96 protein-coding genes, 1 tRNA gene and 1 pseudogene (2 of these 98 cut by a window edge) are annotated in these 115,343 nt (G+C 70.8%); 51 read left to right on the top strand and 47 right to left on the bottom strand.

The window, feature by feature from the left end; translation table 11 throughout:
* Both BM290_RS02790 and BM290_RS02785 read left to right on the top strand, forming a co-directional pair.
* On the top strand, nt 1-383 hold the 3' portion of the coding sequence (locus tag BM290_RS02790; protein ID WP_093609534.1) for a PPOX class F420-dependent oxidoreductase. The gene continues 10 nt to the left of window position 1, outside the view; the window shows 383 of its 393 coding nt (coding positions 11-393); its start codon lies beyond the left edge, outside the window; it ends in the stop codon at nt 381-383.
* A gap of 132 nt (nt 384-515) precedes the next feature.
* The gene (locus BM290_RS02785) at nt 516-1,892 is read left to right on the top strand and encodes a M20/M25/M40 family metallo-hydrolase (RefSeq protein WP_239143283.1); all 1,377 of its coding nucleotides are present in this window, start codon (nt 516-518) and stop codon (nt 1,890-1,892) included.
* A 51-nt stretch (nt 1,893-1,943) separates the two neighbouring features.
* Here BM290_RS02785 and BM290_RS02780 read toward each other — a convergent pair whose 3' ends face one another.
* A complete protein-coding gene (locus BM290_RS02780; RefSeq protein ID WP_093609530.1) occupies nt 1,944-3,161 on the bottom strand; it encodes a glycosyl hydrolase family 28-related protein in 1,218 nt (405 codons plus the stop codon).
* Between the two features lie 23 nt (nt 3,162-3,184).
* Nucleotides 3,185-4,150 carry an NAD-dependent epimerase/dehydratase family protein gene (locus BM290_RS02775; protein WP_093609528.1) on the bottom strand — a complete coding sequence of 322 codons (966 nt, stop codon included), beginning with the start codon at nt 4,148-4,150 and terminating at the stop codon, nt 3,185-3,187.
* A 130-nt stretch (nt 4,151-4,280) separates the two neighbouring features.
* Here BM290_RS02775 and BM290_RS02770 point away from each other — a divergent pair, with 130 nt between their 5' ends.
* The gene (locus BM290_RS02770) at nt 4,281-6,068 is read left to right on the top strand and encodes a phosphatidylglycerol lysyltransferase domain-containing protein (RefSeq protein WP_177319550.1); all 1,788 of its coding nucleotides are present in this window, start codon (nt 4,281-4,283) and stop codon (nt 6,066-6,068) included.
* The gene (locus tag BM290_RS02765) at nt 6,065-7,189 is read left to right on the top strand and encodes an alpha/beta hydrolase (RefSeq protein ID WP_177319549.1); all 1,125 of its coding nucleotides are present in this window, start codon (nt 6,065-6,067) and stop codon (nt 7,187-7,189) included. The genes BM290_RS02770 and BM290_RS02765 overlap by 4 nt, the downstream gene beginning before the upstream one ends.
* 27 nt (nt 7,190-7,216) lie before the next feature.
* On the opposite strand, the gene BM290_RS02760 is transcribed toward BM290_RS02765, so the two are convergent.
* From BM290_RS02760 to BM290_RS02730, 7 genes are all read right to left on the bottom strand, one after another.
* On the bottom strand, nt 7,217-7,747 hold the full coding sequence (locus tag BM290_RS02760; RefSeq protein WP_093609522.1) for a hypothetical protein: 531 nt from the start codon (nt 7,745-7,747) through the stop codon (nt 7,217-7,219).
* Entirely contained in the window at nt 7,740-8,063 is a 324-nt protein-coding gene (locus BM290_RS02755) for a hypothetical protein (RefSeq protein ID WP_093609520.1), read from the bottom strand. Before BM290_RS02755 ends, BM290_RS02760 begins: the two co-directional genes overlap by 8 nt.
* Nucleotides 8,035-9,471, bottom strand: a complete 1,437-nt coding sequence (locus BM290_RS02750; RefSeq protein ID WP_093609518.1) for a hypothetical protein — start codon at nt 9,469-9,471, stop codon at nt 8,035-8,037. The genes BM290_RS02755 and BM290_RS02750 overlap by 29 nt, the downstream gene beginning before the upstream one ends.
* Nucleotides 9,472-10,191, bottom strand: coding sequence for an ATP-binding cassette domain-containing protein (locus BM290_RS02745; protein WP_177319548.1), 720 nt, complete (start codon nt 10,189-10,191; stop codon nt 9,472-9,474).
* A 64-nt stretch (nt 10,192-10,255) separates the two neighbouring features.
* The gene (locus BM290_RS02740; protein ID WP_203779092.1) at nt 10,256-10,501 is read right to left on the bottom strand and encodes a hypothetical protein; all 246 of its coding nucleotides are present in this window, start codon (nt 10,499-10,501) and stop codon (nt 10,256-10,258) included.
* A 460-nt stretch (nt 10,502-10,961) separates the two neighbouring features.
* Nucleotides 10,962-11,414 (bottom strand): response regulator transcription factor, encoded by a 453-nt coding sequence (locus BM290_RS02735; protein WP_177319547.1) that lies wholly within the window; start codon nt 11,412-11,414, stop codon nt 10,962-10,964.
* A gap of 307 nt (nt 11,415-11,721) precedes the next feature.
* A complete protein-coding gene (locus BM290_RS02730) occupies nt 11,722-14,136 on the bottom strand; it encodes a DUF4132 domain-containing protein (RefSeq protein WP_093609512.1) in 2,415 nt (804 codons plus the stop codon).
* Between the two features lie 111 nt (nt 14,137-14,247).
* On the opposite strand from BM290_RS02730, the gene BM290_RS02725 reads away from it, so the two are divergent.
* The gene (locus BM290_RS02725; RefSeq protein WP_239143284.1) at nt 14,248-15,207 is read left to right on the top strand and encodes an endonuclease/exonuclease/phosphatase family protein; all 960 of its coding nucleotides are present in this window, start codon (nt 14,248-14,250) and stop codon (nt 15,205-15,207) included.
* 11 nt (nt 15,208-15,218) lie between these two features.
* Here the strand turns inward: BM290_RS02725 and BM290_RS02720 are convergent, their stop codons facing one another.
* Nucleotides 15,219-15,842: a DUF4232 domain-containing protein gene (locus BM290_RS02720; RefSeq protein WP_093609508.1), complete on the bottom strand. Its 624-nt coding sequence runs from the start codon at nt 15,840-15,842 to the stop codon at nt 15,219-15,221.
* 191 nt (nt 15,843-16,033) lie between these two features.
* Between BM290_RS02720 and BM290_RS02715 the strand changes: the two genes are divergently transcribed.
* The 3 genes from BM290_RS02715 to BM290_RS02705 are packed head-to-tail and all read left to right on the top strand — an operon-like array spanning nt 16,034 to nt 22,874.
* Nucleotides 16,034-17,017 (top strand): glycoside hydrolase family 26 protein, encoded by a 984-nt coding sequence (locus BM290_RS02715; RefSeq protein WP_177319546.1) that lies wholly within the window; start codon nt 16,034-16,036, stop codon nt 17,015-17,017.
* 49 nt (nt 17,018-17,066) lie between these two features.
* Complete coding sequence (locus BM290_RS02710) at nt 17,067-19,745, top strand: alpha/beta hydrolase (RefSeq protein WP_093609504.1); 2,679 nt, start codon at nt 17,067-17,069, stop codon at nt 19,743-19,745.
* Nucleotides 19,746-19,799: 54 nt separating this feature from the next.
* On the top strand, nt 19,800-22,874 hold the full coding sequence (locus BM290_RS02705) for an ATP-binding protein (RefSeq protein ID WP_093609502.1): 3,075 nt from the start codon (nt 19,800-19,802) through the stop codon (nt 22,872-22,874).
* Here BM290_RS02705 and BM290_RS02700 read toward each other — a convergent pair.
* The 4 genes from BM290_RS02700 to BM290_RS02685 form a co-directional block, all read right to left on the bottom strand.
* Complete coding sequence (locus BM290_RS02700; RefSeq protein ID WP_093609500.1) at nt 22,858-23,568, bottom strand: ATP-binding cassette domain-containing protein; 711 nt, start codon at nt 23,566-23,568, stop codon at nt 22,858-22,860. The two genes, BM290_RS02705 and BM290_RS02700, sit on opposite strands and share 17 nt — an antisense overlap.
* Before the next feature lie 7 nt (nt 23,569-23,575).
* On the bottom strand, nt 23,576-24,241 hold the full coding sequence (locus tag BM290_RS02695; protein WP_093609918.1) for a DUF4097 family beta strand repeat-containing protein: 666 nt from the start codon (nt 24,239-24,241) through the stop codon (nt 23,576-23,578).
* Between the two features lie 100 nt (nt 24,242-24,341).
* Nucleotides 24,342-27,743, bottom strand: coding sequence for a TIR domain-containing protein (locus BM290_RS50530; protein ID WP_093609498.1), 3,402 nt, complete (start codon nt 27,741-27,743; stop codon nt 24,342-24,344).
* A 39-nt stretch (nt 27,744-27,782) separates the two neighbouring features.
* Nucleotides 27,783-28,394 carry a PilZ domain-containing protein gene (locus BM290_RS02685; protein WP_093609496.1) on the bottom strand — a complete coding sequence of 204 codons (612 nt, stop codon included), beginning with the start codon at nt 28,392-28,394 and terminating at the stop codon, nt 27,783-27,785.
* A gap of 213 nt (nt 28,395-28,607) precedes the next feature.
* Between BM290_RS02685 and BM290_RS48055 the strand changes: the two genes are divergently transcribed.
* From BM290_RS48055 to BM290_RS02675, 3 genes are all read left to right on the top strand, one after another.
* Nucleotides 28,608-28,970 (top strand): hypothetical protein, encoded by a 363-nt coding sequence (locus BM290_RS48055; RefSeq protein ID WP_177319545.1) that lies wholly within the window; start codon nt 28,608-28,610, stop codon nt 28,968-28,970.
* Between the two features lie 112 nt (nt 28,971-29,082).
* Nucleotides 29,083-29,268, top strand: coding sequence for a hypothetical protein (locus BM290_RS47035; RefSeq protein WP_143133583.1), 186 nt, complete (start codon nt 29,083-29,085; stop codon nt 29,266-29,268).
* 23 nt (nt 29,269-29,291) lie between these two features.
* Nucleotides 29,292-31,946 carry a helix-turn-helix transcriptional regulator gene (locus tag BM290_RS02675; RefSeq protein WP_177319544.1) on the top strand — a complete coding sequence of 885 codons (2,655 nt, stop codon included), beginning with the start codon at nt 29,292-29,294 and terminating at the stop codon, nt 31,944-31,946.
* Here the strand turns inward: BM290_RS02675 and BM290_RS02670 are convergent.
* Nucleotides 31,855-33,555: an AfsR/SARP family transcriptional regulator gene (locus tag BM290_RS02670; RefSeq protein WP_093609490.1), complete on the bottom strand. Its 1,701-nt coding sequence runs from the start codon at nt 33,553-33,555 to the stop codon at nt 31,855-31,857. The two genes, BM290_RS02675 and BM290_RS02670, sit on opposite strands and share 92 nt — an antisense overlap.
* Before the next feature lie 513 nt (nt 33,556-34,068).
* Here BM290_RS02670 and BM290_RS02660 point away from each other — a divergent pair.
* The gene (locus BM290_RS02660; RefSeq protein ID WP_203779094.1) at nt 34,069-35,241 is read left to right on the top strand and encodes a S8 family peptidase; all 1,173 of its coding nucleotides are present in this window, start codon (nt 34,069-34,071) and stop codon (nt 35,239-35,241) included.
* A gap of 98 nt (nt 35,242-35,339) precedes the next feature.
* On the opposite strand, the gene BM290_RS02655 is transcribed toward BM290_RS02660, so the two are convergent.
* From BM290_RS02655 to BM290_RS02645, 3 genes are all read right to left on the bottom strand, one after another.
* On the bottom strand, nt 35,340-35,786 hold the full coding sequence (locus BM290_RS02655) for a hypothetical protein (RefSeq protein ID WP_143133582.1): 447 nt from the start codon (nt 35,784-35,786) through the stop codon (nt 35,340-35,342).
* 59 nt (nt 35,787-35,845) lie between these two features.
* Entirely contained in the window at nt 35,846-36,244 is a 399-nt protein-coding gene (locus BM290_RS02650) for a hypothetical protein (RefSeq protein WP_143133581.1), read from the bottom strand.
* A 64-nt stretch (nt 36,245-36,308) separates the two neighbouring features.
* Nucleotides 36,309-36,680 (bottom strand): hypothetical protein, encoded by a 372-nt coding sequence (locus BM290_RS02645; RefSeq protein WP_143133580.1) that lies wholly within the window; start codon nt 36,678-36,680, stop codon nt 36,309-36,311.
* 84 nt (nt 36,681-36,764) lie between these two features.
* Here BM290_RS02645 and BM290_RS02640 point away from each other — a divergent pair, with 84 nt between their 5' ends.
* Nucleotides 36,765-37,556, top strand: a complete 792-nt coding sequence (locus BM290_RS02640; RefSeq protein ID WP_203779095.1) for a leucine-rich repeat domain-containing protein — start codon at nt 36,765-36,767, stop codon at nt 37,554-37,556.
* A gap of 181 nt (nt 37,557-37,737) precedes the next feature.
* Here the strand turns inward: BM290_RS02640 and BM290_RS02635 are convergent, their stop codons facing one another.
* The 6 genes from BM290_RS02635 to BM290_RS02615 all read right to left on the bottom strand — a co-directional run bounded on the left by BM290_RS02635 (nt 37,738) and on the right by BM290_RS02615 (nt 46,953).
* Nucleotides 37,738-39,153, bottom strand: a complete 1,416-nt coding sequence (locus BM290_RS02635) for an ATP-binding protein (RefSeq protein ID WP_093609480.1) — start codon at nt 39,151-39,153, stop codon at nt 37,738-37,740.
* Between the two features lie 825 nt (nt 39,154-39,978).
* A complete protein-coding gene (locus BM290_RS02630; RefSeq protein WP_093609478.1) occupies nt 39,979-43,299 on the bottom strand; it encodes a DEAD/DEAH box helicase in 3,321 nt (1,106 codons plus the stop codon).
* On the bottom strand, nt 43,299-44,177 hold the full coding sequence (locus BM290_RS02625; RefSeq protein ID WP_143133579.1) for a hypothetical protein: 879 nt from the start codon (nt 44,175-44,177) through the stop codon (nt 43,299-43,301). The genes BM290_RS02630 and BM290_RS02625 overlap by 1 nt, the downstream gene beginning before the upstream one ends.
* Before the next feature lie 318 nt (nt 44,178-44,495).
* On the bottom strand, nt 44,496-45,338 hold the full coding sequence (locus tag BM290_RS51005) for an ImmA/IrrE family metallo-endopeptidase (protein ID WP_177319543.1): 843 nt from the start codon (nt 45,336-45,338) through the stop codon (nt 44,496-44,498).
* A 111-nt stretch (nt 45,339-45,449) separates the two neighbouring features.
* A complete protein-coding gene (locus BM290_RS47030; protein WP_143133578.1) occupies nt 45,450-46,211 on the bottom strand; it encodes a hypothetical protein in 762 nt (253 codons plus the stop codon).
* Between the two features lie 136 nt (nt 46,212-46,347).
* Entirely contained in the window at nt 46,348-46,953 is a 606-nt protein-coding gene (locus tag BM290_RS02615) for an RNA polymerase sigma factor (RefSeq protein WP_275413109.1), read from the bottom strand.
* A gap of 235 nt (nt 46,954-47,188) precedes the next feature.
* Between BM290_RS02615 and BM290_RS47025 the strand changes: the two genes are divergently transcribed.
* The gene (locus BM290_RS47025) at nt 47,189-48,706 is read left to right on the top strand and encodes a hypothetical protein (protein ID WP_143133577.1); all 1,518 of its coding nucleotides are present in this window, start codon (nt 47,189-47,191) and stop codon (nt 48,704-48,706) included.
* Here the strand turns inward: BM290_RS47025 and BM290_RS02610 are convergent.
* Entirely contained in the window at nt 48,692-49,984 is a 1,293-nt protein-coding gene (locus tag BM290_RS02610) for a hypothetical protein (protein WP_093609470.1), read from the bottom strand. The genes BM290_RS47025 and BM290_RS02610 overlap by 15 nt on opposite strands.
* 333 nt (nt 49,985-50,317) lie before the next feature.
* Here BM290_RS02610 and BM290_RS02605 point away from each other — a divergent pair, with 333 nt between their 5' ends.
* Complete coding sequence (locus BM290_RS02605) at nt 50,318-50,524, top strand: hypothetical protein (RefSeq protein WP_093609468.1); 207 nt, start codon at nt 50,318-50,320, stop codon at nt 50,522-50,524.
* Nucleotides 50,525-50,588: 64 nt separating this feature from the next.
* On the opposite strand, the gene BM290_RS02600 is transcribed toward BM290_RS02605, so the two are convergent.
* From BM290_RS02600 to BM290_RS48050, 3 genes are all read right to left on the bottom strand, one after another.
* A complete protein-coding gene (locus BM290_RS02600; RefSeq protein WP_143133576.1) occupies nt 50,589-54,188 on the bottom strand; it encodes a P-loop NTPase family protein in 3,600 nt (1,199 codons plus the stop codon).
* A 373-nt stretch (nt 54,189-54,561) separates the two neighbouring features.
* On the bottom strand, nt 54,562-56,289 hold the full coding sequence (locus BM290_RS47020; protein ID WP_143133575.1) for a DISARM anti-phage system protein DrmE domain-containing protein: 1,728 nt from the start codon (nt 56,287-56,289) through the stop codon (nt 54,562-54,564).
* Nucleotides 56,290-57,350: 1,061 nt separating this feature from the next.
* The gene (locus BM290_RS48050; RefSeq protein WP_244903866.1) at nt 57,351-58,640 is read right to left on the bottom strand and encodes an MBL fold metallo-hydrolase; all 1,290 of its coding nucleotides are present in this window, start codon (nt 58,638-58,640) and stop codon (nt 57,351-57,353) included.
* A gap of 366 nt (nt 58,641-59,006) precedes the next feature.
* Here BM290_RS48050 and BM290_RS48045 point away from each other — a divergent pair, with 366 nt between their 5' ends.
* A complete protein-coding gene (locus BM290_RS48045) occupies nt 59,007-59,288 on the top strand; it encodes a hypothetical protein (protein ID WP_177319541.1) in 282 nt (93 codons plus the stop codon).
* A 1,238-nt stretch (nt 59,289-60,526) separates the two neighbouring features.
* Here the strand turns inward: BM290_RS48045 and BM290_RS02585 are convergent.
* The 3 genes from BM290_RS02585 to BM290_RS02575 form a co-directional block, all read right to left on the bottom strand.
* Nucleotides 60,527-61,561: a tyrosine-type recombinase/integrase gene (locus BM290_RS02585; RefSeq protein ID WP_093609464.1), complete on the bottom strand. Its 1,035-nt coding sequence runs from the start codon at nt 61,559-61,561 to the stop codon at nt 60,527-60,529.
* The gene (locus BM290_RS02580; RefSeq protein WP_093609462.1) at nt 61,554-62,051 is read right to left on the bottom strand and encodes a hypothetical protein; all 498 of its coding nucleotides are present in this window, start codon (nt 62,049-62,051) and stop codon (nt 61,554-61,556) included. Before BM290_RS02580 ends, BM290_RS02585 begins: the two co-directional genes overlap by 8 nt.
* 171 nt (nt 62,052-62,222) lie before the next feature.
* Nucleotides 62,223-62,310 (bottom strand) — tRNA-Leu (locus BM290_RS02575).
* Nucleotides 62,311-62,479: 169 nt separating this feature from the next.
* Here BM290_RS02575 and BM290_RS02570 point away from each other — a divergent pair.
* From BM290_RS02570 to BM290_RS02550, 5 genes are all read left to right on the top strand, one after another.
* Nucleotides 62,480-64,207, top strand: coding sequence for a tetratricopeptide repeat protein (locus tag BM290_RS02570; protein WP_143133573.1), 1,728 nt, complete (start codon nt 62,480-62,482; stop codon nt 64,205-64,207).
* Nucleotides 64,208-64,347: 140 nt separating this feature from the next.
* Nucleotides 64,348-66,900 carry a fibronectin type III domain-containing protein gene (locus BM290_RS02565; RefSeq protein WP_239143285.1) on the top strand — a complete coding sequence of 851 codons (2,553 nt, stop codon included), beginning with the start codon at nt 64,348-64,350 and terminating at the stop codon, nt 66,898-66,900.
* Nucleotides 66,894-67,865, top strand: a complete 972-nt coding sequence (locus BM290_RS02560) for an AAA family ATPase (RefSeq protein ID WP_093609458.1) — start codon at nt 66,894-66,896, stop codon at nt 67,863-67,865. Before BM290_RS02565 ends, BM290_RS02560 begins: the two co-directional genes overlap by 7 nt.
* A gap of 4 nt (nt 67,866-67,869) precedes the next feature.
* Entirely contained in the window at nt 67,870-69,006 is a 1,137-nt protein-coding gene (locus BM290_RS02555) for a DUF58 domain-containing protein (protein WP_239143286.1), read from the top strand.
* Nucleotides 69,007-69,028: 22 nt separating this feature from the next.
* The gene (locus BM290_RS02550) at nt 69,029-71,365 is read left to right on the top strand and encodes a transglutaminase TgpA family protein (RefSeq protein WP_239143287.1); all 2,337 of its coding nucleotides are present in this window, start codon (nt 69,029-69,031) and stop codon (nt 71,363-71,365) included.
* Between the two features lie 364 nt (nt 71,366-71,729).
* Here BM290_RS02550 and BM290_RS02545 read toward each other — a convergent pair whose 3' ends face one another.
* The gene (locus BM290_RS02545; protein WP_239143288.1) at nt 71,730-72,455 is read right to left on the bottom strand and encodes a pectate lyase; all 726 of its coding nucleotides are present in this window, start codon (nt 72,453-72,455) and stop codon (nt 71,730-71,732) included.
* A gap of 244 nt (nt 72,456-72,699) precedes the next feature.
* Here BM290_RS02545 and BM290_RS02540 point away from each other — a divergent pair, with 244 nt between their 5' ends.
* From BM290_RS02540 to BM290_RS02525, 4 genes are all read left to right on the top strand, one after another.
* Nucleotides 72,700-73,131: a PPOX class F420-dependent oxidoreductase gene (locus BM290_RS02540; protein WP_093609452.1), complete on the top strand. Its 432-nt coding sequence runs from the start codon at nt 72,700-72,702 to the stop codon at nt 73,129-73,131.
* A gap of 247 nt (nt 73,132-73,378) precedes the next feature.
* On the top strand, nt 73,379-74,179 hold the full coding sequence (locus BM290_RS02535) for a slipin family protein (protein ID WP_093609450.1): 801 nt from the start codon (nt 73,379-73,381) through the stop codon (nt 74,177-74,179).
* Between the two features lie 81 nt (nt 74,180-74,260).
* Nucleotides 74,261-74,806 carry a hypothetical protein gene (locus tag BM290_RS02530; protein ID WP_143133572.1) on the top strand — a complete coding sequence of 182 codons (546 nt, stop codon included), beginning with the start codon at nt 74,261-74,263 and terminating at the stop codon, nt 74,804-74,806.
* Nucleotides 74,807-74,814: 8 nt separating this feature from the next.
* The gene (locus tag BM290_RS02525) at nt 74,815-76,692 is read left to right on the top strand and encodes an ATP-grasp domain-containing protein (RefSeq protein WP_177319539.1); all 1,878 of its coding nucleotides are present in this window, start codon (nt 74,815-74,817) and stop codon (nt 76,690-76,692) included.
* Here the strand turns inward: BM290_RS02525 and BM290_RS02520 are convergent.
* Entirely contained in the window at nt 76,624-77,427 is an 804-nt protein-coding gene (locus BM290_RS02520) for a PaaX family transcriptional regulator (protein ID WP_093609444.1), read from the bottom strand. The genes BM290_RS02525 and BM290_RS02520 overlap by 69 nt on opposite strands.
* 79 nt (nt 77,428-77,506) lie before the next feature.
* On the opposite strand from BM290_RS02520, the gene BM290_RS02515 reads away from it, so the two are divergent.
* The 7 genes from BM290_RS02515 to BM290_RS02485 are packed head-to-tail and all read left to right on the top strand — an operon-like array spanning nt 77,507 to nt 82,492.
* Nucleotides 77,507-78,667, top strand: a complete 1,161-nt coding sequence (locus tag BM290_RS02515) for an ABC transporter substrate-binding protein (RefSeq protein ID WP_093609442.1) — start codon at nt 77,507-77,509, stop codon at nt 78,665-78,667.
* On the top strand, nt 78,664-79,455 hold the full coding sequence (locus BM290_RS02510; RefSeq protein ID WP_239143289.1) for an ABC transporter ATP-binding protein: 792 nt from the start codon (nt 78,664-78,666) through the stop codon (nt 79,453-79,455). The genes BM290_RS02515 and BM290_RS02510 overlap by 4 nt, the downstream gene beginning before the upstream one ends.
* A complete protein-coding gene (locus tag BM290_RS02505; RefSeq protein ID WP_093609440.1) occupies nt 79,452-80,132 on the top strand; it encodes an ABC transporter ATP-binding protein in 681 nt (226 codons plus the stop codon). Before BM290_RS02510 ends, BM290_RS02505 begins: the two co-directional genes overlap by 4 nt.
* On the top strand, nt 80,125-80,985 hold the full coding sequence (locus BM290_RS02500; protein WP_093609438.1) for a branched-chain amino acid ABC transporter permease: 861 nt from the start codon (nt 80,125-80,127) through the stop codon (nt 80,983-80,985). The genes BM290_RS02505 and BM290_RS02500 overlap by 8 nt, the downstream gene beginning before the upstream one ends.
* Nucleotides 80,982-81,935 (top strand): branched-chain amino acid ABC transporter permease, encoded by a 954-nt coding sequence (locus BM290_RS02495; RefSeq protein WP_093609436.1) that lies wholly within the window; start codon nt 80,982-80,984, stop codon nt 81,933-81,935. The genes BM290_RS02500 and BM290_RS02495 overlap by 4 nt, the downstream gene beginning before the upstream one ends.
* Nucleotides 81,936-81,977: 42 nt before the next feature.
* Nucleotides 81,978-82,181 carry a type II toxin-antitoxin system RelE/ParE family toxin gene (locus BM290_RS02490; protein WP_244903859.1) on the top strand — a complete coding sequence of 68 codons (204 nt, stop codon included), beginning with the start codon at nt 81,978-81,980 and terminating at the stop codon, nt 82,179-82,181.
* Nucleotides 82,178-82,492, top strand: coding sequence for a helix-turn-helix domain-containing protein (locus BM290_RS02485; RefSeq protein ID WP_093609432.1), 315 nt, complete (start codon nt 82,178-82,180; stop codon nt 82,490-82,492). The genes BM290_RS02490 and BM290_RS02485 overlap by 4 nt, the downstream gene beginning before the upstream one ends.
* Before the next feature lies 1 nt (nt 82,493).
* On the opposite strand, the gene BM290_RS02480 is transcribed toward BM290_RS02485, so the two are convergent.
* Nucleotides 82,494-83,360, bottom strand: a complete 867-nt coding sequence (locus tag BM290_RS02480) for an alpha/beta fold hydrolase (protein ID WP_093609430.1) — start codon at nt 83,358-83,360, stop codon at nt 82,494-82,496.
* 49 nt (nt 83,361-83,409) lie between these two features.
* The gene (locus BM290_RS02475; protein WP_093609428.1) at nt 83,410-84,237 is read right to left on the bottom strand and encodes a rhamnogalacturonan acetylesterase; all 828 of its coding nucleotides are present in this window, start codon (nt 84,235-84,237) and stop codon (nt 83,410-83,412) included.
* A 163-nt stretch (nt 84,238-84,400) separates the two neighbouring features.
* Between BM290_RS02475 and BM290_RS02470 the strand changes: the two genes are divergently transcribed.
* From BM290_RS02470 to BM290_RS02445, 6 genes are all read left to right on the top strand, one after another.
* Nucleotides 84,401-85,456 carry a hypothetical protein gene (locus BM290_RS02470; RefSeq protein ID WP_093609426.1) on the top strand — a complete coding sequence of 352 codons (1,056 nt, stop codon included), beginning with the start codon at nt 84,401-84,403 and terminating at the stop codon, nt 85,454-85,456.
* Between the two features lie 431 nt (nt 85,457-85,887).
* Complete coding sequence (locus tag BM290_RS02465; RefSeq protein WP_239143291.1) at nt 85,888-86,802, top strand: hypothetical protein; 915 nt, start codon at nt 85,888-85,890, stop codon at nt 86,800-86,802.
* 70 nt (nt 86,803-86,872) lie between these two features.
* The gene (locus BM290_RS02460) at nt 86,873-88,345 is read left to right on the top strand and encodes an RAD23 family protein (RefSeq protein ID WP_143133570.1); all 1,473 of its coding nucleotides are present in this window, start codon (nt 86,873-86,875) and stop codon (nt 88,343-88,345) included.
* Nucleotides 88,346-88,653: 308 nt separating this feature from the next.
* Nucleotides 88,654-89,202, top strand: coding sequence for an ArsR/SmtB family transcription factor (locus BM290_RS02455; RefSeq protein WP_093609422.1), 549 nt, complete (start codon nt 88,654-88,656; stop codon nt 89,200-89,202).
* A complete protein-coding gene (locus BM290_RS02450) occupies nt 89,199-90,416 on the top strand; it encodes an MFS transporter (RefSeq protein WP_093609420.1) in 1,218 nt (405 codons plus the stop codon). Before BM290_RS02455 ends, BM290_RS02450 begins: the two co-directional genes overlap by 4 nt.
* Nucleotides 90,417-90,556: 140 nt before the next feature.
* Nucleotides 90,557-91,117 (top strand): DUF4232 domain-containing protein, encoded by a 561-nt coding sequence (locus BM290_RS02445; RefSeq protein WP_093609418.1) that lies wholly within the window; start codon nt 90,557-90,559, stop codon nt 91,115-91,117.
* Here BM290_RS02445 and BM290_RS02440 read toward each other — a convergent pair.
* The 3 genes from BM290_RS02440 to BM290_RS02430 are packed head-to-tail and all read right to left on the bottom strand — an operon-like array spanning nt 91,095 to nt 92,633.
* Nucleotides 91,095-91,631, bottom strand: coding sequence for a hypothetical protein (locus BM290_RS02440; protein ID WP_093609416.1), 537 nt, complete (start codon nt 91,629-91,631; stop codon nt 91,095-91,097). The genes BM290_RS02445 and BM290_RS02440 overlap by 23 nt on opposite strands.
* Before the next feature lie 5 nt (nt 91,632-91,636).
* The gene (locus tag BM290_RS02435) at nt 91,637-92,095 is read right to left on the bottom strand and encodes a MaoC family dehydratase (protein WP_093609414.1); all 459 of its coding nucleotides are present in this window, start codon (nt 92,093-92,095) and stop codon (nt 91,637-91,639) included.
* A 31-nt stretch (nt 92,096-92,126) separates the two neighbouring features.
* The gene (locus tag BM290_RS02430; RefSeq protein ID WP_093609412.1) at nt 92,127-92,633 is read right to left on the bottom strand and encodes a hypothetical protein; all 507 of its coding nucleotides are present in this window, start codon (nt 92,631-92,633) and stop codon (nt 92,127-92,129) included.
* Between the two features lie 126 nt (nt 92,634-92,759).
* On the opposite strand from BM290_RS02430, the gene lexA reads away from it, so the two are divergent.
* Nucleotides 92,760-93,401, top strand: a complete 642-nt coding sequence (gene lexA, locus BM290_RS02425; RefSeq protein ID WP_093609410.1) for a transcriptional repressor LexA — start codon at nt 92,760-92,762, stop codon at nt 93,399-93,401.
* Between the two features lie 313 nt (nt 93,402-93,714).
* Here lexA and BM290_RS02420 read toward each other — a convergent pair whose 3' ends face one another.
* On the bottom strand, nt 93,715-94,611 hold the full coding sequence (locus BM290_RS02420) for a replication initiation protein (protein WP_093609408.1): 897 nt from the start codon (nt 94,609-94,611) through the stop codon (nt 93,715-93,717).
* 32 nt (nt 94,612-94,643) lie between these two features.
* Nucleotides 94,644-96,167, bottom strand: coding sequence for a GGDEF domain-containing protein (locus BM290_RS02415; protein ID WP_177319566.1), 1,524 nt, complete (start codon nt 96,165-96,167; stop codon nt 94,644-94,646).
* A 211-nt stretch (nt 96,168-96,378) separates the two neighbouring features.
* Here BM290_RS02415 and BM290_RS02410 point away from each other — a divergent pair, with 211 nt between their 5' ends.
* The gene (locus BM290_RS02410) at nt 96,379-96,627 is read left to right on the top strand and encodes a hypothetical protein (protein ID WP_239143292.1); all 249 of its coding nucleotides are present in this window, start codon (nt 96,379-96,381) and stop codon (nt 96,625-96,627) included.
* On the opposite strand, the gene BM290_RS02405 is transcribed toward BM290_RS02410, so the two are convergent.
* A complete protein-coding gene (locus BM290_RS02405; protein ID WP_093609404.1) occupies nt 96,600-98,573 on the bottom strand; it encodes a putative bifunctional diguanylate cyclase/phosphodiesterase in 1,974 nt (657 codons plus the stop codon). The two genes, BM290_RS02410 and BM290_RS02405, sit on opposite strands and share 28 nt — an antisense overlap.
* Nucleotides 98,574-98,686: 113 nt before the next feature.
* Between BM290_RS02405 and BM290_RS02400 the strand changes: the two genes are divergently transcribed.
* Entirely contained in the window at nt 98,687-99,835 is a 1,149-nt protein-coding gene (locus BM290_RS02400) for a branched-chain amino acid ABC transporter substrate-binding protein (RefSeq protein ID WP_093609402.1), read from the top strand.
* A gap of 45 nt (nt 99,836-99,880) precedes the next feature.
* On the opposite strand, the gene BM290_RS02395 is transcribed toward BM290_RS02400, so the two are convergent.
* Nucleotides 99,881-101,416: a serine hydrolase domain-containing protein gene (locus tag BM290_RS02395; RefSeq protein ID WP_093609400.1), complete on the bottom strand. Its 1,536-nt coding sequence runs from the start codon at nt 101,414-101,416 to the stop codon at nt 99,881-99,883.
* 126 nt (nt 101,417-101,542) lie between these two features.
* On the opposite strand from BM290_RS02395, the gene BM290_RS02390 reads away from it, so the two are divergent.
* Complete coding sequence (locus BM290_RS02390; protein WP_093609398.1) at nt 101,543-102,595, top strand: pectinesterase family protein; 1,053 nt, start codon at nt 101,543-101,545, stop codon at nt 102,593-102,595.
* A 69-nt stretch (nt 102,596-102,664) separates the two neighbouring features.
* On the top strand, nt 102,665-103,843 hold the full coding sequence (locus tag BM290_RS02385) for a hypothetical protein (protein WP_093609396.1): 1,179 nt from the start codon (nt 102,665-102,667) through the stop codon (nt 103,841-103,843).
* Here BM290_RS02385 and BM290_RS02380 read toward each other — a convergent pair whose 3' ends face one another.
* Complete coding sequence (locus BM290_RS02380; protein WP_093609394.1) at nt 103,844-104,500, bottom strand: PaaI family thioesterase; 657 nt, start codon at nt 104,498-104,500, stop codon at nt 103,844-103,846.
* A gap of 110 nt (nt 104,501-104,610) precedes the next feature.
* Here BM290_RS02380 and kstD point away from each other — a divergent pair, with 110 nt between their 5' ends.
* Entirely contained in the window at nt 104,611-106,254 is a 1,644-nt protein-coding gene (kstD, locus tag BM290_RS02375) for a 3-oxosteroid 1-dehydrogenase (RefSeq protein WP_093609392.1), read from the top strand.
* 27 nt (nt 106,255-106,281) lie between these two features.
* A complete protein-coding gene (locus BM290_RS02370) occupies nt 106,282-106,713 on the top strand; it encodes a type II toxin-antitoxin system Rv0910 family toxin (RefSeq protein WP_093609390.1) in 432 nt (143 codons plus the stop codon).
* A 73-nt stretch (nt 106,714-106,786) separates the two neighbouring features.
* Here the strand turns inward: BM290_RS02370 and kstR are convergent, their stop codons facing one another.
* Entirely contained in the window at nt 106,787-107,416 is a 630-nt protein-coding gene (kstR, locus tag BM290_RS02365; protein WP_093609388.1) for a cholesterol catabolism transcriptional regulator KstR, read from the bottom strand.
* 101 nt (nt 107,417-107,517) lie between these two features.
* On the opposite strand from kstR, the gene BM290_RS02360 reads away from it, so the two are divergent.
* From BM290_RS02360 to BM290_RS02340, 6 genes and pseudogenes are all read left to right on the top strand, one after another.
* Complete coding sequence (locus BM290_RS02360) at nt 107,518-108,570, top strand: acyl-CoA dehydrogenase family protein (protein WP_093609386.1); 1,053 nt, start codon at nt 107,518-107,520, stop codon at nt 108,568-108,570.
* Entirely contained in the window at nt 108,555-109,697 is a 1,143-nt protein-coding gene (locus tag BM290_RS02355; protein WP_093609384.1) for an acyl-CoA dehydrogenase family protein, read from the top strand. Before BM290_RS02360 ends, BM290_RS02355 begins: the two co-directional genes overlap by 16 nt.
* 5 nt (nt 109,698-109,702) lie before the next feature.
* Nucleotides 109,703-110,575, top strand: a pseudogene (locus BM290_RS02350) (bifunctional MaoC family dehydratase N-terminal/OB-fold nucleic acid binding domain-containing protein); the annotation flags it as partial.
* Between the two features lie 48 nt (nt 110,576-110,623).
* Nucleotides 110,624-110,935: a hotdog family protein gene (locus BM290_RS49465; RefSeq protein ID WP_239143304.1), complete on the top strand. Its 312-nt coding sequence runs from the start codon at nt 110,624-110,626 to the stop codon at nt 110,933-110,935.
* Nucleotides 110,932-112,074 (top strand): lipid-transfer protein, encoded by a 1,143-nt coding sequence (locus tag BM290_RS02345; protein WP_093609382.1) that lies wholly within the window; start codon nt 110,932-110,934, stop codon nt 112,072-112,074. Before BM290_RS49465 ends, BM290_RS02345 begins: the two co-directional genes overlap by 4 nt.
* A 2-nt stretch (nt 112,075-112,076) precedes the next feature.
* Nucleotides 112,077-112,661, top strand: coding sequence for a hypothetical protein (locus BM290_RS02340; protein WP_093609380.1), 585 nt, complete (start codon nt 112,077-112,079; stop codon nt 112,659-112,661).
* Between the two features lie 5 nt (nt 112,662-112,666).
* Here BM290_RS02340 and BM290_RS02335 read toward each other — a convergent pair whose 3' ends face one another.
* The 3 genes in view from BM290_RS02335 to BM290_RS02325 are tightly spaced (at most 46 nt apart) and all read right to left on the bottom strand, a layout consistent with a single transcriptional unit that may run on beyond the window.
* On the bottom strand, nt 112,667-114,175 hold the full coding sequence (locus BM290_RS02335) for a flotillin family protein (protein WP_093609378.1): 1,509 nt from the start codon (nt 114,173-114,175) through the stop codon (nt 112,667-112,669).
* Between the two features lie 11 nt (nt 114,176-114,186).
* A complete protein-coding gene (locus BM290_RS02330; protein ID WP_177319538.1) occupies nt 114,187-114,705 on the bottom strand; it encodes an NfeD family protein in 519 nt (172 codons plus the stop codon).
* Nucleotides 114,706-114,751: 46 nt separating this feature from the next.
* Nucleotides 114,752-115,343 carry the 3' portion of a glutamate ABC transporter substrate-binding protein gene (locus BM290_RS02325; protein WP_093609374.1) on the bottom strand. It continues 392 nt past the right edge of the window, so only the last 592 of its 984 coding nucleotides appear in the window; its start codon lies off the right edge, out of view — the gene reads right to left on this strand; its stop codon occupies nt 114,752-114,754.

Here is a 115,343-nt window from a genome sequence, read left to right as displayed (position 1 = left end):
TCCCGGACAGTTACCTCGATCTGCTGGAGCGGCCGCTCTTCGGGCATCTCGGCACCGTGCGCGACGACGGGGAGCCGCAGGTCAACCCGATGTGGTTCGCCTTCGACGGTGAGTTCCTGCGGTTCACCAACACGACCACGCGGCGTAAGTACCGCAATGTGATGGGGGAGCCGCGGGTCAGCCTGTCGATAAATGATCCGGATCAGCCGTACCGCTATCTCGAGGTGCGCGGCACTGTCGAGCGGATCGAGCCGGACACCGAGGGCGTGTTCTTCGCCGAGCTCGCCGCCCGCTACCGGCTCGACATCCCGCTGCCGCCCGGCGACGTCGCGCATCGGGTCGTCTACGTGGTCCGTCCGACGGCGGTCAGCTTCCAAGGGTGATTGTCCTCGGTAAATATTGACCATAGTCTTTCTCTTGCGATGATCGTCATCCCGACCGGGACGGGCGATCTCCTTCAGCGAGGGGGAGTCTTGGACACACCAGGCCGGAATTCTTCACTGAGCAGACGGCGGATGCTGACGATCGCCCTGGGCGGCGCGGCCGGGGCGGCCCTGCCCGCGCCCGCCTGGGCGGTCGGCGACCAGCGGCCGGGTGCGGTGCGCCCACCGGCGCTGACCGGAGCCGACGAACGGGTCGCGGCCCGGGTCTCGGCCGAGCGGGCGCTGCATCACCTGCGGGTGCTCTCGCAGCGCATCGGCCCGCGGATCGGCGGCACCCGCTCCGAGCACAAGGCCGCCGACCACCTCTCCGGCGTGCTCGACGGTCTGGGGTACGCCGTGACCCGTCAGCCGTTCACCGTCGCCGACAAGTTCCTGGCCCAGCTGGAGGCCCGTCCCGGGCTGCCGCGGGACCTCTGCTGGCAGGCCGGCGCCTCGGCGCACGCCGCCCTGGACACGAGGGTCCGTGGCGACGTGGTGGACGTCCACGCCGGCGCGCCCGCCGACTACCCGGCCGACGTGACCGGCCGCATCGTGCTCATCGACTACCTGGCCGCCGAGCGGGAGGCCCTGGTCGCCACCGCCGTCGCGCGTGGCGCCGCGGCCGTGATCTTCCTGCCCGCCGACCTGGTCGAGCCGCGCCGGGCCACCGCGTTCAGCCCGACCCTGCCCGGCTCGGCGACCACGCCGGTGCCGATCCCGGTGGTCGGCGTGGCCCAGGCGCAGAAGCACCGGCTGCGGGAGCGGCTCGCCGCGGGCCGGCTCCGGCTGACCGTGTCCACCGCCGCGCACCGGGGCCTGACCTCGTACAACGTGCTCGCCGAGCGGCCCCGCGCGGGCACCGGCGGCCCGGTCGTGATGGTGAGCGCCCACTACGACACGGTGATCGGCGCGCCCGGCGCCAACGACGACGGATCCGGTACGGTCCTGTGCCTGGAGCTGGCCCGGGTGCTGCGCAAACTGCCGACCGAGGCGACCGTGCGCTTCGGCCTGTGGGGTTCCGAGGAGCAGGGCCTGCTCGGCTCCCGCCACTACGTGGCGCAGCTGCCGCAGGCCGAGCGTGACCGGATCGTGGCCGTCTACCAGAACGACATGGTCGCCACCAGCTGGGACCCGGCCACCCGGTACTGGCTGCTCTCGTTCACCGGCCTGGCGAACCGGGCCACCGACGAGGTGACGGCGGCCGCGACCCGGCTCGGCTACGAGCCCCGGATCTCCCCGGTCACGCTGCGCGGCTCCAGCGACCACCAGTCGTTCCAGGAGGCCGGGATCGCCGCGGCCAACTTCTCCTGGCGGGGTGAGGCCGGCCCGGCGCTGCTGGAGCCGCCCTACCACAGCCCGGAGGACACCATCGCCGAGAACATCAGCCTGGAGCGCCTGCAGGTCTCGATGGAGCTGATCGGCTCGGCGGCGTACGCCACGGCCGGCCCGGTCCGTCCCGGCGCCGTGTAGCACCGTCACCCCGGGTGCGCGGCGCCGGTGCGGGACCGGCGTCGCGCACGCTCAGGTCCGGGTGATGACGGTCGTGCCGATCTTGAACTGGGTGTTGCCGCCGCCGTCGCGCAGCCCCGCCGAGGCGCCCCGCAGGATGCCGCTCTCCAGCGCGACGCACGCCGCGTTGTCGACGCTCACCCCGTACTGCGGGCTGACCGCCCTGGTCCCGTCGTCGTCGATGCCGGTCTCCACGGCGGCCGCGCTGATCAGCACCGCCGTCTTCGCGCCGGTGACCCGCAGCCCGGCGTAACCGCCACCGCCCGAGCCGCTGTTGCGCCCGTCCCGGTTGAGGCGCAGCCCGTTGAGGACGATGACGCCCTCGGCGCTGCTGTTGGCGTCGATGTTCACCCCGTTGAAGCCGTTGCGGTCGGTGCTGCAGCCGAGCAGCTCGACGATGCCGAAGCCGCCGCGCAGGTCGTACCCGTGATACCTGCTCCACTCGGACCGGCAGTTGGTGAAACACGAGTTGCCGCAGCCGGAGATGAAGAACCCGTGACTGCCGCCCTCGATCGACTCCAGGTCGGTGAAGAGCGAGTCGGTGGTGTTGTTGAAGCTGTAGGTGATGCCGCGGCAGCCCTTGGCGGCGATCCGCTCGAACCGTGACGAGTACAACGCCTGCGGACCGCCGGTCGACGGTGTGTGGTAGGTCGTGGTGATCGCGTGGTTGGGAAAACGGTAGATCGCGACATCGCGTACCACCACGCCGTGGATCTTGCCGTAGAACTGGATGCCGTCGACGGTGCCGGGGACGGGCAGGTCCGACCCGTTGAGCGTCAGGTGGAAGAGCCGCTGCTCGGCCGAGTCGGCCGGATAGCCGCCGGTGTCCTTGTCGACGATCCGGATGCAGGCCTCGCCCTGGAACGAGGCGAGCGGCTTGATCCGCGACCGGGTCTGCACCCACGTGCTGTCGCCCTCGTCGATGTGGTTGCCGTGCGTGCCCTGCAGGGTCACGCCCGGCGGGACGACCAGCGGCGCCGACGTCCGGTACTCACCGACCGGCAGGGAGACGATGCCCCCGGGCGGGCTCGCGTCCAGCGCGGCCTGGACGGCCGCGGTGTCGTCGGTGACGGCGTCGCCCAGCGCGCCGAAGTCCTTGACGCTGAGCCCGAGATGCCCCTCGACGGGAGCGGCCGCGGCCAGGACCGGCGTGGGCGAGGCCACGGTGGCGGCGGCGACGCCCGCGGCGGTGACCCCACTGGCCCTGATGAACGCACGACGATCCGGCATGGACCGGACGCTAACAGGTCGCCTCAGGACAGCAGGCCCTCGGCACGCAGCCACGCCTCGGTGCGCGTCATCCCCTCCGCCAGGCCCACCGCCGGCCGGTAGCCGAGCAGCCGCCGCGCCTTCGCGATCGAATACGTTCCGGTACGCGCGAAGTAGCGCATCGAGACAGCGTTGACCTCGGTCTCCGCCCCGGTGAGCCGGATCAGCCGCCCGGCCACGCGGGCCACCCCGACCGCCACCGCCGTGGGCGCGACGACCGGGCCGCGCCGTCCCAGCATCCGGTAGTAGTGGCCGAAGAACTCCCGGCACGGCACCCCCGCCCCGCCACTGAGCGTGAAGACCTGTCCCGCGCCGGCCGGTGACGAGGCGGCCAGGAGCAGCCCGCCGACCAGGTCGTCGACGTAGACCGGGCTGAAGACGCCGTGCCCCATGGCCGGCAGCAGGAACTGGTAGCGACGGATCAACTGCACCGGCAGGACCGTCCACGGGCGTGACCCGGGCCCGTAGACGTCACCGGGCCGCACCACGGTCACCGCGATCCGGCCCTCGGCGTGCGCCTGCAGCGCCACCTGCTCGCCGGCGATCTTCGTGTCGACGTACGGGTTGCCGTCCGGCCGTACCGGGTGGTCCTCGGTCACCCCGTCCGGGAACCCGAGGTCGGAGAAGGCGCGGATCGACGACAACTGCACGAAACGGGCGGCTCCGTTGCGTACCGCCGCATCCAGGACCTTCCGGGTCCCGAGCACGTTGACCCGCCACTGCCCGTCCAGGCCGACCGCGTTCGACACCACGGCCGCCGTGTGGATCACCACATCGGCGCCGGTGATCGCGTCCTGCCAGGGGCCGTCGGCGGTGATGTCGCCGGCCACCACCCCGGCCGCGCCGTCGGCGCGCAGGTCCACACCGCAGACCTGATGTCCCTGCTCCCGCAGCCGGGCGGCGGTGGCGCGGGCGATGAAGCCGCCGGCCCCGGTCAGAAAGACACGCATCCATGGACGGTACCGGCCTATACCGAAAGGTAGAGGCGCCGTCCGCTCGCGGGGGGATCCGGGCGTTGCGCGGCGATGGCAGTCTCTCAACGGCCCGGCGATGCGGGCACGGCCGGACGGGGGAGGCGACGTGGCGCGCAGGCGTGCCGAGAAGCAGGGGCGGAAGCCGTGGGACTGGCGCAGCCGGGTGCCGATGGCGTTCGGCATGCTCTACGCCGTCGTCGGCGTCCTGGGCATCCTGGCCGCGGTGGGCACCGTGGGGGTACGGCTGGCCGGTGACGCGTCACTGTGGACCGGCCTGCCGGCGATGACGTCGGCCGCGAGCGGCGTGCTCTACCTGATCGTCGCGCGCGGCCTGAGCCGCCGCGAGCACACCGCCTGGTTGTGGCTGGTGTCGCTGCTGACGCTGCAGATCGTGCTGGCGGCGGCCGGGATCGTCACCGACACCGCGCACACCCTGCGGCACGGCGCGACCCTGCGGGTCGGGGTCGGCGCGCTGCTGCTGGCGGTGGCCGTGGCGGCCGGCTCGGAGTTCACCGCCGGGCGGCGGCGGCCCCGCCGGTCGACGACGGTGCTGCTGGTCTCGCTGGCGGCGGTCGGTCCGCTGGCGGGCTGGCTGATGCTGACCGTGTTCAGCCCCGGCACGTCCTCCGGCGGCCTGCGCCGGGCCCTCTGCGGCGCCTGGTTCCTGGTGCGCTGGCTGGTCGGGATCCGGCAGCCGCACTTCGACGCGGCCCCGCCGGCGTGGATCCCGTTCACCGTGGGGCTGGCCGGCGCGACCGTGGTCGTGCTCGCCGCGTGGCTGAGCCTGCGTCCCAGCCGCCGGGTCGCCGACGACGACGGCGAGGGCGCCGCGCGGGTCCGCGAGCTCCTCGCGGCCCACGGCGAGCAGGACTCGCTCGGCTATTTCGCGCTGCGCCCGGACAAGGCCGCGGTCTTCTCGCCCAGCGGCAAGGCGGCCGTCTGCCACCGCCTGGTCAACGGGGTGAGCCTGGCCACCGGCGACCCGATCGGCGCCCAGTCGGAGTGGCCGGATGCCATCGCGGCGTGGCTGGCGGAGGCGACCGCGCACGGCTGCACCCCGGCGGTGCTCGGCGCCGGGCCGGCCGGGGCACGTGCCTACGCGCGGGCCGGGCTGCGGGTGCTGGAGATCGGCGACGAGGCGATCGTGAACACCGGCGAGTTCACCCTGGAGGGCCGGCCGATGCGGACCGTACGCCAGGCCGTGCAGCGTGTCCGGCGGGCCGGCTACCAGGTGCGCATCCACCGGGTCGGCGACGTCGCCCCGAGCACCATGGAAGAGCTGGCCGAACACGCCGAGCGGTGGCGCGACGGGCCTGTCGAGCGGGGCTTCTCGATGGCCCTCGGCCGGTTCGCCCACCCGGACGACCTGGAGTACGTGGTGGTCGAGGCCCGCGACGAGCAGGGCCGGGCGGTGGCCGTCCTCGGGTTCGTGCCGTGGGGCTCCGGCGGTCTCTCGCTCGACCTGATGCGCCGTGCCCCGGACGGCCCGAACGGCCTGATCGAGTTCATGATCGTCGAGCTGCTGGCGGCCGCCGGGCCGATGGGCGTGCAGCGTCTGTCGCTCAACTTCGCGATGTTCCGGTCGTCCTTCGCCCGTGGCGAGCGGCTCGGCGCCGGGCCGCTGTTGCGCCTGTGGTACGGCCTGCTCAAGCTGCTGTCACGCTGGTGGCAGCTGGAGTCGCTGTACCGGGCGAACCAGAAGTACCAGCCGACCTGGCAGCCCCGCTTCCTCTGCTACCCGCGGGGCCGGTCGTTCCCCCGGGTCGCGGTGGCCGCCGCCATGGCCGAGGGCTTCGTGACGACCCCGGGCCGCCGTCGCGCCGCGGCGCCGTCGCCGCGCCGGCCGGTGACCACCCTGGACAGCGAGCGGGCGCCGATCGGGAGCCCCCGGTGAGCGGCGTCGTCATCACCAGCGGCTGGGTGGTCGGCCTGCTGATCGGGCTGACCGTGGCGGCCGCCGTGGCCACCGCCGCGTTCTGGGACCGGGGCCGCTTCCGTGTCGTGCACCGCGCGATCGGGCTGCTCCTGGTCCAGCTGCTGCTCCTGGTGAGCCTGGCCGCGGTGATCAACCAGCAGGCCAACTTCTACGTCACGTTCGGCGAGTTGTTCGGGCAGGGCAGCGACACGTACGCCCAGACGCTCCCGGCCGGCTCGCCGAGACTGTCCGCGGACGGCGGCGGCGCCGAGGACCTGGACCGCTGGCTCGCCGAGCACCCGGCCGTGCCGGGCCGCGGCACGGTGATCCCGGCGACCCTGGCCGGCGCCGCCACCGGTTACGCGCTGCCGTCGCACATCTACCTGCCGGCCGGCTACCGCGGCGACGGGCGGGACCTGCCGGTGGTGATGTTCCTGGCCGGCTACCCCGGCACCGTCTACAGCTGGCTGGACAGCGTGGGCGTCGGCGCCGCGCTGGACGAGGCGATCGGCGCCGGGCGGCTGCCCCCGGTGATCGCCGTGATGGCCGAGCAGGACCCGGTCCGCGGCCGGGACAGCGAGTGTGTCGACTCGGTGCACGGCAGCCGGGCCGACACCTACCTGTCGGCCGACCTGCCGGAGGTCGTCCACCGTCACTTCCGGGCCGCGCGGAGCCGGGAGAGCTGGGCGCTGGTGGGCTACTCGACGGGCGGTTTCTGCGCGGTCAACCTGGCGCTGCGCCACCCGGACCGGTTCGGTGCGGCGGGCTCCCTGGCGGGCTACTTCCGCCCGCTGATCGACAGGTCCACCGGCGACCTCTACGAGGGTGATCTGGAGCTGCGCCGGGCCAACGACCCGCGGATCCTGATCGGGCGGCCCCGGCCGGCCCCGGTGAGCCTCTTCCTCACCGCCGGGCTCGACGACCGGACCGCTCTGCGCGACCTGCGGGCCTTCGCGCCGCTGGTGCACGCGCCGGACACCGCCCGGATCGTCGCCGACCGGCCGGGCGGCCACAACTTCACCACCTGGAACGCGGTCCTGCCCGACCTGTTCGCCTGGCTGACTCAGCGGTTCGGCACGTCCGGCGCCACCGCGGCCTGATCCGGGGCGCGGCTTCTCCTGGCTCGGTCAGCGGTTCGGCACGTCCGGCGCCACCGCGGCCTGATCCCGGGCGCCGCGGACCGCCCGCACGATGCTCCGGCCGTCGCCGAACACCGGCAGCAGGAAGGCCAGGTGCGCGAGATACCACCAGGCCAGAGGCGAGCCACCGGCCAGCAGCGCGAGACCGGCGAGGCCGCAGAGGCCGGGACCGGCCAGGGCGGTCAGGATGCTCTCGGTACGGGTGATCTCGCCCCGCGGCACGACCGAGAACCGCAGCAGCCCACTGTGGATCCCGATGTCCCGTACCCCCGGGCAGGCGCTGAGGACCAGCACGTGACCACCCTCGTGCAGCAGGTACGACCCGGCGGCGCCGCCTGCCACGTGCAGCGCCAGCAGCCACGCCAGGTTCAGCAGCCCGCTCTCGCCGGAGCCCGCCCGGTACGCCGCGCCCGCCGCCAGCATGACCGCGACCGGGACCAGCGCCCACGAGAACCCGGTCAGGACGCAGCGGGCGACCCGGGCCAGTGCCCGGGCCGCCCGGCGGGGGGTCTCAGCCACGTTTCGACGCCTCGATCAGGCGAGCCTTGTAACCCTTGAGCCAGCGGTAGGTGAGGAAGCTGGCGAACAGCCCGAGCGTCAGGATCACCCAGACGACGATCAGCGGAGTCCAGCTCTCCAGGCCGGCCTGGACCGACAGGGAGCCGTCGGCGTTCTTCACCGACTCGAACGACACCGCGCCGAACATGCCGGTCTTGCTGGCCACCTCGGTGTCGCTGGAGAACATCAGGTAGAGCAGGTTGAGAGTGGCCGCGCCGAGTGTCACCAGCGCCGTGATCAGCGAGCAGTTAAGCAGGGCGAACAGCAGCCGACGCATGACGTGCCTTTCGTTGGAGGGAACGGATCCCGAGAACCGAGTAGAAGACGGCGAGCACGTGCACGATGACGACCGCGGCCCACAGCGCGGGCGCCGGCAGCTGCAGGACGGTCACCATGATGCCCAGCGAGACGATCAGCAGGACGCACACCGCGTAGCTGACGAACGCCGAGAACGGGTTGTCCCGGTCGTGCGGGAACAGGATGCCGACCAGGGTGGTGAGGATGATCGCGCTGACGCACGCGGCCAGCACCTTGCCGGCGTCGGCGAGCGTCTCCGGGCGGGCCGCGACGAGCGCGAGGATCGGCAGCGCCGCGACCGCCAGCTGGATCGCCTGGGCGGAGAGCAGCATCGTCACCTCCGAGCCGGCGCGCCGGCCGAATCCGGGCAGCCGCCGCAGCGCCTCGGTCGCCGAATAGGCGTAGATGCCCTGCGTGACCAGCAGGCCCAGCGCGTACAGGAAGGTGCCGCCGTCGCCGCGGACGAAGAGCATGCCGGCGCAGACGTACGCCACCGCGACCGTCACCCAGTTCTCCCAGCGACGGGTCAGCGCCGCCAGGTACGGCCAGACCGGCGACACGAAACCGGGGATCGGGGTCCGGGTGAACTTGTGGACCTCGGGATAGCGGTGCGGTGACGACGCCACCACCAGCGCCAGCAGCAGCCCGCCGACTCCCAGGAAGGCCAGCCACATCACCGGCTGTCCCCAGCGCGCCGACACGTACACGAAGACGTCGACGTAGTGGTTGCTCACCCGGTTGCCGAGGTAGTCCTCGCTGATGTCACGGACCAGCGTGGTGAAGTTCGCGTTGTAGATGAAGATGCTCAGGGCCATCATCACCGCGGTGATCAGGTGCGCCTGCCGGCCGAGCCCGATCCGCAGCAGCGCCGACATGATCACGTTGAAGGACGTGGACGCCAGCAGGTAGGTCAGCACGGCCGGGATGGCCAGGCCGGTGGCGATGTGCGGGATGCTGCCGAGGCCGAGCAGCGCGACCAGGGCGCTGGAGAACGGCAGGAAGAGCACCCCGATGACGCTGAGCACCATCACCGCCTCGTAGATCATCAGGGCGGCGGTGCGTTCCCGGTGGCTGGCCGGCAGTTGCAGGGTGAACTGGAGCAGCCGGTCCGCCTTCATGAACAGGATCTTGATGAAGAGGAAGGCGATCAGCGTCCAGAAGATCGTCGACACGGTGCTGAGCCGGGCCAGCAGCTCCAGCGACTCGGGGCCGATCAGCGAGTCGAGGAACTGGTAGGCCACCAGGAACATGCCGACCCCGGTCGCCGCGGCCAGCGCGATCAGGCCGAACAGGGCGGCGGGGTTGCGCAGCGGGCCGTAGGAGAGCACCCGCCGGAAGAAGTAGACGAGGAACATCCGGGCCAGGGCGAAGACGTGCGACAGTCGCATCTAGTGTCCCCCGTAGACGAGCCGGTCGACGACGTCGCCGAGGCGCTCGCCGCCGTCACGCAGCGCCGGCACGTCCAGACAGTCCAGCATCTCGCCCCGCGCGAGCACCAGCACCCGGTCGGCGACGTCCTCCAGGAAGCTGAAGTCGTGCGTGCACACCAGGTACGCCGGCCCGTCCTCGCGGTGCTCCAGCATCTGCATCTTGCAGGCCTTGACCGCGTCCAGGTCGATGCCGTTGAGCGTCTCGTCGATCACCGTGATCGGCCGGCGCAGCAGGAACGCCAGCATGAGCTGGACCTTCTTGCGCATGCCGTGCGAGTAGTCCTCGATCAGGTCACGGGAGCGGCCGCGCATGCCGAACGTCTCGAACCGCGACTCGATGTCGTCGGGAGACGGGCGCGCGGCGCCGTACAGCTTGGTGACGAGCTCGATGTACTCCCGGCCGGACAGGAACTCGGGCAGGTAGTCGTCGCTGGGCAGGTAGAGGGCGTCCTGCTTCGCCGCGTGCGTGCGGTGATCATTACCGGACACGCCGATCGTCCCCGACTTGAGCTCGAGAAGGTCGAAGATGAGCTTGATGAGCGTCGACTTCCCCGAACCGTTCGGGCCGACGAGACCGACGATCTCACCGGGCTCGACCTGGAGGCCGACGTTGTCGAGCGCTACATTGCCGAGTCCGTAGGAAAAGGTCACGCCGGTGACCGAGAGAACGGGATCCATCATTTCGCTCCTGTGCCGGAGGCCGGGCGGCCGAATAGCCGCCCGGCCTTTTTTCAATGCCGGACTATCGGCACTCGAGGTTGACCTTGAGGCCGAAGTTCTTGAACGAGAAGCTGCCGGTGAAGGAGCCGTGGCCCTTCGTGATGCACCAGACGGCGGCACCGAGCACCACGGTGGCGCCGAGAGCCAGGATGACCGCGGTGAACACCAGGAACCAGGCGTCGTAACGCATCACGGCGGCGTCGAAGCGCGACTTCGCGGCCATCAGGTACGGCGCCACGCCGGTCCGCATCGCCAGGTCGTTCGTCATTGTCAGATCCTCCCCGTAAAGGGTTGCTCGGAATTTTTCCCTTACCTGCGAGGAGCCTGCAGTGCTCCCTCGGACGAATGTCCCGGCGGCCGCGAGTCGCCATTTTCCGTCCTTCTGGGAATCACTCTATGTGGGCTTCGGGAGGATCCATATCGGACTTTGGTCGGTCGGGGTGCGTCCCTTGGTCGGTGCCCTGCGGCGCGGATGTGACGAAAGGACGGTGGGCCGCCGCGCCGGACGGCGGCCTGCCCGGCCGGCACGGTCGTGAGGCCGGCCGGCGTCACGGAAATGCACCGGGCGTGCAATTTCATTTCTGTCCTCCCCGTGTGCGGAATCCCGGGTTTCCACTCTGCCCGGGAAAGAGAACTTCCAGAACGGCACGTCCGGTGTGCGAGTGTGAATAGGACCAAAGTAGTAGTCCGCGAAGGCGAGGAGCATTCATTTCCGTGGGTGGCTGCGCTCAGCCGGTGCTCGCCCGATGCGCTATGGCGACCAGGCCGGCCTGCAGGCGCGACTCCACCTCGAGCTTGGTGAGAATGCGCCCGACGTGCGCCTTGATGGTGCGCTCGGCCAGGTCGAGCTGGCAGGCGATGGCGTGGTTGGACAGGCCGTCGCCGATCAGGCCGAGCACCTCGCGCTCGCGCACGCTGAGCAGATCGATCCGTCCGATCGCCTCGCGCCACAGCCGCAGCCCCACCCGCAGGCCCACCTCGGCGGAGAGCGAAGCGGCCGCCACCGGCTGGCCGTCGGTCCACTTGACCAGCACGGACGCGTCCACGATGACCGCGTCCAGCTCGCCCAGCGCGAATTTGAGGTCGCCGTCGTCGAGGTCGGCGGCCTCCTCGATGATCGTGACCTCGGCTCTGGCCAGGGCGGCGGACAGGCCGGCCCGGACCAGTGCGCGGGGTGCCACGATCCCCAGCCGGATCACGACCGCGTGGCGGCGGTAGCGGGCTGGGGGAGTGCGGTGCGGCCCACGACGGCGAACCCGTCGCGGGCCGATCTCATTCGATTAATGCATGCAGTGTGCGACATTCGTGTCCCCCGTACTCGAAATGATCTTCCGCAGTTCTGGTGGAATGACGCCATCCGCGTCACGTCGACAGTCGTGTATGTCACGTCACGGTAGCAAAGATCAGTCGCCGGTCAGGTGCCGGAAGTTGACAGCAACCTGAACGCCTTTGTCGGCGTCACCAGACCGTTATTTGCGCACGGGAAAATCACCGCACGGCATAGAGTTCGACGAGCGACTCCGACAGAGCCGCCGGATCAGCGGCCCCCAGCGGGATCCGCCGCTCCCGCTGCCAGTGATCCGACCACACGTCGTCCACCCAGATCTCGGTGATCCGCTGCTCCCCGGCCGGAGTGAGATACGTCGACGTCGGCACCCCCGGATCCAGCTCGGCCAGCAGCGCCAGCCCGCCCGGCAGCGCACGTCGCAGCTGGGTGTGTGTGCTGGTCCCGGTCTCGTACCCGTTGCCGTGCCAGCGCCCGCGCATCAGCGCCTCGATCGCGTCCGGCGACACCGGACCGAACCCGGCCAGCGCGGTCGACGCCCGCTGCTCCCCGGTGAGCGCCACCACCGGCCGGTCCAGCTGCGGGAACGGCTGCAGGATCTCGTAGTCGGCGATGATCTGCGCCCATCCGGCCAGCTCGTCGCCGAGATCGGCCGGGTGCACGATCCCCAGTGGCGTGTCCCCGCCGACGATCACCGTCGTGTCGTGGACGTCGGCGAGACTGCCGTCCTCCGCCACCCGCAGCGCGCGGACCAGGCGGTTCGCCGTGTCGTACTCGCCCCACAGCAGCCGCCGCGCGATCGGCCCCAGGATCGGGTGCGGCAGCAGCACCCCGGCCAGGTCCCGGGCCGGGCGCAGCCGGCGCCCGTGCATCTCCCGCTCCAGCCGTGCCGTCTGCGCCGCCGCGGTCGCCCGCAGATCCTTCTTGAACTGCAGGAACCACTGGTACGCGCCGGCGTTCGTGTCCTTCACGCCCGGCTTCGGCGGCCGCGCCAGCACCCGCCCGTCCGGCCCGGTCACGTGCGCGGTCAGATGCTCGTCGACGACGACCGGAAACGACCGCGGCCCGTAGTCGACGGCCGGTCCCGCGTCGAGCCCGTGGGTGATCGCCAGCCGGTCGGCCAGCTGCGTCACCGACAGCCCCCGCCGCGCGGCGGCCTGCGTCAGATAGTCGACGGCCCGCTCGTTCGTCGACCCGCCCGACATGTTCGCCTCGATCGCCAGCAGATGCCGCAGCGCCACATCCGAGCCGACCGTGGCGAACACCGCGAACCCGTCGATCGCCCGCGCATACCGGCTCTTCGCCGGCCACGACCGGACCAGCGGCCCCAGCTGCTCCATCGTGGCGTCGTCACCGAGGTGCGCCTGCGCCACCAGCACCCACGACTCCGCCGCCGGCATCCCGTCGGCCAGCCACGCGTCCAGCAGCGCCCGCCCGAACACCGCCAGACCGGCCCGCTCACCCGCCGCCACCAGCCGCCGCGCCTCCTCGTCGAGGCCGGCAACCAGCGGCTGCCGGGCCGCCGACGACTCCACGACCACCGGCCGCGACCGATCCGGATCACCGGGCGCGGGCTCCGGCGGATCCGCCAGGCGCGCCCCGCTCAACGCCCCGACCAGCGCGGCGGTCTCCTCGGCGGAGAACACGCCGCCATCGGCCCGGCGCACCGGCGGCAGCCCTTCCGGGCGCGCCCAATGCGGTGCTTTCCCTTTCCGCCCGGGTTGCGGCCCATACCAACCCCTTGGGGGTACGGTCGACGCCCGCCCGCCGACACCAGGATCCCTCCCGGCCGCCGGGGACGATGTCGCAGAGCGCCCCCCGGCATCCGCGTCCCGCAGCCCCGCCCCCGCCGCCTCCCGCTCGCCGGCCGCTGTGCCCGTCGACGGCCGGACGGCGAGTTGTCCGCCGGCGGCCGAGGGCGGCGGCAGGAGTGTGAGCTGCTCGTTCGGTGATGCCTCCAGCCCCAGGAGGGCACCTGTCACGGCGAGAGCCCCGTGGCCGTACCCCTCCGCGGTTTTCTGGATCAACGGCCCCTGACCGGTCGCGGTGAGATAGCGGAGGGCGTCTCCGGCGTTCTGCCGGGCCCGGCCCGGGCGGCCCACGGCGGCCGGGATGAGCGCCCGCGCCGCGGCCTCGGCGTGCCGGTGGAGCCAGAGGCGCGCCCACAGCCGCGCCGAACCGAGGTGCCGCAACCAGCCCGCCACCAGGCCGGCCGCCTCGGGAGCACGGAACGGCAGCATCAGCAGCCCGAGAACGTCGGCGCTCTCCCCGGCCTCACTCAGCGCCAGCGGCAGGGCATCGAGCTCGAACCGGGCGACCGCCACCCGCCCCAGATCCATCCGCTGCCGGTGACGCAGCATCGGCGGATCCGCGATCAGCGCACGGGCCGGGCCGTCCGGCCCCTTCGCGATCAGCCACGAGATCTGCGCGGGAGTCAGGTCCGACAGCCGGTTCGCGCTGGTCACAGCGAGCGGCCAGGACTCCTGCTCCCGGCCGTGATCGAGCGCCGCGGCCCGGGCCGCCCACCGGTCGCGCTCGCCGTCCGCCCACACCAGAACCGGCTCGTCCGTGCAGAACAGCCCCTCGATCACGATCGGCTTGTTCCCGCTGCCCGCCATCGTTCCCGCCCTCCCCGTCGGTCCGCCAGACCGTATCGGAGCGGCGGTGGCCCGCTCTCATCGCGAGCGCGACGTCACGGTACGTAGTCATCCCCTTGCTATCGTCGACCGATGCGCGGAATGCGGGTGGCCGGCCTCGTCGCGCTCATCGTGCTCAGCGCCGTGATCGTCACCCGCGAGCCGGCCCGCCGGCCGGGCGCGGCCCCCGCCCCGTCGCCGTCGGCCGTCACCCCGTCGGTCACCGTCCCGCCGGTCTCCGCCATCGATCGTCTCGCCGGCCCGGCCGCCCCCGCTGACCTGGAGGTGATGAGTTTCAATCTGCGGTACGCGAGCATCACCCCACCGAACTCCTGGGGCCAGCGCCGCCCGGTGACCCGCGCCCTGCTGAGATCCGAGCACCCGGACCTGATCGGCACCCAGGAGGGCCTGCCCATCCAGCTACGCGACATCGAGAGCGACCTGGGCCCCGACTACGACCGCATCGGCGTCGGCCGTGACCCCGGCGGCCTCGGCGAGCACATGGAGATCTTCTACGACCGGACCAGGCTGAACCCGCTGTCGCAGGGCCACTTCTGGCTCTCCGGGACCCCCGACGTGCCGGGATCGACGAGCTGGAACTCGCATCGGGTCCGGATGGTGACCTGGGTGCTGTTCGCCGACCGGCGGACCGGGCGCCGTTTCTACGCCGTCAACACCCACCTCGACAACGTCAGCCAGATCGCACGCCTGCAGTCGGCGCGCCTGATCACCGACCGGCTGGCCGGGTTCGCCCCGCTGCCGATCGTGCTGACCGGCGACTTCAACAGTCCCGCCGAACCGTCCGCCGACGTCTACCGCATCCTCACCGTCGATGCCGGGCTCCGCGACACCTGGACCGCCGCGGTCCGCGGTCCGGCCTGGGGCACCATCCACAACTACGAGCCGCTGATCCCGGACGGCGAACGCGACGACTGGATCCTCGCCAGCCCCGGGGTCACCGCGCTGGCCGCCCTGATCAACACCCACGAGCAGGCGGGCCAGTTCCCGAGCGACCACCTGCCGGTCCAGGCCCGCCTGCGCCTCCCCGGTTGACGCACCGTGGGTCACCAGGCGACGACGCCCTGGGTGGCCGGCTGCAGGCTGCCGACCTGCAGGGACTTCATGGTGATGTCGCTCTTCGTGGCCGCCGGGAAGCCGTCCAGCTGGGCCGCCGGACCGGTGGTCGACTTGGTGAAGTTGAAACGGATCGTGTTGCCGGCGCCGCAGGACGTCTCGCTCTTGTCGCATGTCGTCCACTTGATCCCGGCGAAGCCGGTGGTGCCCGGCTTGAGGTCGACGTCCACGTCCGGGCCCGGCTCCGGGACCGTCTCCGTCGGTACGGCGACCGCCTCGTCCGCCGCGTTCACCAGGGTGATCGTCAGCCACCCGCGGACGGTGCAGGCCTGTTTCGCCGTGTTGGTGACGGCGACCAGCCCACGCTGGACCTTCGGATCGTCCCCGGGCTGCGCGGTGATCGTGACGGCCACGTCCTTGACGGTGCACTTGGCCTTCCCGCCGCTCGGGGGAGCGGCCGGCGCGGCGGATCCGGCGCCGGCCGCCGACGGCGCCGTGGCGGCCGGCCCGGTGCTCGGCGGCGCTGCCGTGGTCGTGTCGCGGGCCGGTTCGCTGCAGCCGGCGAGGGCGGTGATCAGCAGCAGGCCGGGAAGGACCGTGGTGAGGGCGCGCATGGGGATTCCGTCTCCATCGTGAGGCAGCAAAGATCGACAGGGCGTACTCTGCCCGATCCGGCGCGTCGCCGCCGGGGCCGGGACGGAGCTGGCACGAACGCGGTATCCCTGTCTGATTCGACATGGTCGGACCGGTTTTGTCGGCTGGCGGGAGGAGGGCGGTGGGTGGCCTCGCCGGGCACGCTGGGCGCGTGGACGACGAGCAGCGTGGCGGGATGAACCGGCGCCGGGCGCTGAGCCTGTTGACGATGGCGGTGCCGGCGGCGACCCTGACCAGCGGCGTCGCCACGGCGGCCGATGCGGCCCCGCCGGTGGAGGCGGCGTCGGCGTGGGGCGGCCCGGTCCGGTTCCGGCGGGGCCGGGCGATGCTCGGCTCGTACCTCTCGTTGCGCGGCCGGACGCTGACCGAGAGTCTGGAGCTGCGCCGCCGCCAGCTGGGCCGGGACCAGCGGATCGTGCACCGCTACTACCCGTGGACGGGTTACGCCCCGGTCAGCGAGCCGGAGGTGCCGTCCGGCGCGGTGCTCATGGTGTCCTGGCACGGGACCTTCCACAAGCGGATCACCAGCGGGAGGTCGGACCGGGACATCGCGCTGATGGCGACCCGTCTGGCCGGCATGCGGCGTCCGGTCATGCTGCGCTGGGGCTGGGAGATGAACGGCAACTGGTTCGACTGGGACGGCGCCCACAACGGCCGGAAGCCGGCGGGGTACGTCCGATCGTGGCGGCGGATGCACCGGATCTTCCGGGAGGAGGGCGCCACCAACGTCGCGTGGGTGTGGGGCCCGAACTGGAACTCCGGCCCGGACGTGTCGTGGAACAGGTTCCAGCGCTACTACCCGGGGGACGCCTACGTCGACTGGGTCGGGGTGTCCGGCTACAACTTCTCCCGGGAGTCGCCGCGGACGCTGTTCACCCCGATCGTCGCCGCCTACGGCAAGCGCAAGCCGATCGTGCTGGCCGAGACGGCGGCGATCGGCCACGGCCGGAACACCAAGGCGCCGTGGATCCGCAAGCTCTCCGCCTATGTGGACGCGACGCCGTCGATCGGGGCGGTGGTCTGGTTCGACACCGATCAGCAGAAGGGCACGTCCCGGAACTTCCGGCCGGACAGCGACGCCGAGGCGCTCGCGGCGTACCGCAGGATGGCCCGGAAGAGCCGTTTCTCCGGCTGAGAATCATCAGCAATAGGAATATTTGCATGCATCGACTAAGACGGAATGCATGCGTAGATTTCTGGTCGCCGCCGTAGCGGCGAGCACCCTGCTGCTGGGAGCACCGGCGCCCGCCTCCGCGGATCCGCCGGAGCCCGTGCCGAGCGTGCTGCCGCCCGGCTGGTCGTTCGCCGCCGGATCGCTGACCTGGACCAGCGAGGACGTCGTCCCGCCCGGTGACGCGCGAGTCGAGTTCTGGTCCGGTGACCGGCTGCTCGGCCACGCCCGTCCGACCGCCGGCCTGCGCACGTTCGTCCTCCCGGGCGGCGCCCGCGGGCGGCTGACCGACCTGCAGGTCCGGATCGGCGGTGAACGGGTCGACGCGGCCGCGCCGACACCGAAGCGACCGGCCGCGCCCGCGCCCGCGACCCTGCCGGAGCTGCCGGCCGCCGCGGTGGACCCGGGCGTCAAGGGGCCGTACGCGACGACGACCGGCGAGTACACGCTGCCCGGCGTGAAACTGTCGACCTACCCGTCCCCGGTGGAGATGCAGGCCGTCGTGGTGGCGCCGAAGGGCGCGCCGGGCGCCCGGCCGCTCGCGGTGTTCCTGCACGGCCGGCACTGGAGTTGTTTCGCCGGCGACGACCTCGACTCGATCAGCCTGGAGTGGCCGTGCCCGGCCGGATCCCGGCCGGTGCCCAGCCACCGGGGCTACCTGCAGGCCCAGGAGCTGCTCGCGTCGCAGGGCTACGTCACCGTGTCGATCTCCGCGAACGGCGTCAACGCGCAGGACCTCGCGGACACCGACGGTGGCGCGCAGGCCCGCTCCTCGCTGGTCCGGATGCACCTGGACCGCTGGGCCGACTGGTCCGGCGGCGGCCGCGCCGAGGCCCCGGCGATCGTCCGTGCGGCGCCGCGGGCCGACCTGTCCCGGGTCTTCCTGATGGGCCACTCGCGGGGTGGCGAAGGCGTGAACCGGGCCGCCGTCGACAGCCTCGACCCGCCGGCGCACGACGACTACCGGGGCCGGGTCCGCTGGACGATCCGGGGCCTGCTGCTGGTCGGGCCCACCCTGTTCGGTCAGAACCCGCAGCCGGACGTGCCGTCGGCGACGATCCTGCCGGGCTGCGACGGTGACGTCTCCGACCTGCAGGGGCAGATGTTCGTCGACGCCACCCGCGGGGTCAGCTCCGGCCGGGCGCTGCACAGCGCGCTCTACATGGTCGGCGCGAACCACAACTTCTTCAACACCGAGTGGACGCCGGGACAGGCGGCCGGGCCGGCGATCGACGACTTCCGGCGTGAGGGCGATCCGCTGTGCACCCCCGGGCCCGGCGCGGTCCGGCTCACCGCGGCACAGCAGCAGACGGCCGGCGCGACCTACATCGCGGCGGCGGCCCGGCTCTTCGCGCTCGGTGACGACCGGGCCCGGCCCCTGCTGGACGGCACCGGGGTACGCGCGCCGTCGGCCGGTCCCGTTCGCGTGCTGAGCCACGCGATCGGGGCGAACCGGACGGCCGCCGTCGTTCCGGACGAGACCCTGGGCGTCCGGAACGCCCGGCTCTGCGACCAGGTCCCGGCCACGGCCGAGGACACCTGCATCAGCCCGGACGATCCGGTGACGCGGTCACCGCATTTCGTGTCCCTGACGGTGCCGGAGCCCGGCCGGAAGGTGGTCGCGCTCGACGGCGGCGTCACCGCCACGCTGACCCCGGCGAAGGCGCTGCCGGTGGCCGGCTCCCGCGCGCTGGCGATGCGGCTGATCGTCCCGCCGAACGCGCCGCCCACCGGGTTCGCCGTCACGGTCACCGACGACCGTGGCCGGCGCGCCGACCTCGGCACGGCCACCGTGGCCGGGCTGCCCGGCAGCGACTGGACCAGGTCGCACTGGGCGCAGGAGGTCCGGCTGCCGCTGCCGGCGGGCGTCCGCTCGGTGGCCCGGCTGGACATCACCCCGCGCGGCGACGGACCGGCCTGGCTGATCGACGCCTGGGGCTGGCGGCCGGGCGCCCCGGCGCCGCGGCCCGCCGACCTGAACCGGATCGACGTCGGGGAGATCACCGTCGACGAGGGCGACTCCGGCGAGGCGGCCTACACGGTGCAGGTCACGTCGAAGGGGCCGCGCACGGCCGCGGTCCGGTTGTTCGTCATCGACGGGCGTACCTACCGGGCGACGAGCTGGGTGGCCGAGGTGAAGCCGGGCGCCACCCGGATCCCGGTGCCGGTCTCGGTGCCGGGCAACACCACCTACGGCGGTGACCGGCGGTGGACGGTGGCGGCGAAGGCGATCCGGGGAGCGGTGGTCGGCGACTACGACGGCGGTGTCGTGGTACGGGAGGACGAGCCCGCGCCGGACGTCACGATCACCCCCGCGGCCACGGCCACCGAGGGGTCACCGCTGACCTGGACGATCACCCTGTCCGCGGCGGTCGACGACTTCACGTACCTGATCTTCCTGCCGCAGCCGCCGGCCTCCACCCCCGAGTTGTCGTCGGCCGACGTCGATCCGCAGTGGTTCACCGAGAACAGCGGGGAGGATCCGGAGCCGTCCCGGCCACTGTCGGCCTCCGGTCTCCAGCCGTTCCTGGAGGTCCCCACCGGCACGACGTCGGTGCGGTTCAGCGTGCCGACCGTGGCCGACGGCGAGGCCGAGGGCACCGAGCACACCCGGCTGGAGGGCCTGCTGTTCCTGCCCGGCGCGTGGGATCCGGTCTTCCTGCCGCCGGTCGACGGCGCCGTGACGGACTGACGACGGTGAGTGCCCGGGGCCACGCCGCCCCGGGCACTTTGCGATCATGCTCCGGTGCGGGTTGTGGTTCTGGGTCCGGTGACGGCCACATCGGACGACGGCGTGCCGGTGGAGGTCCCCGGCGCCCGGCTGCGGATGCTGCTGGCGCGCCTCGCGCTGGCCGCCGGCCGTCCGGTGCAGGCCGACACGCTCATCGACGACCTGTGGGGCGAGCACCCGCCGGCCGGCGCCGCTGCGGCGCTGCAGGGCCTGGTGTCCCGGCTGCGCCGGGTTCTCGGCGTCACGGCGACGGTGGACTTCGCGGCCGGCGGCTACCGGCTGCCGATCGGCACCGACGACGTCGACGCGCACCGGTTCGAGCAGCTCGCCGCCAAAGGCCGCCGTCAGCTCGCGGCCGGCCGGACTGCCGAGGCCGCCGCCACGCTGGGCGCGGCGGCAGCGCTGTGGCACACGAGCGCGCTCTCCGACGTCCTCGACGCCCCGTTCGCCCGCAACGCGGCGGCCCGTCTGGAGGAGCTGCGGGCCGATGCCGCCGAGGACCGTTTCGAGGCGGAGCTGGGGCTGGGCCGCCACGCCGAGGTCCTGGCCGACCTGAGCGCCGCCGCGGTGCGCCGGCCCCTCAGCGAACGGCTCGCCATGCTGCGGATGCGGGCGCTGACCGCGGCCGGCCGCCAGTCCGACGCGCTCGCCGTCTACGAGCAGATCCGGGCCCGGCTCGGCGACGAGCTGGGTGTCGACCCGTCCCCGGAGCTGCGTGAGCTGCACCTGTCGCTGCTGCGTGGCCAGCTCGAGCGGCCCGTCCCCGCTGTCCCGGCGGCGCCGTCGAGCCGCCTGCCGGCCGGGGTCACCACTTTCGTCGGGCGGGAGGACGAGCTGGCCGGGATCGCCCGGCTGATGGGCGCCGCCCGGCTGGTCACCGTCGTCGGTCCCGGCGGCGCCGGCAAGACCCGGCTGTCGCTGGAGGCGGCCCGGCGGGACCCCGCCCACGATCCGGGGCGGGTGTGGTTCGTGCCGCTGGCCGGCATCGGCGACCCGGAGCAGCTGGCCGACGCGGTCCTCGCGGTGGTCGGCTCGTCGCACGGCCGGCTCTACGACAGCGGGCAGCAGACGGCGATCGACCGGCTCACCGAGCTGCTCGACGTCGGCGACGCCCTGCTGATCCTGGACAACTGCGAGCACCTGGTGGACGCTGCCGCCCGGCTCGCCGACGACCTGCTGGGCCGGGTGGCGACGCTGCGGATCCTGGCCACCAGCCGGGAGCCGCTGGCGATCACCGGAGAGGCGCTGTGCCATCTCGGGCCGCTGGCGCTGCCCGCCGGGGAGCCGGACGTCGCGACCGCCGCCGGCGCCGCCGCGGTGCGGCTCTTCGTCGACCGGGCCGCCGGTGTCCGCCCCGGGTTCGCCCTGGACGAGCGGACCGTCGACGCGGTGGTGGAGATCTGCTGGCGTCTCGACGGGATGCCGCTGGCGCTGGAGCTGGCCGCCGTCAAACTGCGGTCGATGGCGGTGCAGCAGATCGTCAGCGGGCTCGACGACCGGTTTCGATTGCTGACGTCGGGCAGCCGGGCCGCGATGCCCCGGCAGCGCACCCTGCTGGCCATGGTGGAGTGGAGCTGGGACCTGCTCGACGAGGCGGAGCGGACCCTGGCCCGCCGGCTGTCGATCTTCCCCGGCGGGGCCGGTCCGGACGCTCTCGAAGCGGTCTGCGCCGACGCGACGCTGCCCGCGGCGGACGTGCTCTACGTGCTGGACGCGCTGGTGGAGAAGTCGATCGTGCAGCAGGACGGCGGCCGCTACCGGATGCTGGAGACCGTCCGGGCGTACGGCGCGCAGCAACTGGCCGCGGCCGGCGACGACATCGCCGACCGGTTCGCCGACCACCACCTGGAGCTGGCCGAACGCCTGGAGCCGCGGCTGCGCACCGGTGCGCAGCTGGGCGCGTTCGCCGTGCTGGACGCCGAGCACGACAACATCACCGCCGCGCTGCGCACGGTCCTCGACGCCGGGGACGCCGTCCGGACGTACCGCTTCATCAAGGCCCTGTTCTGGTATTGGGCCAACCGGGGGCTCAACGCCCAGCTGGAGACGTTCCTCGCCGCGTTGTGCGAGCTCGGCGCCATCGCGCCGGACGGCGCCCACAAGGCCCTTGCTCTGGTACGGACCACGCTGCGCGCCCGGGAGGTCCACCCGGCACGTCTGCTGTGGATCTCGCAGCAGGCATTCTCCCCCGCGGCCGAGTCCGGTTTCGATCAGGCGCTGACCTCGCCGGACCCGTGGACCCGGGCCAGCGCGAACTGGGCGCACAACTTCACCCTCGTCGAGCAGGGCGACCTGGACGGCGGCGCCCGCGCCCGGGAGGAGGCGGTCCGCGGTTTCGAGGAGGCCGGCGACCGGTGGGGCCTGGTGATGAGCCTGCTCGCGATCGGCCGGCTCCCGTCGCTGCGCGGCGACTACGGCACGTCGATCGCCGCGTTCGAACGGGCCGTCGCGATCAGCGCCGAACTCGGCACCGAGGACTACCTGTACTGGTCACGCAACCGGCTGGCCCGGGAGCGGATGCGTGGCGGCGACCTCGTCGGCGCCCGGCGGGACCTGCTGGCCATGCAGCAGCGGGCCGGCCGGCTGGGCCGTCGTCGCGAGGCGGCCCTGCTGTTCGGGGTCGCCGCCTGGGAACGCCGGTCGGGTGACCTCGCCGCGGCCGAGCGCACCCTCGACACGCTGCTGGAACGGGTGCACGATCTGCCGTACCCCGAGCGGATGGCCCTTGATCTGATCGACGGCACCCGGATGATGAACCGGCTCGCCGCACGCGACCCCGCCGCCGCCCGCGAGCTGCTGCCGCGGGCGGTCCGGCCGAACATCACCCGTAACCAGAGCAACGGCCTGGCCTGGGCGGCCGAGCAGGTCGGCGAGTTGCTGGCCCTGGAGGACCGGCCGGCCGACGCGGCCACCGCGCTGGGCTGGAGCCGGGCGATCCGCGGCGCCTTCGACCGGGGCGAACCGGTGCTGCGTGACCTGGTGGCCGGTCTGGTCACCGCTCTCGGTGACCAGACCTACCGGGCGGCGTACGAGCGGGGCGCGCGACTGCCGCGGGAGGAGGCGCTGCGGCGGCTCACCGCAGCGATCTGAACACCTCGTCCAGGCGGGGCAGGCGCAGGCCCAGCTCGTCGACCGGGATCCCGGCCGTGTCCAGCCGCCGGACCAGCGCCGACACCAGCATCACGTCGCCGGCCGGAACGGTGAGCAGGCCGGTGCCGGCATCCCGGTCCGGGATCGTGCCGGTCAGCTCGTGCAGGATCCGGGCCACCGCGTCGCCGTCGGCGGCGACCGTGACCCGCACCTGCAGCACCCGGCCGCCGATCCGCCGGCGCAGCTCCCCGGCCCGGCCCTCGGCGACCACCCGGCCCCGGTCGAGGGCGGTGATCCGGTCGGCGAGCTGGTCGGCCTCCTCCGGGAACCGGGTGGTCACCAGCGCCGTCGCCCCGTCGCGCACCAGCCGGCGGATCTCCTCCCACCGCCGGTCCCGGCCGTGCGGGTCCAGGCCGGCGGTGGGCTCGTCGAAGAGCAGCACCGCCGTCGGGTCCCGCTCCGGCCCGGCCGGTCCCAGCCGGGCTCCCCGCGGCGCGGAGATCGTGACCCGCCCCTCGTCGGGGCGGGTCAGCCCGGCCAGGACACGGATCAGGGTGGTCTTGCCCGAGCCGGGCGGCCCGAGCACCCCGGCGACGCTGCCGGCCGGCACCCGCAGGTCGACGCCGTCCAGCGCGACGGCCGGCCCGTACCGTTTGACCAGGCCTTCGACGTGGATCGCATACCGGGCGTCCACCCGTGGCTCAGAGGCTGCGGGCGACGATGTCGCCGTACGAAGTGGTCGCGTGGATCTCCAGTTCGGTGGCGCCGTCGTTCTTCAGGCGGTTGTCGATCCGGCCGTTCGAGACGCCCGCGTTCAGGGTCGCGGACACGCCCGCCGCCACGCCGACCTCGATCGCCCCGGCCTGCGCCTGGAGCACGACAGCGCCCCGTACCGCCTCGTCGATCCGGATGTCGCCCTTGCTGACGGTGATCTCCGCCGGGCCGGTGAGCCGCCCGATCGACACGTCCCCGGCGGCCACCCCGATCCGGGCGGCGGCGGCCTCGGCGATCACGATCGGCCCCTGCGCGGTGTCGAAGACGACCTCACCCAACCGGCCCTCACCCCGCAACGCGGCCGCGGCGGCCCGGCCCTCGACCCGTGACCCGGCGGGCACCCGGACCGTCACGGCGACTGAACCGGAGTTGCCGAAGAGCTGGTTCCGCGCGGTGGGCGCCTCGATCCGCAGCACCCCGTCGGCGTACCCCACGGTGATCTGCGCGGCGGCCTTGACGTCCCGCCCCTTCGCGTCGTCCGCCGGGTGCACCTCGACCGTGGCCTGCCGGTCGTCGCCGGCGGTGATCGCGATGCTGCCGGCCGGGATGTCGAGGACGACGGTGACCGGGGCGGCGGTGTCGTACGTGTGCATCATGGTCTCCCTGCTGTGTGGATCGTGCTGACCCACCGACCATGACCGCCGCCCCTGACGGCGTTCTGACAGCGCGCTGACACGCCTCCCCGGGCCGGTGTCAGCGCCCGCAGGTGAGCTGGAACGGCAGCTCCGGCACCTCCCGCGCCCACTCCTCGGCGGTGAGCCCGCGGCCGGTGATCGTGCAGCCCAGCGCGGCCGGATCGGTCCGCAGGCCGGTCAGCGCGGTGAGGTCCCACAGGGTCAGCCGCCCGTCCCAGCCGTAGTTCGTGCCGATGGCCAGGGTGTTCCCGTCGGCGCTGAACACCATGTCGACCGGGCTGTGGTACTGGTCGAGCCGCATCCGGGCCAGCTGCACCGGCTTCGACGGCTGCGAGACGTCCCACAGGATCGCCCACGAGCCGTCCTCGGCGGTCACCACGGTCGCGCCGTCGGCGCTGAACGCCACCGCGCCGACCTTGTACTCGTGACCGGTCAGGGTGGTCAGCCGACGTGGCGCGGCCGGGTTCTCGACGTCCCACAGCATCGCCGTGTGGTCGTAGCTGCCGGTCATCACCGTTTTGCCGTCCGGGCTGAACGTGACCGCGAGCACCGTGCTGCCGTGGCCGGTGAGAACGGACAGCTGTCTCGGCGCGGCCCGATCGGTGACGTCCCACAGGCTCACCGTCGTGATCGCGGTGACGGCCATGGTGCGGCCGTCCGGGCTGAACGCGATGTCACCGACCGAGGACAGGGTGAACGTCAGGATGCTGATCCGGTGGCCGGCGAGATCCCACAGCTCCAGGCGGCCGTTGCCGCCCACCGCGACGGTACGCCCGTCGGGGTGGAACGCCAGCGTGGTCGGGGACTCGACATCGGTGTGCAGCGTGGCCCGGTGCGCCGGGGCCGCCGGGTCGGTGACGTCGGTCAGGACCACCACGCCGTCCTCGGCGCCGGACCCGGCGATCACGGTTCCGGACGGGCCGATCGCGGTCCGGCCCCAGCCGCCGAACCCGGGAACCGGCAGGGTGGCCCGCCGGACCGGGCTCCGCCGGTCGGTGACGTCCCAGACCACCGCGTTCCCGTCGGCGCCGGTGGTGATCATCGAACGGCCGCCGGACGTGTACGCCATGGCCTGCAGCTGATCGTCGTGGGCGGCCGACTCGGAGAGCCGCTGCGGTGCGGCGAACTCGGTGGTGTTCCACAGCACGGCCGTGCCGGCGCTGTCGGCGGTGACGACCGTCCGCCCGTCGGAGCTGAACGCGAGCGCCTCGATGCCGCCGGTGCCGGTCATGTCGGCGATCCTGCGCGGATAGGCGCCCATCTGCCACAGGACGGCTCGCCCGTCGCTGTCACCGGAGGCCAGCACGCTGCCGTCGGCGCTGAACGCCAGCGAGAGCATCAGGGTCGTGGCGTCGTACTCCAGCTGCGCGGTCCGTACCGGCTTGGCGGTGTTCGTCAGGTCGTACACGTCGAGGTCGCCGAGGCTGGTGCCGATCGCCAGCAACGGCTGCGACGGGCTGAACGCCAGCGCGAAGACACTGCCGGCGGCCGGGATGGTGGCGCGGGCCACCGGCTCCGCCGGGGTGCTGATGTCCCAGACGTGGGTGCCGTTGACGCTGTCCACCAGGGTCCGGCCGTCGGCGCTGAACACGAAGCCGTCACCCGAGGAGACGCTGCCCGTCAGGGTGGACAGCTCCCGCGGCCGGGCGCGGTCGGACACGTCCCAGAGCGTCGCGTAGCCGTCCGGGCCGGTGCGGTCGCCGGTGACCAGGATGCGGCCGTCCGGGCCGAGCGCCACCGAATGGTAGTAGCGGTCGCCGGGCAGCGTGGTGATCAGCGCCGGGCGGGCCGGGACGCTGATGTCCCACAACTCGCCCACACCGTCCCGGGCCAGGGCCAGCACCTGCCCGTCCCGGCTGAGCGACATGTCGTTGTTCAGCGGGCCGGGCGTGCCGATCGTGGCGAGCCGCGCGGCGTCGGCCCGGTCGGTGGTGTCCCACAGTGACACGACACCGGTGTCGCCGACGGTGACCAGCAGGTTGCCCGGTCCGTGCTCGGCCTCGGCGACGCCGTCGATGGCGCCGGCGTACCGGGTCGACGCGATGAGGTTGGCGACCGCGCGGCGGGTCTCGGCCTCCGGGTGGATCCGCTGCGCCGCGATCCCCATCCGCAGAGCGTTCTGCGGCTCCTCCTGCAGGATGGCCCGGGCCTCGTTGACCAGACGCCGGCTGATGGCGATCCGCTGCTGCTGGTCGGCGTTGGCCTTCTCGCGCGCGGCGTTGGCTTTCTCGCGCTCGGCGTTCGTCTTCTCCCGTTCGGCGTTGGCCTTCTCGCGTTCGGCGTCGGCCTTCGCGGTCTCGGCGCGCTGCTCCTGTTCGCGGGCGATCCTCTCCTGCCGGCGGGCTTCGGCGGCGGCCTCCCCGGCGAGCCTCCCCTGCTCCTGGGCGATCCTCTCCTGCTCGCGGGCCTCGGCGCCGGCCTCCTCGGCCAGCTTCTCCTGCCTCGCGGCGATCTTCTGCTGCCGGCGCGCCTCGGTGGTCGCCGTGCCGGCCAGCCGCTGCTGCGCCCGGGCGATCCGCGCCTGCTCCTCGGCGCGCTCCTGCTGGCGGCGCATCTCCCGGGCCGACTCCCGGGCCAGGGTGTTCTGCCGTTCCGCGAGCCGCTGCTGCTCGGCCGCCCGGGCCGCCGCGCTGTCCGCCCGGGTCAGCTGCCGCTGTGCCTCGTCGGCGGCGTCCCGGGCCCGTGCCTCCTGACGCTCGGCCATCTCCTGCTGGCGCTGCGCCTCGCCGGCGAACTTCGCCGCGCTCCCGCGTTGCGCCGTCGCCTCCTGCTGCTGGCGGACCGCTTCCCGCGCCGACGCGTTGGCCTGTTCCGCGTTGTGCACGGCGAAGACGCCGGACACCGACGTCAGCAGGGCGAGCAGCGCCAGCGACGTGACCGCGGCCCACCGCAGCCGGCCGGCGCGACGGTGCTGCCGTACGTCCTCGCCCTCCAGATCGTCCTTGGTGACCCCGTGCATCGGGGCGGCGAGCTGGGCGATCGCGTCCCGGAAGCGGGAGTGCCGCAGGGTCAGGTGCCGGTCGTCCCGGGCCCAGCGCAGGTCCAGATGCAGCGGCTCCTCGTCGAAGACGCCCCGCAGGGCCGGCGGCACCGCCGTCGACGCCTCGTCGAAGTCGCGGCGGCTGCGGTCCCACCGCCACTCGCCGTCGGTCACCACCGGCAGGATCCGGTCCGCCGACTTGGTCGCCACCCAGTGCTCGATCTCCCGGTTGACCCAGGGGGACCGCGCCGCCTCCGGCGAGGCCATCAGCACGAAGTAGTCGGAGCTGTCGATCGCCCGCTGGATCGACGACCACAGCGCGGGCGTGACCGACAGCCCGGTCTGGTCCCGGAAGATCCACAGTGCCCGGCGGCGGTTCCACGGCCGAGCCAGGTGATGCAGGCCCCGCTGCACGGCCGGCGCGAGCCGGCCGTCCGCCGCATGGCTGTAGGAGATGAACCCGTTGTACGGCACGGTCATCGATTGTGCACGATGCGTGCCTGCTCGGGCGGCGCCGCGTCACACCGTCCGCAGGAACGCCCCGATCCTGGTCCGGGTCTGCGGGGCCACCTCCACGAACAGCAGCCGCACGTCGCCCGGCTCGTCACCGCCGCCGCCGACCTGGCAGGTCAGGTCCACCGGCCCGTCCGGGAGCAGCAACTCGACGGTGACCTGGCCACCGCGGGTCAGCTCCTCGGCCAGCGTCATCAGCGCGTCGTCGCCGACCTCGTCCAGGTCCACCACGACGTGTGCCCCGCCGATCGACAGGTTCATCGTCCGGCCGGGGAAGAGGTGACCCGACGGCAGCACCACCACGACCGGCACGTGCACCGCGACCCGCTGGTTGCGGCGCCGTTCGATGCCGCCGGCCGTCTCGTCGACCCGCAGGTACACGCCGGGGATGCTGTTCGCCGGCTCCGGGACGACGGTGCCCTCGATGCTGAAGCCGCGGCCGTTCTGGGTCCAGAGCAGGGTGGCGTCGACACCGACCATGGCGAAACTGGTGATCCCCAGGCGCAGCGTGCCGTCCGGCTCCCGGGTGACCCGGCAGGTCTGGGCCGGCCCGCCGCCGATCGAGACGCTCACCATCGGCACAGCCCAGGGCTGCGGTTTCTCAGAGGTGCTGATCATGGTCGTCGGCTCTTTCCGTGCGGGCTCGTCCCTGTGCTGACGTTATCGGCACGGCAGGGCCGCAGATGCGGGATCATCGCGACGGATCGGACCACCCTGCGGCCCGAGCCCGGCCGGCACGGCGTCCGGTCGGCCGGCGCTCACCCAGCCGGGCCGGCACCGCGAGGGACGCCGGCCGGCGTGGGGGGCGCCCGCAGCGGGAACGCCGCCCTGATGCATCGGGATGCGGTCGTGATCGGCGGGTCGGCGGGCTCGCACAAACCGCCGGCCCGGATCCTGGCGAGCCTGCCGGCCGACCTACCGGCCACCGTGCCGGCCTGTCCCGTCGGCCACTCGTACTCCCCGCAGTCGCTGCTGGCGATCCGGAGCGACGACGCCGAGGAGGCGACCTGCACCGCGGTGAGCGCCGTGCAGGAGAAGTCCATGATCGTCGAAGAGCTGATGACCCGGTCCCGGACGGCCGGTGACCGGGCGGCCGCGGGCGCCTACGCGGCGAAGGCCACCCGGGCCGACCACGCGGCCGCGGTCCTGCAGGAGCACATCACCCGGTCAGCGACCGCCCCCGCCCGGCGCTGACCGGCGGAACGCGGAGACGGCGGCGGCGCGGGTTCCGTACCACCCGTGCTGTCGTGTCGGTGTCGAACGTGACATCGCCGGGATCCTGTGCCGTTGGCATCATTGGAGCCCGATGGAACAGCGATTGACCTATCCGGGTGCGGTGCGTCTCCTGATCATGGGGCCGTTGCGGGTGTGGCGCGGCGATGTCGAGGCCGGCGCCGTGCTCCGGTCGTTCCAGGACGGCGGTCCCCGGCGCCTGCGGGCCGGTCCGTGCCGCCTCGCGGACCGGTTGCCCTCGGCCGGTGACCTCCGGTGAACGACGAACGGCAGGTTCCGATCGTGAGCGACATCGTCGGGCGGGCCGCTCCGGTCGGGGTCATCGAGGCGCTGCTCGACGACGCGATCGCCGGGCAGGGCTCCGCTCTGGTGCTGCGCGGCGAGGCCGGGATCGGCAAGTCGGTGCTCCTCGACCGGGCGATCGGGACCGCCCGGGGCCGGGGGATGCGGGTGCTGCGGGTCGCCGGGGTGCAGGCGGAGGGGCAGATACCGTACGCCGGTCTCGACCACCTGCTGCGGCCCCTGCGCCCGGTCGTGGCGGCCGCGAGTTCGCCGTACCGTCGAGCGATTGACGTTCTTGATCTGCTGAGCCGCCGCGAGGAGCCGGTCCTGCTGGCGATCGAGGATGCCCACTGGCTGGACGACGCGACGTGGGAGACGCTGACGCTGCTGTGCCGGCGCATCGAGTCGGACCGGGTCGCGGTGGTGATGGCCGTCCGTGACGGTGAGGACATCGACCGGCGGCTGTCCGTCGCGGCGCTGCGCGAACTGCGGCTGGAGCCACTCTCCCCGGAGGACGCCGGGACGCTGCTCGACCGGACGGCGCCCGACCTGCTGGCGGCCCTGCGGGCCCGCGTGCTCGACGAGGCGGCCGGCAACCCGCTCGGCCTGGTGGAGCTCGGATCGGCGGCCGCGCGGTCCGGGTCCGCCGCGCTGCTCCCGTCGTCCCTGCCGCTGACCACCCGGGTGGAGCAGACCTTCGGCGGGCTGGTCGCCGACCTGCCGCCGCTCACCCGGGATCTGCTGCTGATCGCGGCCCTGAACGACGGGGCCAACCTCGACGAGACCCTGGCGGCGGCTCGGGTCATGACCGGCGCCCCGGTGCCGGCCGAGGCGATCCAGCCCGCCGTCACCGCCCGCCTGGTGACCGTCGACGAGCAGTACGATCTGCGGTTCCGGCATCCGCTGCTGCGGTCGGCGCTGCGCCAGCAGGCCCCGCCCGGCCGGCGCCGCCGGGTCCACGCGGCGCTGGCCGAGACGCTCTCCGGCAGCCCGCAGCGGGAGGTCTGGCACCGTGCCTCTGCCGCGTCCGGCCCGGACGAGACACTGGCCCGCGAGCTCACCAAGGCCGCTCAGCGGGCCGCCGACGGCCAGGCCGTCTCGATCGCGCTGGCCGCTGTCGACCGGGCGGTCCAGCTCAGCCAGGATCCGTCCGAGCGCGCCCGGCGTCAGCTGTGGGCGCTGCACCTGACGCACGAGCAGGGTGACATCGCGGGCATCCGGCAGCGGATGGGCGACATCGACGAGACCGCGTTGCGGCCGGCCGAGCGGGCCCGGCTGGCCTGGATCCGGGACTCCTACGCCGGCGGCGCCTGGACCGGCCCGGAGCGCACCCTGGGCTACGCCGACCTGGTCGAGTCGATGCTCCGGGCCGGCGATCCGGAACTCGCGACACAGTCCATGATGGATGTCGCGCTGCGGGTCTGGTTTTCCAACGTGCCGCCGCCCATCCGTGACCGGTTCGTCGAGGTCACGCTGCGGCTGCCGGCCGACGATCCGCGCCGGATCGGCATCCTGGCCCTGGTCGCGCCGGTGGAGTACGGCGCTGCCGGGCTGGACGAGATGCGACGGCTCGTCGACCGGACCGACCTGCCACCAACGTGGCGCAACGAGCTGGCGAACGCGGCGCGGGCCGTCGGCGCGTTCGACCTGGCCGCCACGTTCGCCATGTCGGCCGCGGGCGAGCTCCGCGCCCAGGGCCGGATCGGCACGCTGTCCCAGGCGCTGGTCGCGGCCGCGGCGGCGTACGCCGGAATGGGCGATGCCCGGACCGCCCTGCCGCTGGCCCTGGAGTGCATCGCCCTCGCCGAGGAGGTCGGGCAGCCGATGTGGGCGGTCGGCGCCGGGCTGATGGCGGCGCTGGCCGATGCGCTGCGCGGCGACACGGTGTCAGCCCGGCAGCGCGCCGATGTCGCCGAGCGGGTGTTCTCCGCGGCCCGCCGGTTCCCGATGCTGTCCGGGGTGCAGCGTGCCCGGGGTGTCGCGGCGCTCGCCGAGGGGCACGCCGAGGACGCGTTCCGGCAGCTGATGCGGGCGTTCGACCCGGAGGACCCGGCATACCACGGGCATCAGCGGACGCTGCTGCTCGGCCACCTGGCCGAGGCGGCGATGCTCGGCGGTTTCCTGGACGAGCTGGCCCCGGTGGTGGCGGAGCTGGAGCCGATCGCCGCGCAGAGCGGGTCGCCCGCATTGCGCGTCGGGCTCGGATTCGCGCGGGCCGTGCTGACCGGCGACTACGCGGCGGCGCTGGCCGGTGACCTGACCGCCTGGCCGTTCGACCGGGCGCGTCTGCAACTGTTCCACGGGGCGTCGCTGCGCCGCTCGTACCGTGCGGCCGAGAGCCGGCCACTGCTGCGGGCCGCCGCCGACACGTTCGACGCGCTCGGCGCCGCCCCGTGGGCCGACCGGGCCCGCGCCGAGCTGCGCGCCACCGGGGAGGCCCGGCGCGGGCCGGCCGGCGCGATCGACGCGCTCACCCCACAGGAACAGCAGATCGTCCGGCTGGCAGCCGACGGTCTGAGCAACCGGGAGATCGGCGAGCGGCTCTTCCTGTCGCCCCGGACGGTCAGCACCCACCTGTACCGCATCTATCCGAAGCTGAACGTCCGGTCCCGGGCCGAGCTGGCTCGGATCCTCGACCCGCCCGCCCCGGGGTGAAGGGCCGTTCGTGCGGCGATCGATCGTCGGCGCGCCGGGCGTGGACCGTCGACCGTCCCATCCGGGAGCGCGGCGGGCGGCGGGCGGCCTGACGCAACTGTGCGGCGACGACGGCCAGCGGCAGATCCGGGGACGCGGTGAGCTGCGCCGCGGTGTAGGCCAGGGCGAGCGGCAGCCGTCCGCACAGGTCGGCGATCTCGTCGAGCAGGGCGATGTTCGCGACGTCACGCGGGCGTCCGGTGATCCGGTTCTGCAGGAGCGCGCGGGCGGCCCGGGAGTCGAGGACGTCGACGTGAACCAGGTGGGCCCCGTGGCGGGCGGCCACGTCCAGCAGCGGCCGCCGGCTGGTGAGCAGAGTGAGGCTCCGCGGGGAGCTGGGCAACAGCGGGCGTACCTGATCGGCGTCGCGGACGTTGTCCAGCAGGACCAGGATCCGCTTGCCGGCGGTGAGGCTGCGATACGCGCCGACCTGGGCGTCAATGGTGGCCGGCAGGTTCGGGGAGGGTAGGCCGAGCCCGTGCAGGAGCGATCGCAGCGCGTGCCGGACGGTGACGACCTCGTCCTCGGCCCGGTCGCCGCGCAGGTCGAGGTAGATCTGCCCGTCGGTGAACCCGTCGCTGACACGATGGGCGAACTGGACGGCGAGCGCTGACTTGCCCGTTCCCCGGCGGCCGTCCAGGGCGATCACCAGCGGGCCCGTCCGCCGCCCGTCACGGAGCCCGGCAGCCAGACCGGTCAACTCGGTCAGCTCGGCGGAGCGTCCGCCCCACGACGGGAGGCCGGGGGGCAACTGCGCCGGCCGTGGGGCCGGAGGGGCGCCGCCCACGGTCCGCCCCGTCACCCGGCGGTACGCCTCACTCATCTCCGGCCCCGGCTCGACGCCCAGGTCCTCGGCCAGCCGGCGGCGGGCCGCCCGATAGACGGCCACCGACTCGCCGTGGTGGCCCGCGACCGCGAGCGTCCGCATCAGGCCGGCGTGCACCTGCTCGTTGTACGGGTCCATCTCCGAGGCCTGCCGCAACGGCTCCAGCACCGTCGACGGCCGGTTCAACCGGATCGCCACCGTGGCGGCGGCCAGGACCGCCTCGGTGAACTCCCGGTCGGCAGCAGCGAACGCGGCCCGCGCCGCCGGGGTGTCGGCCAGCCCGTCTCCACTGCGGCCCCGCCCGAGCCGCAGCGCCGCCACGTACCGGTCGAGGGCCTCGTCCGGCTCGTCGCGGGCGGCGGCGTTCCCGGCCTCCGCGATCAGCCGGCGGAACCGCACCAGGTCGTGGGTCTCCGGACCGGCCGAGAACCGGTACCCGTTGCCGTGCCGCGTCAGGTACGCACTGGCGGCGCGTGGCGGCAGGCCCGGTTCGAACAGGCGGCGTACCGCACCGACGTACTTGTGAATGACGTTGATCGCGGTGGCGGGCGGCCCGGACCCCCAGATCATCTCGATCAGCTCGGACATGCTGACCGGCTGCCCGGCGCGCACCAGCAACAGCCCGAGCAGGCATCGCTGCTGACGTGGCCCGGCGTCCACCTCACGATCGTCCCGCAGCACCTGGAGCGGACCGAGGATCCGCAGGTCGACCGGGACGCGAGGACCTGTCGAGAGGGCTGTCATGGGCTCGAGGCTAGGAAACTGACGGCCCGCTCAGATTGCGTCGGATGACGTAATCCCCGGCGGCTCAGACCGCACCTTGAGGTCGTCCGCCGCGAGGTCGTCCGGTGTCAGCGAGAAGAGAACCAGATCGACGCGGCCGGCGTGGGTCGAGCCGGCATTGCGCAGCCCAGGGGGCGACCCAGGTAGCCGATCTCGCTGACCAAGCCGTGCCAGTCGGTCTTCTTCGGACCGACGGTGCCGAGGAGACGGCCGGTGTGCGCGTCGACGATCGCGAACTGCGTCCCGTCCCCGGTCTCCCGCAGGGAGTGGGAGATCGTGGGGCGAATCCCGGGTCCGGGAGTCAGCCCTCGGCCCGTACCGCCGCGGTGAGGGTGTTCGCGATCAGTCCTCGAACGGGTCTACACCTCGCCCCGCTGACCCGGATGACTCGTACCTTTTATACCTTTTATAGGCAAACAGTTGGAACACAACAGGCAAGGGCAAAATATGGCTAAGTACACGATCTTGCGCGATATGAGCCGGCAGAACGTGGCGGGCCCGTTCGAGGCCGCGATCTCCGAGCGGGAGGGCGCCGCGCCCAGCAGCGCCCGGATCGAGGTCGAGTCGCTGGACAAGCGGGACATCCGCACCCTCGCTCGCGATCCGCAGGTCCGGGCCATCGCGCCGGTCATGCCGGTCACACTGGTCCGGCCGGTGGACATGGAGGGCGCCCAGCCGGAACCGCAAGCCGCGGCGACCGGCGCCACCTGGGGCGTCCAGGCGGTCGGCGCCGACGTCTCGACCCGTACCGGCTCGGGCGTCACGGTGTGTGTCCTGGACACCGGGATCGACGCCGGGCACCAGGCGTTCAGCGGGGTCACGCTGGTGCAGAAGGACTTCACCGGGTCCGGCGACGGCGACAAGCAGGGCCACGGTACGCACTGCGCGGGCACCATCTTCGGCCGCGACGTCGACGGCACCCGGATCGGTGTGGCGCGCGGGGTCACCAGGGCGCTCATCGGCAAGGTCCTGGGCGACGACGGCAGTGGCAGCACCGACGGGATCCTCAGCGGCATCCAGTGGGCGGCGGTCGAGCAGAACGCCCACGTCATCTCGATGTCGATCGGGATCGACCTGCCCGGATTCGTACGCCAGCAGGTGGAAGGCGGCATGCCGGCGGATCTGGCCGCCTCGGCCGCGCTGCAGGCGTACCGGGCGAATGTGCGGGCCTTCGACGCGCTGATGGAGATGATCCGCAGCCGCGAGGTGTTCGAGAACGGCAGCGTGATCGTCGCAGCGGCCGGAAACGCCAGCCGCCGCCAGGTGAACCCGGACTTCGAGATCGGCGTCGAGATGCCGGCCGCCGCGGACGGCGTGATCTCGGTGGCCGCCCTGCAGCAACCGGCCACGGCCCTGCGGGTCGCCCCCTTCTCCAACACGTTCGCCAACATCAGCGCTCCCGGTGTCGGCGTCGTCTCCGCCAGGCTCGGCGGCGGCCTGCTCAGCCTCAGCGGCACGAGCATGGCCGCGCCGCACGTCGCCGGAATCGCCGCCCTGTGGTGGGAGCAGATCCTCACCACCGCGGTCCCCGCGACGACGGCCCGCGCCGCGGTCGTCGCCAAACTGCTCGCGAGCGCGACGACGAACACCTTCGCGCCCGGCGTCGACCCGGCCGACCGCGGGGTGGGCCTGGTCCAGGCCCCGTAGTCCTCGGCAACCTGCGGCGGTGGCCCGGTCCGGCCGGTCAGCGTGAGCAGCCTCGCGCCGCCGCCGGGCCGCCGCCGATGCCAATTCCGCTGCACCGCTCAGTACCGGTCCGGATGGACGACCCGGAGATCGTTCAGGTACCCGGGGTCGAAGTCGGTGGTCGACGCGGGACCGGGATCGTAGGTGGGGCCGGCCGACGCGTGGACGATGTACCCGGCCACCCACGCCCAGACGACGACGGCGGCGATCACCAGCAGGATCACGTGGTTCCGCCGGGCCTTCGGGTCCACCGGCGGAAGCGGCGACGCCACCCGGGGCGGCGGCTGCCGCGAGGCGGGCTTCTCAGCCGACAGGACACCCACGAGACTCTCGAGATGACGTGGGCGATCCGGGGCCGGTGGTGGTGGCGGGAGTACGGGCTCCTCGACGATCTTGCGGCGGCAGGCGACCACGACGGCCGCCGCCGCGAGACCGGCGACTCCCACGGCGGTGGCGGCGGCCAACGGCACCCATCGGGGCAGGGCGGGCCGGGACGGTTCGGTCACGGGCCACCACATCGGCAACCGAACGCCAACCTGAAGGAAACCACTTCGGGAGACCCCGCTCAGCGACGGTAGACGCAGGCGGCGAGGACGTCGTAGGAGAAGGTGAGGCCCAGGCCACTGCCGTCACGGTAGTCCGTCCGCCAGTCGTCGTCCCGGAAGTCCGCGCGCTCACGGGCCTCCACGCAGGCCACCTCGGCCATCGCGTTCGTGTGGATCGCGAACGTCCACACCGCGAGCACCCCGAGCGCCATCGCCACGAGGATCGCCCGGAAACGGAAGGGACTCGGTGTCCCCGCCTCCGGCCGCGGTGGCGGCGGTGATGGTGGCAGCGGCGCCTCGGTGACGGCCGGCTCGCGGCGGCGGGCCACGGCCACGGCGGCGAGCCCGGCGGCCCCCACGGCGGCCGTCGCGGCCAACGGCGCCCAACGGGGCAGGCGGAACAGGGACGGTTCGGTCACGGGCCACCGCATCGGCAACCGAACGCCAACCTGAAGGAAACCGGCCCCGGCATCCGGCCGATGATCAACGCTCGGCACAGTCGCCGGAAACACTGTGGACCTCGCCGAGCGGCCGGCCGGACCCCACGCTGTAGGAGGAACTGCGGGCCCTCGCGCAATCAACCGCGTTCAGGTCGTCGCAGATGACCATCAGCGCCCACACCGCGGCGACGACGGCCACGATCATGAGCAGGATCCCACCGGACCGCGGCGGTCTGTCCCTCTCGACGGGCGGCACCGGAGTCGGTGGTGGCAGTTCGGGCACGTCCTCGACAACGGTGGCGGGCTGCCGGCGGCAGGCGACAGCGGCGGCCGCGGCGATCCCGGCGACGCCCACGGCGGTGGCAGCAGCGAGCGGCAGCCATCGGGGCAGGGAGAACTCGGGTGGTTCGGTCACGGGCCACCGCATCGGCAACCGAATGCCGACCTGAGGGAAACCGGCGGACCAAGCATCCTGTGCGGCCGTCGATATATTGCGGCGATGACGTCGGACGAGTCACCACCGCGGGTGTTCGTGAACCGGTTCGCCGATGCGGTCGGGCCCGGCCCGCAAGGCAGGGCCCGCCAGCTGTGCCGGTGCGTGGGCTATTCGAAGGCGACCCGGCCGGTGGCGGTGGCGTTCCACGGCGAGCGGCAGGACACCGGTTCGGCCGGCTGGCGGCGGATGCTGGAGCTGATCGACGAGGCCGCCGCCGACGGGCGGGAGGTGTTCCGGCCGCTGGTCGAGATGACCGCCGAGCAGCGGTACGACCTGATCACCCTGCCCCGGAGCATCGGCCGGCTGACCCGGGTCAAGCAGTTCGTGCTGTACGGCAGCAATCTGGTGCGGATCCCACCGGAGATCGGGCTGATGCGCAGCCTGGAGGTGTTCGAGCCGTACACCTCGTATCGCCTGCACTGGTTCCCCTACGAACTGACCCGGTGCACGGCCCTGGCCGACAGCACGGTCAGCACCCGGGCGATCTACGGCAACTACAAGAACCGGCCGCCGTTCCCCGCGCTGCGCGCGATCACCCGCGGCGACCTCACCGACCTCGACCCCTACGTTCACGGCACCGAGGGGGTACGCACGTGCAGCGTCTGTGACCAGCCGATCGGCGACGAGCTCCGGCAGGTGTGGATCTCCCGCGGCGCCGGCACCGACGTGTGGCCGTTCCTGGTGAACGCCTGCTCGCAGCAGTGCGTCGACGCGCTGCCCGCGCCGGCCCGCAATCACGTGCCCGTCCCGCACCGCGGCGGCCCCGACGTGGTCCAGCCGGACACCGGCCGATGACGCGCCCGGCACCCGCTGAATCCTGATCCGGTCCCCGCGCCGCAGGTGCGCTGGATCCGCGATCGAGGGCGGCCGGCGTATCTCCGAGGTGCTGGTGGAGTCGGCGGCTTCGCAGGCTGAGCGTGCCGTCCCCGGCCGGCTCGTGAGCCTCATGGTGGGCGGAGGCCCCATGGCGGGCTGGTCACTGCCATGCCTGAAGGAGTTCGGCAGGGCCGTAGGTGGCGCTCAGGCCGGTGGCCGACATGCCACCGCGACTGACGGCTACCAGTGGGACGGGGTCGTCGGTGACGGCTGTGCGGTGTCGTTGCAAGGCCAGCAGGTCGTGGTCGTCGAAGGCCGAGTTCTCCAGCCATTTGATCGAGCCGAGGAAGAGCAGGCGCTTCGCCACGGGTTCGCGATCGGCGCCGACGATGTCGATCTCGATGCTGTTGGATCGCGTCCAGTAGGAGCCGATCGCCGGCGCGGCGGGCAGATCGCCGTCCGGCAGCAGGCGCGCCAGGGACTCTCTGATCAGCGGCTCCACCGCCCGCCCGCGCCAGGTGGTCCAGCCCGCCTTGACGCGTTGCAGGGTGAGGTCGCCTCGCAGGCGTTCGATCTCGGCCAGGTAGGGACCGACGAAGGTGAGCCAGAAGCGCAGGTACGGGTCGGTGACCCGATAGCGTCGTTCTTTCGAGGGAGCGGTGGAGATCGGCAGCTCTGCCGCGACGATACGTTTGTCGACGAGCACCTGGGTGGCTCGCGTCAACGTCGAATGTGAGATGCCCCCGGCGGCCCGGCCGATGTTGGTGAACGTTCGCTCGCCGCTTCCGATCGCCGACAGGACCGTTCGGCCCATCGCGGAGTCGGGGAATTCGGCGGCCAGGGACCGCTCGGCCGAGACCAGTAGTGGTGAGACCGGATTGGCCAGTTCGGTGGTGAGGAACTGCCAGAGATCCGTACCCGGCCGCCAGCCGGCGCAGATCAGCGGAAGGCCGCCGGTCACCAGAGCCGCATCGAAGGCCTCGGCCGGGTCCAGCCCGAGCATCTCGCCGACCTCCGCCGGATTCAGCGGCCCGAGAACCATCTCCCTGCCCCGTTGATGGAACGGCCTGCCGTAGGAGCCGAGAGCTTCCATCATCGACAGATCGGACCCGATCAGCACGAGCAGGACCGGTTTGCGGCTCAGCTCACGATCCCAGGAGCGCTGCAGGATCCCCTCGAAGGCGTCCACTCGATCGACCAGGTAAGGCACTTCGTCGATCACCACGACACTCGGCCGGTCGTCGGGCAGGACGCCGGCGAGCTGACGTAGAGCAGCACTCCAGTTGCCGGGGGCCGCGTCATCGAAAACCGCCCGCTCCGGCAGCGTGGACGATCGGACCGCCTCGCTGAACGCCTCCAACTCGATGTCGGTGGACGCGCCGGCGGCGGTGAAGAAGACCGCGGGCACGCCCGCACGATCGACGAACGCCTCCACGAGGCTGGACTTGCCGATGCGGCGCCGTCCCCGAATGAGGAGGCACTGACCTGGCGACGGATCGTTTCCGCGCGGTCCGATGTCGGCCAGTAGGGCGTTGAGCGCGGCGAGTTGCCGCTCTCTGCCGACAAAAGCGACCACAACGCCTCCTGAAAGATGGTATCGGCCAAAACACTATCGTGGCAGATAGTTCTTCTGGAGAAACTATCTGACGGAAGCGTTCTGATGGTCGGCACGCTGGCGAGTCGTCGCGGTGACCGGTGCCAGGCCGTCGACATATGCGGATTCGGACATCATCGTGTGTCCCCGCAGCGCACCGCTCGTCACGAGACGGTCCCCGGTGACAAGAGCACCAGCCTGGGAGTATGCCGGGTGTGGAATCCGCGGAGCGAGTGGGTGATCGCCGAACAGCCGGCATCCCGCTCTGGTCAGCGAGGCTGACTTCCTGGCGGTGCAGCAGGTCACAGGATCACCGCGCCGAGGGGCCAGGGGGTCCGCCGGTATCTGTTGACCGGGCTGGTGATCTGCGCGGGCCCCAAAGCAGATCATCGATGGGCTGCTGCATCAGCTGGGCTATGCCGGGGAGCTGCCGGTCCTCGCGAATACAGGTGATCTACTCGATCACCTTCGGAAGCGTCGCCTGGTTGTTGTCTGCGGTATGGACACGCTCGACATAGAGCCGATTGACCAGGAATACAGGAAACCCCACCACAATCACCACTTGAATGGATGACTCTGGTGGGGGTTAACGTGTCCGAGGGGGGAATTGAACCCCCACGCGTAGCACCCGTATTCATCCTGGGTGCTCATGCGATGAGTATAGCGATATTGACACGCAATACGAACGCGGACCACGGCCACTCTCCGTGATCGCCGCTACGCAACTGCCAGCAGGATAGTCACGATCGCGGTTCGGGGGCACCGATGCCCGGTCCAGGGATCCGCAGATTGATGGTAGGAATCGGCTCATCTGGCTTCCCGGACAATGCGTAGAGCTTGGATGGTCTGGACTTGTGCGGGAGTGCCCAGCCCGGACCATGCGTTGTCAAAGACTTCGTGGAGCCGTCCGTATGCCCAGCGTCGGAGGTCTTCGTCGGATTGACCAGCCGGGGCTGGCAGCAGCCGGTGCAGCAGGTGGGCCGCAACGCGGGTGTGGACTCCGGCGCGGATCCACGCCAGGACTTCTGGTGTGTCGGCACCTGAGCGTATGGCGAGAGGGAGCAGGCTGAGTGTCCTGAGGGCATCGTCAGGCAGGAACCAGGGTCCGTCCGGGTCGTGCTCCCGGCCGAGCGTGGTGAGTGCGGTAAGGGCGCCGGCAACGAGGGGGAGCCCGAACTTGAAGGCGTCGCCAGTGATGGCGATGGTCCGTGGTAGGGGGTCCTGGGGCCCCCGCTTGGCGTTGGCGTTGACCGGCTTGTTCTGGATGTGGCCAGCGATCGCGATGATCGGATCGCCCGCGAGCCAAGCGTGCAGCGTGGCCCGGTAGGCGGCCCACGATGGGGCGCGGTCGGGTTCGTCGGCGTAGATATTGGCCAGCCGGCTGGAGCCATACGGGGTGTTCGTCAGCAGTCGCTGTAGTTGAGGTCCCGGAAGGCGGCTGATCAGGTTCAGCATCAGATCGGCCCAGCCAGAGATGGTGTTCGGTGCACGGGCCGCGGTGAGGTGATCTCGCAGCCCTCGGTAGAGCGAGGCTGTTTCCGGCAGGGCGATGCCGGATTGGTGGGCCGCTAGGGCCACCCACTTGGGTACTCCAGTGGCTTGGAGGAAGGCGTTGCCGGCTGCGGCAAGCGAACGGGTGATCTCCGGGACCAGGAGCTGAGCATGCGCTCGATGGACAGCCCAGCTCTTGCCGACGACCTGTCGAGTCTCGTTTTCGTCGCTGTCTTCAAAGGTCAGGAAGCTGAAAGCTGTGTGTTCTGAGGCGGTCAGAGTGTCGACGGCGAGGTCGCCGGAGATGACGTTGGCGATGAGGCCGTCCAGAGCGCTGGCGAGTTCGGAGGAGGCGTCCTCGTCTTGGAGGAACTCCGCCCGGCGGACCGCGTTGCTGGCGTCGGCCGTGGAGCTGAGCAGGAGCGCTTTGTTGGGCACTACGACAGCCATCGAGCGCGGCGCGATATGGGCGCGGCCGGCCCGGCCAATTGCGTTTAGCAATTGTGCGCGGGTTTGCTCTCGTCGCTGTTGCAGGCTGCTCGTGGTGTCGTAGCCAATTTCGGTTCCGCCGATGACGACTGCGGTTGCCGGCAGGTTGAGGCCTTGGGCCATGGTGCCGGTGGCGTACATCGCGATGGCGAACCCGCGTTCGAAAGCGACCTCGCTGGCGCGTTGTTCTTCGCGGAGCAGGGCGCTGGTGTGTACCGCTACTCCTCGCTGCAGGTGGGCGCGTAGTGCTGACGGAGCGCCGAGTTCCAGGTCCGCTAGGTGCAAGAGTGCTTCGACGACGGCGTCGAGCGGCATGGTGTTGAATCCGGTGAGGCGGGCGGCGGTGAAGCTGTCGTGTTTGCTACGGGGCAGGAACGCAAGAATTTTGTCGCCGCGGTCGCCAAGCCGCTGCACGATCGCCGCTGTTGTAGGTGTGCAGTATCCGTCCGCGGCCCAGTTACCCTGCCGAGTCACCGTCATCGGGGCGCCGATGTCGGTCTGCAGGAGGGTGTAATCCTCGGCCGTCTGGCTCGCCCAGGCTCCCTGCAGGCCGGCGAGCAGAGCGACCGGCACGTCGAAGCCTTGTTTCTTGCGGTGCTCGCCCAGCTGCTGCAGCTGGTCCAAGGCGGCTTGGGCTGCGGTGGTGCCTCGCGTCCGATCAATCCCGGCGATGGCACGGAGGGTCCGGGTTGGCCTCCATGGTTCGTCGATCACGATGGCCGGGGTGTCGGTCGCTTGGCTCATCCACTCGCCGAGTGCGGCGGGATTGGCGATCAGCGCCGACATCAGCAGCAGTCGTGCCTGCCGGGCTCGGTGCATGATCTCCGCGAGCACCAGTTCGGCGATGACGCCGCGGGTGCGGTCACCGAGCAGGTGGGCCTCGTCGAACACGCAGAGCGCCAGGTTCGTGAAGGCTTCCGGGTTCTGCCGCAGCGCCAGTGAGCACTTCTCCGGCGTCATGACGAGGACCTGCTGGTCCTCGATCTGATCTAGGGATTCTCCGGTGAGCTGGGTGTATTCGGCCCCGCCGAGGAATTCGCGGACCGCCGACCGACCGAATATGTCAGCGACCTGTCGGCGGATTTGGCCGACCAGCGCGTTAGTCGGCGCGAGGTACAGCACCCAGCCTCGGGAGAGCGCCTGGCTGATACCCAGTTCGGCGACGGCTGACTTGCCGGAGTTAGTCGGCACGGCCACTACCGCGTGGGCGTGCGGCCCGGGTAGTGCGTGGTTGGCGTATTCCTGGGCTGCTGGCCAGAGCAGCGGGCGGCTGGGGGCGCGGTGACGTTGGTAGGTGCCGAAGCGGTCGCCGGTGTCGTCCGGCGGTGGGGGGACCGCGCGTAGTGCCCGCCCTCCGGTCTCGTCGCATGCGGCGGCCAGCAGGAGTAGTAGGTGGTACAAGTCGGCGTGTGCGGCCGGTCGTGGGGGAACCTGGTCGCGATCCTCGAGCCTGCCGGCGAGTGCACGTAAGGCGTTGCCGGCACCAGGATCGGCTTCGCCGCGGAACATGAGCCAGCCGAGGTGTTCGGTGACGTGCACACCAATGCGGCGCCAGAGTTCGTGGCGTACCCGTAGCCGGGCTGATGGGAGCTGCGTCGCCAAGGTGGGGGGATCATCGCTGGCAGCCGGGGCCAGTCGGCACAGCTGCAGGATCCGCTGTACCGCCCACAGGACGATCGGGCCTTCGCCGCTGCCGTCCTCCAGATCCTCGCCGCTGATGTCGGTGACGGTCAGAGCGGCATTGGCGTCGTAGCCGGCGATTAGATAGAGCAGGGCACACTCGACCCGTTCGAAAGTGCGTACGGTTCCGAACAGCCAGAACTGGACCCCGCCGTCGTTGTCGACGGAGGCCGTTGTGGTGTCGGTGGCAGCGCGATCGTGCGCGATGGTGAGGGCCTCGGCGGCGACGAAGGCACAGGCGCGGATCATCGCAGGGGCGGTTTGGTCGGGTAGAACCGCATGAACCTCCAAGGCGGTCGCCAGCCGCCGTAAGGTCTCGATTGGGACGGTCGTGGCGTTGTCCGCGCCGAGCCGCGGAGCGGTGGCATCGAGCCAGGCGGCGGTGAGCATCCGGCGGATCTGGCCGGCGTCGAGGCCGGCGATGGTGGGAAGGGCTGCTAGCAGGGCGTCGATGCCTCGGTTGAACACTAGACGACGACCTCCGCGACCGCCCGGCGCATCGCGTCGGCGACCGAATCGAAGAATCTGTGGAAGTCGGCCAGTTCAACCACGATGAACCGGCGCCGATGCCGGGGTGTCTTGAGCTGGTTGAACTTGGGTCTGCTCGCGGTGAAGTCGCCAGCGTCCTGGTAGACGATGATTGGCAGGTAGGAGGCGTTCTCGCTCCAGAGCGAGTCTTTGACCTGCTCCTTGAGCCCGGGAGCGAGGATCGGCCGGAAGGCCATCAGTTTCGACCGCAGGTCGGGCCCGTGCTTTCCTAGTTCCACATCGATGAACAGGTCGGCGGCGGACCCGAGGTTGGCGTTGACGTTAGAAGCGGTGGACTTGCTCTCGCCGATCGCTACGCCAAGCACACCAGCCTGCACGTAGGTGCTCACCGAATCCAAGCCTTGCCGGTTCGGCGTCTCGTGCACTTCGCTGAGAGCGCATATCTGCCCGTCGACGCACGATGTTTCACGCCGGGCGCTAAGAGCCAGCAGCGCGTGAGCGACACCTTCGCCGATCCACGCGTTGCGGCGGGTGTCGCGGAACCTGCGCTCTTCCCTTGTCACGAACAAGTTATGACTGCCGATCAGCGACTGCACAGTTCGGTTGATCTCCTCGCGCCGGTCGACGCCTTCGGCCAGCATGTCCTGTGACAGTTGGGCATCCAGCTGGACCGCACCGGACAAGGCACCGACCAGGTATCGGCCAAGGGCAAGGGGCACCTGGGCCGAGTCCACCCCAGTGACGGAGACGACGGTATGACTCGGTGTTGCGATACCGGGGTGGAAGACGACGCACTTTTCAAGGTCATCTACGGCTGCAGTGAGAAGATCGATGACGCTGCTCGCGCCGACGGTCAACGTCCCCCTCCTTCACCCGCTGAGGCTCATGGGCCCAGGCGGGAAAGAACTAACTGGCGGCCCCGCAGGATCCTGGGTCGAGCTCATCGTTTGACGGGTTCGACGCCGCTCGCCATGTGTTCTGGCCGCCATCCCGCAGTGAGCGTAGCGGAATTGTGCACCTGTGAGTCGGTCACCGGGGTACAGCCTTTCCCGCCAAGCTGGCCATGCTGCGCTGATCACCTCGGATGTCCTCTCGGCCGGCTCTGCCCCATCATCCCTGACATTCCGTACTGTGACTGGACCCGGTCAGTCCGGTCGGACTCTTGGGCGGCGATTTCACCGACATCGGCAGTGACCGCATTGCCAACATGGAGGTATTCTGCAGTCTTCACATGGGTAGGTATTCGGATTAAGTCCGTGGCCACAATGATTGCATGGAAATATGTGTCCGACTTGCCTGTGGGAGGTGATTCTATTATCTGCGCTTTTCGGCAATTCTGGTCCGTCATCTTCGCGAGTATCCATCAATATTGCCGTAGTGCGATTTGGGCCGGCTTGAGCCCAGGTCCGCATTAGGTTCGGGATTGTCATCTCGAGGAATGGTTCTGCTATCCCGAGACGTAGATCTGACGTTGTCCAGCCGCTCCAGCGTTGCCGGATTCCTAGTTCTCGCAGCGGGTGGTGTTGGGGCACTTCCAGTCCGCGAGGAACGAGCAGGGGCGGCCAGCCGGTGCTAGCAGCGAAGGCAACTGATGCTGTTCGACGGCGAATGAGAACCACTGCTCCGCGTGTGCGGAGGCGACCCGCTAGGGCTATGGCGCACACTTCTTCGCTGGCCATGCTGGCGGAGTAGAGTTGACGGAGGTGCTCGGGGGCGGGCTGGCGTCCGCCGAGGACCTGTGTAGTCGTTGATTCGGGCAGGAGAATCTGAGCTGCGACTGTGTCGCAGAGACGTTCGAGGTCGGAAGCAGGATTGTTCTTATCTGCGAGCCAGTCGAGGACGTCATCGTCTTCGTTCGCAAGGAAATGACCTAGTTCATGTAAAAGCGTGAAGTTCTGGCGCCGTGAATTAGGGGATGGCGCAAAGCAGATGACACGATCGTTCGTAAGTGAAACTCCGTCACACCATCCGCCGGCGCCACGGCTGTCTCGGAGCTGATCTAATGGGACGATCCTCATGCCGAAGTGGCGTACTAGCGCGTCTGCGGGTTCGATCGCCAGTTCTTCCCGAATCTTAGCCGGTACCGTTGCTGCGAGTCTGGCTGCATGCCGCTTAAGTGTCATCCCCGATCAGGTACCAGTGATTGGGTCGTTAGGCTCTCCAAGACGGGCGCGTTCGTTGGCGAGTAGTACGACCAGGACGGCCTTCCACTGACGAGTCGTGAGCGTGCGTTCGCCGCGGTGTGCGACTGTGTTAAGGCGCTGGTGTAGGTCATCGCGGGCGGCGACCATGGTAATTCCTTGAAGGCGCGCCCACTGATCGACAATCTCGCTCAGTTCGTCGCTGTACAAGACTTGCAGGAACGGATTTATGCCGTCGTCAACACCAACTGGTTCAGCTACCCCTGACGGTGCCTCGGAGCGAGGAAGCATGAGTGTCTCAGTGGCGACGTTGAGCGTTAATGCGAGATCGGCCAAGAGCGCTGGGGGAATGTGTTCGGCACGTTGTTCCCACCGAAAGACGTCAGAAGTGGTAGTTGACCACCCACGTCGCTGGAGCGCGTCGGCAATGTTGGAGGGCCGTCGCTGCTGCATCTGTCGTGCTGCGCGCAGCGCCGTCGGATCGAGGAGTTCGGCTGGGGCGGCGCCGAGGGCGATTGCTATAGGATCCTCGCTGAGGGGTGGAAGCGGTTCGGTGACCATGAGGCGGTCAACGATGCTCCATGCATCCAATACTGCGCGCTGAAGTTCGGTGCCGAGATCGTCGATCGTTGGCAGGACGCCTTGCCTACCGTTCAACAGATCTAGATAGTCCAGCGTGAGCTGAGCAACGAGATCGCCCTCCGAAAGAGCACGCTGCCGCGGCTGAGTTGCGTTCGATTCGTCAGACACCTCCAGGCTCCTTTCGGCTGGCGAACGGTCATCATTCGTCATGACGCCGAGCCCTTGAAGGCAATGGTGGGTTCGAGTGTGCCATTCGCACGACGCGTAGAACACCCCAGCTCGGTCCCGAGCCATCTGCCTGCCTTCATGATCCATCTCCTGCAGTTCGACGGGTCTCCGGCTGTGGTTGATTGACTCCAAGTTCGTCAAGTAGGTCAGAGATTGGCTTTTTGAGGAGTTGTCCCACTCGCTGACCGGAAACGCTGTGTTGCGCCCCAATCTCGATTCGTGTGTTGCCGGCCAACAGCGATAACAGCATGGCCGCTTCGCGTTGGGCTAACCCGTCGACGGTCCGTCGTATCGCAGAGCTGACCTCGTGACTGCGTTGTCGCTCGATGATCTGATCGATGACATCTGGGCTGGTTTCTGCGATGTCCTCCAGATCGCCGCGGCTCCAGGCCCGCGACTGGACATGGCTTCCGGAGCACTCGTCTGGCAGGACTTGTTGCTGGCGGGAGGCGGCACGTAGGCGGTCGAGCGCTGCGTTGCGTACAGACTGCACTAGGTATGCGACTGGGTTGTCCGGGAAGCGGCCTTCGGCGAATCGAGCGGCGACCTTGACGATAACTGAGGATACGGCATCCTCCGCATCGTGCTGGTTGCGCAAGATCGCATGTGCGGCGCGCAGCATTGTCTCCCTATTGCGTAGATATAGGGCGGCAAGGTTCGGTGGCTCGTCGTCGCCAGCCAAGTTGGTGGCCTCCCGTCTCGCGGCTTCTCTGCCGGGTCACCCTTCTACACATGGTGACGTCGGTGAAGTTCGTTGCGAAAGCCGACCTGGTCAGGAGGCGAAATCAGTTCGCGGTCTCGGCTGTAGCTCGGGGAAAATGTTTGCAAATCTAGACATTTAGGGTCAGTTTTCACGACAGCGTGCATAGGGCGGGTCGCCGACAGGGTGATCTTTACGCTAGGGCAAGATTCTGCTGGTGAGTGACGAAGCGTGGCGCGAATTTCGGCGAGCCTTGCCGACGGCCGTGGGCGACGCTGCGCGAACGCGCCTCATGCGCGAGTATGAGCCGCTCACGAAGGAACGTCTTGATCTCGGCCGCCACGCGGGCGTCGTTCCCCGGTCCGAGGAGCCGATTTACCGCTGGGCGCGGTACAAGGAGGCATACTCGCCGCGCCTGGTGCGGGAGATGCTCGATGAACTGCTCCCGAGGAAACACGGCCGGCCGGGTGCGGAAGCGCCGTTGGTGTACGACCCCATGGTGGGATCGGGAACGTCGTTGCTGGTAGCAGCCGAACGAGGCTTGCCCGCCCTCGGCGCCGATCTCTTGCCCTACGCCACCTTCCTCTCAGCGACATTGGCCGGGTGGAGCAGAGCGGACCCCCAGATCGTGCAACAGATCGCAGACGACGCGTTAGCCGACTATGCCTCCCTTGCTGGGCGTGACCGCCTGGACGTGCCCGCGGCGGAATGGGCCTTCTCGCCGTCGATCCTTACGACGCTCACCAAGCTGATTCGTGCGGTCGATCGCGCGCCCGTCGGCGTGAACCGAGACTTGGTTCGCCTAGGAGTGCTATCCGCGGTCGAACAAGTCAGCTACGCGGTTAAGGACGGCACATCTCTGCGGCGGCGACTGCCAGATGGTCCCGCCCGACCGGGTCGTCCAGGACAGCAACGGCGCGCGATGGACGCTACGGACGTGGTCGCAGGAGTGCGGCAACGCATCGATTCCATCGTCGCTGACCTTGAACATGGCAGCTCTTTGTCTCTGCTTGGATCTGCCAAGGAGGTCACTCGCGTTGATGAACTCGAGGGTTCTGGGGCGACGTCGCCCCGGACTCCGGCACCTTCCATCTCGCAGGTGATGGTCGTCCGCGCGGATGCCCGTCAGTGGCGACCCGCTCCTGGGACGTGCAGTGTTGTCGTTTTCAGTCCGCCTTATCCGAATAGATACGATTATTCGGCCGTCTATCAGCTGGAACTCGCCCTCGGGGACTTCGTCTCCGATGCTGCGGGGCTGCGGCGTGTGCGCAAGCAGTTGTTGCGCTCGCACCTTGAGGCGCCACCAAGGGATGCCTACCGCGTGAACTTGCCGGCGCTGCGTGAGTTCCTGGCGGCTGTTAACGGCAGCCGAGCCATGGGTGATCAGTCAGGCCGAATTCTGCGCATGGTGGCCGGCTTCTTTGAGGACATGGCCGATGTGCTTGATCGGCTGAGCGAAGCGCTACGGCCGGGTGGGTCTGTCGGCTTGGTGGTGGGGACACAGACGTACTTGGGTCAGCATTTGCCGACGGATCTGCTGCTCGCCGAGCTGGCTCGTAGTAGCGGGCTCGAAGTGCGTGAGCTGTGGGTTGTGCGGGCGAAAGGAGTGGCGTCCCAACAGCGATCTTTATCCGCCTCACCGAGTCGCGAGTCCGTCTTGGTGTTGCGTAAGCCGGCCGTCAGCCGTGGACGCAGCAGTCGGCCGGCTCCTGCCGCACGATCAACGGCGCGCTAGGCGGGCGGCGGTGTGAAGGAAGCCTTCCTGGATGGCGAGGCGGCCACCTCCTACCAGGTAACCTCGGTCGAGCCCGCGGTTGAATCTCTCGCAGCCGAATGCAACGGCGAGGCATTTGTGACAGCCTCCGCGCTCAGCCAAACAGACCGGGTCGTGGACACAGCTGGCGGCTGCCTCGGCAGCGTCCATGAGCCATAGTCGAAGGTGTTGCTCGGCGAGTGCACCGAGGGCTCCGAGATTGAATGAGTTGAACTTCGCGACGAAGATCAGCGTGCTGGCCGCCCGTTCGAGCAGGTACTCCCCAACAGAGTTGGCGGAGAAGCTGGAGTGATATGCAAGGGCGTGCATCAGAAGATGCGACCACACGTGGGTCACTCGCCGGATGGCATCGGCGGCATCGGTCGAGACCGCCGAGAAGCTGGTGTCAAGTACCCACGCTCGGGCTTCTTCTGGCGTTGGCTCTTGAGCTGTGGACCATCGTGAGGTCCAGCCGTTGACGAGGCAGAAGTGCCACAAGATCAGAGGGTCAACCTCGATAAGTAGGCCTTCGGTGTCGGCGTCGACGGCTATAAGCGGCAGTTGCTCAGTGTCGCGGGTGGGGTCCAGAGGAAGCAGGCGCGCTCGTACGTCTGAGTGCACGCGGCTGAAGCCGTATCCGACAAGGGCGATGGGAAAGTCACGCACCAGTGAGATACGGGCTAGGCCGAGCTGGTGTGCGGTCGCAAGTCCGGTGTCGATCCTGTCGGCCAGCGCGTTGCTTCCAGCCGATGAGAGAGCTATGGCGACGCTTGCGAGGTCGTCGACGGAGTTGCGAGCGTGGAGAAACGCCCGCTCGAAGGTCCGTCGATCGGCGGCGGCCGCTTCTACGGTAGCTGCCGTGAGCATAGTCCGTGTTCGCTCCAGGGCGGGCTCGTCTCCGCGGGTCGCGTCGACCATCTTCTGAGCTTGAGCAATCGCCTCGACGTCATTGGGATAGCGCTGGCGAATCAGGTCTAGCAGGCTGGACGCTTGTGAGCTGGGACTAGGCGCACCGGCGCCACGGCCCGCGGCGAGCATCCCGGAGAGGTCGCCGATTGTGCCCATGTAGTGACCGAGAGCGTATACCGCGGCTCTGTCGTTGTTGCGGGCCTGGCGCATCTGTGCGTCTACATTGATAAGTGTGAGATGGTGCCCGTAGTAGGCGCGCGTATCCCGCGCCGTGACGGGAGTGAGGTTCCGGGTGCGGTTCTCAGGGTCCGCCGCGGCGAAGGTGCAACCCACGCAGGTTGCGAACCGCATACCCAGCCAGCGCCTGCACGTTGGCCGGCTGCAGCGGAATCCCGCCGTGACGAAGGAGCCGGTGTCCTCGAACAGTCGTTCGTCATTTGGATGCTCTGGGCACTGCGGGAGTTGAATTTGTAGCCGTCGACCGCATGCGTGAACCTGATAGTAGGGAAGCTGGCGATAGTTTCCCGTCCGGCATGCCCCGCACCTGCGGGAGGTTGGGATTTCGGTACCGGCCTGGCGGCTCGTTCGAAGGAGCAGGACATGTCCGCAGCTCCCACAAAACAATCGGGTAGGCCAGACGTCCCACCTGACCAATTCAGGTCTCACTAGGCGGAACGTATCCCCATGCTCCATGACGTTGATCGGGAAGCCGGATGCGTCTCCGCCCGCAGCTCGCCACTTGGTCAGTTGCAGTTCGAGGGCTTCCAGAACCTGTTCGATCGGGATGTCAGGACGGGTGCCGCTGATGTCCTGGGTGACGCAATAGACGCCGTCGGATTCATGTTCGAATACCTGGCTCGGCATGTGTCCGTACTGGACGGTGACGCGTGAGCGTTGCACTGTATGGCTCCAGGAATCTGTCGCAGGTGGGCCAGCCGCAGGCTGGGCTATCGGATTAGGTGTTGCCGTATTCGTCGGCCATGTCTGGCAGGTCGTCGTTGGAGTCGTCGCCGCCGAGCATCGTGAGCATCCGTGAGGCGATTCCTCCAAGCGCGCTGAATTCCGCCGGAGCGTCGATGTCTCGGAAGCTCGTGGGGGGCCGCGGCCGTAGCCGTCGTTGCAGCTGAGGGTCGGTGCCGGACAGCGACGCGAATAGCTCGTCGAGCGCATGGTCGACACGTCTTTGGAAGCTTTCGGCGACGACGGAGTCCAACACCTCGCTACGCAGCCCGAACGCCCGGTACACAGATTCCCGTAGGCGTAGTTCGCCGGCTTCGCCGGCGGCGGCCAGCCATGCTTCGGCATGTGCTGCCTTGCCGAAGTCGACGGGTGTAGCCCCGACAGCGCCTTGGGCGTTTGAGTCACGCCCAACCTCGTTGAGCAGCAGGGCCGCGAGGAGACCGCTGGTGGTCTTTCGTGGTCCGTGGAGGCTGAATCGGTTGAGCGCGACGGGTTCGACGAGAGCGTTGACGTGCCGGTGCGTTGGATCGAAGAAATGGAATACGCTGCGGTCGCGGAGGTGGTATCGGTTCAGGGCGGTGAAAATGAGGCCGACCTGCGATCGTCCGGCGCGGGAGGTCGCCTGTACGTAGTAGGCCAATGTTGACGGCATCCCGAGCACGAATTGAACGTTGAGCCGGGCGAGGTCGACGCCATGACTGACGAGGCTGGTGCCTGCGATCACGGCAAGGCGGCGACCTGCGGGTGTGGCGGTCGTTTCCCGTTCGACGCGGCGGATGACTTCGCTGATCTCGGCGAGCCGGTTCGCTCCGGTGAGACGTTGTGCCTGGAACGGCGCTGGGTCCGCATCCGCGCCGACACGGGAGGCGTAGGTGAGGACTCGGTCCGCGTCGGTCTTCCGGTTGACGTAGTAGAGCTGGAGTTCATAGGCGAACAGCCATTCGTCTATCCTGTCCGGTGTGACGGTGGTGAGGCCGAGTTCTGAAATGACCTCGCCTGGGTCCAGGCCGCGCAGCCGTTCCAGCTCGCGGCGCACCGCGTCACCGCTGACAAGCGAGAACGTGCTGGTGTCCATGAGCGACGGCAAGGCACCAACGAAGATGCGTCGCGTCAGGTCATCGTGTCGGCGAGCGTAGAAGGACTCCCCGTCGATCCAGCCTTCGCTCGGGAACCGGCGCGGCCGCAGTGCGTACAGCTGTCGTACCTGGTTGGCGTAATCGCTGATGGTCGCCGTTGCGGCCAGAACCTTGCTGGGGAGTCCTGATCCGGTGCGGCATAGATGCTGCCAAAGAGTCTCGTAGTGGGCAGCGAAGGTGCCAAGTTCCTCGGCGAGAAGGTGTAGTTCGTCCTGGATCACGAGCGCCGGGGCCGGGTCGTGCGATCGGACAGAACTCCATTCTCGTGGTTTTCGGTCACAATGATTGCGAGCAAGACACCGCGGGTCGCTTCGGCTGCCTTGGGTAAATGTGACGAATCCGTGGTCCGGGCATCGGCGGGCGGGGCCGTGGGTCAGATGTGAGAAGTGCGGATTGAAGGCGATGGTCGCTAGCTTGTCTACGGTGGCGACGACGATCGTCGGCAGGTAGCGGTAAACTTCGTCGTCGGTGATCGACACGGGCAGGTCTCGGCCACAATTAGGGCAAGCGTGGCGGAGACGGATTTTTTCTGTATCGGGCCGCAGCGCGACTTGTTCGCAACCGCAGTACGGGCAGGCTGGAAGAACTACATTTTCGCGCCGCCAAGAGGCGTTTTGCTTCGCCATGGCGGTGATGTCCCGCCACTTCGAGTCGTTTGGATCCGTCAGCCGGTTAGGGGTGTTGCTGCGTCCAACGAAGTATCCCAGTTCGAACGGTTCCCCGAGGTCCCAAGTGCCGCCAATGTTCGTATCACGCGGGCGATCATGGTAGAGCGAACGGACGAGTTCGCAGCACACGATCAACCGGAGGATGCGGTCGAGTTGCTGAACGGAAAGCATCCGTAGGGGAAACCGGATGATACTGGTGGTGCCGAAGCTCTTCCCGCGTAACCTGTCGTAGAACATGGCGGTTGCGGTGATGCCGTAGAGCGCTGCGCTCTTGCCGCCGCCAGTCGGGAACCAAAGGACATCCGCGTGGTTCAGCTCGTCTCGGAGGGCTTCGCCGGATGGTTCACGGGCCGCAAGGGCGGACAGGTGGAGCACAATAAATACGATTTGGAACAGTCGCCAGCCACGCACGGTGGGAGGACCGGATGGCGTGTAAACACCACCGGGAGCATCCATGCGGCGCATCGCCTGGTTCATCCAACGGAATGCGAGGCCGATTCCGCTCGGGTTTGGGCTGCTCAGATCCGACTCGATGAGGCCGATGCCAGCGACGAAGCGCCGACGTTCATCCGCGAACGCGTCGCGGTCCGACCGGCATTGTTCAATCGCCTCGTCGGTGAGGGGTGGCGCGCCGTCGAGGTACCCGTTCCATTGATCGAGAAAACCTTGCATGTGGTCTGCGATACGCGTGAGAACCGGTACAGGATCGTGTGCAAGATCTTTAAACGTAGGTTCCAGATCGGGGCGGGATTCGTACACGGCCTGCCGGAAGGTCGGGAAGGCGGTGGTGACGAGGCGGCCAACGGCCGGATCGGACGCGTCGTCGTCGAGACAGCAAAATCGACCATGGGCGTAAACCTCCGGCGCGATGCGGTAGTCAGCGTCGACGATGCGGTATCCCATGTTCCTTAGCTGACCGCCGGCGATCGTTGCCTCGAAGCTCGCGTCATAGACAGATACTTCGGGGAGGAAGCCGCGATCCCTGGGCGCGCGGACAGCGGTGTTAGACAGGGTGAGCGCCAGCCGGATGCGGCCGGTCGGATCGCGGTGGGCTGTCGCTGAGAACTCTGGAGCGGCGGTCGGGGCTGTCCAGCCTGTGTCGCCGTGGGCGGTGAGCCACGCGTCGAATGTCTCGGAATCACTCATGGCAGCGCGCGGTATACGTTGACCGGCGCTGTCGAGCAGACGGTACGGTCCGCCGGCAGATTTGGCTGCCATTGGCCCAGCGGCAGAGGCCTTACGCCCGCCGAGCGCATGCTCGACAGCCGAACGAATGGCGCCTTGATCATCCATGGTCACCGGAATGCTGCTCTGCGGCACCGGAACGGTCAGCTGGATCGTCGCGTTCACGTCGTAGCGTTCGTAGACAAGGAGGGTCGGATCGCTGGCCTCCTTCTTGCGTCTCTTTGACCGTGAGTCAACAACGAACTCGACGTGCGCTGCCGCTCTGTCTGATCCCGGCAGTAGGGACTCTGGGCTAGCCATGATTTCTTCGCCGGTCCCGGCCCGGCCCTCGGGCTGGTGATCTTCAACAATCTGATCGTCTTCGCGCGCGTCCGGCAACGATGCGGCTGACGCCTCCTCCGGCTCTCGCTCGATGCTGGCGACGAGAGCCGCGTGCTCGAGCTGTTCGTCGTACGTCGGAAAGTGCTGTAGATAGAGAGCGACATGCAGCTTGACGTCGATGGTGAGGTACTTCTCACTCGGCTCGACGAGGCAGGTCAGGCCAAACTCGCTGGCGGGCAATTGGTCGACAGGTACACCCGGCTCGGCTGGCAGATCCTGGGCCATTACAGGCTGATCAACGACCGGAGGGTCCTGCGGGGCCAGGACGCCGAGAACGACACGCTCTCTCGGCTGGCGAGAACGCAGGCGGCGTGCACCTGGATCGCGACCGGCAAGCCGTTGATGTGATACGTCGATGAATCGGCGTACGAGTCGTTCCTGGTCGGCGTGGGCAGCGACTCGGTGTGCGTGCCTAGTCGCATCTGATGTCGTCGGCATTTCCGATGTGGCGCCTGCTGTCGTCATGGATTCCTCGGGTCCGATGCGTGTTCGTTGATCGCCTGGACGGAGTTCGGAGTCGAGGTTTCGCGGGTTGACGGTCACAGGCGTACTCCAGATGATCGAGTTGGTGCCGCGTCACGCGACCTTGTTCTATCAGTCAGACGTCGGTACTCGGAACCGTGAAAGTGAATGAGCCGGTCTGGTCCTTGTCAGCTACCGGATAACCCTCGTCCTCCTGCTCAGGTATGGCTATGCCATGGCGGAGGTCGGCTCGACGAGACGAGGTCGCGGTGGCAGGGTTGTCAGACGCATCCCCAGCATTGCCTCGATCGCCGATTGGCCTGGTCAATCGGGCAGCCTCCGCGAGGCTCCAGGGCCGCCGGAGCCCCGACACGGGTGCTCGTACAGCCTCTCCGACTGCGATGACCTTCCAGGCGGTCAGCTCTGCCGCGACTTCAGCGATGTCGGGCCCAAGGGTCTCGGCCACATGATCCAAAGCGTTCTGATCACCGTCGGCATGCCACCGCGCGAGCTTGACAAGAGCCGCGCCGACAGTGGAATGGTGAATGCGAACAGCGCGCATCACGGCAGCTATGCGCGCGGCTTCTCCGGCAACGACTGCGCTGCCGGCTATCGAGCCGATCCGTGCGACATTTCGTGGATCAATCGGCCCGATGCGGCTCGTGTCCGCCCACTGAGCGACCGCGGATGACGTGATGTCGGCGCCCAGAGCGGTGAGTCGTTCGGCTAGGTCGACGGCTGATCCGCTGATGGCCAAGGCGTCGTTGAGCGCAACCCGCCACAGTTGCAACAGAAGATCGACAACCTGCGGCCGTTGGTCGGCTAGCGTGGGGCGAATGCGCTCGAAGAGAGACCGACGTTCAGGCTCCGATATTCCAATGAGCGTCATCCCCGCCGTAATCTCGGTGATAGGGACGAGGCGAATTCGGTCATCGCGAAGGCGTTGCACACGTGTCGCCAACGCGAGCAGAAAGACGGTGGCAGGTTGGATGCGCTTTTCATCAGCCGTTGACTGAACCACAACAGGAACAGCGACCACGGAGCGGCCCCGCACCGGACCATCCTGATCATCAAGGCCGGGCGCGTCGTCCCATTCTGTTTCAAGACCGACGATGTCCAGGTCGACATCGTGGTCTGGTTCGTTCATGGCTGCAGCTAGGAGCGCTCGGTGATCCGGCAGGCTCACGGGGGCATCACGGTCATGGGCGATCGCCTGCGTGGTGAGACGAAGATTCAGTTCCCAGCCGTCGAGTTCGTCCTCGTCGGCAGGGACTTCGGTCAGTGCTGCCAGCGTCGCGCACCGAGTATCGAGGGAGGTCCGACGACTTGGAGTCTCGAAGGCGCCGCGGAGCGCTTGGTAGAGCCTCCCCTCGTCGCCGCGCCGTCCCACAACGATGAGCTGGCCGATGTCTGCGGCCGCAAGTCGGCGGCGCCAGGCCACTGCGGGAACGCCGATCAACAGTGTCGACTGGTGCGAGCCGGCCGCATCGATCATGTTGATGCTGCGGATGGTTGCCGGCGGTGTGTCGTGGATTGGCAACGAGCCGATGCTGACGAGCCGTCCTGTGAGGGCGTCCCGGGCGGTGCGCGAACCACATACAACGTCTAGTTGCTGCCCGCGACGCGCGGCGTCTTCCACCAGATCCGCGATAATGTCGGTGACTGGATTGTGCTCAGATAGGGCGTCGTAAACGGCCACAAGGGCGACGCGGACCGCGCCCCATTCCGCGGCAACGCGGGCGCGCCACGACGCGGGGAAGTCGTTGCGGCTGTCTGCGTCGAGGACGTCGTCGAGGAAGCGCCGGAGTGTCCGGCCGCCATGTCGTGGTGCGACGCGATCGTAGTCGGCAGTCCGAGTAGGCAACTCTGTCAGCAGGCGGGCGAGACGAGCCGCCCGACAGACTGGCCATGGTGCCGGTCCTCCGCGCGGGTCGCGAAGGCGCCGTAGCCGCTCCCGGACCTCAGCTAACCCTGAGAGGCTGACATCGTCCACTGCGAGCAGGTGCGCCTGTCCTCGCTTGCCGGCCGGTACGCGGCGAGGTCCGCCGCTGGAGAGCCCCGGTGGCCCTCCAGCGAGGCGATCGCTTGTTGCTCCGAGCCACGGCCAATCTGCGATCCAAGTGTTGTGGCTACCGGCCGTTTCTGCACTTTCACATCCGCCCTCACGACTCGCGACGGGAAAGCGGGTGCTGACTTCTTCGTGTAGGTCGAGGACAGTAATGACAAGGCTCTGATGTGCGGCAGCCCAGTTGCTCGCGGCAGCTATCCAGTCATTGCCCGGCTCGGCTGAGGCATCGATGATAACCACGCGCGGTCCCATGCCGACAACCGGTGGAAATCCGCTTGCCGGGGAGACGAACAATAGCCGCGCCGCACCGGTCACCAGGCACGGCTTGCCGCCACGTAAAGGCGAGGCGAGACCATCTCCGCGAAGTCGGTGAGGGTGAAGAGCCGGTGCGACAGGCGCCGAGGAAACATCGAGTCGGTCCAGCTCGGCGCGCCGGACCAGTCGCGGGGTAACTAATGCCACTGGGCCTGGTGGCGGTTCTGTACCCGAGATGCGACTCAGTTCCCCCTGGGGGAGGTGAAGCGTCTCTGCGGCGATCATCACAGCGGCCAGTAAGGGAAGACGGTGAATTCCGCCTGGCAGTCGGATAAGTAGATTCGTCTTGCGGCGAACGCTGAGCTGGATGGCGACGAGGAGGTCGCGTTCTGCCACGGTCAAGGCCGCGCGCTCAGGACCAGCCAAGGTCCATGCTTGGATCAGCGGAATGAACCGAGCAGAGCGGCGTGCGTACCCTAGGGCCGTTTCTGGCGGAGCTGCCCATCGCCGTGCCGCTCGGTCGGGATTCTCCGACGATCCGTTCCCTGGTGCGGGCGGGTCGTCGCTGGAGTCGGGGACGTTCGATCCGGCAGCCCGAGTGGTCATGCCAAACCGCTCCACGGCAGATCGTTGCGTACAGTGCGCCTACCGCGTGCGCGCTCTAGGGTCTCGCGAAATTTCTTTTGTTCGCGCCCGAGCCCATGCACGAGCATCGTCCGCGCTGGCGCCAGCTCATCAATGATCTCGGTCAGACCGTCCCGGTCAGCATGAGCGCTGAGGCTGTAGGTTTCGACGCGCGCCGCGACGGGAACCGCGACTGGTCCATCTTGGGTTTGGAGCGGCAGAGTCGCCGGAACGGTCGGATCGTCTCGTTCGGCGAGTCGTTGCAGTGCGCGGCCGGCAGATTCCTCGTCCTGATAGCCGCATACAAACAGTGCCGAGTGAGGGTCGGGCAGGATCTGCTGTGCCCAGGGCACTGCGAAACCGCCGGTCAGCATGCCTGATGTGGTGATCACGACGCCCGTTTGGAACGTTTGCATGAGTCGCGAGCGCTGCCGGTTGTCGACGCGTTGAACGTTGCCACCGAAGATGTCCAGGTGCGCTTCGCGTTCATAGATGTCGCTGATTGCCCTGGCGAGGCCGTCCACGAGTACAGGGACATCGGGCAGTTGCTGTCGGAGCATGAGTGCTACTTCTTGGGCGCGGCCTAGCCCGAACGCCGGAATCAAGACCCTGCCGCCGCCGCCAACGACTTCCGCGATGGCACGAACGAAATCTTGGATCTGCAAAGCTCGATCACGGTGGCGACGGTCGCAGTAGGTCGACTCGATCACGAGAAGGTCTGCCTCACGAGCCAACTTCGGCGGCAGCTGAGCGCTACCGACCGACAGCTGGGGAAGGTTGTAAATGTCGCCCGTGATCACAGCTCGTTGATCGCCTGCTGTGATCACTACCCCGGCTGCTCCCAAGATGTGACCGGCGTCGAAAAGCTGGATGGTGAGATCTTTGATGTTGTGAGGGCGGCCATAGGTGAGGGGGCGCAGGCTTTTCTCGGCAGCCTCCACCTCAGGCTCTCCATACAGCGGAGCCAACCACCCGTATTCGGCCATGTCGTTCGCTTGCTGTTCCATGACCCTCTTAGCGTCGGCCCACATCTCCGGCATGAGGGCAGCGGTAGCAGGTGTGCAGATCGTGGCCGCCCGCGGTTGGTCAGCAATCACCTTCGGCACGAATCCCGCATGGTCGTTGTGTCCATGCGTTACGACAACTGCGTCGAGCCGCCCTTCCTGGGCTCGTGCGATACGGGGCGGTGCGGCCAGACGAGGACTGTCGGCGTTGGGTCGAACGCCAGCATCTACGAGTATTCGGGTGCTACCAGCCTCGACAAGCACCGCTGACCCGCCGATCTCATGGCCGCCGCCAAGCACTTCAACCCGTAGACCGCGATCCGCACTCGCGTACGCCACTGGCCGATATTCGGCACGATCGACGGACTGAGCGCCGGCTGCCTCGTGTGTAGCTACCTGCGCGGCACCAGTCCCTATCTGTGGGTCGCTGTCAACACCAGTGGCTGGTAGCACCCGGTCAAGGTGTTCAGAGAGTTCACGGAGTTGGGTGACTTCCCGTGCGAGGCGAGTCCGAGCTTGATTCCGCGGTAGATCTTCCAGGTCCGCTTCGAGCCGAGATATCCGGCCTTTGAGTAGATTCTGCAGATAGTGTGCTCGCCCTGGTAGATCGCCGAGTCGATCCTCCAGGCGGTGGCGTGCATCGGTTGCCTTGTCGCGCTCAGCCTGAGCAGCGGCAACGGCATCCTCAAGTTCGCCGACCTGTGCCGAATGAGCTCGTTTCTGCGCCACACGCTCCTCTCGCAGATCGCTCAACTGCTTGCGTGCCTTCCGAAGATCAGCGGCCAGTTGGATCGCATTTTCGAGCCGCTGACGCTGCTGCCGCGATGGGAGGTTTGCACGCGCCTGATCTCGTTCTTGCGTGAGACGAACCAACGTGGCTTTCAGCGCTTCAACCTCGGCCTGTGCGCTTGATAGCTCGGCGCGAGCACGGGTCAGCTCTTTTGCCGATGTCCCGACAAGTCGTCGCAGCTCCCGGGAGTCCGAATCTTGACGCTGCCTAGGTAGCCTTCCTTGGCCGGCCCTTGGCGCAGCTGCAGACTCAGATTGCAAACCCGCGGTCACGCCTGCGCCGGAAGGCTCGCTGTTCTGCTGGGACGGCATACCGGTCGAACCGACGGGGAGTCGACGGAAGAGGCTGGCTCCCGTTGCTGCGGTGGCGTCATTTGGATCGAGCAAGGCGCGAGCGATCAGCTGTCGTGACATGCTGGCGACCGCTCGCTCTGAATGACCGGATCCTGATATGTCGTCATCGGAATCCCCCGACATCGAAACTGCAGCAGCCTGGGAAAGTTCAAAAAGGGTCGTTCGGTCGTCTTGCGTCAGCAGGGAGAGTCCCACCCTCGCCCGAGCGTGTTCCCGCAACACTCGATCAGCTACGAGCCCTTCGGCCAGCCGTTGGCCATACCTGGATAGAAGCAGCCCGGACGGCCACGACGGCACGAGCCACGACACGGCGCGCCCTGGCCTGCGTCGCGGATGCAGACTCCGCCATTCGTTGAGGGTCTCCGCCGCAGCGAGTAGAACCTGATTTAGCTGATCTCCTCCACCTGACCGTCGGCTCGATGCCCGATGCGGCTTATCACCCGTGCGACGTTGCTGTCTCATGCCCACACTCGACAAGACGAAGTGCGGCCTGGCCCTGAAAGTCGGGCCTTCCTGGAGCCGCTGGGAGGCTCGAGCGGAGGCTCGCCTCGGCAAACGCGCCGCACACGTGATGTGGCGGCGTAGTCGATCGACTGCGTCGCGACGCCCATCCGATGGCGGAAGTCGACTTGCCTAAGCCGTGACCGAAGCATGATGGAATCCTTACGCAATGCGATCCCGATGTGGAGACGTTACGCCCCCGTCCGAAGTCAAAGCCGCCTTACGGGTACATGCGTGTATCAGCACCAGTTACTCCAAAAGTGGCAAATCTTCGCCACTTTCGGTGCTGATCCGACAGGCTCGCCGATCCCGGCAAGAGGTCCCTGACGCCGAACCAGCCTTCGGCGCCTCGCCCAACCGGCCCGGCGGGCGTCTACCACCGTGGCGCACGTGCCTCACTGGCGTACTCGCCGGCTACCACGACTACTCGGCGACCGGGCGGATATCGACCTCCATGCGTGGTTTCGCGTCGGCTTGGACACCACTATGGACCACCCGCGTGTGGATCAGGTGCGGATGCCGAGCTCCTGCATGCTGGTGGCGAGGGGATGGGGCTGGCCGGTGAGGGCGGCCAAGGCGGTGGCGACGGCTTGCAGGTCGGCTTTGATATAGGTGGTGGTTGCTGGGCCGGTTTTGTCGGTGTGTCCGGCGTAGGCGCGGGCGATGCCGTAGCCGAAGTTGCGTTCGACCCAGGTCAGTGTGGTGTGGCGTAGCCAGTGGGTGGAGATGCCTTGGGCGGCGACCCAGGGCAGCCGGTCGCCGACGCGTTTCCACAGGTGGTCGTAACGTCGCGAAGTGAGCGGCCGGCCGTCACGGTAGCGCAGTAGTTGATCCGTGGGGAGGACGGCGCCGCGGTGCTCGGCGTGGTCGACCAAGTGGGCGGCCAGGTCGATGCTGATCGGCTGCCAGCGCAGCGTTTCGCCTTTCTCGCGGAGCCGGACGAGACCTTGGTCGGAGTCGAGGTCGGTGCGGCGCAGGGCGAGGGCGCCGCCCCGCCGGCAGGCGGTTTCGGTGTGCAGGCGCAGCAGTAGTGCGTCGAGGATGGCGTCGTTGCCGCTGGTCCGGGCCACCTGGTTGATCTCGTCGAGTTCGCGTGGGGTCAGGGCGCGGCGGCTGTTGGGCAGGCGCCGTGGTTTGGCGATCTGATGGGCCGGGCTGGCCGACGCCGGGATAAGCCCGTCGGCGATTGCCCGGACGAAGAAGGCGCGGGCGGCGGCGATGACGTGTTCGCCGGCGTGCCGGCCGCCGCGGCCGTTACGCCGCGACACGGCGGTGGCGGCGGCCTCGCGTTGCAGTGCCTCGATGTCAGTCGCGGCGATCGTGTCGAGTCGCCGATCACCCCACAGCAGGATCATGCGATTCCAGTAGTTGCCGTACGTACGTCGGGCGCCGGGCCCGGCGGCGGCGATGACCTGCGGCAGGTACTCGGCGAGCGTCGGCATCAGGGCCGGTGCCGACTCGGTGGCCTGTAGGTCAGCGATGGTGACGCCGAGCTGCACCAGAACCTGGCGTGCTTGCGCGATGTGTCCCGGGTCAGCCATCGTCGTGGCCGGTTGCCTGGTGGGCGTAGTGCCGGGCCAGCAGGTGGGCGACGAGTGCGGGAGGGTGCGCGACCAGCAGATCCCGGGTGGGCACGGCGACCAGCATGACCCGCGCCTCGGCGTCGAGGCCGGCCAGTGACCGCGCGGCGACCGGCACGGTCAGCTCGCCCCGGCGGCCCACCGTCTGCCGGCCCGCCGGGCTGGAGCCGAAGACGACGGCGTCGGTCTCGACCGTGAGGTCCAGGCGGTGCCCCGGCTCCCACCGTAGTGCTGTCAGCAGTGCGCGGGCGCAGAACCGTCCGGACGTATCTATACGTGCCACGTCGAACAGGACTGGCTCCGCCGTGACGTCGGTCAGCCAGCCGCGTCGTCGTAGCGCCGGTGCCCCGAGCGGGACTGTCGGTGCCGGACGCCGTGTTGTTGGAGGAACCAGCGCGCCGATCAGCTGCTCGGGACGGGTGCCGGGCGGCTGCTGGTGCGACGAGCCCATGCCGCTCATCGTCGACCGAGCCGGAGATCGCAACGACAGGAAACAGCAAGGTCAGACGGTTCGACGTGCCACCGCCGCCGAACCCGTTGCCGTCGACAAGTGCTACGCGCAGGGCTCGATCGCCCCCGCTGGCGGGAAGGATGTCCGCTTACCGCGGGATCCCGCCAAAACTGGTGTCCGAGGGGGGACTTGAACCCCCACGCCCGATAAAGGGCACTAGCACCTCAAGCTAGCGCGTCTGCCATTCCGCCACCCGGACCTGCTCCGCACAGCTTACCGGGACCGTCGCCCTGGCTTTCACCTGGGTTTTGGCTGCCCTGTCGGCTGCACGGACAGAACTATATACGGCCCCCGACCCAGGCCGAAGCGGGGGCCGGTCGTCACCGGGGGTGTGGCGCCGAGCCTGGGAAAAGGGGAGCATGGCGGACGTGTCTCGGTCCCCCCTCACCCCCGCCATCGAACGTGCGCGTGCCCTGATCGCGTCCGGTGATCTCGGGTCGGCTCAGGTTCTGCTGGAGCGGGCCGTCGAACTCGGGCGGGAGAATCTGGGGGAGGACGAACCGGACGTTCTCACCGCTCAGCGGGAGCTCGCCGGGGTCTTTCTGCGGTCGGATGATCCGATGGCGGCCCGGCGCGTGCTGGAGGACGCCTATGCGGCGGGGCAGTGGCGGCTCGGCGACGGCGATCCGGTCATGCTGCACATCTCCCACGATCTGGGGATCGTCGCGCAGGAACTGGGCAACCGGCACGAGGCGCGGAAGGCGTTCGGCCGGGTGGCCGCCAACGGGCCTGCGGCCCTCGGCGAGGGCCATGAGTTCGTGGTCCGGGCACGGTCCTACCTGGGCGAGGATCCTTCAGGAGCGACGGTACGGCCGGACGCCCCAACCATCCAGCCGACGACGACTCCGGCTCCCGCGCCGCCACCACCGCCCGTGACCCCGGCCGCAGACGTGCCGCCCCCCATGACGCCGGTCACCCACACCCCGCCGCCCGTGACGCCGGTTACCAGCCCGCCGCCGGCCCTGACGCCTGTCGCAGGCCCTCCGCCGCCGATGACGCCGCTCCCCAGCACCCTGCCGCCCGTGACGCCGGTCACCAGCACCCCGCCGCCCATGGCGCCGGTCACCCACACCGCGCCGCCCGTGGCGCCGGTCACTCACACCCCGCCGGCCGTGGCGCCGGTCACCAACGTGCCGCCCGTGACGCCGGCCGCCAACGTGCGTCCGCCTGTGACTTCGGTCGGCCATGGGCCTGCGCCACTGCCGCCGTTCACCCACCTGCCGCCTGCTGTGTCCAAGGACGGCCCGGTAGGGCACATGGCGCGGGACACCGCCGGCGGCGAAGGGCCGGGGGCGCGGTCCGCCCTGGAGCGGCCCACCGATGTCCTCCCCGTCACCCGCACGGCGCCGGCGCAGCGGGCCGAGACGACGTTCGTCGGGCAGCCGGATGTGACGGTGCAGCGGGCCGGCAACCCGTGGGATGCGGCTCCCGTGGTTCCGGTGCAGCGGCAGGCGCCGGTGGAACGACACGGCCACGACGTCGTACCGCAGTCCCGGCACGTCGGCCCTCCGCCCGTTCGGCATGACGCCTACCAGGGCGGATACGGCACTGTGGATAACCCGCACGCCGTTCACCAGGGCGGATATCCGCAACAGCACCACGGGACCGTGCAGAGCACCGGGTGGTCGACGTCACCTCAGCAGGATTCGGCGGCGGGTGGCCCGTACCGGAGGAAGGGTCGTGGTCTTGCCGTTGGTCTGACCGTTGTCGCGACGCTGGTCGCGCTGACCGCGGTGGGTGCCCTGGTGTTCGTGCTGGTCGGCCGGGACGACGACGGGCCGGTGACGCCGGTGGCCACCGCCTCGGCCGGTGTTCCGCAGCTGGCGGGGGACCCGCCGACCGGGGTGAAGCTGAAGGATCGGGGCGCGTCGGTTGACGTGACCTGGAAGGACCCGAGCGACGGCAAGGTGCCGTTCATCGTCACGATGGCCCGGAACGGACAGCAACACAGCTCGATGGCGCGGGTCGACCTGGGCCGGACCAAGACGACGATCTCGGGGTTGAACCCGAACCTGGAGTACTGCTTCGCGGTCGTGGCCGTCTATTCGTCCGACAGATTCGCCAGCTCGAACCAGGTGTGCCTCGGGCGTAAGTGAGTTATCCACAGGCCGTGGGACACGGGTATCGACGGAGAGCCCCGTTTCGCTATGGTGGCCAGCGTCCTTGAGGCGCCGACACGGGGAGGGCAGCCGCAGTGACCAGCACTGACGCCACGACACCGGGGCGTGGAAGGCGGATGCCGAGCCGTGGCCAGATGGTGACGATGGCGACCGTGGCCGCGCTCCTGGCCGGTCTCGGGCTGACCGTGCGCGGGCTCGGCGCGGCCGATGACGCACTGGCCAGCTTCGATGCCGCCTCCTGGGTGTGGAGCAAGGGGGCCGGCGAGCTGGCCCGGCTCAACGGGGTGAGCGCCCGCATCGACACGCGGGCCGACGTGCCACAGGCGCTGCGGCATCAGGTGCAGGTCAGCCAGAGTGACCGATTCGTGCTGCTGCGTGACGTCAACACTGGTTCGATCGCCTCGATGGACCTCACCGACCTGCGGGTCTTCTGGAACGCGCCGTCCCAGCCGGGCCTCGGTGTGAGCGTGGCGCTGCACGGCGACGACGCGTTCGTGGTCGACGCGGTGCAGGGCAAGGTGCAGCAGATCGATCCGGCGAGCGTGCAGCCGGTGGGGGAGCCGCTGCAGTTCCCGCCGGGGATCAGCGGTGGCCTCTTCGACGGCGCCGGCAAGCTGTGGATCGCCGTGCCCAGCGAGGGCACCGTGACCTCGATCCAGGCCGCCGAGACGGGCGCGTCGCGGCTGCGCACCGATCCGGTCGCGGCGCCCAGCCACGACCTCGCGGTCACCGCCCTCGACAAGGGCATCGCGGTGCTCGACCGGACGACGAACGCGCTGGTCCGCGTCGACGACAAGGGCGCCGGCCAGCCGGCCACGCTGCCGCTGAGCTCGCCGGGGGAGCTGCCGCCGCGTTCCGACGGCGACATGATCGCGGTGACCGTGCCGGACGAGCGGAAGGTCTACACCGTGACCGCGGCCGGCGTGCGTGACGTCACCGTCCCGGATGCGGGTGGCGAGCTGCGACCGGCGGTCACCTACGACGGTTATCTGTATGTGCCGGAGGACGAGGGCACGGTGCACGTCTTCGACGCCGAGGGCCGGCAGCAGCAGCCGATCGACATCGACCGGCCCGGCGGCGACCTGGAGCTCGAGGTCCGGGAGAACCGGCTGTTCATCAACGCGCCGGGCTCCTCGACCGCCCGTGTCGTCGACGACAACCACGAGGTCCGGACGGTCGACAAATACGACGACAACGTTCTCGGCGGGGATCCGCCGCCGGTGAAGGCGCCGCCCGCCCCGCCGAAGCAGGAGAAGCCGAAGAAGCCGCAGGCCGACAAGCCGGGCGCCCCGCGCAGTGTGCGGGCCGCGGCCGGGAACGCCGAGGTCCGGGTCTCCTGGCAGTCGGCCCCGGACAACGGCGCCGCGATCACGAAGTACGTGGTGGAGGGCGCGGGCCGCACCTTCCAGGTCGGCGCCGACCAGCGTTCGCTCGTGGTCGACAAGCTGACCAACGGCGAGAAATACCGGTTCGAGGTGCACGCGGTCAACCGCAAGGGCGACGGGCCGGGGCGGTCCAGCAACGAGGTCATGCCGACCGCCGAGGTTCCGGACGCGCCGGGCACGCCGGTCGCCGAGGCCAGGCCGGACGGCACGATCGCGCTGAGCTGGCCGGCCGCGAACGGGCAGGGCCACGACATCGCGCGGTATGCGGTGACCGCTGTCACCGAGGGCGGCACCGCCCCGATCGGTGAGGCGACCGGGACCGAGCTGACCGTGGCGGCCAACCAGATCGAGTTCGGCAAGGCGTATGCGTTCACGGTCGTCGCGATCAACGACATCGGCGCCGGGTCGAAGGCGTCGGCGGTTAGCAACAGCGTGGTGCCGTTCGCCGCGCCGGGCGCCCCGGAGAACCTGGCGGCGGCCACCGTCGCGGGGCAGGCGGGCGCCGTGTCGGTGACGTGGACGGCGCCGCCGGACAACGGCCGGCCGATCACGAAGTACGTGGTGAAGGCGGGCGACAAGGAGACCGAGGTCACCGCGACCGCGACCACGCTCACCGGGCTGGGCGACGGCGCGACGGTGCAGGTCACGGTGACCGCGGTGAACGAGGCCGGGCCCGGGGCGGCGGCGACCGCCTCGGCGCGGACGGTGGCGGCTCCCACGCTGACCGTCACCGGGGTGGACCCGACGTACAACACGGCCAAGGTGACGTTCTCGGTGAACAACGGGGGCGGCACGACCACGTGCACGCTCGCCGTGTCCGGCGGCGGCAAGGGCTCCACCGGCAGCTGCTCGTCGCTGAGCGCCACCGGGCTGAAGCCGAGCACCAGCTACACGTTCACGGTCACCGCCAAGAACGCGGCCGGTAGCGTGGCCAAGGGGTCGGCGAAAGCGACCGACGCCCTCTACGGCACCGCCACCTGCATCAACGGCGACTCTGGCGACCAGAAGACGTATTGCGACAAGGACGTCGACGGCCGCAACGGCAACGAGATCTTCAAGGTCACCCGGCAGGACGACAGCCAGCAGGCAGGCTGGGTGAAGAACGGCACGAGACTGAAGACGTACTGCAAAAAGGCCGGCGAAGAGGTCTACGCGTTCGTCTACAACGACAAGAAGCGAAGCACGTGGTGGATCCAGGTGGACTACGAGGGCAAGACGTACATCCCGTGGGCGTGGCTGAACCTCGACGGCGGGGACGACCTGGCGGACCTGTCGACGTGCTGACCCCCGCCCACATCCAGGGGTTCGCCGACGTCGCCGGTGAGCTCGCCACCCGCATCGGCACCGTCGTGCTCGGCAAGCCCGAGGTCGTCCGGCTGGCGCTCACCGCGATGTTCGCCCAGGGGCACGTGCTGCTCGAGGACGTGCCCGGGGTCGGCAAGACGACCCTGGCCCGGGCGATGGCGGCGTCGATCCGCGGGCAGTGGCGGCGCATCCAGTTCACGCCCGACCTGCTGCCCTCCGACGTGTCCGGCGTGACCGTCTTCAACCAGGCCAACCGCGGGTTCGAGTTCCATCCGGGGCCGGTCTTCGCCAATCTGGTGATCGCCGACGAGATCAACCGGGCGTCGCCGAAAACCCAGTCGGCGCTGCTGGAGGTGATGGAGGAACGCCGCGTCACCGTCGACGGCATGCCCCACCCGGTGCCGCAGCCGTTCCTCGTCGTGGCCACCCAGAACCCGGTCGAGATGGACGGCACCTACCGTCTGCCCGAGGCGCAACTCGACCGGTTCCTGGTCAAACTGTCCGTCGGCTACCCGTCCGAGGACGTCGAGATCGAGGTGCTGCGCGGCGCCGCGGTGCGGTCACCGGACAGCCTCGAACCGGTCACCGACACCAACATGATCGGCGAGATGACCCGGATGGTCGCGGCGGTGCACATCGCCGACCCCCTTTACGCGTACGCCGTACGCCTGGCCGCCGCCACCCGCAACCACCCGCAGGTCCGGGTCGGCGTCAGCCCCCGCGGCGTGATCGCCCTGACCCGTGCCGCCTCCGCGTACGCGTTGATCAACGGTCGTGGCTACGTCCTGCCGGAGGACTTCAAGGAGCTGGTCGAGCCGGTCTTCGCCCACCGCGTGCTGCTCTCCGCCGACGCGCAGCTGCGTGGCGTGACACCGGCCGAGGTGCTCGCCGACGCGCTGCGCTCGGTGCCCGTTCCGCTGCCCGACCAGCATGTCCCGGCCTGATCCGGTGCGCCGTTCCACCACCCGCTCCGGGCTCACCGCCCGCGGCATCGGCCTGATCGCCGGGTCGGTCACGCTGCTCGTGGCCGGGTTCCGATACGGGTACCCGGACCTGGCGCTGCTCGGCGCGGCCGCGGGCTTCGCGGTGCTCGCGGCGGTGATCTTCGCGTTCTGGCGGCCCCGTCTCGGCGTCACCCGGGTCGCCGATCCGGACCGGGTCGCCCGCGGCGAGCCGGCCGACGTCACCCTCACCATCAGCAACACCAGCCGGATGCGGGCGGCCACCCTCGTCGCCACCGACCGGTGCGGGCCGGAGTCGGTGCAGGTGCCGCTGCTGCGGTTGCGGGCCGGCCACGATACCGTGGAGACCTATCCGGTGCCCACCCACCGGCGCGGGCTCGTCCCGATCGGGCCGCTGCACGTCACCCGCCGTGACCCGCTCGGGCTGATCACCCTGGCCCGGGGCTACGGCGAGACGATCGTGGTGCGGGTCCACCCGAAGGTGCATCCGCTGCGTGCCACCCCGGCCGGGCTCACCCGCAGCCTGGACGGCAACGTCGACAAGGTGCCGCACGGGACGATCACGTTCGACACGTTGCGGGAGTACGTTCCGGGCGACGAGCTGCGGCGGGTGCACTGGCGCAGCAGCGCCAAGGTCGGCGAGCTGATGGTCCGCGAGCAACTCGACACGGCGGAGCCGACGATCGTGGTGCTCCTCGACGACCGGGCCGCCGCCCATCACGGCGACAGCTTCGAGGACGCGTGCGAGGCCGCGGCGTCGATCGTGGTCGCCGCCGTCCGCGAGGATCTGCCGGTCAGCCTGCACCTGGTCGGCGGCAGCGCCACCGGGCCGCACCTGGACGTGCTCACCGAGGCGGTGCTCGGCGACGGGGACCTCGCGGCCACCCTGCGACGACTGCGGGCGCAGAAGATCGGGGACACGCTGATCTTCCTGACCGGGCCGGGCGGGCGTGACGATCTCGGCGCCGTCAGTGGGCTGCGGAGCGCGTACCCCATCGCTCTTGCCGGAATCCTCGGCGACCGTGACTCGTCGCCTGCCGCGGCCACCGACCGCCTGCTGGTGATCGAGGCCGCCGACGGCGCCGAGTTCGCCGCCGCCTGGGACGGGATGCGCGGATGGTGACAACGGCGGGCGGGGGTGTGCCATGGGCGGGGTAGCGGGAATGATGCGCCGCGCCCTCGTTCCGCTGGCGCTCGCCGGGATGCTGGTGCTGGCCGCAGCCGTGCTCGGGCGCATCTACGCGGACGACCTGATGTTCCGGCTGGCCGCCGGCGCGGCGCTCGGGTCGGTCGGCGCCGGGGCCGCGATGCGCCGGCTTCCGTCGTGGGCGGTCGCGCCGATCTCCACCGTCCTGCTCGGTGGCTATCTGGCGTTCGCCCTGCACCTGGCCGCCGGGCCGGCCGGACTGTCCGTCACGGTCGCCCGCGACGCCCTCACCAACGGCATCCCGCGGCTGCTCACCGCCATGATCCCGGTCGAGACCGCACCGGACACCGTGGTCGTCGCGGTCGCCGCGATCTGGATCGCCGGGCTCGCCGCCACCGAGGTCGCCGTCCGCAGCGGGCGGGTGCTGCTCGGCTGCGTGCCACCGGTGGCGGTGTACGCGGCGTCGCTCTACGTCGTCGGGCCGAACGCGTCGGCGGCCACCGGGTTCACGCTCGCCCTCGCCGGACTGGTGGTGGCGGCGCTCGCCGCGGCTTCCGGGATCGGTTCGGGCACGCCCGCGGCCGTGCGGGTGCGCGCCGCCGGCGGGGCGGTCGCCGGCCTGGTGGTGCTGCTGGGCGTGATCGCCGCGGCCGGCCCGTGGATCGGCGAGCGCGTCACCGCGACACCGGTCGACCCCCGGCGGTACGTGCAGCCGCCCCGCGTGGACAGCCTGGACGAGAGCCCGCTGAACCGGATCTCCGGATGGGCGCTCGACCCGAAGCAGCCGCTGCTGGAGTTCCGCCCCGGCGATCCCGCCGCCGCCCCGGCCCCGGCGCCCTCGCCGTCCGCGTCCGGAAGACCCGCGCCGGCGAAGAGCGCGGCGCCGAGGCCCACGGTACGGCTGCGGCTCGCCGTCCTCTCCGACTACGACGGCGTCACCTGGAAGGTCGGCGGGGTCTACCGCAACGCCGGCCGGGTGCTGCCGTCACCCGATGTGCCCGCCGGGGCACGTGTCACCGAGTCGCAGCAGCAGATCACCATCACCGGCCTGACCGGGCGGCTGCTCCCGGCGGTGCCGACGCCCACCCGGATCACCGGGGCCCGGGTCGCCTTCGACGCGGCCAGCGGCACCCTGATCCGGCCCGAGGGACTCGCCGAAGGACTCCACTACACAGCGGTGTCGCAGGTCCAGAACCCGGACCTCAACCAGCTGCCGATCGCCGACGTGCCGTCCGGCGAGGCCGTCCAGCGCTACCTGACGATCAGCGCCGGCACCCCCGACCAGGTGGAGAAGCTCGCCCAGCACCTCGCCGAGGGCAACGGCGCGCCGTACGACCGTGCCGTCGCCATCGAGGCGTTCCTCGCCGAGCACTACCAGCACGTCGCCGACGCCCCCAGCGGGCACGCCTATCCCAACCTGCGGCACTTCCTGTTCGGCAGGCGGGACATCGGAGGGCAGAAGGGCACGTCGGAGCAGTTCGCCGCGGCGTACGCGGTGCTCGCCCGGCTGACCGGCCTGCCGAGCCGGGTCGTCGTCGGGTTCACCGCGCCCGCCGCCGGTGGCCAGGTCACCGCCGGGGACGCGCTGGCCTGGCCGGAGGTCTACTTCGACGGGCTCGGCTGGGTGGCGTTCGACCCGATGCCCAAGACCGACGAGGTGCGCCCGGTCGAGGAGGACTTCACGCCGCCCACCCCCAGCCCGCCACCGTCCCAGTCGGAGCCGCCACCACCCACCGCCACCGGCTCGGAGCCGGCGGCGGCACCGATCGCGGCGCCACCCGCGCAGGCCGGGCCGTCGGCGGTGATCGTCGCCTCCGGCGCATCCGGCGGGGTGCTGCTGCTCCTCGCCGGGGCGGCCGGTGCGATCGCCGGGATGCGCGCCGGCCGGCGCAGACGGCGGCTCACGGGCAGCCCGGAGCAGCGGATCGCGGGGGCCTGGCTGGAGTTCACCGACGCGTTGCGGCTGGCCGGGCGGCCGGTCCCGGCGCATCTGTCGGCGACCGAGGCGGTACGGCACGCGGCCGTCCTGCCACCGCCGGTGCGGCGTGCCGGTCTGCTGCGGCGGGCCGTTCCGGTGGAGACGCCGCCGGTGGAGACGCCGGTCGAGGACGAGACGCCGTTGCCGGGGCTGGACGGGCTGGTGGACGCGGTCAACACGGCCGGGTTCGCGCCGGAGGCCGCCGATGTGGGGCAGGCACAGCGGGCGGGGGACGAGGTGGTCGCCTACGCTGCGGCGCTCCGGGAACGACGGTCGTGGTGGCGGCGGGTGTGGTGGTCCGTACACCCAGGGCCGTTGCGGTGGAATCGCCGACCCGGCACCGAACCGCGGCGCTGATCCGGCATCGAACCGCGGCGCTGATCCGGCATCGAACCGCGGCGGTGGCCCGGTGCCGACACGCGGCGCTGATCCGGTGTCGAAACCGCGGCGGTGGCCCGGCATCGACACGCGGCGCTGATCCGGCGTCGAATCAGCGGCGGTGGCCGGGCGCCGACACGCGGCGCTGATCCGGTGTCGAAACCGCGGCGGTGGCCCGGCATCGACACGCGGCGCTGATCCGGCGTCGAATCAGAGGCGGTGGCCCGGCGCCGACACGCCGCGCTGGTCCGGCTGATCAACGGCCGAGCGCCGCGTTGTCAGGACAGGGGCCCGCCGGGGCGGCCGAGAGGTAACTGGGGGACCGTCCGCCCCGGCGGGAGTCTCACGGACCGGTCACATTGCTCGCGACGCAGCTCACGCCGTCCGGACCGGAACCGATCTTGGTCGGCTCGTCGCCGGTGTCGTTGCCCTCGAACCGGTCGCACAGCTCGATCTCGTCGCCGACCAGCGTCACGCCGTCGATCGTCAGGCGATCGCCGAGGTTCGTGTTGATGCCAGCGAGCACGTCGCCGGGCGCGGTCGCGACGATCTTCTCCAGGCGTACGGTCCGTGCCGCCTGTGTCGAACAGTTGCCGCACGACCGGTAGAGCTTGCCGAAGTCGGACACCTCGAAGTCGCGGATCGTCACCGAGCCGCCCGCGCCCCGGTTGTCCTGGAAGACCTTGTCGTCGGCCTTGGCCGCGCTGCCGCCCTCGATCACCACCGTCGCGTTGGTGCCCCGGAACGTCGCCGCGTCCTCACCGACGTCCTCCCAGTGCACCCCGGACAGCGTGCAACTGCCGGAACAGTGCACCCCGTCGGCGGCCGGGCTGCCCAGGATCACGTTGCGCAGCGTCGCGCCGTCGGCCAGCTCGAACAGCGCGTCCTGTCCCTCGTCCTGTCCGCCGTCACCCAGCGCGCCACCGCCGATGAACCGCTTGTTCCCGCCGTCGAACACCCCGCTGACCTCGATCGTCTCGGTCACCACCTGCTCTCCGGCAGCCTCGGGCACCGCCGCCGACGCGAGGTTCGTGAAGACGACGGCCGCGCCCAGTCCGAGAGCGATCACCGCCGCCCCGATCGCTCTTCCTCTGATACGCCGGGAATCAGCCATCACGTGCCTTTCGCTAGGAGGGACGGGTTTCTCTCCATAGGCACGGATCCTGCGAGAAAGCGGTTTCCTCCCCCGGGCAGACTTAAGGATCTCTTAAAGTAGCCGGCACCTCCGCGCGTGCGGGCAACGCGCTCCACCTGCTCACGCGAAGCCACCGGCAACCCGGAATACCGTGCCCGCCCCGCGGATTGGCAGGGGTATGACCGACTCCTCGTTCGACCCTCGTCAATTGATTGCGAGCACCAGGATCGGTGTCCTGGCCACGATCAAGGCCAACGGGATGCCGCAGCTCTCACCGGTGACCCCGTGGTACGACCGGACCACCGAGACCATCTACGTGTCGATCACCGCGAACCGCGCGAAGACCGCCAACCTGCGCCGCGACCCGCGCGCCGCCCTGGAGGTGACCAGCCCCGACGGCTGGGCCTGGGCGACGGCCGAGGGCACGGTGACGCTGACCGGCCCGGGCGACGACCCGAACGGCCCCGAGGTGCAGGCCCTCGTCGACTACTACCGTGGCGCGGCCGGCGAGCACCCCGACTGGGACGAGTACCGGCAGGTGATGGTCGACGACCGCCGGGTCCTGATGGCCCTCGCGGTCGACCACGTCTACGGCGCCAAACTGCGCTGACGGGCGCAGCGAGGTGCCGGGCGGCGCGCCGGTTAATTGCGTTGTGAGCCGGCCGCGCCGTACCCAAGAATGGTGACCGGCCCCGGCGGTTTCAGAAGAAAGCGCGCCAGCAGCGGGCGCACAGGCGATCAAACCAGGCTTGTCCGCTGCCATCATCCGCGACCGATGCTTCCCATCGGAACCGCTACGGGGCCTCCCATTCTTTGTGTCAATGCTTTCTGTGAAACAGGTAATGAGGTGTTCCCCGATGACCGACGAGGTGATCATTCGTAGTGGTTTCCGTGGCCTTCGCTACGTCGACGGCCGGTTCGACCAGGTTCTGGAGCCGGGCCGGTACGAGCTGCCCCGGCGCCGCCGGCTGGGCGGCCGGGTGGCGACGGTCGACGTCGTCCAGATCGACCTGCGCGAGCGTGAGCTCAACATCAAGGGCCAGGAGATCCTGACCGCCGACAAGGTCGCCGTCCGGGTCAACATCATCACGCATTTCCGGGTCACCGATCCGGTGGCCGCCGTCGAGCGGGTGTCCGACTACAGCGACCGCGTCTACAGCGACGTGCAGCTCGCCGCCCGCCGGTCGCTCGCGTCGATGACCCTGGAGGCCATCCTCACCAACCGCAACCAGCTCTCCGAGGACATCCTGCGCGACGTCGAGGGCGTGTCGGCGGGCTACGGCGTGCAGATCATCCGTGCCGACGTGAAGGACCTGGTGTTCCCGGGCAACCTCCAGGACGTCATGAACCGGGTGCTCACCGCGCAGCGTCTGGCCGAGGCACAGATGGTCGAGGCCCGTACCAAGGCTGACCGGGAACTGCTGGAGGCGACCTCGCGTGCCGACGCCGCACGGCTCGCCGCCGAGGCGGACGCTGAGGCCAAGCGCATCCGCGCCGACGCCGAGGTCGACGCCCTGCGCCGCCTCGCCGACGCCGCCGAGGCGTACGCGCAGCACCCGGCCCTGCTGCGGCTGCGGGAGCTGGAGACCCTCGGCGCGCTCGGCGCGAACGCGTCCGCGCGCCTGTACATCGGCTTCGACAAGCACGTGAACGAGTAAGGGACCTCAACTCCGGCGGTGGCGCGGCCGATCAAGGACGTCGCGCCATCACACACCGCCCGGACCGCGGAGGTTCCCGTCATGCGTCTCGTCCTGCCGGCACGCAGGCGGCGCACCGTTGTCGCAGCCGGTGCCGTCGCGCTGGTCGCGGCGATCACGACCGCGCTGTTCCTGAAGACCGGCCCGTCCGCGGCGACCTGGCAGACCCTGTCCGGCAGCCCGACGTGCGACTGCATCGTCAAGGACAGCAGCACCGGCCGGTACCGGGCGGTCTTCGGATATGTCAGCGACGCGAGCGGGCCGGGCACCATCGCGGCCGGCGCGAACAACAGGCTCGTGTTCTCCGGCGGCACCACCTCCACCGACGCCACAGTGGCCGCCCGCTTCTCGCCGGGCACCCACAGGGCCGCCTTCGCGACCGGCTGGGTCAGTAGGGACACCCGGGTCACCTGGCAGGTCGGCGGCAAGAGCGTGGCCGCCTACTGGAACCGCCCGGCCTGCGGCGACGACGTGAGCCTGCCGACCGGCGGCAACGGCTTCGGCCCGATCCTCGGGTTCCTGGCCGCCGGGGTGATCGCCGCGGTCGTGGCGGGCCGGCGCCGGCGCAGGGCGGCCGGCACGCCATGATGCGCGACGTGCCGCCGGTCGGGGCGCACTCCGGCGACATCGATCTCAGCCACAAAGGGACGCCGGCCGACCACCGCGCGGCCGGGGCGCGGCAGACCGGAGACCGGGACGCCACCCCCTCGCGGCACCGGGAGAAGACGGTACGGCGACGGCTGGTCGTTCTCGAGACGATCGGCGCCGTGGCCGCGTGGGTCGGCGGATATCTGCTGCTCATCGACCCGGTACGCCGTTTCGAGGTCAGCCTCGCCTCGAGAATCATCGACGGGCTCGGCGTCGACCGGATCTCCGGCGCCCTCGGCGACTCGTTCGTCGTCTTCGGACCCGAGCTGGAGCCCGTCGTCGCCGAGATGACCGGCCTCTGCTCGATGTGGGGCAGCGTCCTCGCCCTCGCCGCACTGGCCGTCGTCGCGCTCCGCCGGCGGCCGCACGCCCTGATCGGCTTCCTCTTCGCCGCCGCCTTCGTCCTCGCCGCCAACCAGCTCCGCCTCCTCGGATCCCTGCTGGCCGCCCGCTACTTCGCCGTCGACGCGCTGGTCCTCTTCCACGACGGGATCGGCGCGGTCCTCAACCTCGCCTACACGTTCGTCGGCCTCCTCATCATGATCGGGCTGACGATGTACGACGCGCGTCGTGCCGGCCGGGCCCGCCCCGGACACCCGGCCGAGCCCGCCGAGGAGCGCCGCGATCAGGGGGCACAGGCAGCCGCCGGCGTACACCGGGAGATCCCGCTCGCGCGCCGCGCGCCGTACCGGACCGCCGAGACGACCGGCCGCCTGATCGCCGTGACCGGCGCCGGGAGCCCGGCCGGCGTCGCCGTCATCCGCGCCCTGCAGGCCGCCGGCGACCACGTCCTCGCGCTGGACGCCGACCCCGACGCCGTCGGCCTGCGCCTCGCCGGCCGCGGCGCCGTCGTGCCCCGCGCCGACCACCCCGGCTACTCCACCGCCCTGCTCGCCGTCCTCGGCGAACACCGCCCCGCCGCGCTGATCTGCACCGTCGCCGAGGACTACCACGTGCTCGCCTCGTTCGAGCCGGCCGTCAACGCCCTCGGCGTCCGGACCTGGCTGCCCGACCCGGCCGCCGCCGAACTGTGCCTCGACAAGATCGCCTTCGCGACGACGCTGCACGCCGCCGGCGTCCCCCACCCGGTGACCGCCTGGACCGCCGCCGCCGCCACCCAGGTCCCCGGCCCGTGGGTGGTCAAACCGGCCCGCGGCCGCGGCCGCCGCGACGTCATCCTCGTCGACGACCCCGCCCACCTGCCGTACGCCTTCGCCACCGTCCCCGCCGCCATCGTCCAGACCCGCCTGCCCGGCCGTGAGTTCACCGCCGATGCCCTCGTCGCCCGGGACGGCACCCTGCTCGCCTGCGTGCCCCGCTGGCGCGACGAGACCCGCGGCACCACCTTCGCCTCACTCGCCGTCACCGAGGTGGTCGCGGCGGCCCTCCGCGCCGTCCGGCACACCGGCCCCGCCGGCGTGCAGGGCTTCGTCACCGACTCCGGCGAGGCCACCATCGTCGAGGTCAACCCCCGTTTCTCCGGCGGCCTGCCGCTCACCCTCGCCGCGGGCGCCGACGTCGTCGGCACCTTCCTGTCCGCCGTCCTCGATCCGGGTACTGCCGTCGCGCCCCTCGGGTTCCGCCCCGGGGTCCGGATGGCCCGCCATTTCGCCGAGGTCTACTACACCGCCGACGGAACCGCCCTCCCCGACCCCCTCGCCGCCCACCGGCCGCCGGCCGCCCCCGTGGTTCCCGCCGCCCACGGCGAGTCCCTGGCGGCGGTCAACGCTCTCGCGCCCGGAGGCGCGGGGCCCGGCTCACCTCCGTACCTCGTCGGGCTCGAGGTCCAGGACGGACGCGGCCAGGTCGCGCGCCGGCTGCAGTGAGGCCGCTTCCAGGTCGCGGAAGACCCGCTGGGCCCGCACCGCGGGCCAGTCCGGCGGCAGGTGCGAGACCGGCAGCCGCGGATCGCGCCGGATGGCGCCGAGCCATTCGGCGACGAGGCTGAGCCGGGCCGCCAGCGGATCCCCGAACGGCGACGCCCCCTCCCACCGCGCGAGAAACGCCTGATAACGCCCGGCGAGCTCGTCGAGGTCGTACGCGTCCCGGACCATCGCGCCGACATCGGTGAGCTCGTCGGCCCGGGCGTGGAAGACCCGGGCGTGCGCCGACAGCCCGAGCCCGGTGACGATCGCCTGCGCGGGCACCACCCCCGGCGCGATCCACAGCCCGCCCTGCAACGGCCCGAACCCGGACCAGGCCAGCTGGGACCGCAGGTCGTGCCGTTGCCGCTGCCAGGACTCGGGGAGGGAGAAGCAGAGCAGCGTCCACGTGCCGTCCCAGTCGTCGTTGACGGCGCCGGTCTCCCAGATGCGGCTTCGCCCGTCGTGCAGGATCGCCGCGGCCCGATCGGTGAGGCCGAAGTACATCTTGCGGCCGTGTCGCTGCCGGCGCAGGAGCCCGCGGTTGACCATGCGGGCGAGCGTGGACCGGGTGGCGTGCGAGGAGACGCCGAGCCGGCCGAGGACGTCGATGGCGCTGCCGGAGAAGACGCACACGTCCCGGTCGAGGACGAAGTCTCCGAGAAGCATCAGCAGGAGGGTCGATGGTTTCGGCGGCATGCGCTAGATGTTAGGCACTTTCTTGACGGCCGTCGAAGACAGAGCCTAACTTCGATGAACCTCACCGAGGAGGTTCCTCATGCGCAGAACCGGGCCGCTCCTACTGGCCCTCACCCTGGCCCTGACCGCGTGCGGCAACGACACGAGCGACGGCGACGACCCGATCCGGGTCGGCCAGATCGTCTCGCTCACCGGCAACTACTCGCCGCTCGGCACCGAGAACCAGAAGTCCGTGGCCCTCGCCGTCGACAAGATCAACGCCGCCGGAGGGATCGGGGGCCGGCGGATCGAACTGTCCGTCCGCGACGACAAGAGCCTGCCCGACCAGGCCGTGCTCGCGTTCAACGAACTGAAGGACGACTCCGACGCCATCATCGGGTCGCCGTTCAGCAACTCGGCGCTCGCGACCATCCCGCTGGTGGACCGGGAGGAGATCCCGTACGTCTCGCTCACCCCCGCCGACGAGCAGGTCAACCCGATCCACCCGTACGTCTTCGTCGTCCCCGCCCTGTCCGGCACCTACGCCGAGGCCGCCCTGCAGTACTTCCAGTCGGCGAAACTGACGAAGGTCGCGGTCGCCTACGACACCAAGAGCAGCTACGCGGTCGCCGGCTTCAAAGGACTGCAGGCCAAAGCCGGGCAGTACGGCGTGACCCTCGCCCCGGTCGAGGAGTTCCAGACGACCGCCACCGAGTTCAGCGCGATCTTCACGCACGTCCGGTCGTCGGACGCGCAGGCGCTGATGCTGTGGGGGACCGGGGCGCCGGCCGTCGCCATCACGAAGGGCTACGCCGCGTCCGGCCTGACCGTTCCGCTCGTGCTGACCGGCTCGCAGGCCAGCAAACTGTTCCTGGATCCGGCCGGCCCGGCCGCCGACGGCGCGGTGATCGCCAGCTCGGTCGGGGTGGTCGGCGAGCACCTCCCGGCCGGTCCACTGAAGACCGCCGTCGACGAGCTGACCAGCAGTTTTACCAGCAAGTACGGCTACCCGCCCCCGCAGTTCGCCCAGGACGGCTGGAGCGGCGTGCACCTGCTGGCCGCCGCGATCGAGAAGGCCGGCGGCCCCGACCGGAAGAAGGTCCGCGACGCGCTCGAAGGCCTGACCCTGACCACCGCGAACGGCACCTACACCTACTCCGCGACCGACCACTCCGGCCTGACCACCGACTTCATCGCGATCAACACGATCGAGGGCGGGAAGTTCACCCCCACCGACTTCACCAAGGGCCGGTTCAAGTGACGGTGGAGCTGGCCGTCGGCAACGTGTCCCGCGCGTTCGGGGGCGTCTACGCCGTCCGTGACGTGAGCCTGACGGTGCCGGCCGGCGAGCTGCGGGCCGTGATCGGGCCGAACGGCGCCGGCAAGTCCACACTGTTCGCCCTGATCGGCGGCCAGCTCGCGGTGGACGCCGGCACGGTGGCGCTCGACGGTGTCCGCGTCGAGCGCCGCCCCGCCCACCGGCGCGGCATCGGCGTCGTCTTCCAGGCGGCGCGTGTCTTCCACGGCATGACCGTCCGGGAGAACGTGATGGTCGGCGCGCACGCCATCACCCGCGCCGGGTTCCTCGCCGCCGCGCTGCGGTTGCCCCGGCATCACCGCGACGAACGCCGCATCCGCGAGCAGGCGATGGTCTGCCTCGACCGGACCGGCCTCGCCGACTGGGCGGACCGGCCCGCCGAGGAGCTGCCGCTGGGCCGGCAGCGGTCCCTGCAACTGGCCCGCGCGCTCTGCGGCGAGCCCCGCCTGCTCCTGCTCGACGAGCCGGCCTCCGGCCTCCGTGCCGGCGAACGCGAGCTGCTTTCCGACCTGATCACCCGCCTGCGCGCCGAAGGCCTCACGATGCTGCTGGTCGAGCACGACGTCGCCTTCGTCATGCGCCTCGCCGACCGGATCACCGTCCTCGACCTCGGCCGCGTCATCGCCGACGGCACCCCCGCCGAGGTCCGGGCCAACCCCAAGGTCCAAACCGCATATCTGGGGGTACGGCCGGACGAGCCCCACCTCCACGCAAGAGGCGTCGCCGAGTGACCGGCGCCATCGACATCAGCGCCCTGACCGTGCGGTATGCGGGCGCCACCGCCCTGGACGACGTCAGCCTGACCGTCCCGCACCACGGCCTGACCGCCCTGATCGGCGCCAACGGCGCGGGCAAGACCACCCTGGTCAAAGCCTTGTGCGGACTGATCCGCCCGGACCACGGCACGATCACCGTCGACGGCCGGATCGCCCACGTCCCCGAGGGCCGCGAGATGTTCCCGGACATGACCGTCGACGACAACCTGCGTCTCGGCGGCTGGCGCACCCGCCGCCGCGACACCGCCGCGATCTACGACCTGTTCCCCGGCCTGGCCGCCCTGCGCGCCCGCCGCGCCGGCACCCTCTCCGGCGGCCAGCAGCAGATGGTCGCGATCGGCCGGGCCCTGATGGCCGACCCGGACGTGCTGGTCGTCGACGAGCTGAGCCTCGGCCTCGCCCCGATGGTCGTCACGTCGCTCGTCGACCACCTCGTCACCCTGCACACCACCCGCGACCTGTCGGTCCTGCTCATCGAACAGAACGCCCGCCTCGCCCTGGACCTGTGCCACTACGCCTACGTCCTGGAGTCCGGCCGGATCGCCCTGCACGGTCCGGCCCCCATCCTGGCCCGCGACCCGCGGGTGACCGCCGCCTACCTCGGCGGCCACATCCAGGTGACCGATGAGTGACCTGATCGGGTATCTGCTGACGGGGCTCGGGATCGGGGCCGGGTTCGCGCTGGTCGGCAGTGGGCTCGTGGCCATCCACCGGGTGACGCGGGTGGTCAACTTCGCGCAGGGGGGCTTCGCGGTCCTCGCCGCCCTCCTCACGTCGACGTTGCTCAGCGCGGGACTCCCGCACGGCGTGGCCGAGTCGGGCGGCGTGGCCCTGGGCGCGCTCGCCGGCCTCGTCGTCGGAGTGATCGCGATCGGCCGCCCCGGCACCAGCCCCGGAACCTCGCTGATCGTCACTCTCGGGCTGGGCGTCCTGGCGTACGCCATCGAGGTCCTGATCTGGGGCGACCAGCCCCGATCCTTCCCGGGCCTGACCGGGGTGGCCGAGGTGGGCGACGCCCGGGTCCCCGCCCACTACCTGCTGATCCTCGCCGTGACCGCCGTCGTCTTCGCGCTGATGGCGTGGTTCTTCGCCCGCACCGATCCGGGCCGGGCGCTGACCGCGTGCGCCTCCAACCGCTACGCCGCGCAAGTCGTCGGCATCGACGTGCGCCGGATGGGCCTGCTCGCGTTCACCCTCGGCGGCGCGCTCGGCGGCCTGGCCGGCGTCCTCACCACGCCGGTGCAGCAGGTCACCTTCGACAGCGACGTCACCCTGATCGTCAACGGGTTCGCCGCGGCGATCCTCGGCGGCCTGTCCCGCCCGATGGTCACGCTCGCCGGCGGCCTGCTGCTCGGCGTCACCCAGACCGTCGTCGCGGGGTACGGCGGCGGCGCCTACCAGCTGGAGGTGGCCCTGGTGCTGATGCTCACCGTCATGATCGTCCAGGCGGCCCGCACCGGCCCGGTCCCGGAGGCGGCACGATGAACCGCTGGACGATCGGGGCCGTCGCGGCGGTCACGCTGGCGCTGCCGCCGCTCCTGCCGGAGCGTCATCTCGCGACGTTCGTGCTGCTCCTGCTGGCCGCCACGGTCACCGTCGGCGTCTCCCTGCTGATGGGGTACGCCGGACAGGTCTCGCTGGGACAGGCGTCCTTCTACGCGATCGGGGCGTACGCGGCGGCGCTGCCCGCGGTCCACGGCGTGCCCACACTGCTCGGCCTGGCCCTCGCCCCGGTGGCCGCCGCCGTCGCGGCGGTGCTGCTCGGCGCCCCGCTGCTGCGGCTGCGCGGGCACCATCTCGCGTTCGCGACCCTCGCCGTCCAGCTGATCCTGCTGTCCCTGCTGGCCCAGGCCGACTGGGCGGGCGGCGCCATCGGGCTGCAGGGCGTTCCCCGGCTCACGATCGTCGGCGTGGAGCTCCGGGACGTCGGTTACGCGTACACCGCATGGCTCGTCCTGGCCGCCGCCCTGCTGATCGCGCGCAACGTCGTCGACTCCCGCCCCGGCCGCGCCCTCCGCGCCGCCGCGACCAGCGAGACGGCGGCCGCCGCCAGCGGTGTCGCCGTCGGCCGGCACCGCCTGGCCGTCTTCACCCTGTCCGCCGCGATGGCCGGCCTGGCCGGTGGGGTCTACGCCTTCTATCTCGGCTATCTGTCACCGGGCTCGTTCCCGGTGCTGCTCTCCATCGAGTTCGTGGTGATGGCCGTGGTCGGCGGCCTGGGCACGATCGCCGGCCCGGTCGTCGGGGCCACCGTGATCGTCCTGCTGGTCCAGCTCCTGAACACTCTCGGCACCCTGCCGGGCATGCCGGACTACGCCCCGAGCGTCCTGTCCTACGCCGTCTACGCCGTCCTGCTGATCGTCTGCGTCCTCTACCTGCCGCGCGGCCTGGCCCCCGCCCTCCGCCTCCGGAGAACGGCAGACCCGAACGCCTGACATCGCGGGCCGGGTGTGTTTAGCTCCAGCTATAGTTTGTCGGTGCCTGACCAGCCGAGCCGACGATGGACGAACTTGGCGATTCGCATCATCTTCGTCTTCGACCCCTGGTCGCAGGCGGTTCTTCTGGTGGCGGGAAACAAGGCGGGCGATTGGCGGCGCTGGTATCAGGAAGCGATACCCGCGGCGGAGGCAGCTTTCGGCGATTGGCTCGCGGCGGAACGGAAACGGCGGGACGGGCAATGACCGAGTTTCATGACTGGGACGACATCCGTGCGGAACTGCACGACGGCGATGACGCGGCGCTGGTCTCGGAACGCGCCCGGACCGAAGCGTGGATCAGCGCTTTCCACCTTGCCGAGGAGCGCAAGCGTGTCGGCCTGACACAGCGGCAGGTCGCCGACCTGATGGGCGTCACACCAGGGCGGGTCAGCCAGATCGAGAACGGCGACCTCGACGTCAACGAGGTCGCGACCCTCAGCCGCTACGCCCGTGCCCTGGGCGCCACGATGCGAATCATCTTCGACTACGGCGACGACCGCCGACAGATCGCCTGACTCAGCCTGCCAGGACCTCGCGGAGGGTGGCGGCGAACGGGACCGGGTCGCCGTGCTGGCCGTACTCGCCGCCGAGGAAACCGGAGTGGTTGCCCGGGAAGACGGCGGGGGACAGGCCCAGCCGCTCGGCGACGCCGCGGGCGCTGCGGCAGGCCAGCTCGTCCGCCGACTCTGCGCCGACCGCCACGACGACCCGGGTGGGCGCGGCGCGCAGGGCGTCGAAGTCGGGCTCGTAGAGGCAGCAGGTCACCAGGTTCTGGCCGAGCAGCACGTCGTCGCGGGCGCCGTCGTCCTCGGCGGGCAGGCCGAACGTGCCCGGGTCGGGGCCGGGCTCGTCGGCGAAACCGGGCGGCACCGGGCCCTTCAGCGAGACGATCTGGATGAACTTCACCATCGCGGGGCCGAGACCGGACTTCTCGTACAGACCGCGGATGCCGCGCACCGCGGCCTCGGCGTCCTCGTGGTCGGGCGTGAACCGGACCGCGGGCGGCTCGTGGGCCACCAGCGTGCGGACGAGACCGGGATGGGCGGCGACCAGCGCGAGAGCGTTGACCGCGCCACCGCTGCTGGCGAACAGGTCGACCGGCCCGCCGACCGCCTCGATCACCCGGCGAACGTCGTCGGCGTGCTGCCCGGGCGTCGACTCGGGGGCCGGGTCGGTGCGGGTGCTGCGACCCGTACCCCGAGGGTCGTAAGTGATCACCGGCCGGTCGCTGAAGTGGCCGGCCAGGGTGACGAAACCACTCGCGTCCATCGGTGAGCCGATCAGCATCAGCGGCGCGCCGCCGGACGGCGCCGACGGCGGGCGCACGTCGTAGGTGATGACGGCGCCGGGAGCGTCCAGGGTGTGGGTCACGGGCTGGGTCATGCGACCGACCCTAACCCGGCGCGCGGGGCCGTGACGGCCCCGCGCGACATCAGCTCTCCGCAGGCCGGGTGGCGGGCCAGCGCAGCACGTCGTCGGGGATGGTGGTACGCCGGAGCGCGCGCTCGTCCCGCCCGGGGATGCCACGGCCGTGCGCGACCACGACCCGGGCCAGCTCGATCGCCCCGTGCGCCTGGAAGTGGGTGTTGTCCTGCACGCCGTCCGGATAGTTCGGTGACTCGCCGGTGTCCAGCCACAGGAACTCGTCCTTGGTCGCCTCCGGGCCCAGCGCTCCCCACCGCGCGAACGACAGCGCGGTCAGGTCGATCAGGGGCGTCCGGGTCTCCTCGGCCAGGGCCCGCATCGCGTCGGGGTACTCGCCGTGCGACAGGTAGGGCACGCCGTCCGCGGTGAACCGCCGCCGCTCGACCGGCGTGACCAGGATCGGCCGGGCCCGGGCGGCGCGTGCCCCGTCCAGGTAGAGCCGCAGGCAGTCCTGGAAGGTGGTCCACGGGAGGGTGCCGCGGGCCGGGTCGGTGGTCTTCTCGTCGTTGTGGCCGAACGACACGAGCAGCACGTCACCGGGCCGGATCGCGGTCAGTATCCGGTCGAGGCGGCCCAGGTCGGCGAAACTCTTGGAACTCGCCCCGGACAGCGCCTCGTTGACCACCCTGACATGGTGGCGCAGGAAGACGTGCAGGGCCTGTCCCCAGCCGGCCCGGGGATGGTCGGCGACCGCATAGGTGGCGGCGGTCGAGTCCCCGGCGACGAAGACGGTGGGCCGATGGCCGCCGGCGGCGGCGGGCGCGGCGGCGGTGAGGGCCCCGGCGATCGTCCCGCCGAGGCCGGCGCGGAGCAACGTTCTCCGTTGAATCTGCATGACGACACATTGAATCAAGCAACGTCGATGTAGGCAAGCGCTTTCCCGCTGGTGGAACGCGATCAATCCGGTGTTGATCAAAAGAGGGCACGATGGGATCGAATCATGTAACACGGGCGATGTAGGTTACGGTCGCCGAGACCGAATCAGAGGAGTGGTTATCGTGACGACATCCGTGGAACGGGCGCGGCCCACGGAGGACGCGGGGGCGTCGTTCACCGCACGCGAGCGGTGGTTGCTGCTGGTCGCCAGCGCCTGGCTCGTCATCGGGCTGCAGCTCGACGCCTATGCGCATGCGACCACGCCCGAGCTGGAGACGTTCTGGACCCCGTGGCACGGCGTCCTCTACTCCGGCATCGCGGTGTCCGGGTTCACCCTGTTGTGGATCATGCGATCGCGGCTGCCCGGCATCCCCACCTACCGGTCGGTGCTCGCCCTGCCCAACGCCCTGCGCCTGCCCCTGGCCGGCATGGCGTTCCTGCTGGTCGGCGGCGGCGTCGACACGCTGTGGCACAACATCTGGGGCATCGAGCGCGACATGGAGATCTTCGTCAGCCCCAGCCACGAGTTCATCATCCTCGGCATGGCCCTGGTCGCCATGGGCCCGGCGCTGATGCTCGCGGCCGGCCCCGGCGACCGCCTCGGCCTGAGCGGCGGCTTCCTGGTCGGCGTCTCCACCCTGTTCTCCGTGCTGCCGGTGCACATCTACACACTGCACGCCTCGTCGATCGGCTTCCGCCACCTGGGCAGCGGCCACGAGCCGGTCCCGGTCTTCTCGCCGGACGCCCAGCTCGTCCACGGCTACATCTTCAGCACCATCCTGCTGCTCCTGCCGTTCATCGTGATCGGCCGCCGCTGGCCGCTCCCGCTGGGCCTGCCGTCCGTCCTGGTCGCGATCATCGCCGTGCTCATGCACCTGATGTTCGACTCCCGCGACAAGTGGTGGCCGGCTCTCACCCTGGCCGCCGCCGCCTTCGCCATCGAGGCCGTCTGGCGCCTGGCCACTCCGCTGCTGAAGATTCCGTCCAACGGCCGCTGGATCCTCTTCGGCCTGCTCACGCCGCCGGTCGCGTGGGGGACGGTCCTGCTGGTCGGCAAGATCCAGGAGGGCAGCACCGGGTTCAACATCCACATGGTGACCGGCCTGCTCACCCTGACCGCCCTGACCGGCGCCGCCACCGTGCTCGTCGCCCGCAGCGTCCAGCACCTGCCCAGGTGACCGAGCGCCACCTCCCGGCCGCGGTCACCGTTCCCGGCGCCGGACCCGCGCCGATCGAACACCGTACGCGGTGGCCGATCGGCCGGGATCGGCATGAGGGAACGTCGTGGACCATGGCCGGTGCCGGATCTTGGATGATTCGCCAGCTTTCGCGGTGGGCGGTCTTCCCCGTCATACCGCGGTCGCCGGTGGCCTTCGCTTCGCGGTGGGCGATTTTCTCCGTCGTGTCGCGGTCGCCGGCAGCTTTAGCTTCGCGGTGGGCGATCTTCTCCGTCATACCGCGGTCGCCGGTGGCTTTCGCCTGTTCGGTGGCCCGCGCCGGATCTCGGACGATCCGGCAACGGTTGCGGTGGTCGATCGTTCGAGATCCATGCGAGGCGGCGGGCGGCAGCACCGACGGATCGGCTCGCCGCCGGGGCTCAGCGTCGGCGGTGGCCCGCCGGTTTGCCCGGCTGGTGGCGCTGCTGGTCACGATGGGTGGGGCGCTCACCGTCACCGGTGCGCCGGCGTCGGCGCACGCCGGAGGCCTGACGGCCGGCGACGCCCGAGGGCGGGTGGTCGCGGTGACCCCGGCGGTTCCCGGCCTGCAGATCACCGCGATCGAGGACGGCGCCCGGTTGCGGCTGCGCAACGGCACACCGGATCCGGTGACGATCAAACCCGGCGGGGGTACGGCCACACCCGCCGTGATCCCGCCCGGCGGCGAGCTGACCTGGATCGACGCACGCGCCACCCCCGACGGCCGGTCGGTCGCCGCGGGCCGCACCGTCCGGTGGACCGTCCCGCTGGACGTCGGCGGCGCCGAGGTGACGGTCACCGGCACGCTGGTGGGGGAGGAGCGTCCGCTCGCCGCACTGTGGTGGCTGGCCGCGACGGCCACCGGCCTGCTGGTGATCCTGGCAGCCCGGCGAACCCGCCGAGCCGACCTGCTCCTGGCCACGTCCGGAACGATCGCGGCCCTCGCCTCCATCACCCACGTCGTCGGCTCCACCCTGGCCGTCGAGTCGGCCCCACCGGCGGGAACGTTCCTGAACGCCGCCGGCATCAACCTGCTCGCCTGGCCACTGATCATCGGCGGCGCGGTGACCGCCTTCCGCGGCCGCGCAGCCGGAGTCCTGGCAGTCTGCGGCGGAGCGGCCCTGACCGCGATCTTCGTACTGCCCGATGTCACGTCGTTCCACCGCCCGGTCCTCCCGTTCGAGGGCCCGGCCGCCCTCGAACGCATCCTGGTCATCCTGGCCCTCGGCCTGGGCACAGGCGTGGCAGTGGCCGGCGCAGGCGTCCTCCGGAGGCTGGCCGGGGAGGCGGCCCCTAGCGACACCCCAGCGACGACGGGCGACGCATGACCGTGACCGAGCCACGCGCGCAGGGATGGGCGATGACCGTGACCGGGCCGCTCGCGCCGGGGTGGGGACCATGACCGTCGCGCTCACGCATGGGCCGGCGACCACGACCGGGCCGCTCGCGCACGGGGTGGGCAGCGCCGAAGGGCTGCCGCTGCCACTCGACCTGGTGCTGCAGGCCGGCGCCGCAACCGTGATGGTGTCGTTCCTGATCGCCGCGTTCGGATGGCGGACGCCGCGCCTGAAACCCTCCGAACCACGCCGATTCGGTGTGGCGCGCCGGCTGCGCTACCCGGTGCTGGCCCTGGCGTTGTATGTCACCGGATTCGCGCTGGCCGGCCCCCGCGAGGGGAACCCGGCCGCGCACGCACTGTTCGTCTGGCTCTGGGTGGGACTGATTCCGATCAGTGTCGTCTTCGGGCCGGTGTGGCGCGCGGTCAACCCGCTGCGCACCGTCTTCACCCTGCTGGGGCTGCCGCGCCGCGGGTTGCGGCCACTTCCGCCCGGGCATCCGCGATCGTCCTGGCCGGCGGCGGCGTTCCTGCTGGCGTTCGTCTGGTTCGAACTGCTGGCGCCCCACCACGGCGATCCGGTCACGGTCGGTCTGTGGATTCTCGGGTACGCCCTCAGCCAGATGATCATCGCGCTCTACCGGGGCGAGGAGTGGTTCGCCCGCGGCGACTGTTTCGAGGTCTACTCCGACTTGGCCGGACGCCTGAGCCCACTACGCCACCGCAAGGCCCTGTCCGGCCTGGCCCCCGCCGCCGTGCCCCGCTCCACCCCAACAGCCCCGCCCCGGGGCGCCCCCTCCTCCTCGCCGGAGCGGACGTCCTCGGTTGCCGTTTCGACCCAGGACGGCCCCTCGCCGTTGCCGGACGCGTCCTTGCCGGGCGGCACGTCATCGCCGTCTGGGGCGGCTTTGTCGGACGGCTCGTTGCCGCAGTCCGGCGCGTCCTCGTCGAGCGGTGTGATCTCCGCAGCGCTGCGGCCGGGAGCCGGTCGTGAGACGGGACGGCCACCACTCGTCGCGGCCGGGCTGGCCGGCTTCATCGCGATCTGGTGGGGATCGACCGTCTTCGACAGTGTTTCGGCGTCACCGTTCTGGACCGGCCTGACCGAACGCGCCGGTCACCCTCTGCTACTGGGATCCGCCGCCCTGATCCTGGTCTGCACCGTGGTCTTCCTGGCCCTCCGCCGGACCGCGGGCGCCACCGACGTTTCTCTGTCCCTGATCCCGATCGCGGTCGGCTACACGCTCGCCCACTACCTGTCCGTGCTGATCGTCGAGGCCCCGCGCGGCGTCCTGCTGCTGTTGGGCGAGTCCACCGCCGGTTGGGATCCGCAGCCCACCCCCGCCGTGATCGCCACAGCCCAGATCGCGCTGATCCTGATCGGTCACGCGATCGGCGTGTTCGTAGCCCACGACCACGCGCTGGAGTCCGCGGCGCAACGTCCCGCACTCGCGGTGCTCGCTGACGAACTCCCGCTGGTCCTCTTCATGATCCTCTGTACCTGGGCCGGCCTGTTCCTTCTGTTCGTCCGCTGACGAACCCGCTTCCCGCGGTCCCCGGTGAGAGTTCGCTGCCAACCGGCTTCCCCTGGCCCGCGGTGTGAGTCTGCTGGCCCGCCGGTCTCCCGCGATCCGCGGTATAAGTTTGTTGGCTCGCCGGCCTCCCGCGGTCTCCGGATTGTTTGCCGCTCGGGCGGCCCTCGCGTGATCCCCGCCGGGTCCGCTGCTTCCGGCGAGTGCCGGTGACGTAGCGGACCGGAGACGCCGGTCCTCCCGAGATCTTCGCTGACTTCTCATTGACAGAAGTATTGAGAAGAAGTCTTTGCATAGATATCTTCTCACTCATGCGTCGCAACCTGACCGACATCGACTCGCTGAAGGCGCTCGCGCACCCCCTGAGGCAGCAGATGTTCACGCACCTGAACCGTTTCGGATCCGCCACCTCCGCCGACCTCGCCGACCGCTTCGAGGCCGACCGCGGCGCCACCAGCTACCACCTGCGCCAACTGGAGCGGTTCGGGTTCGTCGAGGAGGACACCGACCGGTCCGCCGGCCGCCGCCGCTACTGGAAGGCGATTCCGCTGGACCTGCGCCTGCCCTACGAGTCGGACGACCCGGCCATCGCCGCCGCGGCCGACGCGATCGGGCGGCAGTGGTTGGACCAGGGGCAGCGGGACCTGCGCGCCTACCTGGCCGACCGGGGTGCGTTCGGCGCGTTCGGCGAGGCGGCGATGCACTCGTTCAGCAGCACCACCCTCACCGCCGACGAACTGGCCCGATTCTCCGAGGAGTACGTCGCTTTCATGAGCCGCTGGCATCGCTACCCGGCCGAGGCCTCCGACGGGGCCCGCCCGATCACCGTCCTGTTCAACGCGTTCCCCACGCCGTCATGACGCCGCTGTGGCGCAACCGCGACTTCACGCTGCTCTGGAGCGGCCAGGTGATCTCCAGCCTGGGTGCCGCGATCAGCAGCACCGCCACCCCGCTGCTGGTCCTGGCCACGACGGGCTCGCCGCTCGACGCGGGTCTGGTCGGCGCCGCGGGCACCCTGCCGCACCTGATCGCCAACCTGCCGGCCGGCCCGCTCATCGACCGGTGGAATCGTAGCCTCGTCCTGTTGATCAGCGAGATCGTCGCCGCCGTGGCGCTGCTCAGTGTGCCGCCGGCGATCTGGTTCGGCGTGTTTACGATCGCCCAGTTGTGTGTGGTCGCGTTCGTCCAGGGCCTGTGTTTCGTCTTCTTCGGTCTCGCGCAGGACGCCGCCCTGCCGATGGTGGTCCCCTCGGCGCAACTGGCCACGGCGATCGCCGCGAACGAGGCCCGCAGCCGGGGCGCCACACTGGCCGGCCCGCCGATCGGTGGGTTCCTGTTCGGCCTGGACCGGGCCGCGCCGTTCCTCGTCGACGGCATCTCCTACCTGATCGCCGCCGCGGGGTTGCTGTTCCTCCGCCGTGACCTGCAGAAACCGCCGGAAGGTCCGGCCGAGCCGCTGTGGCGGTCCGCGATCACCGGTATCCGGTACGTGTGGCGCCAGCCCCTGATCCGCGTGTCGATGCTGTTGATCGCGGTCAGCAACCTGGTCTTCCAGGCGCTGATCCTGGTCATCGTGGTGCTGGCCGGCGACCGGGGCGCCACCTCGTCCGACATCGGGGTGATGCTCGGCCTGTACAGTGCGGGCGGTCTGCTCGGCGCAGTGGCCGCGAGCCGGCTGCATCGGCACTTCTCGTTCCGTACCGTCCTGATCGGCATCAACTGGGTGTGGGCGGTTCTGCTCCCGCTGAACCTGCTGGCCACCAACCACCTCCAGATCGGCCTGATCGGGGCGCTCAGCGCGTTCGTCGGCCCACTCTGGAACGTGGTGATCATGACCTACGCCGGCGTGGTGGTCCCGAACGAGCTGCTCGGCCGGGTGATGAGCGCGGCCGGCACGCTGACCTGGGGCGTCATGCCGATCGCCTCCCTGGCGGCCGGCTTGATGCTGACGTGGACGGGCACCACGGGTTCGCTGTGGGCACTGTCCGCGATCATGTTGGCCGCCGCGATCGCGGCGACCCTCAGTCCGGCGGTACGCCGTGCGCCCACTCTGGACGAGGCGGTCCCCGTCTGACCGTTCCGGGGGGCGGATTGTGAAGGACTCATCGCGATCCGGTCCCGGTCGTGTGTCCCGGAGAACCGCCGATCCCGGGATCGTGCCAGCCCTCGCGCGGAGACGATCACGTGGCGCACGGTAGCGGAAGAGTAGCCGCCATGACACGGAACCGTTCCCGCTCCCTCGTCCTCCGGACGTTCATGGCCCTCACCCCGGCCCTGCTCGTCACCGGCGTAGCCATTGGGCTCGTCGGCGGTGGCCGCGCCAGCGAGGCCTCCGCGGGAGCCGTGCCGTCCGCCCCGCCGAGCCCCGCCTGCCTCACCGACGACCTGGACGGAACGGTCACCGGCCGCCCCGGCTCCGGCCCGCGCGAGGCGGTGCTGACCCTGACCAACACCTCCGGGCACGCTTGCGAGATCCGGGGCTGGGCGGACGTCGCCCTGGTCACCCCGCCCGGCGACGTCGTCCGGGTGCCCACCCGCAAGGTCGGCGCCGAGGGCCCGGCGATCGTCCTGGAGCCGGGCGCGACCGCACGGTCCGGCCTTCAGTGGGACACCTGCACCGCGGGCCGGGCGGGCTGCGGGGTCGGTGTGGCGTTCCAGTTCATCGCCGACCGGGAGTCCACCGGCGTGGCCGCCGACGTGGCCGAACTCCCCGAGGCCGACGGGGACGGCATCACCGTGAAGGTTCTGCGGATCAGCCCGCTCCAGGCGGCCTGACCGGCCCGGACCGGCTGAACGAGACCGTGTGTCGCTGGACCGGCCACGGCCCGTCCTGGACCCGGCTCGGCCATGCGCCGGTGTTGCCCACCCGGACGCCCCAGGTGTTCAGCGGGTCGAAGACGATCCGCTGACCATGCTCGAGGAACAGTTCCAGACCGCGAACGACGCCCCGCGCGAGGTCGGAGTCCACGTCGGTGGTGTACTCCACCCGTAGACACCGGACCGCGAACGCCCCGCCGAGGAAGTGACTGCCGATCGCCACCGGAATCGGGACGTCATCGGGAAACTCCGCCCGATAGCCCGCGAGGTCGATCCGGTCGAGGTGGCGGACGAGCATCCCGCCGTGGTTGCCGACCGAGGTGATCTCCAGGAAACCGCTGTCGACCTGCACGAAGACGTCACCCAACGCGCTCGCCGGCTCGTCGGGGCCGTCCGGATCCCGCAGGGCCACGACGACGATGTCGTGCAGGCGCTCCCGTTCGAGGACGCCGAGAACCAGCGGCCAGCCCATTGCTGTCAGCCCTGGTCGGTGTAGAGGGCGAGTACCTGGTCGGCCACGCACGCGGGCCGTTTCTCGCCTTCGATCTCCGCGCGGGTACGGACCACGATTCGTGCGCCGGAGCCGAGGGGCCGCGACTCCAGCAGGCGTACGACGCCGCGCAACCGTGACCCGGCCCGGACCGGCGCCTGGAACCGGACCTTGTCGAAGCCGCCGTTGACCACGAAGTTCACCCCGTCGACCTGCAGGATCTCGGTCAGGAACGTGACGCACAGCGACAGGGTCAGCGCCCCGTGCGCGATCGTGCCACCGAACGGGCCCTCGTCCGCGGCCCGCCGCGGGTCCACATGAATCCACTGCCGATCCCCGGTGACCTCGGCGAACCGGTCGATCCGGGACTGGTCGACAGTGTGCCAGCCGCTGGCGCCGAGCTCCACGTGTCCCAGCAGGTCGTCGATCCCCGTGAACCGTGTCATGAGCGCAGCATAGGGAACCGGCGCGCCGGGCTCAGACGATGGCGGGGCCGAACGTGTCGGACATGGCGGCGACGCCGAGGCACAGCAGCGGACCGGGAAAGGCGTCGTCGACGTCGGTCAGGTCGTGCCACTGCTGGATCACCGGGTCCCGGGAGTGCCGGTCCAGGGAGCGCAGACCCGGATCGGGTACGCGATGTCCGGCGGCGCGGAGCATGGCGGCCACCGCGTCGAGCAGCCGGCGGACCGCGGCCGCGATGTTGCCGGGCGCGGTGTCGGGGCCGGGCAGGGCGTGTTCGGTGACCCAGGCGGCCAGTTCCGGGCCGGAGACGATGTGGCCGGGGTCGCGGGTGCCGAACGTGCGCCCGTAGACGACGAGCGACGTCGTCTGGACGAGCACCTGATGGACCGGGACCCGCCGGGGCAGGGGGATCACCGGGTGTGTCGGCGCGAGCAGGATGGCGGCGCGCCGGGTGGCGGCCAGCCAGGAACCGGTGTCACCCGCCGCGACCTGGTCCGCGTACTCCCAGATGGTCGGCATCGGATGATCTTGGCGAGTCGGCGGCCGTGGGGCATCGGTCGTCGGGCCGGGCCGGGTGTCCCCCGAACGTGCGGTTTCCCGGTCACGATTAGTACATCTGATCTAATCATGGGGTAAGGTGCGGCCATGAGCATCGACAGCGGTGCAGGTCCGCGTCCGCCTCTCACCGCACGCCAGCTGCGCATCCTCGCCGTCATCGAGGAGTGGATCCGGGAGCGTGGCTACCCACCGACGGTTCGGGAGATCGGCGCGGCCGTCGGTCTCGTCTCGCCGTCGTCCGTTTCCTACCAGCTCGGCGTCCTCGAGAAACACGGCCTGATCCGCCGGCAGCCCAACAACTCGCGCGCCGTCGAGCTGTGCCGGCCCGCGCCCGAGGCGGTGGAGGAGGAGGCGCGGCTGGTGCGGATCCCGCTGCTGGGCGCCATCGCCGCCGGTGCGCCGATCCTGGCCGAGGAGCACGTCGAGGACCATCTGACCGTCTCGGCCGCGATGGTCGGCGGGGGCACGCTGTTCGCCCTCAACGTCAGGGGCGACTCGATGATCGACGCCGCGATCTGTGACGGCGACGTGGTGGTGATCCGGCAGCAGCCGGTCGCCGAGACCGGGGAGATCGTCGCCGCGATGATCGGCGACGAGGCCACGGTCAAGGTCTTCCGCCGGCGCGACGGCCACACCGAGCTGGTGCCCCGCAACCCGGCCTACCAGCCGATCCCGGCCGACGACGCGATCATCCTCGGCAAGGTCGTCAGCGTCTTCCGCCGCCTGTGACGGACGCCGCCCGCGAGACGACGCCAACCACGGGGCGGCGGCGACGGGCGGCGGCGTCGGGGTGGCGACGGGCGGCGGCGTCGGGGTGGCGACGGGCGGCGGCGTCGGGGTGGCGTCGGGCGGTGGTGACGGGCGGCGGCGGCGTCGGGCGGTGGTGACGGGCGGCGGCGTCGAGGTGGTGGCGGGGTGGCGGGAGGCTGGGCGGGCGGGGCGGTGACCGTCGCATGAGCCCGGCGGCCGCGCTGTGATCCGGTGGCGGGACCGCGTCGCGGTGCAGGGGACGGTTCGCTGCGTGGCCGTACCACCTATGGGGTCAGCGAGCGACAGGCCACGCGCTGCGGAACGTTCCCGCGCACCCGGACGGCGGGCGGATCTCGACGCCGGAGGCGTCCGCGGTGACCGACGGGATGGCGGTGACCTTGCGGATCTCCTCGAGGCAGGCCTCGAAGGCGGGCCGGAAGGCCGCCGGATCCGCGGCCGGCAGCGCGAACCGGGCCTGCACCGACTCCCAGCTGAACTGGCGGGCGTCGTCGAGGTACGTGCCGATGTAGGTGAGCCACGCGTAGACGTCGAGGGCCGTGCACGAGTGCCGGCTGAGGATGCGCACGACCTCGCTGTCGAGGGGGATCCAGCGCAGCGCCGACTTGGCGAACTCGGCGTCCAGGGTGATCGACTGCGGCGGGCCGGCCGAGTCGAGGAGGCCGTGGCTCTGACGGAGGTGGCTGGTGATCAGGGTTCCGCTGGGGCCGGGGTGCTCGCCGATCCAGCCGTGGCGCAGGGTGCGCTGGAGCTGGCCCTCGAGCGCGGTGAACCAGCCGCCGCGGACGGTCTGCTCGGAGAGGGAGCCGACGGTGGCCAGGAACGCGTAGACGCGGTGCGGGTGCAGGGTGATCGTGCGGGTGCGGCAGCGGAACGCCTCGGTGCACAGGAACATCACCAGGTGGCGGCCGAGGAGGCCGTACGGGATGCCGGCGTAGCGGCTGAACTCGCTCTCGCTGAGGCCGGAACGCCAGCTGCCGAGCCCGGCCCGGTAGTGCAGCTCCACGTCGCCGGGGTCGGTGACCGGCAGCACCAGGTCGGCGTGTTCCGGCGGGTAGAGGACGGTCTCACCGCGGGCGGAGCCGGCCGGCGGGCGGCAGACGCTGTGGCCGTCCGCCGCGTCGACGGTGATGTGCACGGCCACGTCGCCGTGCCGGAACGAGAAGCTCACGACGACAGCAACGACTGATCATGGAGAATGTGTCAGGCCGCCAGCATGCTGTGGTCGTAACGCATCCAGGTGCCCTTGCCCTCGTGCTTGGCCGCGTACATGGCGGTGTCCGCGGCGTGCAGCAGTGTGCGCAGGTCGTCGTCGGCCTCGCAGCTGGCCACGCCGATGCTGGCGTTGGCGCACACCGGAGCCCCGTCGATCATGATGGGCACGGTCATCGCCTGCAGGATCCGCTGGGCGGTGCGTTCGGCGTCGCGGGTGTCGCAGCCGCGCAGCAGCACCGCGAACTCGTCGCCGCCGAGCCGGGCCGGCAGGTCCTCGGCGCGGACCGAGGCGCGCAGCTTCTCGGCCACCCCGGCGAGCAGGGCGTCGCCGGCCGCGTGGCCGAGCGTGTCGTTCACGCCCTTGAACCCGTCCAGGTCGATGAGCAGCACCGACACGGTGCCGGGTTCGGCGTCGGCGAGAGTGGCGTCGACCTCCTCGCGGAAGTGGGTGCGGTTGGCGAGTCCGGTCAGGTCGTCGAAGAGCGCCTGCCGCCGCAGCCGGGTCTCGTGTTCCCGCAGCTCGGTGAGGGTGCTGTCGAGCTGCCCGATCAGGGTCTTGTTGTCGTGGAAGGCGAGCAGCTGCCGGGCGACGACCAGGCTGACGATGACGCCGAGGCCGCCGACGGTGCCCCACAGGCGGGCGTCCTTGTTCTCGTTCTGCGACAGCATGACGATCATGACGGAGAAGACGACCAGGATCGATCCGTACGGCAGCAGGCTGTACGGTTTGCGCCGCCGCGAGCCGAACGCGTACTCGTCGAACTGCGCGATGATCTCCTGGACCCGCGGGCCGACGGCGATGAACAGCGATGGCAGGAACCGGATGGCGTAGGCGTAGGCCGGCAGTGATCCGTCGGCCTCGGGGGCGGCGAACAGGCCGCCCGCGTTGACGACGGCCGCGACGATCAGCGGGACGGCGGCGTTGCGGTGCATCGGCGCGTTGCCGCTGAGGATCATCTTGACCGCGGCGAACGCCGAGGTGAGCACGAGCGCGGCGCCGAACAGCGCGCCGATCAGGTTGGTCTCGCGGTCCTCGGTGTTGATCGCGAAGCACCACGCCACGACGGCGCCGCCGACCAGCACGGTCGCCGAGTCGAGCCAGAAGGCGAGACGTTCCCGGCCGCTGCGCCCGGCGTGCGGGTGGATCAGCATGCCGATGACGATCAGGCTGATACCGACGCCGAAGCAGGCCGACTGGACGGTCCCGCCGGCGGTCGACCACTGGCCGCCCTCCCAGAACGACTGGACGACCTGCACCGTGTCGCCGATCGTGAAGAGCGTGCCCGCGATGGTCATGAACCGCCAGAACCGCCGGATCGAGCCGGTGGCGATGCGGAAGACCCGCCAGGAGGAGTACGCCAGCAGCAGGTCGAGCGGCGGCTGGAAGGCCCAGAACACGTTGACCTGGGCGTCCGAGTGGCCCTGCAGGATGAAGAGGAGCGCTGTCCCCAGCAGTGTCCACGCCGTGGCCACCGCGAGCACCGGGTCGTGCCGTATCGATCCGCTTCCCATCACCTTGGGACTATCGGCTCCGCCCGTGGACGCCTGAGGATTGCGGCTCGAACAGCGTGATTTCATCCATCGCTACGCTGCGTGGTCTTGACAGTTTCGGCAGTTCGCCGTCAGAGTGCCAGCCTGACCTGGTATTTCTTTACGCCGCGAGGGGTTGCCGCACATGGAGCTGCATCCAGACGATCACAAAGAGTTACTGAATGGTGGCTCGGTGGTGGAACAGTGGCGGCGCAGCGACCACGCCGCCGAGGTGGCCGCCGAGCTGATGCGGATGCACGGCGGCACGGTCCCGATGAGCGACCTGCTGTGGCTGGGCGCCGAGTCGTTCCTGCCCCGTCCCTGGAAGGCCGGCCGTGCCCCGGAGCCGGTCGAGGCCGCCGTGGAGGTCTACAACCGGTGGCGCCGGCTGGAGCAGCTGCGGCTCAAGCGCCGTCAGAGGGCCGGCGAGGAGGCCGCGTAACCGAGCACCTCGGCGGCCGTCGCCTCGGCGGCACGGCAGGCGGCCGGCAGCTCGTCCGGCGGAACCGGCCGGGCCAGCACGAATCCCTGGGCGTAGTCGCAGGAGATCTCGCGCAGGTGGACCAGCGTCGCGGTGTCCTCCACACCCTCGGCCACCACCTCGAGACCCAGGTTGTGCCCGAGGTCGATCGAGCTGCGGACCATCACCTCGTCGGGGGTGCCCGGCGTGAGGTCGCCCAGGAAGATCCGGTCGATCTTCAGCTCGTCGGCCGGCACGTCACGCAGCTGCAACAGCGAGCTGAGCCCGGTGCCGAAGTCGTCGATCGACACGGTCACGCCGCTGCTGCTGATCCGGCGCAGCATGTCCACGGCCGTGCCGGAGTCGGCCATGATGCCGGTCTCGGGCAGCTCCAGCCGCAGCAGCTCCGGTGGCAGCCCGGCCGCGCCGATCGTGGCGAGCACCGTCTCGGCGAAACCGTCGTCGTCGAGCGCCCCCGGTGACACGTTGAACGACACCCGGCAGCGCCATCCGCCGGCCAGCCGGTCCGCCGCCTCCCGCGCGGCCAGCGCCAGCAGGTGATAGGTGAGCGCCGCGTCCAGCCCGCCGCGCTCGGCGACCGGCAGCAGGGTGGCCGGCATGACCGTCCCCCGGGCCGGGTGCTGCCAGCGGACCAGCGCCTCGACGCCGGTGACCAGGCCGTCGCTCAGCCGTACCTGCGGCTGGTAGTGGAGCCGCAGGCAGCCGTCCGGGTCGCCGGTCTCCAGCAGCAGCCGCAGATCGGCGAAGAGCTGCATCCGGTCGTCCTGCTGATCGGCGTCGGTGCCCGGGTCGTACACCGCGACCCCGCCGCCGTGCCGTTTCGCCCGGTACATGGCGGCGTCGGAGTGCCGGAACAGCTCGTCGGCGTCGCCGGGGCCGCTCGCCGGGCTGAGCGCGACGCCCAGGCTTCCGCTGATCGCGGCGGGCCGGCCACCGGCCGTGAAGTCGCGGTTGAGCTCGGCGACGAGCCGGTCGGCCAGCGTGGTCGCCTCGGCCAGACCGGACACCCGGGGCAGCAGGACCGCGAACTCGTCGCCGCCGAGCCGCGCCACCACGCCCGGCGCCTGGACGTGCGCGGCCAGCCGCCGCCCGGCCTCGACGAGCACCTGGTCGCCGGCATGATGGCCGATCGTGTCGTTGACCGCCTTGAACCCGTCCAGGTCGATGATCATCAGCGCTGCCGGCCCGCCCTCCAGGGCCTGGTGCAGGTCCCGCTGGAACAGCGCCCGGTTCGGCAACCCGGTCAGCGGGTCGTGCAGCGCCCGGTGGCGGCTGTCGGCCGCCTGGGCGACGAGCCGCCGCTGGTAGCCGAGCACCATCCGCATGATCATCGCGACCAGCGTCAGGCCCACGCCGAACCCCAGCGCGGTGCCGGCCAGCAGCCGGCCCTGTCGTTTACCGAGCGCCGTCACCTGCTGCTGCGCGTAGTCGTGGTAGGCCCGCGACACCTCGTCCACGTCGTTCTGCAGGGCGTAGAACGCCGGCGTGACCTGCAGGCGGTCGAACGACATGAAGTCCGGGTCGCTGTCGGCGACCTTGGCGATCAGCTGCTCGGCCAGCTCCCGGTAGGCGACCTGCCCGGCGAGCAGCCGCTGCGCGTCCTGCCGGGTCTGCGCGCCGGACGACCCGGCGATGTCGGCGAGGTTCCGCTCGGCCTCGGCGGCGATCTGGTCGAACCTCTTGCGTACCGCCACCGACGGCTCGACCTGGTAGTGGCGCAGGTTCACCTCCTGCATCGCGACCGCGATCCGGGCCTCGGTGAACTTCATGTCCACGGTCAGCGCGTCGCTCTGCATGCCGGTCGCCCGGGTGGTGTTGATCGTGCCCTGCAGCACGTACCCCGCCAGCGCCAGCAGGACGACGGCCAGCGCCACCGTCGTCAGCAGGCTGCGGCCCCGGCCACGCATGCGCCCCCACACATCCTGTTTTTCGGCAGCCGGCCGACCGGTTCAAGGAAACCGCTTCAGGTTCGGGCCGGGCGCGTCGATCGGACCGGTGAGACCACCGATCGGAGAAGGCCGTGCCCAGAAGCCTCGCCGCCCTCGCCGCCGTCGTGCTGCTGGCCGGTCTGTCCGCCTGCGGCGCGGAGGGCGCACCGGAGACGGCCGCGTCCCCGGCGGCATCGGCCGACACCATCCGGCTCGCCAGCCTCCTGCCGATCACCGGGCGCAGCAGCTACTCCGGCGAGGCGATGCTCAACGGCGCGAAACTCGCGATCGACGAGGCCAACGCTGCCGGTGGGGTGCTCGGGCGCAAGGTGGAGCTGGTGGTCGAGGACGACGCCTGTGATCCCGGCACCGCGGTCACCGCCGCCCAGACCGTGCTCAAGAAGAACGTGGTGCTCTCCGTCGGCGGCTACTGCAGCAGCGCCGTGGTGCCCACCCTGAAGATCTTCCGGGACGCCGGCATTCCGATGATCATCGCGCAGGCCAACTCGACCGACCTGATCGCGCCCCGCTACGACACCGTGTTCCTGATGTGCGGCACGGTCACCGCCGAGGCCGAGTTCGCCGTCGACTGGATGAAGAAGCTCGGCGGCACCAGGCTGGCGGTCGCCCACGACGGCACCAGCTTCCCGGTGACCCTGGCCGAGTCGACGGTCGCGCGGGCCCGCGAGGTCGGCACGCCGGCCGTGGTCAGCGAGCTGAAGCTGAGCCAGGGCTCCAGCGACTACCGGCGGATCGCCCGCTCGATCGTCGGCAGCAAGGCCGACATCGTCTACTACACCGGCTACTACGGCGAGGCCAACCAGCTGATCAAGGACCTGCGGGCGGAGGGCTACACCCGCACGGTGATCGTCGGCGACGGCGCCACCGACGGCCCGCTGCTGACCGACCTGACCGCCGAGCAGAGCCGCGACGTGTACGGCACCGCGCTGCTCGTCCCCGAGTTCATGCCCGAGCTGGGGGACTGGGCGCGGCGGTACCAGGCGGCCTACCACGAGGAGCCGGGGCCGTCGACGGCTGAGGCGTACGACGCCGTGATGGTGGCGCTCGACGCGCTCCGGCGGGCCGGCAGCACCGACGCCCAGGCGCTGCGGGCCGCCCTGGCCGCCACCGACTACCTGGGCCTCTCGGGCAAGGTCGGCTTCCGCGCCGACGGCACCCGGACCGTGCCCAAGTTCCTCATGCTCAAGGCGAACGGCAAGGTGTTCACTCTCGGCTCGTGAGCCGGCCGGGCTGCTTGTTGAGCCGGCCGGCTCACGAACTGGGGGTCAGCGCAGCGGCGGGTGCGGCAGCGTGCCCGGGACCAGCGTCGCCGGCGCCGCGGCCCGCGGGGACGCCGTGCCGAGCGGGTGGCGCCGGAACAGCCGGCCGCTGAACCGGAACCAGCCCACCGAGCCGTCCGCATCCCGCACGAAGTCGCCGCGGGTGTACGTGTCGGCGCCGTCGGGGGCCCACGCCAGCACCCGGTCACGGCGGTAGAACGGCAGCACCAGCGCCTCCTGCCCGCCGGCCCGCGCGCTCAGCCGCCCACCCGCGCCGACCAGCTCCAGCTCCAGCGAGGCCGGCGACCCGTCGGTGCCGATCTGCTGCGCCACGTAGCGTCCCTCGTAGGGCGCCAGCTCCGCCGGGGTCAGCGCCCGGGGCCGGGCCGGCAGGTTGTGCAGCCCGGCGAACCGGCTCAGCGCCCAGTCGTCGGCGAACAGCTCGGCCAGCAGCTGCGGCCCGCCCTCCGAGTTGGTCAGCACGGTCAGCGCGAAGTCACGCTCCGGCACGAACAGGAAACCGGAGTGCTGCCCGCCCAGGTCACCGCCGTGCTGCACGACCCGCGGCCCCTCGGCGGTCGGCCGCAGCATCCACGTCACCCCGGCCCCGTCGATCTCCACGAACAGCACGCCGGCCGGCCCCGGACGCCAGCGCATGGCCCGCAACGACCGCCGTTGCAGCAGCGGCGAGCCGTCGCCGAGATGGAAACGCGCCCACCGCAGCTGGTCCCGCGCGCTGGAGAACAACCCGCCGAAGGAATGCAGGCTGCGGGGGATGGCCAGCGCCTCCGGCACGGCCACGACGTTTCCCTCTTGATCAAATCCATGGGGTACGGCCACGCGCGCCCCCGGAACGTCCTGAGGCGCGAACGCGCTCTGCCGCAGGCTCAGCGGCTCCAGCACCAGTGATCGCAGGGCGTCCTCGTAGACCTGCCCGGTCGCCACCTCCAGGATCCGCCCCGCCACCCCGATCGCCGCGTTGTTGTAGGCGAACACCCGCCCCGGCTCGGTCAGCTGCGGCAGCGTGGCCATCGCCGCCACATACCGCTCCAGCGCGTCGTCACCGGAGCCGGTGTCCACGAAGGAGTCGCCGAGCCACCCCGGGCTGTGGTTCAGCGTCTGGCGCAGGGTGACCCGCCGGGACGCCGCCGCGTCCGCGGTCCGGAACCCGGGCAGGTAGCCGCGCACCGTCCGGTCCAGATCGAGGCGGCCGCGCTCGACCAGGCGCATGATCGCCGTGCCGGTGAAGGTCTTGGTGGTCGAGGCGATCCGGAAGAGGGTGTCGCCGTCGACCGGCTGCGGCGCCGACACGTCGGTCACCCCGAAGCCGCCCACATACTCCAGGCCGCGGTGGTGGAGCCCGTAGGACACCCCCGGAATCCCGTAGGCGGCCATCCCGGCCCGGATCTTCTCCTCCAGCTCCCGCACGAGGCGGGGGACCCCGGCGCCGGATCCGGCGGTGGCCGGGGAGCCGACGGCCGCGGCCGTCACCCCTCCCGCCGCGCCGAACAGCAGGGCCCTTCGCGTCACCGGCTCGCTCATCGCCCCACTCTATCCACCGCTGTCACTGGTCCGAAGATTTCGTTGACGTCGGCCGATGGCTGCCCTAACGTGCTGAGGAAAGCGCTTTCCCCCAGCGCAATCCCCATCGTCAAGTAGGAGAGTGGTATGCGACGGCGTACCTTCCTCGGCATGTCCTCCGGCCTGGGAATCGTGGCCACCGGCCTGCTGCCGGCGCCGGCCTCCGCCGGCTGGCGGCGCCCGGACCTGGTCGTGGCGGCCGACGGCACCGGTGACCACACCGCGATCCAGGCGGCGATCGACGCGGCGCCGGCCGGCGCCACCGAGCCCTTCGTCATCGGCGTACGCCCCGGCACGTACCTCGGGCAGGTGATCGTCCCGTCCGCCAAGACCCTGATCGAGCTGCGCGGCCTGGGCCGCCGCCCGGAGGACGTGGTGATCGCCGACGACCGCGCCAACGGCACCCCGAAACCGGGCGGCGGCACCTGGGGCACCTCGGGCAGCGCGTCGGTGACCGTGGACGGCGCCGGGTTCCGGGCCTCGAACCTGACCTTCGCCAACCTCTTCGACGAGGCCGCGCACCCGGAGATCACCGGCCGGCAGGCGGTCGCCATGCTCACCCGCGCCGACCGGCTGGTCTTCGAGCGGGTGCGGTTCCTGGCCAATCAGGACACCCTCTACGTCAACAGCAGCGCGGCCGGCGTGATCGCCCGGGTCTACCTGCGCGACTGCTATGTGGAGGGCGACGTCGACTTCATCTTCGGCCGGGCCACCGCGGTGTTCGACCGCTGCCGCATCCACTCGCTGAACCGGGGGAGCACCCCGAACGGGTACGTCACCGCCCCGAGCACCGACATCGGCAACCCGCATGGGCTCCTCTTCGACCACTGCCGGTTCACCTCGGACGCCCCCGCCGGGACGGTGTTCCTGGGCCGGCCGTGGCACCCGAACAACGACCCGAACGCGATCGGGCAGACGATCATCCGGCGGTCGTGGATCGGCACGCACATCCCCGACCTCGCCTGGAGCGCCTTCGGCACGTGGCCGTGGGAGGAGGCCCGGTTCGCCGAGTACCGCAACCACGGTCCCGGCGCGCTGGTCTCGGCGAACCGCCCGCAGCTGACCGGCGAGCAGGCCGCATCGAGCACGATCGAGGCGTTCCTGCGCGGCCCGGACGGGTGGAAGCCCGAGCGCTGTTAGAAAGCGGATAGACGCCCGTGCGGGTGACGACGACGGGACCGGGCCGAGAACGCCACATATTCTCGGCCGGTGCCGGTCTCTCGGAAACGTAAGAAGTCGTCGAAGTCCACCGCCGCGGTCCGGGCCGAGCGCCGGCGCGCGCACACCCGGCAGGTGCGGATGGCGCAGTCGCTGCGTGAGGTGGCCGCCGGGTACGAGCAGGGCTGGGTGATGCGTACCGAGCTGGCCCGCCCGCACGCCGCGGCGCTGGCCGCCGCCCTGCGGACCTCGTCGCGGGCCGGCACCGCCCTGGAGGACGAGCTGTGCGCCCGGCTCGGCCCGCTGCTCGCCGGCCTGGGCACGCGGCCCGTCGAGGAGTATGTCGGGCCGGACCACCTGGTCACCGCCCTGGCCGCGGTCCTGACCGAGGCGGGCGACGACGAGCCGGCCCGGCGCGTGCTGGCCACGCTGGCCGGGATCCTGCCGTCGCCGCTGCTGGCCCGGACCGGTCTGGAGTCGCCGGACCCGGAGGTGGCCGGCGAGATCCGCTGGACCGACGACCGGTACGGCAGCCGGTTCGCCGTGCTCGCCCCGTTCGTCACGCCGGAGGGCCCGGTCCGCTGGTACCTGTGGGACATCGACGCGTGCGCCTTCGTCCCGCTGACGGTGCACGCCGGTTTCTACGCCTCGCCGGAGGAGGCGCTGGCCGCCTGGCAGGTCGGGGTGGGCGCCTTCGCGGCCGGCGGCACGTCGTGGCGGCGGGTCGACGACTCGGGCCTGCTGACCGACCTGTTGCCCCGATCGCGGGAGATCTCCGCGCTCGGCGGCGAGTCGGCCGAGCAGTTCACCGAGTACCATCGCTGCCGCCGCCTGGCCGAGGTGGTCCTGGACCTGCCGCCGGTGCTGCGCCTCGACGTCCGGGAGACGGCCCTCGACCTGGGCCCGGACCAGTTCGTCGGGTGGTGGCGGCAGTGGGGCGGGGCGCCCGAGCCGGCCGGTCTGCAGGGCCTCGCCGAGGAGATCTTCGACTCGTGGCCCGCGGCGGCGCCCGCCCTCTTCGACACCTGCTCGCCGCACCGGATCGCGTCGGTGTCGCACCAGATCCGCGACGAGTACCGGGAGGGCGCCGACGAGTTGCTCGCCCTGCTGCCGGCCTGGGTGACGTGGCTGACCGAGCGCACCGCTCTGCCGCCCGAGCTGCGGGAGCGCGCGCTGGCCCGGATCGGTGACGCCGACGGCGTCGACCTCATGCGCCGGGTGGCGGAGTAGTCAGCGGCCGCGGCCCATCACCGGGCCGAACAGTCGTTGCGCCTGCTCGGGCAGCAGCGCCACGAAGGTGCCGGTCGCCCTGACCAGGATCGACGCCGGGTCCTCCGCGGTGGCGATAGTCCCGGTCGCGGTGATCACCCGCCGGTCCACGGCGGCCACCCGCGCGGTCAGCCGCAGCGGCGTGTAGAGCGGCACCGGCTGCCGATAGGCGGTGTCGAGCTGCACCGTCATGCCCGGGTGGCCGGACATGCCGCACGCGTAGCCGAGCATCTGGTCGAGCAGCATCGCGCTGACCCCGCCGTGCGCGAAGCTGGGCGGCCCCTCGAAGGCCCGGCCGAGCGTGCACGAGCCGACCGCGACGTCACCGTCCCGGTGGATCTCCAGAGGCGGCGCGAACGCGCTGCCACCCCCGGTCACCGGGTTGTAGAGGCGCACCCCGCCGAGCAGGTCGTCGGCGGACGCGGTCTCGAAACGGCCCCGTGCCCGCTCGCCGAGGGGCGCCCCCGCCTGCCGGATCAGCGCGGCCGCCCGGAGCAGGTCGGCGGTCGGCGCCTCGGTGGCCGTCGCCTGCTCGATCAGCAGCCGCAGCGCGTCGCCCAGGTCGGTGATGGCCGCCCGGCGGGCCTGGAGTCCCTGGCCGTTCTCGATCTCGCTCACAGCAACAGGCTGCTATACGCCGCGCCATCGGACCTAGTGAATCTCATCACACTGCTATAACCTGTTCTAGTTATTGCGGAGGGGTAAACGACACGGCGGATGGGGATGCCATGGCGGTCACCGTGGAGTACGACGTGGTCGTGGTGGGTGCCGGCGCCGCCGGCATGACAGCCGCGCTGACCACGGCCCGCTCCGGGCTGAACACGGTTCTCATCGAAAAAGCGTCTGTCTACGGTGGATCGTCGGCCCGTTCCGGCTCCGGGATCTGGGTGCCGAACAACGACGTCCTGCTCGCCGCCGGCGTGCCCGACACGTTCGCCAAGGCCGACACCTACCTGGCCGCCGTGGTCGGGCCCGAGGTGCCCGCCGCCCGCCGCCAGGCCTTCCTCACCTACGGCCCGCGCGCCATCGCCTACCTGCAGAAGTGGACGCCACTGCGGTTCGCGTGGATGGAGGGCTACCCCGACTACTATCCCGAGCTGCCCGGCGGGATGCCGAACGGCCGCTCGATCGAGCCGAAGGCCCTCGACGCGAACGTCCTCGGCGACGAGCTGGCCCGCCTCAACGGCCCCTACCAGGCCAGCCCGGCCGGCACCGTGGTCTACACGGTCGACTACAAGTGGCTGTCCCTGGTCGCCCGCCACCCGCGCGGCCTGGCCGTGGCCACCGAGATCCTCTGGCGCTACCTGCAGGCGGCCGCCCAGGGGCAGAAGCCGGTCACCATGGGCCAGGCGCTGGCCGGCGGGCTGCGGGCCGGGCTGATCGCGGCCGGCGTGCCGGTCTGGCTGGACACCCCGCTGCTCGACCTGCACGTGGAGAACGGCCGGGTCACCGGGGTGCTGGCCCGCCACGACGGCGCCGAGACGCTGATCCGGGCCCGGCGTGGCGTGGTCGTCGCCAGCGGCGGGTTCGAGCACAACGAGCGGATGCGCAAGCAGTTCCAGGCCGCGCCGATCGGCACCGACTGGACCATCGGCGCCGGCTCCAACACCGGCGACGGCATCGAGGCGGGGGAACGGGCCGGCGCCGCCCTCGCCCTGATGGACGACGCCTGGTGGGGGCCGATGATCCCGCTGCCCGGCGAGCCGTGGTTCTGCCTCTCCGAGCGCACCCTGCCCGGCACCGTCTTCGTCAACCAGGCCGGGAAACGGTTCGTCAACGAGGCCGCCCCCTACAGCGACGTCGTGCACACCATGTACGCCAAGGGTCACGTGCCCTGCTGGATGATCACCGACCAGGACTACCGCAACCGGTACCTGTTCAAGGACCTGGCGCCGCTGCTGCCCTACCCCGACGACTGGTACGCCTCGGGCGCCCTGGTCAAGGACTGGACGATAAGCGGGCTGGCCGCGAAGATCGGCGTGCCCGCGGCGGCGCTGAGCGCGACGATCAGCCGGTTCAACACGCAGGCCCGGGCCGGCCGTGATCCCGACTTCCACCGCGGGGACAGTGTCTACGACGCCTACTTCGCCGACCCGGTCAACCTGCCGAGTCCGTGCCTCGCGCCGATCTGGCTGCCGCCGTACTACGCCTTCAAGATCGTCCCCGGTGATCTGGGCACCAAGGGCGGCCTGCTCACCGACGCCCGCGCCCGCGTGACGCGCCCCGACGGCACGGTCATCCCCGGCCTGTACGCGGCCGGCAATGCCAGCGCCGCCGTCATGGGCCACAGCTACGCCGGCGCCGGATCGACCCTCGGCCCGGCGATGACCTTCGGACACGTGGCCGGCCTCGACATCGCGGCCGGCGCCTGACCGTCAGCGATCGACAGGAGGAACATCATGCCCAAGGTGACCGTCTCGGCGAACTCCGCGGCCGAGCCCGACAAGGTGTGGCAGGTCGTCACCGATCTGCCCCGGACCCCCGAGTGGAACAGCATGCACCAGGGCTTCACCGGTGACCTGCCGGCCGCGGTGACGGAGGGCGCCACGTACAAGCAGAAGGTGAAGCTGATGGGCATGCCCGCCGAGATGGCCTGGAAGGTCGTCACGGCCGACGCCCCGCATCACCTGGAGATGGCCGGCGACGGCCCGATGGGCGTCAAGGCCAAGAACCGTTTCCTGATCGAGCCCGACGGGGCCGGTTCGAAGATCACCTACGAGATGGAGTTCGCCGGCCCGGCCCTGAACGGCCCGATGGCCGCGATGCTGGAGAAGCAGGCCGGCCCGGCCGCCAAGCAGGCCCTCGAGAAGCTGACCGCCCTGGTCGCCTGACGGCGGCGCGGCCCGGACCCGGCCCGGCGCGACTCGAGGCCGGGCCGGGTGGGCTGCGCGTGGCGCGGGACCGTCAGTGCAGCAGCAGGCGGGTGGCCAGCTCCAGGTGGTTGACCACGTCGTTGGCGGACGCCCGGCGGGTCACCCAGGCCACCAGGTTGGACAGCCACACGTCGCCGATCACCCGCGCCTTCGCCCGGTCGTCGGCGGACGGCTCGACGTCGGCGTCGGCGTGCATGGCGCGGGTGAACATGTCCTCCATCAGCCGGGCCACCGCGTTGACCTCGGCCGACGCCGACGGGTCGGCGAACATGAAGGCCCGCGTCATGGCCTCGGCGAGCAACGGCTCCCGCTGCATGGCCCGGGTCATCCGGCCGAGAACGAAGATCATCCGGTCGTACGGCGTATCGCCCGGAATGGGTTTGCGCCCGAGCTTCTCCTGGATCGTCTCGAACTCCGACGCCAGCGCCGACACGAGCAGGTGGATCTTCGACGGGAAGTAGCGGTAGAGCGTGCCCAGGGCGACCCCGGCCCGCTCCGCGACCGTGCGCATCTGCACCGCGTCGTAACCGCCCTTGGAGGCCAGCGCGAGCGTCGCCTCGAGGATCCGCCGCCGCCGGTCACGCTGTGCGGCCGAACCCTGCTCGACGTCAGAGCCCGCAAGAGCACTGCGCGTAGTGGTACCCGTTCTCGCTGCTGCCATGGCCACTCCTTCTCGGTGAATCAAGCCTAGCAACGGCACGTTGCTTCCCTGTGTCGCCCGGCGGTGGCGACCGTAAACTGAAACGTGTTCTAATCAGTCTCATGGATTTCCGGCTGGACGAGACGCAGGACGCGATCGCCCGTCTGGCGGCCGAGGTGCTGGCCGGGAGTGACAAGCCGTGGGCCGATCTGGGGCAGGCCGGGCTCCTCACGCTCGCCGTTCCGGAGCGTCTCGGCGGGGCCGGTCTCGGCGTGCTGGAGACCGCGCTCGTGCTCACCGAGATCGGCCGCCGCGCCGTCGACGTCCCCGCCCTCGGCCACCTGGCGCTCGGCGTCCCGGCGGTCGCCCGCTGGGGCGCCCCGGCGCAACAGGACGACCTGCTGACCGGCCGCACCCTGGGCGCCGCGATCGCCGAGCCGGGCGACCCGCTGCCGGCCGCGCCCCGCACCACGCTCGGCCCGGACGGCACGGTCACCGGCGTCAAGACCGGCGTCACCGCCGCCGACCGGCTGCTGGTCACGGTCGCCGGCCCGGCCGTCGTGATCGTCGACCCGGCCGCTCCCGGCGTCACCCTGACCGGCGGCATCCTCTACCTGCACGACGCCCCCGTACAGCTCCTGGGCGGCGACGGGTCCGGACCACCCCGGGGCGAGGCGGCCGAGCGCGGCGGGGCGCGGGAGCGCGGTGGAGCCGTGGCGTCTGCGGATTGCCACGCCGACCTGCATCGCCTCGCACTCGCAGGGGCGTGTGCGCTGGGCGACGGAGCGCTGGCCGGGGCGCTGACGCTGACCGCGGAGCACGTGCGGACACGGGAGCAGTTCGGCCGGCCGCTGGCCACCTTCCAGGCCGTCGCGCAGCAGATCGCCGACGTCTACGTGGCGAGCCGCACCCTGCACCTCGCGGTGACCAGCGCGCTCTGGCGGCTCGGCACCGGCCGGGACGCCGGCGACGACCTGGACATCGCCGCCCAGTGGCTCACCGCCGAGGCCCCGCAGGCCGCCCGCACCTGCCACCACCTGCACGGCGGGCTCGGACTGTCGGCCGACTACCCACTGCACCGGCACACCGCGCTGATCCGGGACCTGATCCGGTTCCTCGGCGGCGGCGAGCACCGGCTGACCGTCCTGGGGGAGCGCGTGTGTTCATCGAGCTGACCGACGATCAGGCCAGGCTGCGCGACGAGCTCCGGGCGTACCTCCGCGGGGTCCTGACGCCCGCGGAGCGGGTCGTGCTGCTGCGGGAACGGCATGGCGCCGCGTTCCGCGACCTGGTGTCCCGCCTCGGCCGCGACGGGTGGCTGGGCCTGGGTTTCCCCGAGGAGTACGGCGGACGCGGCCTGGGCCACGCCGAGCAGCAGATCTTCGTCGACGAGGCGGCCCGCGCCGACGTGCCGCTGCCCGCCGTCACCCTGCAGACGGTCGCGCCGACGCTGCTCGCGCACGGTTCCGGGGAACAGCGGCGCGAGTTCCTGCCCCGGATCCTGGCGGGGGAGCTGCATTTCGCGATCGGCTACACCGAGCCCGAGGCGGGCACCGACCTCGCGGCGCTGCGGACCCGGGCCGTCCGTGACGGCGACGAGTACGTGGTGGACGGGCAGAAGACGTTCACCACCGGTGCGCACGAGGCCGACTACCTGTGGCTGGCGTGCCGCACCGACCCGGTGGCGCAGCGGCACCGCGGGCTGTCGATCCTGATCGTGGACACGCGCGATCCCGGTTACTCGTGGACGCCGATCATCACCTGCGACGGCACGCATCACGTCAACGCCACCTATCTCAGCGGGGTACGGGTGCCGGTCGCGCGCCGGGTCGGCGGTGAGGGCGACGGGTGGCGGCTGATCACCACGCAGCTCAACCACGAGCGCGTGATGCTGGGGCCGGCCGGGCGGGTGGGCGCCCTGTTCGACCGGGTGCGCGATTGGGCGTACGCCGCGGGGGTGCAGGGAAAGGCGGACGTCCGCCGCGCCCTGGCCCGCACCCACGCCGCACGCCGCGTGAACGAGCTGCTCAACTGGCAGATCGCCGGGGACGCGCCCGGCCCGGCGGACGCGTCGGCGACCAAGGTCTTCTCGTCGGAGCAGGTGCTGCGGCTCGGGCAGGAGCTGGCCGAGGTCGTCGCCCGGCACGGCGATCCGGGCGATCCGGCGACGGCCGAGCTGCTCGACTGGCTCGACGTGCACGAGCGGCGCGACCTGGTGCTGACGTTCGGCGGCGGGGTCAACGAGATCCAGCGGGAGATCATCGCGAGCGCGGGCCTGGGCCTGCCGAGAGTGCCGAGGTGAAGCCGATGACAGCGGAGAGCACCCCTGCGGCGGCGGAGTTGCGGGCGGCGGCGGACGAGTTGCGGCGGGCGGGGGAGACCGCGGCGAAACCGGGACGTGATCCGGTCAACCTGCCGATGATCCGGTCCTGGCTGGAGGCGATGGGGGACGCGAATCCGGCCTACGAGCGCGACGGCACCGCGCCACCCGCGATGATCCAGGTCTGGACGATGCGGGGGCTGGCCCCGCCGTCGACCGGCGACCCGCTCCAGGCCATGTCCGATCTCTGCGAGAGATCGGGGCTGGTCGGGGTGGTGGCGACCGACTCGGCCCAGACCTACCACCGATACCTGCGGGCCGGCGAGGAGGTCACCGTTCGCAGCCGGCTGGAGTCGGTCGACGGCCCCAAGCGAACCGCGCTGGGCGAGGGCTGGTTCATCACCACGGCGACCAGGTGGCTGGTGGGGGACGAGCCGGTCGCCGAGATGACCTTCCGGATACTGCGCTACCGGCCGGAGCCGCGGCCGGAGACACCGCCGGCCGCGCCGATCCAGCCGGTGATCACGGCCGACAACTCCTTCTTCTGGGCCGGCGTGGAGGCCGGCGAGCTGCGGATCCAGCGCTGCGGGGAGTGCGGCGCCCGGCGGCACCCGCCCGGCCCGGCCTGCCCCGCCTGCGGCTCCCTCAAGCCGGAGCACATCGTGGCCACGGGCGCCGGCACGATCCACAGCTGGACCGTGCATCACCATCCGCCGGTCCCGGGGCGGCGGGCCCCGTACACCGTCGCGCTCGTCGATCTGGAGGAGGGCCCCCGGATGGTCGCCGAGTATCGCGGCCCGCGCCCGGCGATCGGCGACCCGGTGCGCGTGGCGTTCGACTCGGGGCTGCCGGTCTGGCGCCCCGACGTGCCCACCCTGGACCCCTGGGAGCTGCACGTCACCCCCACGATGATCATCAGCACCGCGCTGGCGACCCGCGACTTCCAGAACGTCCACCACGACCGGGACGCCGCCGTCCGCCTCGGTGGCCGGGACATCTTCGTCAACATCCTCACCACGACCGGCCTGGTCCAGCGCTTCGTCACCGACCGGCTCGGCCCCGCCGTCACGATCAAGAGCATCAAGATCCGCCTGGGTACGCCGTGCCACGCCTACGACACTCTGACCTTCACCGGCCAGGTGTTCGGCGATCGGGTGGACGTGGTCGGCCGGACCGCCGCCGGGGTGCACGTCACCGGAGCCGTGGAGGTGCGGAGATGACCGCCGCGATCGCCGGGATCGGCGCCACCGAGTTCTCCAAGGACTCCGGCCGCAGCGAGCTGCGCCTGGCCGTGGAGGCGATCCGGGCCGCCCTGGACGACGCCGGCCTGCGTCCCGCCGACGTGTCCGGCCTGGTCACCTTCACGATGGACAACAACAGCGAGATCGCCGTCGCCCGGGAGCTCGGCATCGGCGAGCTGACCTTCCTGACCCGGATCGGGTACGGCGGAGGCGCCGCGTGCGCTGTCGTGCAGCAGGCGGTCCTGGCCGTCGGCGCCGGGCTCGCCGACGTGGTGGTCTGCTACCGCGCGCTCAACGAGCGGTCCGGCCGCCGGTTCGGGCAGGCCTTCGCGTCACCGGATCCGGACTCCGGCTGGCACGCCCCGATGGGACTGGCCACGCCGGCCGCGCAGGTCGCCATGGTCGCCCAGCGGTACCTGCACGACTCGGGGGCGAGCGCCGACGACTTCGGCCGGGTCACGGTGGCGGCGCGGCGGCACGCGGCGACCAACCCGTACGCGTGGTTCCACGGCCGCCCGATCACCCTCGACGACCACCGCGCGTCCCGGTGGATCGCCGAGCCGTTGCGGCTGCTCGACTGCTGCCAGGAGAGCGACGGGGCGGTGGCCGTCGTCGTCACCTCGCTCGAACGGGCGCGGGACCTGCCCCGGCCGCCGGCGGTGGTGGTGGCGGCGTCGGCGCAGGGCAGCGGCCCCGGGCAGTACGTGATGACCAGCTACTACCGGCCGGAGGTGGGCGCGCTGCCGGAGATGGGCGTGGTGGCGCGTCAGCTGTGGGACCGGTCCGGGTTCCGGCCGCACGACGTGCGCACCGCCGTGTTGTACGACCACTTCACCCCGTACGTCCTGATGCAGTTGGAGGAGTTGGGGTTCTGCGCCCGGGGTGAGGCCCGGCACCTGATCGCGGACGGCGGGGTCGAGCTGGGTGGCCGCCTGCCGGTGAACCCGCACGGCGGGCAGCTGGGGGAGGCGTACATCCACGGCATGAACGGCATCGCCGAGGCGGTCCGCCAGATCCGGGGCACCGCCGTCAACCAGGTGCCGGGTGACGGTCCGGTGCTGGTCACCGCGGGAACCGGCGTTCCGACGAGCGGACTGGTCCTCGCCCCTAGTCTGTAATGATGAGGTTTGTCCCTATTCTGGCGCTGGCCCTGCTCGCCGGCTGCACCTCGCAGCAGGCCGAGCCGGACCCGGAGCCGTCACTGTCCGCGTCACCAGCACCGGAGACGTCCGACGAGCTGCCCGAGGCCGAGGCGCCCGGCGGCAACCTGGCGGGCGCCGGAAAGGACGCCGACTGGGACACCTTCGTCCTGCCGTGCGACGACAAGACGCAGGAGCCGATCGTCCAGCAGGTGGTGACCGGCGACGTGACCGGTGACGGCATCGCCGACGCGCTCGTCGTCCGTACCTGCGACAACGTGGGGACCGTCGAGGTCTTCGACGGCTCCTCCCCGGCGCAGCGGCCCTGGCGGATCGATCAGCCGCTGCTCAAGGGACCCCCGGCCGAACTCCGGCGCCCGTGGGTCACCGGGGTCGAGGTCACCGCCGGCGAGATCGTCATCAAGGCCAACGGCCACGCCATCGACGACGACAGCAAGACCTGCCCCAAGGACCGGCTGGTGTTCGCCTTCAAGCTGGTCGGCACCGACTTCACCCAGCTCCGGCTGCGGAACGACCCGGCCGGCAAGTGCCTGCCGGCCGGGTGACCCGATCAGTCCTGGACCCTGCCCTCGACGGCCGGGTGGTCGCCGTTGACCTTGCCGCCACCGAGCCGGGCCAGCAGGCCGGTCAGGTCGATGCCGGTCAGGTCGGTGCCGATCTGCAGACCCTGCGCCACGTTGCCGGCCACCGACTTGGTCAGCGACGTCGCCCCGTCGGTGGAGATCACGGTCAGCTTGTCGACGTTGCCGAGCGGGGCGCTGGCCGCCTCGACGACCTGCGGCAGCACCTTCACCAGCAGGTCGATCACGGCCGCGTCGCCGTACGCCGCGAACGCCTCGGCCTTCTTCGCCATCGCCTCCGCCTCGGCCTGGCCCTTCGCGAGGATCGCCGCGGCCTCGGCCGCGCCCTCCCGCTCGATCGCCTCGGCGATCGCGGTCCGCCGCCGCTGCTCCGCCTCACCCTCCTTGGCGCCCTCGATCGCGTGCGCCTCGGCCAGCGCGGCACGCCGGGCCCGCTCGCCCTCACCGGTCAGGCGGGCCTGCTCGGCCTGCGCCTGCGCGCCGGCGATGGTCGCCTGCCGCTGCGCGTCGGCGTGCAGCACCGCGGCGCTGCGGGACGCCTCGGCCTCCTGCTCCACCCGGTACCGGGCGGCGTCCGCCGGCTTGCGCACCTCGGTGTCCAGCTGACGCTGCTTGAGCTCGGCGTTCTGCTCGGCCACCTTCTGCTGCTCGGCGAGGATCTTCTGGTCGCGCTCGGCCTGCGCCAGCGGGCCGGCCGCCGCCGACTGGGCCTTCGCCGCGTCGATCTCGGCCTGGATGGCCGCCTGCTTCAGCGACAGGTTCCGGTTCGCCTCGGCGATCGCCTCCTCGGCCAGCAGCCGCTCCTGCTCGGCGGCCTGCCGGGCCCGAGCCTCGGCGATGGCCGCGTCCTTGAGCACCCGCGCCGCCTCCGGACGGCCCAGATCCTGCAGGTACGACCCCTCGGCCAGGATGTCCTGCAGCTGGAACGTGTCGAGCACCAGACCCTGGTTGGTCATCGAGTGCTCGGCCTCCTCGGCGACCGCGCTGGCGAACGCCGCCCGGTCCCGGATGATCTCCTCGATGGTCAGCCGGCCGACGATCGACCGCAGCGCGCCGGCCAGCACCTCACGGGTGAAGTCCTCGATCTCCGACTGCTGGTGCAGGAACCGCTGGGCGGCCGCGCGGATCGCGTCCTCGGTGCCGCCGACCTTCACGATCGCCACGCCGTGCAGCTCGGCCCGGATGCCCTGCTTCGACACCGCGCCCTTGATGCCGACGTCGATGCGGCGGCTGGACAGGTCCAGCGACTGCAGTTTCTGCACGACCGGCAGCACGAACACCGACGCGCCCATCACGACCTTCTGCCCGGACAGGTCGGTGCTGCTGGTGCCGTCCAGCCCCTGCGTCACCTTGCCCTTGCGGCCGGTGATGATGAACGCCTCGTTCGGCCCGGCCACCTTGATCCGGGACAGGATGAAAACCACGAGTAGTACGACCAGCAGCACTCCGCCGCCGATCGCGATCAACAATCCAGGCATCTGAGCCTTCCCTATGGTGTTTCCTCGACGATTACGCTCGTGTCGCTCGGCGCCTCGATCACGAAGACCTCGGCGCCCGCGGGGATGGCCCGGTCGGCGCGCGCGTTCAGTTTCACCGGCTGACCGCCCAGCCGGACCCGCACCTCGCCGTAGCCCGTGCCGGCCGGCACCGGCGTGACCACCACGCCGATCGAGCCGACCAGATGCTGCCGCTGCGGTGTCGCGTCGGTGCGCATGTTCCGTGCCGCCCGCGACAGGCGCCACGCGAGCCAGGCGGCGGGCACGGCGGCCAGCGCGCCCACGGCCGCCGCGATGACGATCGATCCGGCGGTACGGGCGCCGAGCACCTCGGCCGCGGCGGCGCCGGCGAACCCGAACGCCCCCAGAAAACCGGCCGCCACCTCGGTCGACACCGGCCCGCCCGCCTCCGGATGACCGAAGTGCAGAAGCTCGCCGCCGATCAGCGCGAGTGCCAGGACCGCCACGGCCACGCCGCCGATCACCAGGAACACCACCGTCGCGGTCAGCACGCGCCGTCCCCCCTGTCGTCCACCTGCACTGCCGGATGATCGGACGTCAGTCCTGATACACCGGCGCGGGCGGATCCGCCGGGCCGAGCCGCTGCTCCAGCCACTTATCGTAGATGTCCGTCCAGGTGCCGTCGGAGCGCATCCTCTCCAGCACCCCGTTGACGAACCGGGTCATGTCCTCCTGCCCCTTCGGAATGCCGATCCCGGCCGGCTCGTCGGACACCGCCTGCCCGGTCACCTCGGTCATCGGGTCCTGCGCGGCCAGCCCGGCCAGCAGGATGTCGATGGTCGAGACCGCGTCCACCTGCCCCTGCTGGAGCAGCACCAGACAGTCCAGGGTGCTGTCGGTGCTGACCGGGACCAGCTCGTACGGCTGCTTCGCGATCGTCACGATGCTGGTGCTGCCCTTGGTGGCGCACACCTTCTTCTTCCGCAGGTCCGCGAAGTCCTTGATCTTGTCGGCCTTACGGACCAGCAGCCGCTGCCGGGACGGGATGTACTCGGTGGAGAACCACACCTGCTGCCAGCGCTCACAGGTCATCGACATGGTCCGGATGACCAGGTCGACCTCCTTGCTCTGCAGTTTCGGGATGCGCTCGGCCGTGGTGATCGCCCGGAACTGCACCTTCGACGGGTCA

This window comes from Actinoplanes philippinensis (assembly GCF_900113015.1).
GTDB classification, from domain to species: domain Bacteria; phylum Actinomycetota; class Actinomycetes; order Mycobacteriales; family Micromonosporaceae; genus Actinoplanes; species Actinoplanes philippinensis.
Note: the sequence above shows the minus strand (reverse complement) of the source record. Positions and strands in the feature narration are given on the sequence as shown.

Excerpts from the sequence above, each read along its gene's own strand:
- BM290_RS02660 (WP_203779094.1), top strand. The coding sequence starts at position 34,069 with ATGAGCCGGCAGAACGTGGCGGGCCCGTTCGAGGCCGCGATCTCCGAG.
- BM290_RS02415 (WP_177319566.1), bottom strand. The coding sequence starts at position 96,167 with ATGGGAAGCGGATCGATACGGCACGACCCGGTGCTCGCGGTGGCCACG.
- kstD (WP_093609392.1), top strand. The coding sequence starts at position 104,611 with ATGGCGGTCACCGTGGAGTACGACGTGGTCGTGGTGGGTGCCGGCGCC.
- BM290_RS02335 (WP_093609378.1), bottom strand. The coding sequence starts at position 114,175 with ATGCCTGGATTGTTGATCGCGATCGGCGGCGGAGTGCTGCTGGTCGTA.
- BM290_RS02745 (WP_177319548.1), bottom strand. The coding sequence starts at position 10,191 with ATGGATCCCGTTCTCTCGGTCACCGGCGTGACCTTTTCCTACGGACTC.
- BM290_RS02585 (WP_093609464.1), bottom strand. The coding sequence starts at position 61,561 with ATGGCTGACCCGGGACACATCGCGCAAGCACGCCAGGTTCTGGTGCAG.
- BM290_RS02515 (WP_093609442.1), top strand. The coding sequence starts at position 77,507 with ATGCGCAGAACCGGGCCGCTCCTACTGGCCCTCACCCTGGCCCTGACC.
- BM290_RS02695 (WP_093609918.1), bottom strand. The coding sequence starts at position 24,241 with ATGCACACGTACGACACCGCCGCCCCGGTCACCGTCGTCCTCGACATC.
- BM290_RS02445 (WP_093609418.1), top strand. The coding sequence starts at position 90,557 with ATGACACGGAACCGTTCCCGCTCCCTCGTCCTCCGGACGTTCATGGCC.
- BM290_RS02580 (WP_093609462.1), bottom strand. The coding sequence starts at position 62,051 with ATGGGCTCGTCGCACCAGCAGCCGCCCGGCACCCGTCCCGAGCAGCTG.
- BM290_RS02440 (WP_093609416.1), bottom strand. The coding sequence starts at position 91,631 with ATGGGCTGGCCGCTGGTTCTCGGCGTCCTCGAACGGGAGCGCCTGCAC.
- BM290_RS02550 (WP_239143287.1), top strand. The coding sequence starts at position 69,029 with ATGGGCGGGGTAGCGGGAATGATGCGCCGCGCCCTCGTTCCGCTGGCG.
- BM290_RS02530 (WP_143133572.1), top strand. The coding sequence starts at position 74,261 with ATGCGTCTCGTCCTGCCGGCACGCAGGCGGCGCACCGTTGTCGCAGCC.
- BM290_RS02520 (WP_093609444.1), bottom strand. The coding sequence starts at position 77,427 with ATGCCGCCGAAACCATCGACCCTCCTGCTGATGCTTCTCGGAGACTTC.
- kstR (WP_093609388.1), bottom strand. The coding sequence starts at position 107,416 with ATGGCAGCAGCGAGAACGGGTACCACTACGCGCAGTGCTCTTGCGGGC.
- BM290_RS02345 (WP_093609382.1), top strand. The coding sequence starts at position 110,932 with ATGACCGCCGCGATCGCCGGGATCGGCGCCACCGAGTTCTCCAAGGAC.
- BM290_RS02605 (WP_093609468.1), top strand. The coding sequence starts at position 50,318 with ATGCTCCATGACGTTGATCGGGAAGCCGGATGCGTCTCCGCCCGCAGC.
- lexA (WP_093609410.1), top strand. The coding sequence starts at position 92,760 with ATGAGCATCGACAGCGGTGCAGGTCCGCGTCCGCCTCTCACCGCACGC.
- BM290_RS02485 (WP_093609432.1), top strand. The coding sequence starts at position 82,178 with ATGACCGAGTTTCATGACTGGGACGACATCCGTGCGGAACTGCACGAC.
- BM290_RS02340 (WP_093609380.1), top strand. The coding sequence starts at position 112,077 with ATGAGGTTTGTCCCTATTCTGGCGCTGGCCCTGCTCGCCGGCTGCACC.
- BM290_RS02390 (WP_093609398.1), top strand. The coding sequence starts at position 101,543 with ATGCGACGGCGTACCTTCCTCGGCATGTCCTCCGGCCTGGGAATCGTG.
- BM290_RS02740 (WP_203779092.1), bottom strand. The coding sequence starts at position 10,501 with ATGACGAACGACCTGGCGATGCGGACCGGCGTGGCGCCGTACCTGATG.
- BM290_RS02475 (WP_093609428.1), bottom strand. The coding sequence starts at position 84,237 with ATGCAGATTCAACGGAGAACGTTGCTCCGCGCCGGCCTCGGCGGGACG.
- BM290_RS02405 (WP_093609404.1), bottom strand. The coding sequence starts at position 98,573 with ATGCGTGGCCGGGGCCGCAGCCTGCTGACGACGGTGGCGCTGGCCGTC.
- BM290_RS02670 (WP_093609490.1), bottom strand. The coding sequence starts at position 33,555 with ATGACAGCCCTCTCGACAGGTCCTCGCGTCCCGGTCGACCTGCGGATC.
- BM290_RS02640 (WP_203779095.1), top strand. The coding sequence starts at position 36,765 with ATGACGTCGGACGAGTCACCACCGCGGGTGTTCGTGAACCGGTTCGCC.
- BM290_RS02450 (WP_093609420.1), top strand. The coding sequence starts at position 89,199 with ATGACGCCGCTGTGGCGCAACCGCGACTTCACGCTGCTCTGGAGCGGC.
- BM290_RS02455 (WP_093609422.1), top strand. The coding sequence starts at position 88,654 with ATGCGTCGCAACCTGACCGACATCGACTCGCTGAAGGCGCTCGCGCAC.
- BM290_RS02370 (WP_093609390.1), top strand. The coding sequence starts at position 106,282 with ATGCCCAAGGTGACCGTCTCGGCGAACTCCGCGGCCGAGCCCGACAAG.
- BM290_RS02775 (WP_093609528.1), bottom strand. The coding sequence starts at position 4,150 with ATGCGTGTCTTTCTGACCGGGGCCGGCGGCTTCATCGCCCGCGCCACC.
- BM290_RS02710 (WP_093609504.1), top strand. The coding sequence starts at position 17,067 with ATGCGTAGATTTCTGGTCGCCGCCGTAGCGGCGAGCACCCTGCTGCTG.
- BM290_RS02360 (WP_093609386.1), top strand. The coding sequence starts at position 107,518 with ATGGATTTCCGGCTGGACGAGACGCAGGACGCGATCGCCCGTCTGGCG.
- BM290_RS02600 (WP_143133576.1), bottom strand. The coding sequence starts at position 54,188 with ATGGCCCAGGATCTGCCAGCCGAGCCGGGTGTACCTGTCGACCAATTG.
- BM290_RS02725 (WP_239143284.1), top strand. The coding sequence starts at position 14,248 with ATGCGCGGAATGCGGGTGGCCGGCCTCGTCGCGCTCATCGTGCTCAGC.
- BM290_RS02435 (WP_093609414.1), bottom strand. The coding sequence starts at position 92,095 with ATGACACGGTTCACGGGGATCGACGACCTGCTGGGACACGTGGAGCTC.
- BM290_RS49465 (WP_239143304.1), top strand. The coding sequence starts at position 110,624 with ATGATCATCAGCACCGCGCTGGCGACCCGCGACTTCCAGAACGTCCAC.
- BM290_RS02460 (WP_143133570.1), top strand. The coding sequence starts at position 86,873 with ATGACCGTCGCGCTCACGCATGGGCCGGCGACCACGACCGGGCCGCTC.
- BM290_RS50530 (WP_093609498.1), bottom strand. The coding sequence starts at position 27,743 with ATGACCGTGCCGTACAACGGGTTCATCTCCTACAGCCATGCGGCGGAC.
- BM290_RS02610 (WP_093609470.1), bottom strand. The coding sequence starts at position 49,984 with ATGCGGTTCGCAACCTGCGTGGGTTGCACCTTCGCCGCGGCGGACCCT.
- BM290_RS02685 (WP_093609496.1), bottom strand. The coding sequence starts at position 28,394 with ATGATCAGCACCTCTGAGAAACCGCAGCCCTGGGCTGTGCCGATGGTG.
- BM290_RS02540 (WP_093609452.1), top strand. The coding sequence starts at position 72,700 with ATGACCGACTCCTCGTTCGACCCTCGTCAATTGATTGCGAGCACCAGG.
- BM290_RS02500 (WP_093609438.1), top strand. The coding sequence starts at position 80,125 with ATGAGTGACCTGATCGGGTATCTGCTGACGGGGCTCGGGATCGGGGCC.
- BM290_RS02480 (WP_093609430.1), bottom strand. The coding sequence starts at position 83,360 with ATGACCCAGCCCGTGACCCACACCCTGGACGCTCCCGGCGCCGTCATC.
- BM290_RS02755 (WP_093609520.1), bottom strand. The coding sequence starts at position 8,063 with ATGCGTCGGCTGCTGTTCGCCCTGCTTAACTGCTCGCTGATCACGGCG.
- BM290_RS02495 (WP_093609436.1), top strand. The coding sequence starts at position 80,982 with ATGAACCGCTGGACGATCGGGGCCGTCGCGGCGGTCACGCTGGCGCTG.
- BM290_RS02730 (WP_093609512.1), bottom strand. The coding sequence starts at position 14,136 with ATGGCGGGCAGCGGGAACAAGCCGATCGTGATCGAGGGGCTGTTCTGC.
- BM290_RS02395 (WP_093609400.1), bottom strand. The coding sequence starts at position 101,416 with ATGAGCGAGCCGGTGACGCGAAGGGCCCTGCTGTTCGGCGCGGCGGGA.
- BM290_RS02785 (WP_239143283.1), top strand. The coding sequence starts at position 516 with ATGCTGACGATCGCCCTGGGCGGCGCGGCCGGGGCGGCCCTGCCCGCG.
- BM290_RS02565 (WP_239143285.1), top strand. The coding sequence starts at position 64,348 with ATGCCGAGCCGTGGCCAGATGGTGACGATGGCGACCGTGGCCGCGCTC.
- BM290_RS48055 (WP_177319545.1), top strand. The coding sequence starts at position 28,608 with ATGCATCGGGATGCGGTCGTGATCGGCGGGTCGGCGGGCTCGCACAAA.
- BM290_RS02750 (WP_093609518.1), bottom strand. The coding sequence starts at position 9,471 with ATGCGACTGTCGCACGTCTTCGCCCTGGCCCGGATGTTCCTCGTCTAC.
- BM290_RS02720 (WP_093609508.1), bottom strand. The coding sequence starts at position 15,842 with ATGCGCGCCCTCACCACGGTCCTTCCCGGCCTGCTGCTGATCACCGCC.
- BM290_RS02535 (WP_093609450.1), top strand. The coding sequence starts at position 73,379 with ATGACCGACGAGGTGATCATTCGTAGTGGTTTCCGTGGCCTTCGCTAC.
- BM290_RS02780 (WP_093609530.1), bottom strand. The coding sequence starts at position 3,161 with ATGCCGGATCGTCGTGCGTTCATCAGGGCCAGTGGGGTCACCGCCGCG.
- BM290_RS47035 (WP_143133583.1), top strand. The coding sequence starts at position 29,083 with ATGGAACAGCGATTGACCTATCCGGGTGCGGTGCGTCTCCTGATCATG.
- BM290_RS51005 (WP_177319543.1), bottom strand. The coding sequence starts at position 45,338 with ATGAGGATCGTCCCATTAGATCAGCTCCGAGACAGCCGTGGCGCCGGC.
- BM290_RS02430 (WP_093609412.1), bottom strand. The coding sequence starts at position 92,633 with ATGCCGACCATCTGGGAGTACGCGGACCAGGTCGCGGCGGGTGACACC.